This window comes from Micromonospora polyrhachis, assembly GCF_014203835.1.
Lineage (GTDB): Bacteria > Actinomycetota > Actinomycetes > Mycobacteriales > Micromonosporaceae > Micromonospora_H > Micromonospora_H polyrhachis.
Genome location: NZ_JACHJW010000001.1, coordinates 2,703,560 through 2,797,500 on the forward strand (window position 1 = coordinate 2,703,560; position 93,941 = coordinate 2,797,500).

Annotated in this window: 84 protein-coding genes, 1 tRNA gene, 2 rRNA genes, 1 pseudogene and 1 riboswitch (2 of these 89 running past the window's edge); of the genes and pseudogenes, 33 read left to right on the forward strand and 55 right to left on the reverse strand. The window is 69.2% G+C overall.

The features are described from left to right. On the forward strand, window positions 1-420 hold the 3' portion of the coding sequence (locus tag FHR38_RS11525) for an ABC transporter permease (RefSeq protein ID WP_184534665.1). The gene continues 318 nt to the left of window position 1, outside the view; 420 of the gene's 738 nt are visible here — the last part of the coding sequence; its start codon lies off the left edge, out of view; the stop codon is at window positions 418-420. 32 nt (window positions 421-452) lie between these two features. On the opposite strand, the gene FHR38_RS11530 is transcribed toward FHR38_RS11525, so the two are convergent. The 5 genes from FHR38_RS11530 to FHR38_RS11550 form a co-directional block, all read right to left on the reverse strand. Further along, a complete protein-coding gene (locus FHR38_RS11530; protein ID WP_184534666.1) occupies window positions 453-830 on the reverse strand; it encodes a hypothetical protein in 378 nt (125 codons plus the stop codon). Window positions 831-866: 36 nt separating this feature from the next. Next, entirely contained in the window at window positions 867-1,685 is an 819-nt protein-coding gene (locus FHR38_RS11535; protein ID WP_184534667.1) for an ABC transporter ATP-binding protein, read from the reverse strand. Then, a complete protein-coding gene (locus FHR38_RS11540; RefSeq protein ID WP_246447203.1) occupies window positions 1,682-2,710 on the reverse strand; it encodes a FecCD family ABC transporter permease in 1,029 nt (342 codons plus the stop codon). Before FHR38_RS11540 ends, FHR38_RS11535 begins: the two co-directional genes overlap by 4 nt. 140 nt (window positions 2,711-2,850) lie before the next feature. Then, complete coding sequence (locus tag FHR38_RS11545) at window positions 2,851-3,780, reverse strand: ABC transporter substrate-binding protein (protein WP_184534668.1); 930 nt, start codon at window positions 3,778-3,780, stop codon at window positions 2,851-2,853. Window positions 3,781-3,895: 115 nt separating this feature from the next. Continuing rightward, a riboswitch (cobalamin riboswitch) is annotated at window positions 3,896-4,003 on the reverse strand. A 130-nt stretch (window positions 4,004-4,133) separates the two neighbouring features. Then, window positions 4,134-6,026, reverse strand: coding sequence for a M14 family metallopeptidase (locus FHR38_RS11550; protein ID WP_184534669.1), 1,893 nt, complete (start codon window positions 6,024-6,026; stop codon window positions 4,134-4,136). 236 nt (window positions 6,027-6,262) lie between these two features. Here FHR38_RS11550 and FHR38_RS11555 point away from each other — a divergent pair, with 236 nt between their 5' ends. After that, window positions 6,263-7,636 carry a C39 family peptidase gene (locus tag FHR38_RS11555; RefSeq protein WP_184534670.1) on the forward strand — a complete coding sequence of 458 codons (1,374 nt, stop codon included), beginning with the start codon at window positions 6,263-6,265 and terminating at the stop codon, window positions 7,634-7,636. A gap of 4 nt (window positions 7,637-7,640) precedes the next feature. Here FHR38_RS11555 and FHR38_RS11560 read toward each other — a convergent pair whose 3' ends face one another. The 5 genes from FHR38_RS11560 to mqnE form a co-directional block, all read right to left on the reverse strand. Beyond that, a complete protein-coding gene (locus FHR38_RS11560; RefSeq protein WP_184534671.1) occupies window positions 7,641-8,606 on the reverse strand; it encodes a DUF559 domain-containing protein in 966 nt (321 codons plus the stop codon). Window positions 8,607-8,728: 122 nt separating this feature from the next. Next, on the reverse strand, window positions 8,729-9,112 hold the full coding sequence (locus FHR38_RS11565; protein WP_184534672.1) for a hypothetical protein: 384 nt from the start codon (window positions 9,110-9,112) through the stop codon (window positions 8,729-8,731). 169 nt (window positions 9,113-9,281) lie between these two features. After that, window positions 9,282-9,620, reverse strand: coding sequence for a DUF4229 domain-containing protein (locus FHR38_RS11570; RefSeq protein ID WP_184534673.1), 339 nt, complete (start codon window positions 9,618-9,620; stop codon window positions 9,282-9,284). A 16-nt stretch (window positions 9,621-9,636) separates the two neighbouring features. After that, complete coding sequence (locus tag FHR38_RS11575) at window positions 9,637-10,062, reverse strand: hypothetical protein (protein ID WP_184534674.1); 426 nt, start codon at window positions 10,060-10,062, stop codon at window positions 9,637-9,639. Window positions 10,063-10,132: 70 nt separating this feature from the next. Continuing rightward, window positions 10,133-11,302 carry an aminofutalosine synthase MqnE gene (mqnE, locus tag FHR38_RS11580; RefSeq protein WP_184534675.1) on the reverse strand — a complete coding sequence of 390 codons (1,170 nt, stop codon included), beginning with the start codon at window positions 11,300-11,302 and terminating at the stop codon, window positions 10,133-10,135. 241 nt (window positions 11,303-11,543) lie between these two features. On the opposite strand from mqnE, the gene FHR38_RS11585 reads away from it, so the two are divergent. Continuing rightward, window positions 11,544-13,001, forward strand: coding sequence for a C40 family peptidase (locus tag FHR38_RS11585; protein ID WP_184534676.1), 1,458 nt, complete (start codon window positions 11,544-11,546; stop codon window positions 12,999-13,001). 139 nt (window positions 13,002-13,140) lie between these two features. On the opposite strand, the gene FHR38_RS11590 is transcribed toward FHR38_RS11585, so the two are convergent. Together FHR38_RS11590 and FHR38_RS11595 are read right to left on the reverse strand one after the other, a co-directional pair. Beyond that, on the reverse strand, window positions 13,141-14,118 hold the full coding sequence (locus FHR38_RS11590; RefSeq protein ID WP_184534677.1) for a hypothetical protein: 978 nt from the start codon (window positions 14,116-14,118) through the stop codon (window positions 13,141-13,143). A 3-nt stretch (window positions 14,119-14,121) separates the two neighbouring features. Next, window positions 14,122-14,493, reverse strand: coding sequence for a hypothetical protein (locus tag FHR38_RS11595; protein ID WP_184534678.1), 372 nt, complete (start codon window positions 14,491-14,493; stop codon window positions 14,122-14,124). A 205-nt stretch (window positions 14,494-14,698) separates the two neighbouring features. On the opposite strand from FHR38_RS11595, the gene FHR38_RS11600 reads away from it, so the two are divergent. From FHR38_RS11600 to FHR38_RS11610, 3 genes are all read left to right on the forward strand, one after another. Next, window positions 14,699-15,043, forward strand: coding sequence for a hypothetical protein (locus FHR38_RS11600; protein WP_184534679.1), 345 nt, complete (start codon window positions 14,699-14,701; stop codon window positions 15,041-15,043). Window positions 15,044-15,263: 220 nt separating this feature from the next. Then, window positions 15,264-17,015, forward strand: coding sequence for a DEAD/DEAH box helicase (locus FHR38_RS11605; protein ID WP_184534680.1), 1,752 nt, complete (start codon window positions 15,264-15,266; stop codon window positions 17,013-17,015). A gap of 128 nt (window positions 17,016-17,143) precedes the next feature. Then, window positions 17,144-17,779 carry a putative glycolipid-binding domain-containing protein gene (locus FHR38_RS11610; protein ID WP_184534681.1) on the forward strand — a complete coding sequence of 212 codons (636 nt, stop codon included), beginning with the start codon at window positions 17,144-17,146 and terminating at the stop codon, window positions 17,777-17,779. Between the two features lie 73 nt (window positions 17,780-17,852). Here the strand turns inward: FHR38_RS11610 and cds1 are convergent, their stop codons facing one another. Together cds1 and FHR38_RS11620 are read right to left on the reverse strand one after the other, a co-directional pair. Next, the gene (gene cds1, locus FHR38_RS11615; RefSeq protein ID WP_184534682.1) at window positions 17,853-18,944 is read right to left on the reverse strand and encodes an L-cysteine desulfhydrase Cds1; all 1,092 of its coding nucleotides are present in this window, start codon (window positions 18,942-18,944) and stop codon (window positions 17,853-17,855) included. Window positions 18,945-19,092: 148 nt separating this feature from the next. Further along, window positions 19,093-19,545: an Lrp/AsnC family transcriptional regulator gene (locus tag FHR38_RS11620; protein ID WP_184534683.1), complete on the reverse strand. Its 453-nt coding sequence runs from the start codon at window positions 19,543-19,545 to the stop codon at window positions 19,093-19,095. Between the two features lie 250 nt (window positions 19,546-19,795). Here FHR38_RS11620 and FHR38_RS32145 point away from each other — a divergent pair, with 250 nt between their 5' ends. Continuing rightward, window positions 19,796-20,113: a BldC family transcriptional regulator gene (locus tag FHR38_RS32145; protein ID WP_312882052.1), complete on the forward strand. Its 318-nt coding sequence runs from the start codon at window positions 19,796-19,798 to the stop codon at window positions 20,111-20,113. Window positions 20,114-20,137: 24 nt separating this feature from the next. Here the strand turns inward: FHR38_RS32145 and FHR38_RS11630 are convergent, their stop codons facing one another. After that, entirely contained in the window at window positions 20,138-20,791 is a 654-nt protein-coding gene (locus FHR38_RS11630) for a UbiX family flavin prenyltransferase (RefSeq protein ID WP_184534684.1), read from the reverse strand. Between the two features lie 77 nt (window positions 20,792-20,868). Between FHR38_RS11630 and FHR38_RS11635 the strand changes: the two genes are divergently transcribed. Then, on the forward strand, window positions 20,869-21,852 hold the full coding sequence (locus FHR38_RS11635; protein ID WP_312882053.1) for a terpene synthase family protein: 984 nt from the start codon (window positions 20,869-20,871) through the stop codon (window positions 21,850-21,852). A gap of 4 nt (window positions 21,853-21,856) precedes the next feature. Here FHR38_RS11635 and FHR38_RS11640 read toward each other — a convergent pair whose 3' ends face one another. The 5 genes from FHR38_RS11640 to FHR38_RS11660 all read right to left on the reverse strand — a co-directional run bounded on the left by FHR38_RS11640 (window position 21,857) and on the right by FHR38_RS11660 (window position 27,396). Then, a complete protein-coding gene (locus tag FHR38_RS11640; protein WP_184534685.1) occupies window positions 21,857-23,353 on the reverse strand; it encodes a DUF2079 domain-containing protein in 1,497 nt (498 codons plus the stop codon). A 180-nt stretch (window positions 23,354-23,533) separates the two neighbouring features. After that, entirely contained in the window at window positions 23,534-24,523 is a 990-nt protein-coding gene (locus FHR38_RS11645) for a DUF1648 domain-containing protein (protein WP_184534686.1), read from the reverse strand. Further along, window positions 24,520-24,873 (reverse strand): GntR family transcriptional regulator, encoded by a 354-nt coding sequence (locus tag FHR38_RS11650; protein WP_221449620.1) that lies wholly within the window; start codon window positions 24,871-24,873, stop codon window positions 24,520-24,522. The genes FHR38_RS11645 and FHR38_RS11650 overlap by 4 nt, the downstream gene beginning before the upstream one ends. A 154-nt stretch (window positions 24,874-25,027) precedes the next feature. Beyond that, window positions 25,028-25,936 (reverse strand): menaquinone biosynthesis prenyltransferase MqnP, encoded by a 909-nt coding sequence (mqnP, locus tag FHR38_RS11655; protein ID WP_184534688.1) that lies wholly within the window; start codon window positions 25,934-25,936, stop codon window positions 25,028-25,030. Continuing rightward, complete coding sequence (locus FHR38_RS11660) at window positions 25,936-27,396, reverse strand: menaquinone biosynthesis decarboxylase (protein ID WP_184539551.1); 1,461 nt, start codon at window positions 27,394-27,396, stop codon at window positions 25,936-25,938. Before FHR38_RS11660 ends, mqnP begins: the two co-directional genes overlap by 1 nt. A gap of 160 nt (window positions 27,397-27,556) precedes the next feature. Here FHR38_RS11660 and FHR38_RS11665 point away from each other — a divergent pair, with 160 nt between their 5' ends. Further along, window positions 27,557-28,372, forward strand: a complete 816-nt coding sequence (locus FHR38_RS11665) for an alpha/beta fold hydrolase (protein ID WP_184534689.1) — start codon at window positions 27,557-27,559, stop codon at window positions 28,370-28,372. A 157-nt stretch (window positions 28,373-28,529) separates the two neighbouring features. Here FHR38_RS11665 and ccsB read toward each other — a convergent pair whose 3' ends face one another. The 6 genes from ccsB to hemL form a co-directional block, all read right to left on the reverse strand. After that, window positions 28,530-29,525 (reverse strand): c-type cytochrome biogenesis protein CcsB, encoded by a 996-nt coding sequence (gene ccsB, locus FHR38_RS11670; RefSeq protein WP_184534690.1) that lies wholly within the window; start codon window positions 29,523-29,525, stop codon window positions 28,530-28,532. Then, complete coding sequence (locus FHR38_RS11675; protein ID WP_184534691.1) at window positions 29,525-31,228, reverse strand: cytochrome c biogenesis protein ResB; 1,704 nt, start codon at window positions 31,226-31,228, stop codon at window positions 29,525-29,527. The genes ccsB and FHR38_RS11675 overlap by 1 nt, the downstream gene beginning before the upstream one ends. After that, the gene (locus tag FHR38_RS11680) at window positions 31,228-32,082 is read right to left on the reverse strand and encodes a cytochrome c biogenesis CcdA family protein (protein ID WP_184534692.1); all 855 of its coding nucleotides are present in this window, start codon (window positions 32,080-32,082) and stop codon (window positions 31,228-31,230) included. Before FHR38_RS11680 ends, FHR38_RS11675 begins: the two co-directional genes overlap by 1 nt. After that, window positions 32,082-32,663, reverse strand: a complete 582-nt coding sequence (locus tag FHR38_RS11685; protein WP_184534693.1) for a TlpA family protein disulfide reductase — start codon at window positions 32,661-32,663, stop codon at window positions 32,082-32,084. The genes FHR38_RS11680 and FHR38_RS11685 overlap by 1 nt, the downstream gene beginning before the upstream one ends. Window position 32,664: 1 nt before the next feature. Next, the gene (locus FHR38_RS11690) at window positions 32,665-33,312 is read right to left on the reverse strand and encodes a histidine phosphatase family protein (RefSeq protein ID WP_184534694.1); all 648 of its coding nucleotides are present in this window, start codon (window positions 33,310-33,312) and stop codon (window positions 32,665-32,667) included. A 64-nt stretch (window positions 33,313-33,376) separates the two neighbouring features. After that, window positions 33,377-34,717 carry a glutamate-1-semialdehyde 2,1-aminomutase gene (gene hemL, locus FHR38_RS11695; RefSeq protein ID WP_184534695.1) on the reverse strand — a complete coding sequence of 447 codons (1,341 nt, stop codon included), beginning with the start codon at window positions 34,715-34,717 and terminating at the stop codon, window positions 33,377-33,379. 124 nt (window positions 34,718-34,841) lie between these two features. Here hemL and FHR38_RS11700 point away from each other — a divergent pair, with 124 nt between their 5' ends. Then, a complete protein-coding gene (locus FHR38_RS11700) occupies window positions 34,842-35,177 on the forward strand; it encodes an STAS domain-containing protein (RefSeq protein ID WP_184534696.1) in 336 nt (111 codons plus the stop codon). 79 nt (window positions 35,178-35,256) lie between these two features. On the opposite strand, the gene FHR38_RS11705 is transcribed toward FHR38_RS11700, so the two are convergent. Both FHR38_RS11705 and FHR38_RS11710 read right to left on the reverse strand, forming a co-directional pair. Further along, complete coding sequence (locus tag FHR38_RS11705) at window positions 35,257-36,861, reverse strand: ABC transporter permease (RefSeq protein ID WP_184534697.1); 1,605 nt, start codon at window positions 36,859-36,861, stop codon at window positions 35,257-35,259. Next, complete coding sequence (locus FHR38_RS11710; RefSeq protein WP_184534698.1) at window positions 36,858-37,775, reverse strand: ABC transporter ATP-binding protein; 918 nt, start codon at window positions 37,773-37,775, stop codon at window positions 36,858-36,860. Before FHR38_RS11710 ends, FHR38_RS11705 begins: the two co-directional genes overlap by 4 nt. 90 nt (window positions 37,776-37,865) lie before the next feature. Here FHR38_RS11710 and FHR38_RS11715 point away from each other — a divergent pair, with 90 nt between their 5' ends. Then, window positions 37,866-38,375 carry a GbsR/MarR family transcriptional regulator gene (locus tag FHR38_RS11715; protein ID WP_184534699.1) on the forward strand — a complete coding sequence of 170 codons (510 nt, stop codon included), beginning with the start codon at window positions 37,866-37,868 and terminating at the stop codon, window positions 38,373-38,375. Window positions 38,376-38,453: 78 nt separating this feature from the next. Here FHR38_RS11715 and FHR38_RS11720 read toward each other — a convergent pair whose 3' ends face one another. From FHR38_RS11720 to FHR38_RS11730, 3 genes are read right to left on the reverse strand one after another with little or no spacing between them, the layout of a single operon-like run. Next, window positions 38,454-39,008 (reverse strand): response regulator, encoded by a 555-nt coding sequence (locus FHR38_RS11720; protein WP_184534700.1) that lies wholly within the window; start codon window positions 39,006-39,008, stop codon window positions 38,454-38,456. Beyond that, window positions 39,005-39,181, reverse strand: coding sequence for a hypothetical protein (locus FHR38_RS11725; protein WP_184534701.1), 177 nt, complete (start codon window positions 39,179-39,181; stop codon window positions 39,005-39,007). Before FHR38_RS11725 ends, FHR38_RS11720 begins: the two co-directional genes overlap by 4 nt. After that, a complete protein-coding gene (locus tag FHR38_RS11730) occupies window positions 39,178-43,554 on the reverse strand; it encodes a hybrid sensor histidine kinase/response regulator (RefSeq protein WP_446685671.1) in 4,377 nt (1,458 codons plus the stop codon). The genes FHR38_RS11725 and FHR38_RS11730 overlap by 4 nt, the downstream gene beginning before the upstream one ends. A gap of 175 nt (window positions 43,555-43,729) precedes the next feature. On the opposite strand from FHR38_RS11730, the gene FHR38_RS11735 reads away from it, so the two are divergent. Together FHR38_RS11735 and FHR38_RS11740 are read left to right on the forward strand one after the other, a co-directional pair. Beyond that, entirely contained in the window at window positions 43,730-45,832 is a 2,103-nt protein-coding gene (locus FHR38_RS11735) for a SpoIIE family protein phosphatase (protein WP_184534703.1), read from the forward strand. Between the two features lie 105 nt (window positions 45,833-45,937). Beyond that, complete coding sequence (locus FHR38_RS11740) at window positions 45,938-47,686, forward strand: acyltransferase family protein (RefSeq protein WP_184534704.1); 1,749 nt, start codon at window positions 45,938-45,940, stop codon at window positions 47,684-47,686. Between the two features lie 50 nt (window positions 47,687-47,736). Here the strand turns inward: FHR38_RS11740 and FHR38_RS11745 are convergent, their stop codons facing one another. Both FHR38_RS11745 and FHR38_RS11750 read right to left on the reverse strand, forming a co-directional pair. After that, window positions 47,737-48,927, reverse strand: coding sequence for a GNAT family N-acetyltransferase (locus FHR38_RS11745; RefSeq protein WP_184534705.1), 1,191 nt, complete (start codon window positions 48,925-48,927; stop codon window positions 47,737-47,739). Window positions 48,928-48,991: 64 nt separating this feature from the next. Further along, a complete protein-coding gene (locus FHR38_RS11750; protein ID WP_184534706.1) occupies window positions 48,992-49,972 on the reverse strand; it encodes a Bug family tripartite tricarboxylate transporter substrate binding protein in 981 nt (326 codons plus the stop codon). 148 nt (window positions 49,973-50,120) lie between these two features. Here FHR38_RS11750 and FHR38_RS11755 point away from each other — a divergent pair, with 148 nt between their 5' ends. Together FHR38_RS11755 and FHR38_RS11760 are read left to right on the forward strand one after the other, a co-directional pair. Further along, a complete protein-coding gene (locus FHR38_RS11755) occupies window positions 50,121-51,677 on the forward strand; it encodes a sensor histidine kinase (protein ID WP_184534707.1) in 1,557 nt (518 codons plus the stop codon). Continuing rightward, the gene (locus tag FHR38_RS11760; protein ID WP_184534708.1) at window positions 51,674-52,351 is read left to right on the forward strand and encodes a response regulator; all 678 of its coding nucleotides are present in this window, start codon (window positions 51,674-51,676) and stop codon (window positions 52,349-52,351) included. The genes FHR38_RS11755 and FHR38_RS11760 overlap by 4 nt, the downstream gene beginning before the upstream one ends. A gap of 63 nt (window positions 52,352-52,414) precedes the next feature. Here the strand turns inward: FHR38_RS11760 and FHR38_RS11765 are convergent, their stop codons facing one another. From FHR38_RS11765 to FHR38_RS11780, 4 genes are all read right to left on the reverse strand, one after another. After that, complete coding sequence (locus FHR38_RS11765; RefSeq protein WP_184534709.1) at window positions 52,415-53,944, reverse strand: tripartite tricarboxylate transporter permease; 1,530 nt, start codon at window positions 53,942-53,944, stop codon at window positions 52,415-52,417. Continuing rightward, complete coding sequence (locus tag FHR38_RS11770) at window positions 53,941-54,606, reverse strand: tripartite tricarboxylate transporter TctB family protein (RefSeq protein WP_184534710.1); 666 nt, start codon at window positions 54,604-54,606, stop codon at window positions 53,941-53,943. The genes FHR38_RS11765 and FHR38_RS11770 overlap by 4 nt, the downstream gene beginning before the upstream one ends. Then, window positions 54,607-55,641 (reverse strand): Bug family tripartite tricarboxylate transporter substrate binding protein, encoded by a 1,035-nt coding sequence (locus tag FHR38_RS11775; RefSeq protein WP_184534711.1) that lies wholly within the window; start codon window positions 55,639-55,641, stop codon window positions 54,607-54,609. Window positions 55,642-55,812: 171 nt separating this feature from the next. Next, a complete protein-coding gene (locus FHR38_RS11780) occupies window positions 55,813-56,535 on the reverse strand; it encodes a PP2C family protein-serine/threonine phosphatase (RefSeq protein ID WP_184534712.1) in 723 nt (240 codons plus the stop codon). A 62-nt stretch (window positions 56,536-56,597) separates the two neighbouring features. Between FHR38_RS11780 and FHR38_RS11785 the strand changes: the two genes are divergently transcribed. The 4 genes from FHR38_RS11785 (at window position 56,598) to FHR38_RS11800 (ending at window position 61,551) form a co-directional block, all read left to right on the forward strand. After that, window positions 56,598-57,650, forward strand: coding sequence for a response regulator transcription factor (locus tag FHR38_RS11785; protein WP_184534713.1), 1,053 nt, complete (start codon window positions 56,598-56,600; stop codon window positions 57,648-57,650). 184 nt (window positions 57,651-57,834) lie between these two features. Further along, on the forward strand, window positions 57,835-59,673 hold the full coding sequence (locus tag FHR38_RS11790) for an SCO2524 family protein (RefSeq protein WP_184534714.1): 1,839 nt from the start codon (window positions 57,835-57,837) through the stop codon (window positions 59,671-59,673). A 1-nt stretch (window position 59,674) separates the two neighbouring features. Continuing rightward, window positions 59,675-60,592, forward strand: coding sequence for an SCO2523 family variant P-loop protein (locus FHR38_RS11795; protein ID WP_184534715.1), 918 nt, complete (start codon window positions 59,675-59,677; stop codon window positions 60,590-60,592). 11 nt (window positions 60,593-60,603) lie between these two features. After that, window positions 60,604-61,551 (forward strand): SCO2522 family protein, encoded by a 948-nt coding sequence (locus FHR38_RS11800; RefSeq protein ID WP_312882058.1) that lies wholly within the window; start codon window positions 60,604-60,606, stop codon window positions 61,549-61,551. Window positions 61,552-61,664: 113 nt separating this feature from the next. On the opposite strand, the gene FHR38_RS11805 is transcribed toward FHR38_RS11800, so the two are convergent. Further along, on the reverse strand, window positions 61,665-66,020 hold the full coding sequence (locus FHR38_RS11805) for a HEAT repeat domain-containing protein (protein ID WP_184534717.1): 4,356 nt from the start codon (window positions 66,018-66,020) through the stop codon (window positions 61,665-61,667). Window positions 66,021-66,062: 42 nt separating this feature from the next. Then, the gene (locus FHR38_RS11810) at window positions 66,063-66,320 is read right to left on the reverse strand and encodes a hypothetical protein (protein ID WP_184534718.1); all 258 of its coding nucleotides are present in this window, start codon (window positions 66,318-66,320) and stop codon (window positions 66,063-66,065) included. Window positions 66,321-66,365: 45 nt separating this feature from the next. On the opposite strand from FHR38_RS11810, the gene FHR38_RS11815 reads away from it, so the two are divergent. Beyond that, window positions 66,366-67,298 carry an SCO2521 family protein gene (locus FHR38_RS11815; protein ID WP_184534719.1) on the forward strand — a complete coding sequence of 311 codons (933 nt, stop codon included), beginning with the start codon at window positions 66,366-66,368 and terminating at the stop codon, window positions 67,296-67,298. 52 nt (window positions 67,299-67,350) lie between these two features. Here the strand turns inward: FHR38_RS11815 and FHR38_RS11820 are convergent, their stop codons facing one another. After that, on the reverse strand, window positions 67,351-67,956 hold the full coding sequence (locus FHR38_RS11820) for a helix-turn-helix domain-containing protein (RefSeq protein ID WP_184534720.1): 606 nt from the start codon (window positions 67,954-67,956) through the stop codon (window positions 67,351-67,353). 173 nt (window positions 67,957-68,129) lie between these two features. On the opposite strand from FHR38_RS11820, the gene FHR38_RS11825 reads away from it, so the two are divergent. Further along, a complete protein-coding gene (locus FHR38_RS11825) occupies window positions 68,130-69,419 on the forward strand; it encodes a benzoate/H(+) symporter BenE family transporter (RefSeq protein WP_184534721.1) in 1,290 nt (429 codons plus the stop codon). Here the strand turns inward: FHR38_RS11825 and FHR38_RS11830 are convergent. From FHR38_RS11830 to FHR38_RS11845, 4 genes and pseudogenes are all read right to left on the reverse strand, one after another. Then, complete coding sequence (locus FHR38_RS11830; protein WP_184534722.1) at window positions 69,391-69,762, reverse strand: hypothetical protein; 372 nt, start codon at window positions 69,760-69,762, stop codon at window positions 69,391-69,393. The two genes, FHR38_RS11825 and FHR38_RS11830, sit on opposite strands and share 29 nt — an antisense overlap. 131 nt (window positions 69,763-69,893) lie before the next feature. Next, window positions 69,894-70,127: pseudogene (locus FHR38_RS11835) on the reverse strand (hypothetical protein); the annotation flags it as partial. A 101-nt stretch (window positions 70,128-70,228) separates the two neighbouring features. Further along, window positions 70,229-70,768 (reverse strand): large conductance mechanosensitive channel protein MscL, encoded by a 540-nt coding sequence (gene mscL, locus FHR38_RS11840; protein ID WP_246446454.1) that lies wholly within the window; start codon window positions 70,766-70,768, stop codon window positions 70,229-70,231. 41 nt (window positions 70,769-70,809) lie between these two features. Further along, entirely contained in the window at window positions 70,810-71,493 is a 684-nt protein-coding gene (locus FHR38_RS11845; protein WP_184534723.1) for a FadR/GntR family transcriptional regulator, read from the reverse strand. A gap of 50 nt (window positions 71,494-71,543) precedes the next feature. On the opposite strand from FHR38_RS11845, the gene FHR38_RS11850 reads away from it, so the two are divergent. Further along, window positions 71,544-72,926, forward strand: coding sequence for a CynX/NimT family MFS transporter (locus tag FHR38_RS11850; protein ID WP_184534724.1), 1,383 nt, complete (start codon window positions 71,544-71,546; stop codon window positions 72,924-72,926). Here FHR38_RS11850 and FHR38_RS11855 read toward each other — a convergent pair. Next, window positions 72,872-73,228: an STAS domain-containing protein gene (locus tag FHR38_RS11855; RefSeq protein ID WP_184534725.1), complete on the reverse strand. Its 357-nt coding sequence runs from the start codon at window positions 73,226-73,228 to the stop codon at window positions 72,872-72,874. The genes FHR38_RS11850 and FHR38_RS11855 overlap by 55 nt on opposite strands. Window positions 73,229-73,359: 131 nt before the next feature. Here FHR38_RS11855 and FHR38_RS11860 point away from each other — a divergent pair, with 131 nt between their 5' ends. From FHR38_RS11860 to FHR38_RS11870, 3 genes are read left to right on the forward strand one after another with little or no spacing between them, the layout of a single operon-like run. Then, window positions 73,360-73,899 (forward strand): PadR family transcriptional regulator, encoded by a 540-nt coding sequence (locus tag FHR38_RS11860; RefSeq protein WP_184534726.1) that lies wholly within the window; start codon window positions 73,360-73,362, stop codon window positions 73,897-73,899. Further along, complete coding sequence (locus FHR38_RS11865; RefSeq protein ID WP_184534727.1) at window positions 73,896-74,666, forward strand: ABC transporter ATP-binding protein; 771 nt, start codon at window positions 73,896-73,898, stop codon at window positions 74,664-74,666. The genes FHR38_RS11860 and FHR38_RS11865 overlap by 4 nt, the downstream gene beginning before the upstream one ends. Next, window positions 74,663-76,219 (forward strand): FtsX-like permease family protein, encoded by a 1,557-nt coding sequence (locus tag FHR38_RS11870; RefSeq protein WP_184534728.1) that lies wholly within the window; start codon window positions 74,663-74,665, stop codon window positions 76,217-76,219. The genes FHR38_RS11865 and FHR38_RS11870 overlap by 4 nt, the downstream gene beginning before the upstream one ends. Window positions 76,220-76,223: 4 nt before the next feature. On the opposite strand, the gene FHR38_RS11875 is transcribed toward FHR38_RS11870, so the two are convergent. From FHR38_RS11875 to FHR38_RS11885, 3 genes are all read right to left on the reverse strand, one after another. After that, window positions 76,224-77,222, reverse strand: coding sequence for a DUF4352 domain-containing protein (locus FHR38_RS11875; RefSeq protein WP_184534729.1), 999 nt, complete (start codon window positions 77,220-77,222; stop codon window positions 76,224-76,226). Window positions 77,223-77,385: 163 nt separating this feature from the next. Next, the gene (locus tag FHR38_RS11880; RefSeq protein ID WP_184534730.1) at window positions 77,386-77,583 is read right to left on the reverse strand and encodes a hypothetical protein; all 198 of its coding nucleotides are present in this window, start codon (window positions 77,581-77,583) and stop codon (window positions 77,386-77,388) included. Window positions 77,584-78,091: 508 nt separating this feature from the next. Then, complete coding sequence (locus FHR38_RS11885) at window positions 78,092-80,194, reverse strand: S9 family peptidase (RefSeq protein ID WP_184534731.1); 2,103 nt, start codon at window positions 80,192-80,194, stop codon at window positions 78,092-78,094. A 123-nt stretch (window positions 80,195-80,317) separates the two neighbouring features. Here FHR38_RS11885 and FHR38_RS11890 point away from each other — a divergent pair, with 123 nt between their 5' ends. Continuing rightward, complete coding sequence (locus FHR38_RS11890) at window positions 80,318-81,694, forward strand: FAD-binding oxidoreductase (protein WP_246446457.1); 1,377 nt, start codon at window positions 80,318-80,320, stop codon at window positions 81,692-81,694. Window positions 81,695-81,703: 9 nt separating this feature from the next. Here FHR38_RS11890 and FHR38_RS11895 read toward each other — a convergent pair whose 3' ends face one another. From FHR38_RS11895 to FHR38_RS11915, 5 genes are all read right to left on the reverse strand, one after another. Continuing rightward, a complete protein-coding gene (locus FHR38_RS11895; protein ID WP_184534732.1) occupies window positions 81,704-82,306 on the reverse strand; it encodes a class I SAM-dependent methyltransferase in 603 nt (200 codons plus the stop codon). 149 nt (window positions 82,307-82,455) lie between these two features. Continuing rightward, window positions 82,456-83,337, reverse strand: a complete 882-nt coding sequence (locus tag FHR38_RS11900) for a sulfite exporter TauE/SafE family protein (protein WP_184534733.1) — start codon at window positions 83,335-83,337, stop codon at window positions 82,456-82,458. Beyond that, window positions 83,334-83,924: a rhodanese-like domain-containing protein gene (locus FHR38_RS11905; protein ID WP_184534734.1), complete on the reverse strand. Its 591-nt coding sequence runs from the start codon at window positions 83,922-83,924 to the stop codon at window positions 83,334-83,336. The genes FHR38_RS11900 and FHR38_RS11905 overlap by 4 nt, the downstream gene beginning before the upstream one ends. Window positions 83,925-84,127: 203 nt before the next feature. After that, window positions 84,128-85,531, reverse strand: coding sequence for an MBL fold metallo-hydrolase (locus FHR38_RS11910; protein WP_184534735.1), 1,404 nt, complete (start codon window positions 85,529-85,531; stop codon window positions 84,128-84,130). A 133-nt stretch (window positions 85,532-85,664) separates the two neighbouring features. Further along, on the reverse strand, window positions 85,665-85,916 hold the full coding sequence (locus FHR38_RS11915; RefSeq protein WP_221449625.1) for a metal-sensitive transcriptional regulator: 252 nt from the start codon (window positions 85,914-85,916) through the stop codon (window positions 85,665-85,667). Window positions 85,917-86,038: 122 nt separating this feature from the next. On the opposite strand from FHR38_RS11915, the gene FHR38_RS11920 reads away from it, so the two are divergent. The 7 genes from FHR38_RS11920 to FHR38_RS11950 all read left to right on the forward strand — a co-directional run bounded on the left by FHR38_RS11920 (window position 86,039) and on the right by FHR38_RS11950 (window position 91,666). Then, window positions 86,039-86,431 carry a DUF302 domain-containing protein gene (locus FHR38_RS11920; protein WP_184534737.1) on the forward strand — a complete coding sequence of 131 codons (393 nt, stop codon included), beginning with the start codon at window positions 86,039-86,041 and terminating at the stop codon, window positions 86,429-86,431. Between the two features lie 130 nt (window positions 86,432-86,561). Next, a tRNA-Lys gene (locus FHR38_RS11925) sits at window positions 86,562-86,636 on the forward strand. A gap of 102 nt (window positions 86,637-86,738) precedes the next feature. Continuing rightward, entirely contained in the window at window positions 86,739-87,425 is a 687-nt protein-coding gene (locus FHR38_RS11930) for a Crp/Fnr family transcriptional regulator (RefSeq protein WP_184534738.1), read from the forward strand. A gap of 98 nt (window positions 87,426-87,523) precedes the next feature. After that, window positions 87,524-88,333, forward strand: a complete 810-nt coding sequence (locus tag FHR38_RS11935) for a hypothetical protein (RefSeq protein ID WP_184534739.1) — start codon at window positions 87,524-87,526, stop codon at window positions 88,331-88,333. Beyond that, the gene (locus tag FHR38_RS11940) at window positions 88,330-90,390 is read left to right on the forward strand and encodes a hypothetical protein (protein ID WP_184534740.1); all 2,061 of its coding nucleotides are present in this window, start codon (window positions 88,330-88,332) and stop codon (window positions 90,388-90,390) included. Before FHR38_RS11935 ends, FHR38_RS11940 begins: the two co-directional genes overlap by 4 nt. 56 nt (window positions 90,391-90,446) lie before the next feature. Continuing rightward, the gene (locus tag FHR38_RS11945) at window positions 90,447-91,169 is read left to right on the forward strand and encodes a hypothetical protein (RefSeq protein WP_184534741.1); all 723 of its coding nucleotides are present in this window, start codon (window positions 90,447-90,449) and stop codon (window positions 91,167-91,169) included. Beyond that, a complete protein-coding gene (locus FHR38_RS11950; protein WP_184534742.1) occupies window positions 91,166-91,666 on the forward strand; it encodes a Pycsar system effector family protein in 501 nt (166 codons plus the stop codon). The genes FHR38_RS11945 and FHR38_RS11950 overlap by 4 nt, the downstream gene beginning before the upstream one ends. Window positions 91,667-91,765: 99 nt before the next feature. Here FHR38_RS11950 and rrf read toward each other — a convergent pair. Together rrf and FHR38_RS11960 are read right to left on the reverse strand one after the other, a co-directional pair. Then, window positions 91,766-91,882, reverse strand: a 5S ribosomal RNA gene (gene rrf, locus FHR38_RS11955). A 79-nt stretch (window positions 91,883-91,961) separates the two neighbouring features. After that, window positions 91,962-93,941: ribosomal RNA gene (locus FHR38_RS11960) — 23S ribosomal RNA — on the reverse strand (it continues 1,127 nt past the right edge of the window).

A 93,941-nucleotide genomic window follows, 5' to 3' on the forward strand; every position in this document is an offset into this window, starting at 1 on the left:
ATCCTGCCGATCATCCCGGTGGTGATCATCGCCGCGGTGGGGACCGAAGCGACCATCACCCTCGGTGGTCTCCTGGCCGGGCTGGGTTCGGTGGTGCTCATCTCGATCCCGTTCACCCTGATGGGGCTCGCCATCGGCTACGCCCTGCCCAGCAAGGCCGCGCTCGCCGTCGCCCAGGTCCTCTTCTTCCCGCTGGCCTTCGGCGGCGGCCTGCTCTCCGCCCCCGGCAGCGCACCGGGCTTCATCGAGATCATCGCGCCCTACCTGCCCACCCGGGGCGCGGTGGAGCTGATGTGGGCCGCCGTCGGCGACTTCGACCCCAACCCGGTCTCGCTGATCGCCCTGGTCGGCTGGATCGTCGTGCTGGCCGTGCTGGCCGTCTGGGCCTACCGGCGCGACGAGGGCCGACGGTTCAGCTGACCCGACCCGACGCCCCCTCCCAGGACCGGTGGTCAGCCGGTCTGCCTGCCCCGCCAGGAGAAGATCGCCAGAACCGCGAAGACGGCGATGGGGATGGTCACGATCACGGCGATGCCGACCGAGCGGCTGCGGGTCGCCTCGCACAGTGCCCGCTCATTCTCTCGTACCGGCAGAATCACCTGCTTGCCGGCATTCCTCTCCTCCGCCCGGTCACCGGACTTGAGCCCATCCTCGGTGGCGTCCTCCGGCACATGAAGCACCGATCCGCAGACCACCCGTGCACCGTTCTCCGGGTCTGACGAGCGGTACGCCGACGGTGTGGTGGACGAGCCGAGCAACCACAACAGATAGCCCAAGCCAACGAGCGCAATCACCAGATAGCCGAGGGAAGCCCACTTGTCGCGTCGCATCCGCGCAGTCTATGTCGATCAACGTGAAAAAGGCTCTCAGCTCTGTTGTTCGGCGGGCCCTCGGACCGGCACCACCAGTGGGCCGTGGGCGCCGTCGATCACCCGTACCCGGGCCCGATAGTGGGTGGCCAGCAGTTCTTCGGTGAGCACCGCACGCGGTGGCCCGGCCGCCACCATCCGCCCCCCGGCCAGCAACACCAGCCGGTCGGCGTACTCGCCGGCGATCGACAACTCGTGCATCGTCGCCAGCACGGTCAGCCCGTGGTCCCGGCGCAACTGGTCGACCAACTCCAGCACCTCCTGCTGGTTACCGATGTCCAGGGCGCTGGTCGGTTCGTCGAGCAGCAACAGGGTCGCCCCCTGGGCCAGCGCCCGGGCCAGGAACACCCGCTGTCGCTCACCACCCGACAGTGTCGTCAGTGGACGGTCGGCGAACCGGCCCAGGTCCAACCTTCCCAGTACGTCGTGCACCGCCGACAGGTCGGCGGCCGACTCCCGCCCCAGCGGCGGCATGTACGGCGTACGCCCGAGCAGCACGTAGTCGAAGACCGCCATCCCGGGCGGGACGACCGGAGACTGGGCGACCGTGGCCACCACCCGGGCCCGCTGACGGCGGTGCAGCTTCGCGCTCGGCGTACCGAAGAGGGAGACCGAGCCCGACGCGGGCAGCAGGCCGCCGACGGCGCGCAACAGGGTCGACTTGCCGGCGCCGTTCGGGCCGATGATGGTGACCCATTCGCCGACGGCGACGGTCAGGTCGACACCGTCCAGGATGCACGCCCCGTCCAGGGTGACCCGCAGGTCGACGGCCTCGACGGCGGTCGGCGCGCTCGTGGCGGTCAGGTTGGCGGTCATGACGCCACCTGCCGGGTGGTCCGCAGCACCAGCACGAAGAACGGAGCGCCGAAGAGAGCGGTAACCACACCGATCGGGATCTCGGCCGGGGCGGCGGCGGTCCGGGCCACCACGTCGGTGAGGGCCAGGAACGCCCCGCCGAAGAGCATCGACAGGGGCAGGATGACGCGGTAGCTCGACCCGGCGAGCAGCCGTACGGCGTGCGGCACGATGATCCCGACGAAGCCGATCAGTCCGGAGACCGACACGGCGGCGGCGGTGCCGAGCGAGGCGGCGGCGATCAGCAGATAGCGGGACCGCTGCGGGTGCAGGCCCAGACTGGTCGCCTCCTCGTCGCCGACCGAGAGGGTGTCGAGTTCCCGGCGGTGCAGCAGCACCACGATCGCGGTGACCGCCGCGTACGGCAGGAGCACTCTGACGTCGTGCCACCCGGCGGTGGCGAGCCGACCGAGCAGCCACGAGTAGACCTGCTGGATGCTGTCGGCGTTGCGCTGTAACAGGTAGGTCTGCCCGGCGGAGAGGAAGGCGGAGACCGCCACCCCGGCGAGGATCAGGGTGGTCGGCGATCGATCCCGGCCACCCGCCGCGCCCAGCCCGTACGTCATCAGCACCGCCCCGGTCGCGCCGACGAAGGCAGCCAGCGGGACGGTGATCGGCAGCCCGCTGATCTCCCCACCGCCCACGCCCAAGGCGATCACAGCGGTAACCGCGAGCCCGGCACCGGCCGCCACCCCGAGCAGGTGCGGATCGGCCAGTGGATTGCGGAACACGCCCTGGTAGCAGCCGCCGGCCAGGGCGAGCATCCCGCCGACGAGCAGCCCGAGCACCACCCGGGGTAGCCGCAGCTCGGTGATGATGGCGACCTCGCGTTCGGTCAACCCACTGTCCAGGTGCACCCCGGGCAGCAGGTTGAGCAGTTCGAGGGCGACACTGCCCGGCGGCAGGCTGACCGGCCCGAGTGCCACGCCGACGATCAGGGCGACGAAGACGGCGACGAGCCCGCCGACCAGCCATCCCGGCCGCAGCCCGGCCGGGCGTAGCCCCGCCGGCCGTACTCCCGTCGGCCGAGCCTCCCGGCCCGGCCGCGCCGGGGGTGCGGAGGGGCCCCTCGTTGTCGCTTTTTGTACCGGGAGGGTCCCTTCCGCACCACGAATCCGGCGCAAGGTCACGCCGGCACCTTGGCCACCGCGTCGGCGACCGTACGTACCAGGTCGACCACCCGCGGGCCCCAGCGCGAGGCGATGTCGTCGTCCAGCGGAACCACCTGGTTGTTCTTCACGGCGGTCAGACCAGCCCAGCCGCTGCGCGCCCTGACCGTCTCGGGGCTCTGCTTGGCCTGCTTGGTGTCGGCCAGGAAGATGAAGTCCGGGTTGGCCTTGACGATCACTTCCTGGGAGAGCTGCGGATAACCCCCGTTGCTCCCGTCGGCGTCGGACGAATCGGCGATGTTCTCCATACCGAGCTGCGCGAAGATCGCACCGACGTAGGTCTTGCTGGTCAGTGAGTAGTACTCCGGGCCGAGTTCGAAGTAGTAGGTCAGCTTCTTCGCCCGCTGCGGCAGGTCCTTGACCAGCTTGGCGATGTCGTCCTTCATCCGCTGGCTGAGGTCGGCCGCCTCGTCGGCGTGCCCGGTGAGCTTGCCGAGGTCGCCGAGTTGGGCGTACGTGTCATCCAGTTTCGTTGCCGCCGAAGCCAGGTAGACCGGGATCTTCAGCTTGGTGAGCTGGTCCACGATCTTGTTGAGGTCGTTGGAGATCACCACCAGGTCGGGGTTCTTCGCGGCGATCGCCTCGGCGTTCGGGGTGAAGCCGGACAGGTCACTCTTGGGTGCCTCCGGCGGGTAGTTGGACTGGTTGTCCACGGCCACCACCTGCTTGCCCGCTCCGATCGCGAAGAGCATCTCGGTGGTGGCAGGCGACAGTGAAACGATCTTCTCGGGCCGCTGGTCGAGGGTGACCGCGCCCACGGTCACCGGGAACCCGGCGGCACCGCTGGCCTCGCCGGACGGCTGGTCCTTCGAGTTGTCGGCACACCCGCCGAGCGCCACGACCGCCGCGAAAGCGGCGGCGAAAACCAGGGACGTACGCCTCTTCATGGTCCTCCTGTCGGTCGAGGATTCGTTGCTTCGCCGACAGGGACCGGGTTCGCCCGAGGCCCGCCTGCGAGACGCTCTTCCTCGAGAACGCTGGTCGCGACCACACCGCAGGCGACCTGGCTCACCCCCGCTTCGGCACGCCCGGCGGCGGGCCGAAGATCCCCGGCCAGGGCCGGAGGTACGGGGTATCACAGTTGCGGGACAGCGCCGGATTCGCACCGGCTTCGCTGCAGGTTGGTCGCAAGCACCGTAGCGCACCAACAGCAGCGGCTGGCACCGGCTGGGTTCCGCGGTTAGGGAAGGGCCCCTTCCTATGCGAGAAGCGATAAGAAGGGGCCCTTCCCTAACCCAGATCAGGAGGCGGTGATGGTGACGTTGTCCACGCCGGCCTCGACCAGGCTGGCGCCGCTGGCGTCGGCGGCCTCGATGAGGATGCGGACCGACTGCCCGGCGTACGCCGACAGGTCGAGGTTCGCTGTCGTCCAGGTGCCGTTGCGGTTGCTGGCCGCTCCGTTCTGGGTGAGCAGGGCGGTGGTGCCGCCACTGTGCACGACACTGACCCGGAGGTAGTCCGCGGACGATGAGTTGGAGCCGTGCGCGAGATACCAGGCCAGCGAGAGCCGGAGCGTGCCGCTGGCCGGCAGGGTCACCGCCGGTGAACGGGCACTGGTCACGCCGCCGTCGATGTCGTAGTCACCGGCGGAGGTGCCGGCCAGCCGACCGGTGACCAGGTCGTTGCTACCCGCGTACGGGGCGAGTTGCTTGGCACCGCTGGAGCTGGTCGCCTGGGCGGTGCCCCGTTCCCACGCCCCGGAGGTGGCGGTGTCGGTGCCGGACGGGTTGGTGGTCCAGCCGGTCGCCGTCTCGAAGGTGTCGGACCAGACGGTGGTGCCACCGCCGCCCCCGTCACCGCAGTACTCGGCCTGCTTGCCGATCACCCGGTACGGGCAGTCGGCGTACTCGCTGAGCAGCAGGACGGCTTCCCGGTTGCGGGAGGTCTGCGCCGGGATCACCTCGTCGGGCGGGTAGAAGCCGCCGCCACCGAACTGGCCGGGGTACATCTCGAAGGTGTACGCGAAGATCTGGTGCTGGCCCCACATCCAGTCGATGCTGTCTCCGTCGGTGATGTAGAGGTCGCTGGACTGTTCCGGGGTGTAGTTGTTGGTGGCCGCCATCTGCTGACCGAGGGTGCGGAAGGTCGCCTCCTGGTCGGTGTTCAGGCCGGGTGCGGTGTTGGCGGTGGTGTAGCCGAACGGCCAGAGGATCAGTTCCGAGTAGGTGTGGAAGTCGATGTTGGCCTTGATCTGCTGGATACCACCGACGACGCGGCCGTTGACGAAGTTACGCAGCGCCGCGGTCTCCGGTGAGGAGAAGGCGGACGGGCCGCGGTAGGTCTCCGACGAGGTGGAACCGGACGAGCCTCCGCAGCAGCCCCACTGGTAGGACCAGTTGCGGTTCAGGTCGGTGCCGACGTACGACGAGCCGCTGTTGGGCTGCCGGTTCTTGCGCCAGGACCGGTAGGAGCCGGTGGCGATGTCGTACTCGCTGCCGTCCGGGTTGACGGTCGGCACGATCCAGATCTCGCGGGTGTTGACGATGTTGGTGATCCGCGAGTCGGTGCCGTAGTTGTCGGTGAAGAGGTTGAGCAGGTAGATCGCCATCTCGACGGTCAGGTGCTCGCGGGCGTGCTGCTGGGAGTTGAACAGGATCTCCGGTTCGTCCTCGTCGGTGGCGACGTTGTCGGAGATCTTGATGACCGGCAGGTCCCGACCCTCGTACGAGCTGCCGATGCTGCTCTTGCGGGCGATTGTCGGGTGGTCGGAGACCACCTGGTTGATGACGGCGGTCAGCTCGGCGTAGTCGTGGTAGTTGGAGTCGGCCGGCGGGAAGCCGGTGATGCCGACGTCCCCGGTCGACGGGGCCGGTACGACCTCCAGCCGGAAGCCGAGTGCCGCGATCGCCTTGGCCTCGGTCGCGGTGGCGGAGACGAACAGCATGCCGTGCTCGCTGTAGTCGATGGCCGCGCCGGTCCGGGCGACCGCGTTGCGATCGGCCAGGGTACGTGGCCCGAGCACCCGATACTGGGTGGCGGCTGCACTCGCCGATGCGGATTCGGGGGCACTGGGGGCCGGGTCGGCGGAGACCGGGCCGGTCACGGTGGCGATCAGCCCGATCGCGAGGGCCGCCGCGAGGATGGTGTTCCGGCGCGGCGACCTGGATCGGGTGCTGGGTGCGCGTAGGCGCATACGAACCTCCTGGGGGTGGGGAGGAGCCCGCTGTCGATGAACAACTGCACCACCGATCCATGGTCATATCAATATCCATCACTTTCTTTCTTTGCGTGGTTCACGTTCACCGAACCGGATCCCACTTCACCGGATCACGGCTTTCGGCAGGATTCTTCTTCGAATAGACATCTGGCGAAACTTCCTTCCGGACGGGATAGTGACGGCAGTAAACCCCCGAACCCCGGAGCAGCCATATGGCCAGACCCCGTCTACACGCGGTCGCCCTCGCCGGCGTCACCGCGCTCGCCCTGTTCGGCACCACCGCACCGGCACACGCCGCCCCCGGTGCCCTCGGCACCACCAGAACCGGCGCCACCAGTGGCGCCCCGATCACGCACGACGAGCAGATCACCTATCAGGACTGGAACAGTTACGCGGACTGGCGTCGCGGCACCCACGCCGGCACCATCGCCCTGCCCGGTGCCCGTACCGGCATCACGATGCTGAAGCCGGCCGGCACCACCGACTACACCGACCCGCACACCGGCGTCACCAAGACCTGGCAATACAGCACCTGGACCTCCCCGGTGACCCAGGTCGGCTTCGACGCCAGCGAACTGATCGCCTCCTGGAACGCCGATACCCCCGCCGGCACCTGGATCCAGGTCGAGATGCAGGGCACCTACAACACCGGAAACCAGACCCCCTGGTACGTCATGGGCCGCTGGGCCTCGGGTGACCAGGACATCCGGCGTACCACCGTCAACCGGCAGGGCGACCCGTGGTCGTCGATCTGGACCGACACCTTCTCCATCGACGACGTGGCCAACGGCGTGATGCTCCAGGCGTACCAGCTCAAGCTGACGCTCTACCGCGCACCCGGCCAGTTACGCGCGCCCCGGGTCACGATGCTCGGCGCGATGAGCTCGTACGTCCCGGACCGGTTCACCGTCGCCCCGAGCGCCGGCGGCATCGCCTGGGGTCGGGAGCTGTCCGTGCCCACCTACTCGCAGAACGTCCACGCCGGCCACTACCCCGAGTACGACGGCGGTGGCCAGGCCTGGTGCTCGCCCACCTCCACCGAGATGGTCATCGAGTACTGGGGACGGAAGCCGTCGGCCGAGGACACCTCGTGGGTCAACCCGGAATACCCGGACCACACGGTCAACCACGCCGCCCGGATGGTCTACGACTACGCGTACGAGGGGGCTGGCAACTGGCCGTTCAACACCGCGTACGCCGCCTCGTTCCCGGGGTTGGACGCCAAGGTGACCCGACTGCACTCGCTGGACGAGGTGGAGCGCTTCATCAAGGCCGGCATCCCGGTCATCACCAGCCAGTCCTTCCTGGCCAGTGAGCTGGACGGGGCCAACTACGGCACGGCGGGCCACCTGTTCGTGGTGGTCGGCTTCACCGCCGACGGTGACGTCATCGTCAACGACCCGGCCTCGGCGTCGAACGACGTGGTGCGCAACGTCTACAAGCGGGAGCAGTTCGAGCAGATCTGGCTGCGGACCAAGCGCTACAACGCCAGCGGTGGCGTCTCCGGCGGTCCGGGTGGCGTCGCGTACCTGATCAAGCCGTGGTGGATGCCCTGGCCGAAGGTCGCCGGCTCGACCAACTGGTAACCGGTTACCGCTCGACCGGAACACCGCGTACGTCATCCGACCCGGTTGACGTACGCGGTGTTCCCACCAGCGACGGTCGCCGTTCCGTGCGCGCGGTGGTCACCTCCCGGACGACCCGCGCGGGTTTCCGCAGTACGTCGTCGGCGGTGAAGCGAAGCACCAGCCACCCGGCCGCCCGGAGCGCGTTCAGCCGGGTCACGTCCCGACGGAACTGGGCTCGTTCCCGATGATGGTCCCCCTCGTACTCGATCGCGATCCGCGAGTCCGGATAGGCGAGGTCCACCCGGGCGACGAACCGCCCGGTCGGCGCGCGGATCTCGTGCTGCGCGATCGGGCGCGGGAGGCCGGCGTCGACCAGGAGCAGTCGCAGCCGGGTCTCCATCGGCGACTCGGCCAGCGGTTCGGCGAGTGCCAGCACCTCACGCAGCAGGGGCATACCCGGCCAGCCCGCATGCTCGTCGAGATAGGCGCGCAACTTTTCGCGTTTGACCACTCTCCGGTGCAGCAGCGCGTCCAGCGCGATCACCGCCTGGCTGCGGGGCGTACGGCGACCCAGGTCGAAGGCGGTCCGTACCGGGGTGGTGACGGGCAGACCGGCGAACCGGGTGAGGTCACCGGCCGGCAGCACGGACCGGCCCAGGTCGAGCATCGGGTGGGTACGCATCCGGCGAGCCGGCGGAAGCACCACGCTGACCGGCGCGTCCCGGGGCAGCAGATCGACCCCCCAGAGGTACGCCGCACTGAGCCCACCGATCGCCGCCCCCGGTGGAAGTAGCAGGGCGACCGCGTCGCACCACATCCGATGGTCAGCCCGAGCGAACGCGTCCCTGTGGACGTAGACGTCGGGCAGCAGCCGGCACCAGGTCGGTCCGGTGAGCATCCGCCGGGTCAGCAAGCCCTCGCCGACTGCCCGGCTGCCCCGGAAGGGCAGGAACGCCAACCGTCGAGGGACGTGTGCGGGGCGTGACATCGGGGCAGCATGCCGTACGCGGGCCGCCGGTCGCTGCCCCGCCAACTCCAGAGTGGAACGTCAGGTACGTCACTCGACTCATTTGAGGTACCTGACGTTCCACCGACTGGTCGACCACCTGTTCAGTAGAGGTGACGGACGTACGGCTCACCCGTCAGCTGGTACCAGTCACCGGGCAGCTCGATCGCGACCTGCGCTCCCGGGTGTTCGTGCGCTGTGGCCTCGCCCAACGCGCCGTCGTAGTGGTTTCCGTGCGACGGACCCACCCAGATGCCGTTCGGGCGTACCCCGCTCGCCATCGCGCCAGGGAGGTTGGGATCGTGGTAGTAGTCCAGGCAGACGGCTACATATTCCTCCGGCGGAGGCGATTCACCGCCCTCCTCGACCACGACAACGACCTCTGCGTCCTGGTTTCCGCCACCCAGCTCGTCAACTCGCCAGGTAATCGATCCCGAGTACAACGGATCGCTTTCGTCAATCTTGTCCGACTCATCCTCTCCGGCCACCGCAGCCACCTCCCCAAAGTCTCAGCCGGCTCGCGCCCGCGCTCGTTCGCGTCGAGGCGGGCACCCGGTGGTTCCCGCTCGGTTCCGGCCTAACCGTGCCGATCGCCGCCCGCGCTCCCGATCGGCACCTCGGCAGAGGCGAAGGCACGGGCGGAGGGCGGCAAGGACGTCAAGACTCTGACTTGTCGCCCTTGCCCTTGCCCTTGGGCTGCTTGGGCTGGTCGGCCTTCGTCTGGTCGGCTTGGTCGGCGGCAGCGTCGGCGGAGTCGTCACCGGCCAGGGCGCTGCGCAGGCGCTCCTTCTCGACCTTGCGCCGGTCGGCCGCGTCGGCCATCTCCTGGGCCATCTCGTCGCGCCAGCCGCGCAGCAGGAAGAAGGACAGCGCGGCGGAGAAGGCCAAGGCCAGGATCAGCTTCAGGAAGAGGTTGATGTCCACCGGCAGGAGCGCCAGCACGACCACCACGAACAGGCCGAGCCGGCCCAACGTGTACTTTGCCGCGGCACCCATCGTTCTTTCCTTCCGATCAGCCGATCCGGCGGGTCAGCCACCGGACGCCCACGAACCAGACCAACGCGTACGACAGCGAGAAGACCGCCGCCGCGAGCGCGCCGGAAGCCAGCGACGGCAGCTCGCCGACCAGCCCGGCGACGAGCAGCCCGGCGGCGATGCCGACGACCGCCGCCACCAAGGCCGCCGCGATCCGGGCCGGACCCCGCTCCCAGGCGCGGAACTCCTCGACGAAGAGCCACGCCGGCAGGATCACCGCCAGCCAGCCGTTGGCCCGACCGAACGTGTCCAGCCCGAGCAGCACCACGACCCAGTCGAAGAGCACCAGGATCAACACACCGATGACCAGACCGGCCAGGATGATCCCGAACAGGTCGGTCAGGTATGTGATGCGTCCGTCGTCGTCCCGCCGGGGAAAGCCGCCGCGCTGCTGCTCGCTCATAACCAGTCGAGGGTACGTGAGCTGCCGCGCCCGGCCCCGGTCGGCCGTGCCGGTGCTGACCCGACGGTGGTCAGGCCCAGACCTGCTGCGGCTCGGACCGGCGCTCCGCCAGCGACGGCGGGGCGTCGTACTCGCGTACCACGTTGTAGCGGGTATCCCGCTCGACGGGACGGAAGCCGGCGTCCCAGATCAGGTTCAGCAGATCCTCGCGGTGCATCGTGTTCGGCGTGCCGTACGAGTCGGCATCGTGGGTGATCTTGTATTCGACGACCGAACCGTCCAGGTCGTCCACCCCGAAGTTGAGCGACGTCTGAGCCACCGACAGCCCGTGCATCACCCAGAAGCACTTGACGTGCGGAATGTTGTCCAGCATCAGCCGGGACACCGCGAACGTCTTCAACGACTCGGCCGGCGACGCCATCGTGGTCCGCTCCTGGATCCGGTTGCGGATCTTGCCGTCCGCCGAGTCGACGAAGTCGTGCTGGTAGCGCAGCGGGATGAAGACCGCGAATCCACCGGTCTCGTCCTGGAGTTCGCGCAACCGCAGCACGTGGTCCACCCGGTGCCGGGGCTCCTCGATGTGGCCGTAGAGCATCGTCGCCGGGGTCTTCATGCCCTTCGAGTGGGCCAGCTTGTGGATTCGCGACCAGTCCTCCCAGTGGCAGGCGTGGTCGACGATGTGCTGGCGGACCTCCCAGTCGAAGATCTCCGCGCCACCGCCGGTCAGCGACTCCAGGCCGGCGTCCATCAGCTCGTCGAGGATCGCGTCGGCCGACAGGCCGCTGATCTTCTCGAACCACTGCACCTCGGTCGCGGTGAAGCACTTGAGCTTGATGTTCGGCAGCGCCGCCTTCAGCTCGCGCAGCACCTTCGGGTAGTAGCGCCAGGGCAGCGTCGGGTGCAGGCCGTTGACGATGTGCAGCTCGGTGAGATGCTCGTCCTCCATCTCCTTGGCCTTGCGGACCGCCTCCTCGATGCGCATCGTGTACGCGTCCTTCTCGCCAGGCTTGCGCTGGAAGGAGCAGTACGCGCAGGAAGCACTGCACACGTTGGTCAGGTTGAGGTGCCGGTTGACGTTGAACATCACCCGCTCGCCGTTCAGCTCCGTACGGCGGTGGTGGGCCAGTCGCCCCAGCCACGCCAGGTCGTCGCTGGCGTAGAGGTCCTCACCGTCCTGGCGGCTCAGCCGCTCCCCGGCGTATACCTTCTCTTCCAGCTCACGCTTGCGTCCGGCGTCCATGCCAGCCCGTCCCTTCCACCAGCGGTCCACGACCGAGCGTACGTGGCATCGGCGACCAACCGGACGGCCGGCCGCCGGGCAGCGACGTACTTCACCAGATTCTCAGTGTCTCGTTACCCGACAGCCAATCGACAACGGCGAAGCGGTGCGGTAAGACGAACTAGGACACGAGACACACTCGGTGCCAGAACACCCTGCCGCGCCACCCGCGCGGCTCTTCCATCGTCGGACGGGGGACAGGATGGCCAAGAGCAGGCGCAGGCAGCAGGCCCGATCGGGCGAGACGGTTTCTCCAGTTCTTCGGCCGCTGGTCTGGTCCGCCGTGCTCGGTGCGGCGGTCGCCTTCGCCTTCGCCGCGCCGGTGTACGCCGAGCCGGCACTGCCCAACACCGTCCCCGACAGCGGTGCCCGTCCGCTGCCCATCGGCGGTCAGGTCCCACTCCCGGGTGCCCCGATCGGTGGAGTCACGCCCCCCGGTCTCGGGTTGCCCCTGGAACAGGGCCCCCTCGCCACGCAGATCTACCTCCAGCAGACCCAGGTCGCCATCCTGGGCCAGAGTCTGCTCACCCTGCGCCAGTCCCGCGACAACGCCCGCGTCGGGCTGGCCACCGCCGAGCACTCGCTGCGGATGGCGAACGATGCGCTGGCCAAGGCGCAGGTGGTCGCCGATGCCGCAGCCGCCGAGGCGCTCAAGAAGGCCGCCGCCCTGCCGCCCGGCTCGGTCGATCCCGACCTACGCGGGCTCGGCGCGCTCAACCGGCTGCAGAAGGGCCAGCACAGCGGCAGCGACACCAGTGCCCCGGCACGGGAACTGGGCCGGGCTCGGGACGCCCAGCAGGCTGCCAGCCAGCAGCTCCTGGGGGCGCAGACCGCCGTCACGAACGCTGATCAGGAGTTCACCAAGACCGAGGCCGAGTACCAGAGGTTGGAGGCTGCCCTCCGAAAGCTCCGGCAGGACAACATCGAGCAGATCGAGGCCCTGGAGCGGGCGCAGGAGGCCGCCGAGCAGCGGCTCGGCGAGCAGTACCTCAAGGACACCGACGTCAACGGCATGCGGGCCAACCCTCGCGCGCTGGCCGCCGTCAGCTACGCCCTCGCCCAACTCGGCGACCCCTACCTCTGGGGTGCCGAGGGACCGAACCGGTTCGACTGCTCCGGGCTGATGTGGGCGGCCTATCGGTCACCGAAGGCGAACTACCGGGGTCTGCCCCGGGTGGCCAAGGACCAGTACTACGCCACCCGCAACCGGCCGGTCGCCCGGCACAACCTGCTCCCCGGCGATCTGCTGTTCTTCGCCTCAACGAGCAGCTGGACCAGCGTCCACCACGTCGCTATGTACATCGGTGACGGCAAGATGGTGCACGCCCCCACCGCCGGTGACGTGGTGAAGCGGTCGGTCGTCCCATGGTCGCGTCTCTATGCCGCGACCCGGGTGCTCGACGCCGTGCCGGTCACGCCGACCAGTCCGCCGCCCTCGAAGCCCCCCACCAGCAGCCCATCGCCGACGCCCACCAAGTCGCCGACGACCCCGCCCACCACGCCGCCGACGACCCCGCCCACGACGCCGCCGACGACCCCGCCCACCACGACGTCGCCTTCCCCGACGGCCACCCCATCGGTCTCCCCGACGGCCGGACCGACCCCGACCGGTGGTTCGGCCGGACCGGAGCCGACCGGCGGCACGGCCGGACCGGAGTAGAGCGCCAGCTGACGCGCCAAGTGCGGACTCCGGCTGTGCGCTCGGGCGTGAGTATGGCACCGTGAGTCCGAAGTACTACCGGACCGACGCCAGCGGTCCGGGCGCGAGCGTGGGCGCGGGAGGCAGCAATGGACGAAAATCAGGGTTCGCCACACGAGGCGGACCCCGCCCCGCAGCCCGGTACGGCACCCGAGACCGCTGCCGAACTGAGTGAGGAGTCAGCCGAGCTGACCCCGTTGCCACCGCCACCGCCCGTCGGGACCACGGTGCCCGCCGCACCCGAGCCGGCCCAGCCCGAGGCGTACGAGCCCCCGCCCGCCCCACCGGCCGGGGCACTGTGGCCGACTCGCCCCACACCACCGGCTATGGAACAGGCGATCACCACTACCGAGCCAGGAGCTTCCGCCTCGACGGCTGCGCCGACCGGCGCCTCTGCGACCGGGACCTCCACGATCGGGGCCTCCACGATCGGGGCCTCCGCGATCGGGGCCTCCGCGGCCGTAGCCGCAAACGAGGCGGCAACCGTACGGGGGCGGGCCAGTGTGGCGGTGAGCGTTCCGCCCAGCACCAAGGGCGTCGAGCAGGTACGCACCGAGCCGACCGCCGGTACGACGTACCGGGCGAGTGATCTCGGCGCTGCCGCCGTTCCGACGCCGGATGACACCTCGGCGAAGTCGCCACAAGAGTCGCCGGCATCAGCAGTCGCCTCGGTGCCAGTCTCAGCTTCCGCGTCCGCGCCGGTTTCCGTGTCCGCCTCGGCGTCCGTGCCAGCTTCCGCGTCCGCGCCGGTTTCCGTGTCCGCCTCGGCGTCCGTGCCAGCTTCCGCATCCGCCTCAGCTTCCGCGTCCGCGCCGGTTTCCGCCTCGGCGTCCGCGCCAGCCCTGGTCGGTGCGTCCGCAGCCGGCATCATGCCCGCGTACACGTTGCCAGAGGCTGTTCTGCCGGCCGGGTCGCCTGGCTTCGCCCCGAGCGCCGCGTCCTCACCCCTGGTGCCCGCCCAGCGCAGTGCACCACCGGCCGAGTCCATCCCGGCCCGGGCGGCCGTGTCAGTGCCGAAATTGCCGCCCGTGACCGCGCACGAGGTCGCCACCATTCCCGCTGCGGCTGGCAGCGCCAAGGTCTACCAGGCTGGTGCAGCCAATCCAGCGCAGCTTCCCGCGCCGACCCAGCCCCCGGATCCGGTCGAGCCACCCGAGCCGGTCCGGCCACCCGACCCGGCCCAGCCTCCGGCACCGGAACCACCCAGCCCGCCCGGCCCCGGGCCGGCTCCCTCCCCGTTCCCGGCACCACCGAAACCGGTGCCGCCGGGGCCACCACCGCCGGGTCCGACCCCACCGGGTCCGACCCCACCGCCACCCGCGCCGGCACCGACCCCACCGCCAGCGCCCACTCCGCCTGCCCCGCCACCGGCACCGCCGTACCCGCCGGCACCGCCGGCACCCGCGCCACCCGGCCCGATGCCGGTGCCGCCCTTCCCGCCGCCACCAGCCATGGCCACCCCATCGGCGACCGCTGCCGCCTCGTCGGTCGCGGGTCCGACCGGCTACACACTGCCGCCGGTCACCGCGCCAGGCACTAGTTCCTCGGTCAGTGTCACATCCTCGGCGGACCTGTTCCCGTCAGCACCGTTCCCGTCGCCGTCAGTGCCGTCAGCACCGTTCCCGTCGCCGTCAGTTCCGGCTTCGTCGACGACAGCGGTGCTGCCGACGCCATACGGTCAGCTCTCCACGCCACCGGGCAACGCGCCGGTGGTGCCCCGTCAACCAACACCGGGACGGGTGTACGGAAGTCCGGACGGCAGCGCTCCCGCCGAGATGACGGTGGCCCTCCCCCTCCGAGATCCATCGGAGACCACAGGCTCGCTGACCGGCCACATCCTCGCCCAGGGCTGGGCCGACACGCCGGACTCGGCGGGTAGCACCGCCAAGGTGATGATCATGCTGCTGGTGGGCCTCGGCATCGTCGTCGTGATCGGTTTGGTTCTCGCCATCACCGCCGGCGACGCCATCAGCAGCGTTTTCAACGGAATCCTGGGCGGCTGAAGTCAGCTACGACTGTTATGCACGACACTGTCAAGGGTGAGCCTGCCCACTGGGAGTGTCGTGCGGGTGGCGACTGCGCCGGACACCCGTACACTTGCGGTAATCACTGACCTGGCGTGCCCACCGCACGCCCTTGGGCGATCTTGCGGGCGATTCAGCGGCGGAGTTTGCGTGCCGTGGCGGGCCATCGCGAAGATGCGCCCCGCTTGAGAGGTTTTTCTTGACGTCCTTCGCTGACCCCAGCACGTTCCCGTCCGTCCTCGACGCCCCGGTCGACGAGACCGAGTCGACCACCACCCCCGCTGCGACGCCGGAGGTCGCGGCCCCCACCTTCATCTCTCTCGGTCTGCCCAAGGACCTCGTCCGGGCACTCAACCGGGAAGGCATCACCACCCCGTTCCCGATCCAGCAGGCCACCGTGCCGGACGCGCTGGCCGGACGGGACGTACTAGGCCGTGGCCAGACGGGCTCCGGCAAGACCCTGGCCTTCGGGCTGCCCATGCTCGCCCGCATGGCGGCCGGCGGTCGGGCCCGGCCGCTGCACCCTCGGGCCCTCGTCCTGGTGCCGACGCGGGAACTCGCCATGCAGGTCAACGACGCCCTCATGCCGTTGGGCAAGTCGGTCGGTGTGTTCCTCAAGACGGCGGTCGGCGGCGTGCCGTACGACCGGCAGATCGACTCGCTGCGTCGCGGTGTCGAGATCATCGTGGCCACCCCGGGTCGCCTCGGCGACCTGATCTCGCGGGGCGTCTGCAACCTCGACGACATCGAGGTCACCGTCCTGGACGAGGCCGACCAGATGGCCGACATGGGCTTCCTGCCCGACGTCACCGAGTTGCTGGCCAAGACGCCGGCCGGCGCGCAGCGGCTGCTCTTCTCGGCGACTCTCGACGGTGACGTGGACACGCTGGTCAAGCGGTTCATGACCGATCCGGTCACCCACTCGACCGCCCCGCCGACCGCCGCTGTGTCCACCATGGACCACCACCTGCTGCTGATCCCGCCGCACGACAAGTTCGCGGTTGCCGCGTCCATCGCCGCCCGGCAGGGTCGCACCATGATGTTCGCGCGGACCCAGATGGGCGTCGACCGGTTGGTCGAACAGTTCGCCGCGGTCGGCGTACGCGCCGGTGCGTTGCACGGCGGCAAGACCCAGCGGGTACGCACCCGTACCCTCGCCGAGTTCAAAGAGGGGCGGATGAACGTCCTGGTCGCCACAGACGTGGCCGCCCGGGGCATTCACGTCGACGGGGTGTCCCTCGTCGTACACGTCGACCCGCCGAAGGACCCGAAGGACTACCTGCACCGCGCGGGTCGTACCGCCCGGGCCGGCGAGTCGGGTGCGGTGGCCACCCTGGTCCTGCCCAAGCAGCGCCGTACGACGTTGGCGATGCTGGAGAAGGCCGGTGTCGAGCCGGCCCAGACCCGGGTCCGGTCTGGTGACGCCGCCCTGACCGAGCTGACCGGAGCGCAGGAACCCAGCGGTGTCCCGGTGGTCGACGAACCGGCACCGCCACGCCGTGGGGAACGCCGACACGGGGACCGCCCACGGGGTGAACGCCGGTTCGGTGACCGCCCCACCGGCGGACGCCGCTTCGAGGACCGCCCGCAGGGCGAACGCCGATTCGGTGACCGCCCGCAAGGCGAACGCCGGTTCGGTGACCGCCCCACCGGCGAACGCCGCTTCGAGGACCGCCCGCAGGGCGAACGCCGATTCGGCGATCGGGACCGGGCTGACCGGGGCGAGCGCCGCTCCGGTGACGGAAACTTTGGCGAACGGCGTGGCAGCCGGCCGGGTGGTGGCTGGCACTCGGGAGATCGCCAGGGCGGGTACCGCCACGAGGGTCGCGCCCGGGACCACCGGGACGAGCGCCCACGCGATGACCGTTCCTGGGCTGACCGGCCCCGCGACGAGCGGGCCGCCACCGGCGAGCGACGGTTCTCCGGGCGCCGCCCGACGCGTACCCACTGATCGTCAGCACCGACACGAGCGCCGTTGTCGCGGAGAGGTGGGACCGAACGGTCCACCGATTCCCGGCAACGGCGTTCTCGTCGTACGGTTGGCGCGCCAGCAGAGCTCACGGAGGGTAACCTCCGCTCATGCCGACCATGCCGAAGTCAGTCTTCTGGTCCCGGATCGACACCGCCGGCAGCGACCATGCGCTGTTCGACGACCGGCGCGGCCTCAGTGCGCGGGGTGTCGGATTGTCCGTCGACCCACTGCCCTACACCTGCCGGTACGAGTTGGTCACCGACGAGACCTGGAGCCCCACCCGGCTGGAGGTGAGCGTCGAGGGCGCCGGCTGGCTCCGTACGCTCCGGCTGGAGCGGGCCGCCGGCCAGTGGCGGGCGAGCACCGCGGAACAGGGCGACCTGGCCGCCGCACTCCGCGCGATCGGCCGCCCGGACGCTGGGCTGCCGGGCACGGAGGACCCTGACCAGTTCGGCGACGCGATCGACGTCGACCTTGGAAACGCCCCGCTGTTCAACACCCTGCCGGTACGTCGGCTCGGTCTGCTCGACGCCGAACCGGGTACGGCGTACCGGCTCACCGTCGTCTGGGTGCAGGTGCCGAGCCTGGTGGTGATCCCGGCCGAGCAGGTCTATACAGCCCTCGGATCGGGCCGGGTACGGTTCGCCAGCGAGGGCTTCACCGCGGACCTGCAACTCGATGCCAACGGCTACGTCGAGCACTATCCGGGGCTGGCCGAGCGCCGCGAGCCAGCGGCACGTTAGACACGCCCTCCTGCGTCAGGAAGGGCCCCTTCCCAAGGTCGAGGGCGATGAGAAGAGGCGCTCCTTCCCTGTCTCAGAGTGGCCAGGTGCCGGTGGCCAGGAACCGCTCGATGGTGGCCAGGTGTGGGGCAAGGTCCAGGCCCTGCCCGGCCACCCACTCGTCGGCGTAGTAGGTGTCGGTGTAGCGCTCGCCGCCGTCGCAGAGCAGGGTCACCACCGAGCCGGTCTCCCCGGCTGCCCGCATCCGGGCGATGATGCCGAAGGCCCCCCACAGGTTGGTGCCGGTCGAACCCCCCACCCGTCGCCCCAGTACGTCTGAGGCCGCCCGCATGGCGGCCAGGGACGCCGCATCCGGGACCTGGCACATCCGGTCCACCACGGCCGGCTGGAAGGACGGTTCGACCGTGGGCCGGCCGATCCCCTCGATCCGCGATCCCTGGCCGGTCGACGTGGACCAGTCGCCGTCGCGCCAGGCCGGATAGAAGGCGGAGTTCTCCGGGTCGACCACGCACAGCTTCGTTGGCAGCCGCTGGTAACGGGCGTACCGGCCGATGGTGGCGCTGGTGCCTCCGGTCCCCGCGCCGACGACGATCCAGGACGGGACAGGGTACCGTTCGAGCGCCATCTGGGTGTAGATCGACTCGGCGATGTTGTTGTTGCCCCGCCAGTCGGTGGCGCGCTCGGCGTAGGTGAACTGGTCCATGAAGTGCCCGCCCCGGTCCTCGGCGAGCCAACGGGCCTCGATCACGACCTTGGCGGGGTCGTCGACCAGATGGCACTGGCCGCCCTGGAACTCGATCAGAGCGATCTTCTCCCCCGAGGTGGAGGCGGGCATGACGGCGATGAACGGGAGCCCGAGCATCCGGGCGAAGTACGCCTCGGAGACGGCCGTCGACCCGGACGACGCCTCCACGATCGTGGTGCGGGGGCCGATCCAGCCGTTGCAGAGGCCGTACAGGAACAGGGACCGGGCCAATCGGTGCTTGAGTGAGCCGGTGGGGTGCACCGACTCGTCCTTGAGGTAGAGGTCGACCCCCCAGTCGCGGGGCAACGGAAAGGGCAGCAGGTGGGTGTCGGCCGACCGGTTGGCGTCCGCCTCCACCTGGGCGATCGCATCAATCGTCCAGGCGCGGTCAGCATCGTTACACCGGTCCAGAGGTTTCATGTCGCGACCGTAACAAGTTTCCGTGCCTCCGCAGCAGCCCGACCGGCAGCCCGACCGGCAGCCCGACCGGCAGCCCGACCGGCAGCCCGACCGGGCTGACACATGCGGTCCACGGCGAGCCGGTCCCGCCGGCCTGTCGGATCCGGCTTCAGGAGGGGGTGATGGGCTGTGGCCGGTTCTCCCACTTGGTGGAGAGCGCAATCGCGGTACGTGTCGACGCCACGCCGGCCGTCCGATTCAGTCGTACGATCAGCAACTCCAACTCGGCGATGGTGCCGACCCTGGCCTTGAGTAGGAAGGATTCCACGCCGGCCATGAAGTAGCAGGACTCGATCTCGGGCATGGCGCGGATGGTTTCGAGCACGTCGTCGGTATCGCCACCGGAGTCCTGGACGATGCCGATCAGGGCGGTGACACCCAACCCGACCGCTTCTGGCTCCACGTCGGCCCGATAGCCGCGAATCACGCCACCGGCTTCCAACTTGCCGACCCGCTCGTGCACGGCCGGGGCGGAGAGGCTGACCTGTCGGGCCAGCTCGGCGTAGGAGAGCCGGGCGTTGCCACGCAGCAACTCCACAAGCCTCAGATCGATGGCATCCACGGAGTGTGACCCTAACCGGGCGGATGAGCCGTCCTGCGGGCGGTAAAACCTTGCCTGGCGACAAAGAGATTAAATAACGCAAATCGTAGCAGCCCAACCCCCCAAAAAGTGCGTTTTCGCGTTTGCCGGACACGCCACTCTCACGATGCTGTAATTGCCATACGTCCCTTACGAGGTCTCTGGCAGCCACCTGTCCGGGGGACGGTCCTACCTACCAGTCCGGAGGCTTCGGCGACGCGAGGAGGGGGCTGTGGACACTGGAGATCGTCTACTGACACCGGGCGAAGTTGCTGCCCTGTTCCGGGTCGACCCGAAGACCGTCACACGGTGGGCCGCCGCCGGTCGTATCGGCAGTATCCGCACTCCCGGTGGCCATCGTCGGTTCCGAGAGTCAGAGGTACGCGCCCTGCTGGAAGGCGAGGGCATGCTCGACGAGATCGACGAGAGCGCGGTCAACCGTCCTACCGGCACCAGCCCGGCCACCCCGGCCGGTCCCGGTGCAGCCACTCCAGCCGGCCCTGGCTACACCCCCGGTGCCGGCACCACCAGTCCCGCCGGGATGTACTGATCCCAGGACCGGCGTGGTCAGCGGTCACGGTCGGGCGCGGACCACACCGGACTCGTGGGCCGCGCCCAGCTCGCCCGACCAGCGCCGAAAGAGCGAGTGCGGTACGCCGAGCGCGTCGAGCACCTTGCCCGCGACGAAGTCGACCAACTGTTGGGCCGAGGCACCGGCCCCCGCACCATAGAAGCCGGGACTGGCGGGTAGCACCACCGCTCCCGCGTCGTGCAGCGCAAGCAGGTGCTCCAGATGACTACGGGTCACCGGGGTCTCCCTCGGCACCACCACCACCGGGCGACGTTCCTTCAGGTTGACCTCGGCGGCGCGCTGCAACAGATCCTTGGACAGGCCGATGGCGATGCCGGCACAGGCCGCCGTACTCGCCGGCACCACCGCCATCCCCTTGACCGGATACGATCCGCTACTCGGTCCGGCGGCCAGATCACCGGCCGGCCAGTACGTCACGTCACCGTCGCCAACGTTCCGTCCCAGCCAGGCGGTCAGGTCGTCCTGCCAGTGCCCGTCACGGAACGCCCTACCCGTCTCGTCCAGGATCGTCAGCCGGGCCGCCCGGGACACCACCAGGTCGACCGCCTCACCCGCGTCGAGCAGTCCATTGATCGTCGCCGCCGCGTACGGCGTACCTGACGCGCCGGAAACCCCGACCACCCACGGCCTTCGCATGCCCCAAGCTTCCCCTGTCCGCGGGGCTGTCGCCCAGCCACCCCTGGGATACTGTCAACCTCCTTTCCAACACCCCGGTGGAGGCGATCGGCGTGGACCATGCCGGCCTACTGGCGGTGCGATCGCACTGCCCGATACCGTCGCGTATCTCGCCCCACGCCGCAGCCGTGCAGGGCTGGCTCGACGACTGGCTCTGCCACTTCGACCTACCGGCCGACACCCCGAACCTGGACCTCGACCGGCTCCGCCGCGGCAACATCGCCTACTACGCGAGCCGGCTCTACCCGGACGCCAACCCAACCGACCTGCGTACCATCGCCGCCCTCTTCACCTGGTTCTTCCTGCTCGACGACGCCTGCGACGGCCCGCCCGGGGAGGCAGCACCGGACGTACGGGGAGTGCGGGCCGGAGTCCTGCACGTGTTACGGCCCGGTCCCCGCCATCAGCACCCGGCCTTCGCCGGCCTGCTACGGCAGATGCTGGTCCGGGTGTGGCGGACGCTGCGGGCACGGACGGGCTCGACGTGGCGATCCCGCTTCCTCGACGCGGTCCGGCACCATCTCGACGGGATCCTCGTGGAGGCGGACAACAAGGCCAAGCAGCGGCGCCCTTCCGTGACCGAGTACATCCACCTGCGGCGCGCGACGTCCGCGGCGTACGTGTCGTACACCCTGGTCGAGCTCACCACGGGCACGCCACTGCCGGTGGCGGTCCATCACCATCCGCTGATCCAGGAGATCACCACTACCGGTAACGACCTGCTTTCCTGGTTCAACGACCTGTTGTCGCTGGACCGGGACACCATCACCTCGGGCGGGCACAACCTGGTGCTGGCGGTCGCCCGGGAGAGTCACGTACCGGTCGAGTTGGCCAACGCGCTGGTGGTCCGCCGATGGCAGGAGACGATGGACCGGTTTACCGAGCTGGTGTCGGCCGTGCCCTCCTTCGGTCCCAGGATCGACCGGCCGCTGCGCCACTACCTCGACTCGGTGGCTGGTTCGATCCGGGGCACGATCGACTGGTCGTGGGAGAGTCAGCGGTACGTCAGCCCCGGCGGCTAGCTGGTCAGCCAGTCAGCCGGTAGATGCTCACCTGCTCCCTCCGGTCCACCAGTTCGTAGCCGAGCGCCGGCAACTGCCGTATCGCCGCTAGTTGCTGTTCGACCGGCGCGATTCCCGGCTCGGGGGGATCTACGACCGCCACCCAGTTCGGCCGCAACTGCGGATTGGGGTACGTGGGAAAGATGTGAACCGTCGTCCGGGTGGTGAGCTGCGGTGCCAGGGAGTTCTCGGCGGCGACGGTCGCTGCGTCCGGGATAGTGGCCAGGGATCCCCGCTCCGCCGACGACAGTACAGGTCGCCAGGTCGCGCCTTGGAAGAGTCGGCCGACAGGGGCGTTCACGGAATACAGGACGACGAATACGACACACCACGCGCCGATCACCCGGTGGAAGTGCCGGGAGCATCGCGGCAGGGCTGCCCGGACCCGGGTATGGACGTGCGGTACGGACACCGCAGCGGCGGCGAAGACGACGGGCATGAGCACGGCACTGTAGTGGTGCCCCGTTCCCCAGTAGAAGGGATTGGTTGCCCAGAACCGCCAGGCAATCGTGGGCAACGCGATGATCAGGAGTGGGGAGCGCAGCGCCAGGAAGGCCGTCGGAGCAAGCAACATCAGGATGGTCTCGGTCTTCTCGACGGGCATGAGGAACCGGACCAGCGGGTTCCCCGTTGCCCCGGATGCCTGCCCCAGGTAGGTGTTCTGGCCGTACGCGTTGAAGTGTGGGATCAGTACCAGCACCGTCAGGCAGCAGGCGGCCACCCCGCCGAGCGCCAGCAGTACGCCTGTCCTCCTCGGCCCGCGCAGCGCGATGTACAGACCGATCGCGGCCACCGTGAGCCCGAGGTCTTCCTTGACGAGGAGCAGCGGAAGGGCGTAGACGACGGCCGCCCGCCACTCCTGCCGGCACAGCCGTTCCACGCAGAAGGCCACGAAGACCACCGCCAGGCACGCCTCGTGGAAGTCGAAGACCACCGCGCTCTGTATTCCCCAGGACAGCGCGTAGGCCGCACCGAGGATGCCCCCGAGGCCGACCCCGCTGGCGCGGATGGCCAGCCGGGTGATCGGTACGACCGACAGGGCGAACGCCGCAGCCTGGACGGTGAGCAGCGTGACCGGGCTCGGAAAGAGAAGATAGACCGGGCCGAGAGCCGCCAGTATCGGGCTGAAGTGGTCGCCCAGGATGTTGACGCCCGGTCCTTTGAGCGCGCTGACCGGGGTGTCGAAATGCGCGTAGTTCCGGACCACCTGTTCGAAGATCCCGAGGTCGTATCCGGTCGTACGCCCGGTCAGGTGGCGTACGACGGACAGCACCTCGTAGAGGACGAAGGCGATTCCGGCCAACAGATACGGCAGTGCCCGGCGGCTGGCCAGCCGTTGCCACGGTGTACCGGACCGGGACTGTTCCGATGGGGTGTCGACGTCGGACTGTTTCGGTATATCAGGCCAGGGTCGGACCGGCGTGTCCGTGCTCGTGCCCGAATCCCGCTCGTCGTGGCGCATCGACACATCTTCACAGCGCAATATTGAGGGTGGCGGTTACGCCACGCCACAATCGCTCGGTCGGCCCGGCAGCCCGCTGTGCGCGGGTCCGACGCTCGGCAGGTGGGTCGGCCAGGGCGTTGACAGCCCCGTCGGCGTCAGCGGCTCCGGTCGGCCAGGGCGTTGACAGCCCCGTCGGCGTCAGCGGCTCCGGTCGGCCAGGGCGTTGAGCAGTCCGGCCGCCTCCCGGGCACCGGCGACCGTCACCACGATCGACCGGCCGCCGGAGCGCTCGACCAGCAGCCCCTTCCCGGCGCATACCACGATGCCGACCCGGCCCGCCCGGCCGACCCGCCAGCCCCAGCCACCGAAGTCCCGCGTCGGGTGCACCTCGATGACGTCGGCTCGGACCACCTCGTCGAGTGGTACGCGGGTGCGCGGCCAGCCGAGCGCGGAGCGTACGACCAGGCCGGTCCGGTCGACCCGCACCACGAACGAGAACGTGGCAGCGACCAGGGCGAGCACCAGGGCTGGGATGGCCAGCAGCACCCAGACCTGGGTGAACAGGGCCGGGAGAATGGTCAGCACCGCCGTTCCGATCCCGATCGCGATGCCCGGACCTGCCTCGGCCCGACCGATCCAGACGGCCCGCTCGTCCGCTCCCAGCGGGACGCGGGGCGCGGCGGCGTCGACCGGTTCGATGGCGGGCTGTCGCGGGTCCCCCGGGACCAACCCACCGACGGCGATGGCCGGCAGCAGTGGACCGACGAGTGCCAACAGGAGTACCCAGCCCATGTTCCCGGCCATGTTGGTCTCCGGCGCAGCCCGCTGAACGTACAGCGTGCCGAGCATGAGCACCGAGGAGAAGAGCGCGCCCCAGATGGTGGTGGCTGCCCCGATCCGGCGGGTGGTCGAGGAGTGGCCCAGCAGTGCGGTGACCACGCCGAAGCTCAGCACCAGGGCGACGCCGAGGCTGGCCATTTCCCACACCAACGCCTCCGGGGAGGCGAATCGATCAGCGGTGCCGTTGCGCCCCCAGTGCGTGGCCACCAGGTCCGGAAGGTCGTCGCGCCAGGAGCGGGCGACCAGGGTGGCCACGGCCACCACCGCCAGACCGGCAACGATGGTCCAGCCGGCGGTACGGCGACGTATCCGCACCGCGCGGGGGTCGTGTTCGAGAACTGGGCTCATGCGGAGAACGCCTCCTTCAGCAGTGCGGCCGTCGCCTGAGGGGTGAGGTGTAGCGCCCGGGCCTCCCGTACGACGGCTTCGATGGCGGCCAGCAGTGCGCTGTGGTCGGCACCTGCTCGCCCGGTGACGACCGCGCCCCGACCTCGACGCAGCTCGATCACACCCTCGTCCCGTAGTGCCTGGTAGGCGTGCAGGACGGTGTGCACGTTGAGCTGCAACGACTCGGCCAGGTCCCGGGCCGCCGGCAGTCGCTCACCGACCTGGAGGGCACCTTGGGCGATAGCCAGGTGTACCTGGGTGACGAGTTGACTGAACAGCGGCTCGGTGGCCGTCGGGTCGATGCGGAACATCACCCAGCCAATATAGTTGTTATAGCCATACCATAACAATGATGGTGGTAGTCGTAGGCAGACTTTGTGACGAAGCTGCCGGTGGCCCCGACCGTGGGGTCAGGGCCACCGGGGCGAAATCCGGCCGGCGACTCCTCAGCCGTACAGGCGCTCCTCAGCCGCGCAGGCCGAGCCGGAACACCAGGTCGAGCAGGGCAAAGACGAACAGCGCGATACCGACGAACCCGTTGGCGGTGAAGAACGCCCGGTTGACCCGAGACAGGTCGGTCGGAGTCACCACCACATGCTGGTAGCCGAAGGCGGCCGCGGTCAGCACCAGGCCGATCCACCACGGCCAGCCGTAACCGACCAGCTGACCGAACCAGATGAACAGGGCGAAGGTCACCACGTGCGCCACGGTCGAGGCGTGCAGGGCGAAGCGCAGGCCGTACCGGGCCGGGACGCTGTGCACCCCGATCCTCCGGTCGACCTCGACATCCTGGCAGGCATAGATGAGGTCGAAGCCACCGATCCACAGCCCGACCGCCACCCCCAGCAGCCAGGCCGGGCCGGAGCCGGCGAGCGTGCCGGTGACCGCCAGCCAGGCGCCGACCGGGCCGACCGCCTGCGCCACCGCCAGGATCGCGTGCGGCCAGTTGGTGAACCGCTTGCCGTACGGGTAGAGCACCAACGGCACCACGGCCAGCGGGGCGAGTATCAGGCAGAGCGGGTTGAGCAGCGCCGCCGCGCCGAGGAAGACCACCAGCGCGACGCCCGCGCCGGTCCAGGCGGTACGGACACTCACCGCCCCGGTGACCAACTCCCGGTTGACCGTACGCGGATTGCGCGCGTCGATCTCCCGGTCGATGATCCGGTTCGCCGCCATGGCGAAGGTACGCGCACCGACCATGGCGACGGTGATGAGCAGCAGGTCGAGCCAGCGCACCCGGCCCCCGTCCACCTGCATCGCGGTCAACGCCGACAGGTAGGCGAACGGCAACGCGAAGACCGAGTGCTCGATGGCGACCAGACGCAGGAACGCCTTCACCCGGCCCGACTGCTGCTCCGGCTCGACCGCGACCATCAGATCCCGTACTCCTTCCAGCGCTTGTCCACCAGGCTGGCGACCTCCGGCGACATCCTCATCTCCTCCGGCCAGCCCCGGGTGTAGCCCTCGGTGGGCAGTTTGCGGGTCGCGTCCACACCCAGCTTGCCGCCCCAGAACTGCTGGTACGACGCGTGGTCCAGGTGGTCGACCGGCCCTTCGGTGACCAGGATGTCCCGGCTGTAGTCGACGTTGCCGAAGGCGCGGAAGGCCACCTCGTTGTAGTCGTGCACGTCGCAGTCCTCGTCGACGACCACGATCAGCTTGGTCAGCGACATCATGTGCGCGCCCCAGATCGCGTTCATCACCTTCTGCGCATGCTTGGGGTAGCGCTTCCGGATGGAGACGATCGCGCAGTTGTGGAAGACCCCGGCCGCCGGCAGGTCGTAGTCGACGATGTCGGGAATCAGGAACCGCAGCAGCGGCGCGAAGATCCGCTCGGTGGCCTTGCCCAGGCCGTGGTCCTCCTGCGGCGGCTGCGAGGTGACGATCGAGTGGTAGACCGGGTCACGCTGCATGGTCATGCACTCGATGTGCAGCACCGGGAACGGTTCGACGGGGGTGTAGAACCCGGTGTGGTCACCGAACGGCCCCTCCGGCAGCCGCTCCCCCGGCTCCAGGTAGCCCTCCAGCACGATCTGCGCGTGTGCCGGCACCTGCAACGGCACGGTCAGGCAGTCGACCATCTCCACCCGTTCACCGGCCAGGAAGCCTGCGAACAGGTATTCGTCGATGTCGGCCGGCAGCGGCGCACTCGCCGCGTAGGCGACCGCCGGGTCGCAGCCGATGGCGATGGCCACCGGCAGTCGCTGGCCGAGCCGTTCGGCGACCGCGTGGTGCGCGGTGGAGTTCTTGTGGATCTGCCAGTGCATCCCGAGCGTGTTGTGCGAGTGCTGCTGCAACCGGTAGAGCCCCAGGTTGCGCTTGCCCGTCTCCGGATGCTTGGTGTGGGTCAGCCCGAAGTTGTGGAAGATCCCGCCGTCACCGGGCCAGACCTGAAGCCCGGGCAACCGGTTCAGGTCCACGTCTTCGCCCCGGTAGACCACCTGCTGACAGGGCGCGGTCTTGACCTTCTTCGGCGGCATCGAGGTGAGCTGCTTGATCTTGCCGAGGCCGTCCATCATCCCGGAGAGGCCGACCGGCAGTTCCGGCTTGAGCATGTTGCCGATCCGCGCGCCGATCTCGTCCAGCGACTCGACCCCGAGGGCCATCGCCATCCGCTTCTCGGTGCCGAACAGGTTGATCGCCACCGGCATCTCGCCCCGGGTGGGCCGCTCGAAGAGCAACGCCGGACCATCGGCCCGGACCGTACGGGTCACGACCTCGCTGATCTCCAACGTCGGGTCGACCGGCACGCTGACGCGCCGCAGCTCGCCCGCGCGCTCCAGCGCCGCGAGGAAGTCCTTCAAATCGGTGTACGGGAAGCCACGTGCCGCCATGCTGCAAGTCTCCCCCACCCCGACGGCGGCCGACCCGGCCGGGTGGGTGATGTCGACGGCATCGCGTGCGTTACGCCACACCGACGGCTCAGCGGAGCCGGAACGTCGGTGCCGGGTGGCAGCATGCCCGGTCCGTTGCCGAGAAACCCAGGAGTCAGAAATGTCGCGTCGCACGTCCGTGTCGTTGAACGTTGTCGAACGAGGGGCGGGCATCCCGGTACTGGCGCTACACGGATGGACCCCCGACCACCGGCTGATGCTCGGCTGCCTCGAACCGATCTTCGCCAACCGCCCGGGCTACCGGCGGCTCTACCCGGACCTGCCGGGCATGGGCGTCTCCCCAGGCCCGGCAGAGATCGCCAGCTCCGACGACGTGCTCGACACCGTGCGTGACCTGATCGACGAGCTGATCGGTGACACGGCGTTCCTGCTCGTCGGCGAGTCCTACGGCGGCTACCTCGCCCGCGCCCTGGCCCGGCGCTACCCCGACCAGGCACTCGGCCTGGCGCTGATCTGCCCCGTCGGCACCGTGTTGGATCGGACCAGGCGCCGGGTGCCACAGCAGCAGGTGTTGCGTCCCGATCCCGACCTGCTCGCCGCCACCGATGCTCAGGTCGCCGCCGAGTTCGCGGACATCGCCGTCGTGCAGACCCCGGAGACGCTGCGCCGGTTCCGCGACGAGGTCCTGGCCGGCCTCGACCTCGCCGACATCGCGGCGATGGACCGCATCCAACGGCAATGGACCCTCCGTGAGGATCCGGAGGGCGGCACGCCCTTCACCCGGCCGACCCTGATCCTCACCGGGCGGCAGGACCACGCCACTGGCTATCTCGACCAGTTCGCCCTGCTGCCGCACTACCCGCGCGCGACGTTCGCGGTGCTCGACGTCGCCGGGCACAACCTCCAGATCGAGCAGCCCGCCCTGTTCGACGCGCTGGTCGGCGAGTGGCTCGACCGGGTGGCAGCCGAACACTGAGCGGCCGGCGCCGTGTTCTTCCTCGTGGCCCGACGTCAGCGAGTCGTACTCGTCGCCGGCGAGGACGAGAAGATGGGCGTCTGAGCGGAGGTTCACTGACATACGCGATGGCCGCAGGGCTTGCCCTGCGGCCATCGCTTGTTATGTACCGGCTGCGCTACTCGACGCTGGCGTAGGAGTGCAGGCTGTCGCTGGAGAAGAAGTTCACGCCGAAGAGGTTGACCAGCATGGTCAGGAAGCCGATGATCGCGATCCAGGTCGCCACCGACCGCTTGACGCTCGGGGTGGCCCGGGCGTGCAGGTAGCCGGCGTAGACCACCCAGGAGATGAAGGCCCAGATCTCCTTCGGGTCCCAACCCCAGTAGCGGCCCCAGGCCGCCTCCGCCCAGATCGCCCCGGCGATCACCGCGAAGGTCCAGATCGGGAACGAGAAGGCGTGCAGCCGGAAGGTCAACCGCTCCAACTCGGCGGCGGCCGGCACCCGACGCCCGAGGGTGTACGGGAAGCTGCGCTTGCCCTGCTCGTAGCCGGACCGGATCAGGTACATCGTGGCCGGCACGGCACCCAGCACGAAGATCCCGGACGAGATGGTGATCGTCGAGATGTGGATGATGAACCAGTAGGAGTTGAGCGCCGGGACCAACGGCACGACCGGGGTGTAGAGCACCAGGCCGGCCAGGCCGAGCAACAGGACCATGACCAGCGCGACGAACAGGCCCAGGTGCCGGATCGTCGGGTGGCGGTACAACATGAACAGCCACGCGACCACACCGACGAAGGTGCCGGTCAGCACGAACTCGTACATGTTGCCCCAGGGCATCCGATCGGCGGCGATTCCCCGGGTGACGAGCACCGCCAGGTGCACCAGCGCCGCGACGGCGGTGACCACCACCGCCGCCCGGCCGAGGAGTACGTCCCGGCCCTTCTTCGTCGGCGGGGAGTCCGTGCCGGCGCTCTTCGGGTCGCCCTCGCCGGTCTTCACCCCGCCGTCACCGGTACGGGCACCGACCCCGACCAGTTCCCGGGCCGGCCGGATGGCAGCACGCCCGAGGGCGCTTCGGTTACCGAAGGCGTACTCGGCGGCATGGCAGATCATCGCGACCAGATAAGCCATGATCGCGACCACCAACAGCTGGTCGGAGAGTGCCGCCATCACTCGGTCCCTTCTCGCACCCGGACTCCGCGTTCCACCTCGGCGACGAGTTGCTCGAACTCGTCGGCGAAACCGGAGTAGTCGGTGCGCGGCAGCCCACCGGCCTCAATCAAGCTACTACCGCTCGTCGTGGACTCAGCAGTGGGGGCCGAGATCGGGACCTTCGGCCCCCCATCCGGGGCCGAACCGGCCGTTGCGGCAGCCGGCGTCACCCGGAACCAGACCCGCCGCCGTCGACCGGTGAGCGACAGCATCAGACCGACGAGCATCAGCCCGGAACTCACCAGCACGATCAGCTCGCCCGGGTCGTGCCGTACGGAGATCGTCACGAACTGTCGGGTGCCCAGGAACTCCACCGTCGTACCGTCGTCGAGCGTCCACTTCTCGCCGAGCCGCAGCAGCTTGGCCTCACCCACCTGCTTGAGCTTGCCGGTCCGCACCTGCCGCTGGTCGAGCTTGTAGACCGAACCCGGGATACCCGCCTCCAGGCCCAGGTTGCCCCGATAGGCGAAGAGCATCAGCGCGGGCGAGCGCTCAGCCGGATACTGCGAACGGGTGAATGGTGCGGACTCCGGGGCGGTTGGCAGGTACAGCCCCTCGAACGCGACCTGCAGGTCGAGGTTCCGCTCGCCGGTGGGCGTCAGGTTGACGTCCGGGAAGAGCGCCACTCCTTCGCTGGTCATGTTCCCGTCGATGTTGAGAAACGGGTCGATGTTGGTCTGGGACTGCCCGTTGCGGTCGGTGTACCGGATGATCGGGGCATAGCCGTGGCCCAGCAGGTAGGCGTTGGCACCGTCGAGGCGCAGTGGCGAGTTGACCGAGAAGGTCTCGCTCCGCGTGGCACCGCCATCCTCGTCGACATTCACCGTCGCCCGGTAGGACTCCGGCTGCCCGCTCTCCAGGAACGTCGCCTGGAAGTCGGTCAACTCCAGGCAGAACGGCGGCAGGTCCGCCGCGTCCACCCGTGGCCCGAGGCCGGTCTCGGCGTACTGCTGGAGGGTGTTGCAGAAGGTCTTGTCCGAGCCGGCGACCAGCAACCGGTTGCCGTGCCAGCCGTACCAGGAGCCGTAGCCGACCCCGACCAGGACGACCACCAGCGACAGGTGGAAGAGCAGGTTGCCGGTCTCCTTGAGGTGCCCCTTCTCGGCGGAGACCGTGTCGTCCCGGACCACCACCCGCCAGCGGCGCTGGCGCAGCATGGCGGCGATCGCCTGGGCCGTACCAGCCCGGCCGGTGCCAGCGCCGGTAGTGCCGTCGTCTTCGGCGACGGCGTCTTCGATGGTCAGGACGGTGTGCTGCGGTAGCCGGTCCAGCCGCTTGGGCGCTGCGGGCGGCGCGGTCCGGATGGCCCGGATGTGGTCACGCAACCGGGGCAGGATGCAGCCGACCAGTGAGGTGAACAGCAGCAGGTAGATCGCGGAGAACCAGATCGAGGCGTACACCTCGAAGGCACCGAGCCGGTCCAGCACCGGGGCGAGCTTGGGGTGCTCGACGAAGTACGCGTCGACGCGTTCCCGGTTGACGCCCCGCTGCGGCAGCACCGAGCCGGGGATGGCGGCGACGGCGAGCAGGAAGAGCAGCACCAGCGCGGTACGCATGCTGGTGAGCTGCCGCCACGAGTTACGCAGCAGGGCCAGTAGCCGGTTCGGCCGGCGAGAGGACGGCGGTTTCGGATCCGCAGCCCGGTCCGCGACGGCAGTCATCAGATGCTTACCTCTCCGACGCCGAACCTGGTCTGCAGCCAGATGACGAAGTCCAACCAGGCTCCGGTGACCAGGGCGATCCCGACGAGGATCAGCAGTGCGCCCCCGGCCCGGGTGACCCATCGACTGTTGCGCCGAATCGCCTTGAAGAGCCCGAGCAGCCGCCGGAAGCCCAGCCCGAAGATGACGAACGGCAGTCCGAGACCGAGGCAGTACGCGACGGCGAGCACCACGGCCCGGTCGGTCTTTCCGCTGGTGGCGGCGAGCCCGAGCACCGCCGTCAGGGTGGGGCCGACGCAGGGGATCCAGGAGAGCGCGAAGACCGCCCCGAAGACCGGCGCGCCGAGCAGTCCGGCGGCGGGCAGCCGGTGGATGCGCAGTTCCCGCTGCATGCCGGGCACCAACCCGAGGAAGGCCAGCCCGAGCAGGATGATCAGGACCCCGACGACGATCTCCACGGTCCGTTTGTGCTCCAGGAACACCCGACCGATGCCGGCGGCCAGGACCGCGGTGGTGGTGAACACGACGGTGAAGCCGCCGATGAACAGCAGTGTTCCGGCCAGCACCCGGCCCTTGACGGCTCGGGCACTGCGGGTGACCGTCGCGACGCCCGAAGTGTGAGAAGAGGGCCCTTCCGCTACCGAATCCGATAGCAGGCGGCCCTCCCTAACGCCGGGGCGCGCGCTGGCCGCGTCGAGGTCGCTGCCGGCCAGGCCGGTGACGTACGACAGGTAACCGGGCACCAGCGGAAGGATGCAGGGAGACAGGAAGCTCACCAGACCGGCGAGCATCGCCCCGCCGACCGCCAGCAGCAGCGGACCGTTGCGGGCCAGCTCCTCGAAGGTCGCGCCCATCAGCGCGGCCCAGCGACCGGGGGTGACTCGGCAGCGACCCGCTCGACCAGGGGTTGCAGCCCGTCCTGCCGGACCGGCTTCCGCAGGACCACCGCGATCCGCCCCTCCCGGTCCAGGATGATCGTCGCTGGGGTGCTGTTGGGAGGCGGGTCGAAGGCCAGGGCCACCCGGCTGGCCGGGTCGAACAGGCTCGGATAGGTGACTCGACCACGCTCGAAGGCGATCGCCTTCTCCCGCATGTCCTGGACGTTGACGCCGATGAACCGGACCCCGTTGGCCTTGGTCGCCTGGTAGGTCGCCTCCAGGTCCTTGGCCTCGGCCACGCAGGGCGCGCACCAGGAGCCCCAGAAGTTGACCACGACCACTTGGCCCCGGTCCTGGTTGAGGTCGTAGCGATCACCGTCGAGCAGTTCCCCGGCGGCCTTGATCGGGTCTCCCCGCTGCTCCGGGGCGCACTCGATCACGTTGGCCGTCGAGGTGTCGCAGGCGTCCTCCTGCGCACCGCCGGTGCAGCCGGCCAACGCCACCAGGGTGCTGGCCGCGAGCAGCGTGCCGAGCCAGGTGCGGGCCGGGCGTCTCATCTCATGCCCCCTTGGCCGTCCGGGCGGTCGGCGAGGTGGCGATCAGGTGTGCGGCCGGCTCGGAGTAGCCGATCCCGACGATCTTGGCGCCCTCGAAGTGGAACGAGGTCAGGCTGGCCAGGCCACACTCCCGGCGGCGCGGGTCGTGCCAGAGTCGTTTGCGTTCGACGTGCCGGCGCAGCGTCCAGATCGGCAGTTGGTGCGACACGCAGACCGCCTCGTGGCCCTCGGCGGCCACCCGGGCGGCGTGCAACGCGGCGAACATCCGCTCGGCGATCACCCGGTACGCCTCGCCCCAGGACGGGGTGACCGGGTCGCGCAGCACCCACCAGTTGCGGGGGTCGCGGAACGATCCGTCGCCCGGCGACACCCGCTTGCCCTCGAACCAGTTGGCGCTCTCGATAAGCCGCTCGTCGACCCCGGTGGGGAGGCTGAACTGCGCGGCAATCGGCTCGGCCGTCTGCTGGGCGCGTTCCAGGGGACTGGCCACCACGTGCACGATGTCCCGGTCGGCGAGCGCCTGGGCCGCCGCCTTGGCCATCTGGATGCCCAGCTCGGAAAGGCGGAACCCGGGCAGCCGGCCGTACAGGATCTTGTCGGGGTTGTACACCTCGCCGTGCCGCAGTACGTGCACCACCGTGTTACTCATCGTGTCGGCCTCCCACCACCGGCCCGGCGACCGTCGGTCAGCCTGATCCCAGCACCCACCCGCACTACCTCTCGTTGCCCGCTGCGGCTGCTGCGGCGGCGGCCGCTGTGGGCAGCGCCCAGGCGAACTGCTCCAGCGCGGCGTCGTCCAGCGCCGTCGACACGAACCACGACTCGAACGCGCTCGGCGGCAGGTAGACCCCGCCGGCCAGCATCGCGTGGAAGAACGCCCTGAAGGCGGCCACGTTCTGGGTACGCGCGCCGTCGTAGTCACGCACGTCGGCGTCGGTGAAGAAGATCGAGAACATGCTTCCCGCGTACGACAGCCGGTGCGGCACCCCGGCGGCGGCCAGCGCGTCGCTGGCGAGCTTGCCCACGGTGGCGGCGGTGGCGTCCAGCCGCTGGTAGAGCGCGTCGTCGGCGAGCCGGAGCGTGGCCAGCCCGGCGGCGCAGGCCAGCGGGTTTCCGGAAAGTGTGCCGGCCTGGTAGACCGGGCCGGCGGGGGCCAGTCGGGCCATGATCTCGGCGCGACCGCCGAACGCTGCGGCGGGCAGCCCGCCGCCCATCACCTTGCCGAAGGTGTAGAGGTCGGCGTCCACCGGATCGGCTCCGGCCCAGCCACCCCGGGAGACCCGGAAGCCGGTCATCACCTCGTCGACGACGAGCAGTGCGCCGTAGGCGTGGGCGATGCTGGCCAGGCGCTGGTTGAAGCCGTCGCGGGGGGCCACCACACCCATGTTGCCGGCGGCGGCCTCGGTGATGATCGCAGCGATGTGCTCACCCTCGGCGGCGAAGGCGGCCTCCACGGCGGCCACGTCGTTGTACGGCAGCACGATGGTCTCGCTGGCCGCCGCGCCGGTCACCCCGGGCGAATCGGGCAGGCCGAGCGTGGCGACCCCGGAGCCGGCGGCAGCGAGCAGCGCGTCGACGTGTCCGTGGTAGCACCCGGCAAACTTGACGATCTTGGAGCGGCCGGTGAACCCACGGGCCAACCGGATCGCCGACATGGTGGCCTCGGTGCCGGAGTTGACCAGCCGGACCTGCTCGACCGGGGTCCGGTCGACGATCTCGGTGGCCAGCTCCACCTCCCCCGGCGTGGGGGTGCCGAAGCTGGTGCCGTCGGCGGCGGCGGCCTGGACGGCGGCGACCACCTCCGGATGGGCGTGGCCGAGGATCAGTGGCCCCCACGAGCAGACCAGGTCGACGTAACGCCGACCGTCGGCATCGAACAGCCACGGGCCGGCGCCACGCACCATGAACCTGGGCGTGCCGCCGACTGCGCCAAAGGCGCGTACGGGTGAGTTGACCCCGCCCGGCACGATGGCGCGGGCCCGGTCGAACAGAGCTTCGGAGGCCGGCGCTTCGGCTGGGTAACGCTCCTGGCCGGCGGAGTGCGTAGTGGTCACGGTGCCGCCATTGTGTCAGCGCCGCCGCGCTGGGCGGCACCCACCCCTGGCCAGGGGTTGCTCGGCTCACCCTCGACGCCCGCCTCGGCGAGCCGGGGCCCATAGATCGCGATAGGCTGACGGCGTGGAGCGTGCGGAGCTGTCCATCACGGTGCAGCGGGCCGCCGATGAGGTGACACTCAACCTCGTCGGCGAGATCGACATGCTCACCGCCACCCGACTCTCCAGCGCCGTCAACGAGGTGCTGGCCGAGCCGCCCCCGCGAATCGTGCTGGATCTTGCCGGGGTCACCTTCTGCGACTCACAGGGTCTGGGCACGCTGGTCGTGCTCAGCCGCAAGGCCAGTCACGCCCAGAGCCTGCTGATCCTGACCAATGTCGGCGGGTTCCTGCTGCGGGTACTCGACATCACTGGCCTGCGCTCGGCGCTGATGATCCGTAACGAGCAGTCCACCGGCTGACTCGGCCTGCGGACCGGTTGACTCGGGCCGGCGGCCGAAGCCGGACCGCACCGCGTCCGACTCCGGCCGCCCAGGCTTCTCAGACCACCGGTACGTCCCGACGCCGGAAGCCGAGCAGGCCGAGACCGGCCAGCAGAACGGCGATGCCGGTCAACCAGATCAACGGCGTGACGGTCAGCTCCCCACCGGGAATCCGGGGAATGTGGGTGAATGGTGAGACGTCAAGTGCCCACTGGTCGAGTTGCATGATCGCGCCCACCTGGCCGAGGAGCACGCAGACCCCCAGCACTGCCCAACTCACCATGACGAGCCTCGGCAGCAGCCCGAAGAGCAGCACGGTGACGGCGGCCAGCACCCAGACCGCGGGCAACTGCACCGCAGCGGCGGCCAGCACCCGGGGCACCTGACCGGCGATGTCTCCGCTGGCCTGCCCGTAGATGAGCCCACTGGTCAGGCCAGCAACCGCGAGCGCGACCGCCGGGCCGAGTAGGGCGAAGAGGAGGTGGCTGGCCATCCACCGGAACCGGCCCACCGACGCGGCCAGGACCGGCTCACTGCGTAGGGCGGTCTCCTCGGCACGCATCCGCAACGCCGCCTGGATGCCGTAGCCGGCGGCGGCCAACGCGACCAGCCCCATGGTGCCGGAGAGGTACGCGTCGGTGAAGGCGCTGGTCCCGCCCAGTCGGACGATGATGTCGCCGACCTGCGCGCTGTCCTGTATCGCCTCCTCGATCGCGTCGGCGGAACTGCCCACCACCGCACCGAACGCCACCAACCCGACGGTCCAGCCGAGGAGCAATCCCCGGTGCAGCCGCCAGGCCAGGGCCAGCGGGCTACGCAACGTGGGGGCGGCCAGCGGCGGCCCCAACCGGGGCGGCAGGATGCCGGCAGCGACGTCACGTCGGGCCGAGAGCGGGTACGCCGCAGCGATCAGTACGACGACCAGGCTGACGAGTAGGGCGAACACCCACCAGCGTTCGTCGGCGTACGCCTGCACCCGCTGCCCCCAACCGAGCGGCGACAGCCAGCTCAGCCAGGACAGATCGCCGCCCGTGCCAGTCGCGTCGCCAGCCATCCGCAGTAGCAGCGCCAGCCCGAGGGTGCCCAGGCCGATGGCGCGGGCAGCACCCGATCCCTCGGTCAACTGGGCGACGACACCACCGACCGCCGCGAACACCCAGCCGGTGGTGGTCACCGCGAGCCCGAACGCCACTGCTCCCATGGCCGGCAGACCCTGGCTGACCAGGCCGAGCGCGATGACCCCGCCCAACACGACGTCGGCGGCGAAGGTGGCGATCAGCGCGGCGGTGAGCCCCGCATGCCGCCCGAGGACGGTCGAGCCGAGCAGTTCCCGCCGACCGGTCTCCTCCTCGGTGCGGGTGTGCCGGATGACGGTGAGCAGGCTGATCAGTCCGGCGACCAACATGATCATGCTGGACCGCTGGACGGTGAGCGCGCCGAGACTGGATCCGAAGGCCGGACCGAGCAGCGACACGATGGACGGGTTGCTCGCCATCCCGGACGCGTACGCCTGTCGCCCCGCCTCGGTGGGATACAGCTCGGCGATGGCCGACGAGTAGCTCATCGGTAGGACGGCCAGGATCAGGATCCAGAGCAGCAGGAGCCACCGGTCGCGGCGCAGGATCAGCCGGACGAGTTGACCGGTGCCGGTGGTCCCGGTCATCGGGTCACCGCCGGGTGCGGGGCACCATCCGCCTGCACCTCGTAGTGCCGCAGGAAGAGTTCCTCCAGCGTCGGGGGCTGGCTGACCAGACCGCGTACGCCGATCGTGGTGAGCTGGCGCAGCGCGACGTCGAGCGCGTCACCGTCGACGGTGAACCGGACCCGGTTGCCGTCGACGCGTACGCCGTGCACGCCGGGCAGCTCCGCCAGCCCGTTCGGCGGGCCGACGAGTTCGGCGTCGATCGACGTACGGTGCAGGTGCCGCAGCTCGGTCAGGGTGCCGGTCTCGACGTTACGGCCCTCCCGGATGATGGTGACCCGGTCGCAGAGCGCCTCCACCTCGGCCAGGATGTGGCTGCACAGCAGCACGGTCCGGCCGTTGCGGGCGTCTTCGGCGATGAAGCGCTGGAAGACCTCCTCCATCAGCGGGTCGAGACCGGAGGTCGGCTCGTCCAGGATCAGTAGTTCGACGTTGGAGGCGAGGGCGGCGACCAGGCCGACCTTCTGCCGGTTGCCCTTGGAGTAGGCCCGTCCCTTCTTGCGCGGGTCCAGCTCGAACGCGTCCAGCAGCTCTGCCCGACGCCGCTGGTCGAGGCCACCGCGCAGCCGGCCGAGCAGGTCGATCACCTCGCCGCCGGAGAGGTTGGGCCAGAGCGTGACGTCACCGGGGACGTACGCGAGGCGGCGGTGCAGGGTGACCGCATCCCGCCACGGGTCGCCGCCGAGCAGTCGAACCGTGCCACCGTCGGCGCGGAGCAGGCCGAGCAGCACCCGGATCGTGGTTGATTTGCCCGCGCCGTTGGGGCCGAGGAACCCGTGCACCTCGCCGGTACGGACGCTCAGGTCGAGTCCGTCGAGGGCTCGGGTCGACCCGAATGCCTTGATCAGCCCCTCTGCATCAATAGAGTTTTCCATGTATCGAAAGCTACGCTCGCTTCACAAATTTGTGAAGCGTCTGATATCTGCAAAGATCCAGTCAGGCCGAGCTGATTCGAGGAGACATGCATGTCTGATCCGAGCCCACCGCGGCGCGACGACGAGGCTGTCGACCGGTTCGTCGAACGGATGGCGATGCTCTTCGCCAATTGGGGCTTCCCCCGGATGGCCGCACGGGTGCTCTTCGCCGTGATGTCCGCCGACGAGGAAGCGTTGACCGCCGCCGAGATCGGCGAGCGCCTGGGAGTCAGCCCAGCAGCGATCTCCGGCGCCGTGCGCTACCTGACCCACCGTGGTTTGCTGGTCCGGGAACCGATTCCCCGATCCCGACGAGACCACTACCGCATGCCCGACGACCCCTGGTTCGAGGCTGCCGTCGTCAAACGATCGGCCCTCACGGTGATGGCCGATCTGACGAGCGAAGGGGCCAAGGCGGTGGGCGGAGACGAGACGCCGTCTGGAGAACGACTCGCGGAGATGCGGGACTACCTCATCTTCGCGCAGGACGAGGTCGACTCGATCAACGAGCGATGGCGAGCCCACCGGGCTGCGAACCGGTCGCCCTCACCTGGCGAGTAACCGGCAGCCACCTCTCGCCGGGAAGGCCGGCGCAGGCCGATCAGACGCCCCTGACCACCACGAGTTACCCAGGCCCGATCAGGCGGTCGATCCCCAACGGGCCTGTTCCAGCAGCTCCGCCGCCCGGTCCCGAGCATCTGGATCGGCCGAGCGCAGCAACGCCGCCGCCTCGTCGATCGTCTCGGTAAGCGCCCGCCACTGCGCCTCGCGCTCCCGTACCGCCCGAGAGTGGGCGGCGAGCTGGCGGGTCTTGGCCCACAACTCGACGAAGACGGAGACCTTGGCCCGCAACACCCACGGGTCGAACGGCTTGGTCAGGTAGTCGACCGCGCCGACCGCGTAACCCCGCAACGCGAGTTGGGCATCCCGGTCCGCGGCGGTGAGGAAGATGATCGGGACGTGTCGGGTCCGTTCCCGCCGCTTGATGTGGCTCGCGGTTTCGAAGCCGTCCATGTCCGGCATCTGCGCGTCGAGCAGGATCACCGCAAAGTCGTCCACCAGCAGTTGCTTGAGCGCCGCCTCGCCACTCTCCACCGCGACCGACTGCACCGGCAGCCCCTGGAGGATCGCCTCCAGAGCCATCAGGTTCTCCCGCCGATCGTCGACCAGCAGCGCCTTGGCCATCTCGCTCACGACATCGCCTCGCTTCGCTCGCCGCCGCCGTGGGACACCCTGAGCCAACCGGCTCGCTCACCACGCTCGCTCGACAACGCCCCGCTTCGCTCGCCGCCGCCGTGGGACACCCTGAGCCAACCGGCTCGCTCACCACGCTCGCTCGACAACGCCCCGCTTCGCTCGTCGATCATCCGACCTCCCGCCCTTCGCCATTGACCCAGGAGGCCATCAGCTCGATCAACTCATCCAGGTCGACCGGTTTGGTGATGTAGTCACTGGCACCGGCGCTCAACGCCGACTCCCGGTCACCCGGCATCGCCTTCGCGGTAAGGAACACCACCGGTAGATCCGTGAACCGATGGTTGCGACGAATCGCCCGTGTCGTCTCGTACCCGTCCTGATCAGGCATCATCGCATCCATCAGCACGATGTCCACCTCCGGGTGCTCCGCGAGCAGCCGGACTCCCTCCGCCCCGTTGTCCGAGTAGAGCACCGTCATGCCGTGCAACTCCAGCGCACTGGTCAGCGCGAAGACGTTCCGGACGTCGTCGTCGATGATCAGGACCGTGGCTCCGTCGAGCTGCTGGGTGGCGGGCGTGCTGGCGACTGGCCTCGGGTCGGTGGTCGGCAGCAGCAGTGGTGGGAGGCCAGCTCGCGCCGGCACGGGCGACGCCGGCAGCGGCATCGGTGCCACCACCGTGTCCGGAGCCAACACATCCGGGATGAACAGGGTGAAGGTCGACCCCTGCCCGGGAGCCGACGACACGGTTATCGTGCCGCCGATCAGCCGGGCCAGGTCCCGGCTGATCGACAGTCCGAGACCGGTGCCGCCGTACCGCCGGCTCGTCGTACCGTCGGCCTGCTGGAACGCCTCGAAGATCAGCGACAGCTTCTCGTCGGGGATGCCGATCCCGGTGTCGATGACGGTGAACGCCACCACCTGCCGGGCGGTGGCCAACGCCGGCACGTCGAAGAAGGCGTTGTCCGGCGCCGGTGCGATCCGCAGCGTCACCGCGCCGTTGTCGGTGAACTTCATGGCGTTGGAGAGCAGGTTACGCAGGATCTGTTGCAGGCGCTGGGCGTCGGTGATGACGGCCGGCGGCAGGTCCTTGGAGATCCGTACCTGGAAGTCCAGTTTCTTCTCCTCGGCCTGCGGTGCGAAGGCCTGCTCGACGTAGCCACGGATCTCGGAGAACCGCACCTCGGTCGGCTCGACGTCCATCCGTCCCGCCTCGATCTTCGACAGGTCGAGGATGTCGTCGATCAGCCGGAGCAGATCCGACCCGGCGCTGTGGATCGTCTTGGCGAACTCGATCTGCTTGACGGTCAGGTTCTCCTCGGAGTTGTCCGCCAGCAACCGGGCGAGCAGCAGCAACGAGTTCAACGGCGTACGCAGCTCGTGGCTCATGTTGGCCAGGAACTCCGACTTGTACGCCGACGCCCGGGTGAGCTGGTGTGCCTTCTCCTCCAGCCCGATCCGTGCCATCTCGATTTCCTTGTTCTTGGTCTCGATGTTGCCCTTCTGCTCCGACAGCAGCTTCGCCTTGTCTTCCAGCTCGGCATTGGTGCGCTGCAACTCCGCCGACTGCTCCTGCAGCTCGTGGGCGAGGCGCTGCGACTGGGCGAGCAGTTCCTCCGTACGCCGGTTGGCCTGGATGGTGTTGACGGCGATACCGATGGTGGAGACCAGCCGTTCGAGGAAGGCCAGATGCAGCGCGGAGAAGGCGGCGATGCTGGCGAACTCGATGATGCCGAGCAGCTCGCCCTCGAAGAGCACCGGCAGCACCACCAGGTCAGCCGGAGGCGTCTCGGCGATGCCGGAACGGATGGTGAGCTTGCCGTCCGGCACCGCACCGACCCGGATGGTCCGCCGGGAAAGTGCGGCCTGCCCGACCAGCCCCTCGCCCGGCCCGAAGGTCACCTCCTGGTGGCGGGCCACATAGCCGTACGACGCGATCAGCCGCAGCCGGAGCACCGCCTCCTCGTGGTCGGCCAGGAAGAACGCGCCGAGCTGCGCGTCGACCAGCGGCGTGACCTCAGTCATGATCATCCGGCAGACCTCGACCAGGTCCCGCTGCCCCTGGAGCAGGCCGCCGATCCGGGCCAGGTTGGAGTCCAACCAGCCCTGCTCCGCGTTCTTCTTCGTCGTCTCCCGCAGGGTGACGATCATCTGGTTGATGTTGTCCTTCAGTTCGGCGACCTCGCCCTGTGCCTTGACCGCGACCCGCTGGGTCAGGTCACCCTTGGCGACAGCGGTGGAGACCTGGGCGATGGCCCGGAGCTGGGTGGTAAGGGTGGAGGCGAGCTGGTTGACGTTCTCGGTCAGGTCCCGCCAGGTGCCGGAAACCCCCTTCACCTGGGCCTGACCACCGAGCTTGCCCTCGGTACCCACCTCGCGGGCCACCCGGGTCACCTCGTCGGCGAACGACGACAGCTGATCCACCATCGTGTTGACCGTCGACTTCAACTCCAGGATCTCGCCCTGCGCGTCGACGGTGATCTTCTGGCTCAGGTCACCCTTCGCCACGGCGGTGGTGACCGAGGCGATGTTACGCACCTGCGAGGTCAGGTTCGACGCCATCGAGTTCACGTTGTCGGTCAGATCCCGCCACGTGCCGGAAACGCCCTTCACCTGCGCCTGGCCACCCAACTTGCCCTCGGTACCCACCTCGCGGGCCACCCGGGTCACCTCGTCGGCGAACGACGACAACTGGTCCACCATCGTGTTGACCGTCGACTTCAACTCCAGGATCTCGCCCCGGGCGTCGACGGTGATCTTCTGCGACAGGTCACCCTTCGCCACCGCCGTCGACACCTGGGCGATGTTCCGCACCTGGGCGGTGAGGTTGGAGGCCATCGAGTTCACGTTGTCGGTCAGGTCCCGCCACGTGCCGGCAACGCCACGCACCTGGGCCTGACCGCCCAACTTGCCCTCGATGCCCACCTCGCGGGCCACCCGGGTCACCTCGTCGGCGAACGACGACAGCTGATCCACCATCGTGTTGACGGTCGACTTCAACTCCAGGATCTCGCCCTGCGCGTCAACGGTGATCTTCTGACTCAGGTCACCCTTCGCCACGGCGGTGGTGACCGAGGCGATGTTACGCACCTGCGAGGTCAGGTTCGACGCCATCGAGTTCACGTTGTCGGTCAAATCCCGCCACGTGCCGGAGACGCCCTTCACCTGCGCCTGGCCACCCAACTTGCCCTCGGTACCCACCTCGCGGGCCACCCGGGTCACCTCGTCGGCGAACGACGACAACTGGTCCACCATCGTGTTCACCGTCGACTTCAACTCCAGGATCTCGCCCCGGGCGTCGACCGTGATCTTCTGGCTCAGGTCACCCTTCGCCACCGCCGTCGACACCTGCGCGATGTTGCGCACCTGCGAGGTCAGGTTTCCGGCGAGCTGGTTGACGTTCTCGGTCAGGTCCCGCCAGGTGCCGGACACCCCACGCACCTGGGCCTGACCGCCCAACTTGCCCTCGGTACCCACCTCCCGGGCCACCCGGGTCACCTCGTCGGCGAACGACGACAACTGGTCCACCATCGTGTTGACGGTGTCCTTGAGTTCGAGGATCTCGCCCTGCGCCGCCACGGTGATCTTCTGGCTCAGGTCGCCTCGGGCCACCGCCGTGGAGACCTGGGCGATGTTGCGCACCTGCGAGGTCAGGTTCGACGCCATCGAGTTGACGCTGTCGGTGAGGTCCTTCCAGGTGCCGGCCACGTTCGGCACCTCGGCCTGGCCGCCCAGCTTGCCCTCGGTGCCGACCTCCCGGGCCACCCGGGTCACCTGCTCGGCGAAGAGCCGCAACGTGTCGGTGAGGGAGTTGAAGGTGTGCGCCAGCTCGGCGACCTCGCCCTTGGCCGAGACGGTGATCTTCTGCGACAGATCGCCCTTGGCCACCGCGGTGGCCACCTGGGAGATCGAACGCACCTGGTACGTCAGGTTCGACGCCATGGTGTTGACCGAGTCGGTGAGGTCCTTCCAGGTGCCGGCGACGCCCCGTACGTCCGCCTGACCACCCAGTTCGCCCTCGATGCCCACCTCCCGGGCCACCCGGGTCACCTCGTTCGAGAAGGACGAGAGCTGGTCGACCATGGTGTTCACGGTCCGCCCGATCCGCAGGTACTCACCCTGCAATGGCCGTCCGTCGATCTCCAACGCCATGTGCTGGGACAGGTCACCGTCGGCGACCGCCACGATGACCCGGCCGATCTCGGTGGTGGGCCGCCCCAGGTCGTCGATGAGCGAGTTGATCGCCTGCTGGGTCTCGACCCACGAGCCGTCCAGGCCCTCCTCGTCGAGGCGTTCGTCGAGCCGGCCGTCCCGGCCGACGATCCGGCTGATCCGGCGTAGGTCCAGATGCTGCCGTTCCTGGAGCGAGACGACCTCGTTGAAGGCGTCGGCGACCTCGCCCGCGGCACCGGAGCGACGTGGCAGGCGTACCTTGAGATCACCGCGCCGGACCCGCCGCAGCGCCTCGGCGAGTTCGCCGAGCAGGACCGTGTCCTCGGCGGCGGTGTGGTCCGCGGCAGAGTTCCATTTCGCCGTGGTCATCATTCCTCGCTCAGCTCGGGGAGATGGCAGTACGCGACACCGACCAGGTTCCGGGACGGTCGGGTGTCCCCATCATTGTGCCCCCGCCCGCCGGAATCGACCGGCGCTGACCTGCGCCGCCGAAGCCCGATCGGGGCCTGGCTTGGAACTATGGCCGGCTGGGTGGAGGATACGAAGGGTGTCAGCGGAGGCGGGGCCCGCGTTCACCAGCGGTGCAGACGAGCACGTTCGCCGGGTACGGCTCCCCGCCGACCGGCGCACACCCGCCACCGCCCGGGCCATCGTCCGGTCCGTGCTGGCGGAGGCGAATCTCGACGAGCTGCTCGACGAGGCGCTGCTACTGACCACCGAACTGTCCACCAACGCGGTCGAACACGCCGGCACCGAACTGGACATCGAGGTCGTCGCGGACAGACATGGCCTGACGGTGACGGTTTCCGACTTCGCCCCCGGCCGGATCGGCGACGTGATCGCCCGACCCCGGATCGACGCCACCGACATCGCCGAGGTCTCCGAACGGGGCCGTGGCCTGTTGCTCGTCGACCACTTCGCCAGCCGCTGGGGCACCACCCACCAGCCGACCGGCAAGGGTGTCTGGTTCCGACTCGATCGCAAGCACGCGGCTCCCGGGGCGAATCCCGGGACGAATCCCGGGCGGTCGGATCCGGCAACCGTCGCCGCCGGGCCACTGGCCGGTGCGTCCGATCCGCCACCCGAACGGGCCGTACCGAGCGCCGGGGCGCTGAGTGCCCTGATGCAGACGGCCCCGGACCCGTACTCCGACGATCCACTACCGGAGTTCGCCGGCAATCTGCTGGCCCGCATCGGCGAGATGCTCGGGGCGGCCGGCGGGTCCGTACGCCTTGATCGGGGTGACGGGGCGGGCGATCAGCTCCTCGCCCGATACGGACGACAGCCCCGCTCCGGCGACGCCCTGGTCCGGGTGCCACTGGCGGTGAACCGGCCCTACTCCGGGGAACTGGAACTCGACGCGGCCCCCTCGGCGTACGCCCGGCCGCTGGCCGCCCTGATGGCGGAACGGCTCTCCCTGCACCTGGAGAACGATCGGCTTCGCCGGGCGGACGTACGCCGCCAGACCTGGTTGACCTTCCTCGCCGAGGCGAGCGAACTGCTTGCCCAGTCCCTCGACGTCGAGCTGACCATGGCGTTGATCCCGCAGCTCGTGGTGCCCCGACTCGGCCAGTGGTGTGCGGTACACATCACCGACGAGTGGGGTCGACTCCGGCTCGCGGCGGCGAGCCACGCCGATGAGTCGATGCTGCCGCAACTGCACGAGGTGCTCGACGAGAGCGGTCCCGATTCGGCCCAGGCCCGGCTTCGGGAGGCCTCCCGGATCGGTACGCAGGTGCCGATCGGCGGGCCGATGGACGGCTTCGCGGTGCCTCTGGTCGCGCGGGGGCAGCGGCTCGGCACCCTGGCGGTCGGGCGGCACCAACGCCACCGGCACGATCCCGACGAGATCGCCGTGCTGGAGGACGTGGCCCGGCGGGCGGCGCTGGCGATCGAGAACGCCCGGATCCACGCGGAGCGGCGGCGGGTCGCGCAGACCCTGCAACAGTCCCTCCTGCCGCCGGTGCTTCCGGTGGTGGACGGAATCGGATTCGCCGCCGAGTACGTGCCGACCGGTGACGACGCCGAGGTGGGCGGCGACTTCTACGACGTACTGCCGCTACCCGACGGCCGGTGGTTGGTGGCTGTCGGCGACGTCTCGGGCAAGGGGGTCCAGGCCGCCGCCGTCACCGGGCTGGTCCGCGATGTGATCCGGGTGCTGGTCGGCGACGGCAAGCCACTGCCGGAGGCACTGTCCCGGCTCAACGAGACGCTGCTCGAACGTGGTGCTGGCCGCTACTGCACGCTGGCGCTGGCCGCCGTGGGACGGGGGCCGGACGGGCAGCTCGACGTGTCCCTACATCTCGCCGGTCACGACCGGCCGGTCCTGGTCCGGGGCAGCGGTCGGGCCGACTTCGTCGGGACCGGCGGCACCGCCCTGGGTCTGCTGGACTCCATCGCCACACCGGCTGCGGACGTGCTGCTGGGCCCGGGTGACGCGCTGGTCTTCTTCACCGACGGCGTGACCGAGCGGCGGCGTGGGCGGGAGCTGTTCGGCACTGATCGGCTCCGGGACGCCACGGTGCCGCTGGCCGGCTATTCGGCCGAGGTGATGGCCGCCCGGCTCCGCTCCACCGCGATCGGTTTCTCCGCCGAGTCGCCACGCGACGACATCGCTATCCTGGTACTGCGTAATGACATGATCGGCTGAGCCGACATCGACGAATCGTCGAAGGACACCGCCGGTACGGCAAGCCGAAGCGCCTTACGGACGAGGGCGTCGGCCATATCTGGGAAGGTCCTACCCATGGTCCGCATGCTCCTTGGGCGCCGCGCCGCCAGCGCCTCACCGAGCGCCGGGCAGGACCCCCGTCCGCGTTCCGGGCCACGGAACCGGGACCGCTACCTGGACCTGTGGCGTGCGGCCGCACTGGTACGGGTGGTCGTCTACCACGTCTTCGGCTGGGTCTGGCTGACCGTCCTCTTTCCCGCGATGGGGCTGATGTTCGCCCTGGCGGGCTCCCTGATGGCCAGTTCCCTGGACCGTAGCGGGCCGAAGGCGATCGCCCGCCGGCTCCGCCGACTGCTTCCACCCCTGTGGGCGTTCGCGGCGGTGGCCGTACCGCTCATGCTGTTCACCGGATGGGGGGCGGCCCCCACCGCCCACCTCGGCTGGGGTGAGCTGCTCTGGTGGATCTTCCCGGCGCGTACGCCACCGACCGGGAGCCAGTCCTGGGCCTGGGCGTTCAACGCGGTGCTCTGGTACATCGTCACGTACCTGTGGCTGGTGCTGCTCTCGCCCGCCCTGCTGGCCGCCTTCCGCCGCTGGCCGTGGCGCACCCTCGCCGTGGCGGTCGCCGTACCCGTGGCGTCCCTGTTCGGCGTGGTGCAGATCGGCGGCTACTTCAACGAGCAGGCGACCAATGTCGGCACCTACGTGGCGTGCTGGCTGCTCGGCTTCGCCCACCACGACGGCCTGCTCAAGCGACTGCCGGCCCGCCGGTACGCCATCGCGGTGGCCGCGTTCGCGCTCGCCGGCGCCGCCTGGGTGCTCGCCGCCGCCTGGTCGAGCGGCAGTTTCGACCTCAACCGCATCCCCGGCGGCAACACTTTCTGGTCGATCGCATTCGTCGCCACGGTGCTGCGGTTCCGCCCCCGACTCGACTGGCTGGCCCAAATCCGGCCGTTGAACCGGACGGTGGAGTTGCTGAACGCCCGGGCGGTCACCATCTACCTGTGGCACATGCCAGCCGGCCTGCTCGCCGCCATCGGACTCAGCTCGATGGTGCTCTCCGACTGGGCCGGCAACGTCGTGCTCCGGTTGACCGTGGTGTGGCTGCTCACCGCGGTGGCGGTGGCCCTGCTCGGCTGGGTCGAGGATCTCGCCGCCCGGCGGTCGCCCACCCTGATCCCGCGTACCGGCACCTCGCCGAAGGCCACCGTTCGGCCCGTGGAGGCACCGTCCACGCTGACCACCTCGACCGAGAGCACGCCGGCGCTACCGGTCCCGCGCCGGATCGGGCCGGGCGACCGTTGGCATCGGGGGATGGTCGCGACGGTCGCGACCCTCGCCGCCTGCCTAGCCTTCACCGCGCTCAACGTCCTACCCGGTACGCCAACCCAGAGCCAGGACCGTCATCCCCGGCACGAAACCATGCACTACCTGTCCGACCTGCTCCTGGTGCTGGAGGACCCGTCCGCCCCCGAGCCGGCGGCCCAGTCGATCCCACTACCACCGACACCAACCAATGTGGACGATGCCCGCCCACGCGGGGTCGTCACCCCGGCCCCCAGTCGGCTTCGGGTGCATCCGCCACCCGGCTGTGAACGCCTCCGGGCGGTCATCGAGGTGGTCGACACCGACAATGACGGCGTCCAGGTGACCTTCGCCGTCCGTACCGACGGGGTCACGGTCTACGAGTCGAGCGCCCGCAGCCGGGGAGACCTCGCTGAGGAGATCGACGTCGACGTGACCGAGGCGACCTTCGTCGACCTGGTCGCCACCAGCTCAGCCGGCCGGGCGTCCACGATCTGGGCCGACGGCCGCTTCGTCTGTATCTCGTGACCGGTCTCGTCTGGGTCTCCTGAACAGGCTAGCCGGCCGGCCGCCACCGGTCAGAATTCGGCGAACAGGTACGGCGTACAGCGCGGGAACAGGGCCCGCAGTTCCGCTTCGGCGGACCGGTCCACGGTGCCGAAGCCCCGGATGGCCACGTCGGCGGGGTCGAGGACGCCGTAGACCAGCCCGGAGAGCCCCGCACCGGTCAGCGTCGCGCTGGGCAGTGACGGCTCCAACCCGCGTACGACCTCCAGCTTCCCGTCCGCGCCATCCAGTAGGTAGCTACCAGCGACGAACGGATCGTCGACGACCTCGACGGTCAGCCGGCCGGAACCGACGGTCAGTCCGGCCAACGCCTCCAGCGACAGCACCCGGGCCATCGGTGCGCCACCGGTCGGATAGACCACCTGACGCTGGACGTGCACGGCGAAGTCGGTCGCCCACAACTCGGGGGTCTCGTCGGCCGACACCCGCACGCTGATCTCCGCGACCTGGTCGACGTGGTAGGCGAAGAACCGCAGCAGCAACGCTCGACCCAACGGCCCGGTGGTGAGCAGATCACCACCGGTCAACTTCCCGCCGTGGTCGTCGATGCGGTAACGCACTGCGCCGACAACCGCACCGTCGACCTCGGCGACGGCCAGCCAGTCCTTGTCCTCGTCGCGCTGACGTACCGCACGGAACTCCGGGGGGACGGCGAACCCGTGCCGCTCACCCAGCAGCCGGTGGGTGAGGTCGCGATAGCTGCCGTAGCGCTCCCCGATCCGGTGCAGGGTGACCTCGCCGGGCAGTTGGACCCGCAGCAGCGATCCGAGGTCGGCCGGCGCGAAGGTGGCGGTGCGGGCCGCCGGCAGCCCGACGTAGCCGAACCGCTCGTAGAAGGAGGGGCGAAACGGGTAGAGCGCGCTGATCGAATGGCCGGTGTCCCGCATCTCACCGAGCAGTCGGTGCAGCAGTGCCCGGACGTGGCCCTGGCGACGGCCCAACGGGTGGGTGGCGACCCCGGCGACGCCGGCCATCGGCTGGACCGATCCTCGCAGGTTCTGTCGCATCGGGATGGCCGACACGGTGGCCACGGGCCGATCCCCGTCCGCCGCGACGAGCGTCACGTTCCCGTCGACGTACGGCAGGTAACGCCGGAACTCCTCCTCCCGGCCGGGGCCGCTCGGGGACTGCTCGAAGGCGTACGCTTGGAGGGGTAGGGCGGTCGTGAGACGTTCTTCGCCGGTTACCTGTCGGATGTCCACCACCTCATCCCAGCGCGGTTGGCGGCGATCTTCAACCGGATTGCTCCGCCCCGGGCCAGCCCGGTCATGCCGCGCCGACCAGACCGAGTTCCCCCAGCACCCGGGCCAGTCGGTCGTTCTCGGCCCGCAGGAACGCGTCGAACTCCTCCCCGTCGAGATAGGCATCGGTCCAGCCGTACCGGGCCAGGGCCGCCTGCCAAGGCCCGCACCCGCGCAATCGGGCCACCGTCGCCCGCATCGTGGTGACATCCCCCTCGGCGAGGCCCGGCGGGGCGACCACACCCCGCCAGTTGGCGAACACCACGTCCACACCGTTCTCCCGCAGGGTGGGGGCGTGGATACCGGGGATCCGCCGCTCGCTGGTGACCGCGAGCACCCGTAGCTGCCCGGAGGCGATCTGGTCGGCGTACTCGCTGACCCCGGAGACCCCGAAGGCGACCTGCTTGCCGAGGATCGCCGCGAGCAGGTCACCGCCCCCGTCGTACCGGTGGTAGGCGACCTGGCGTGGTCGGATGCCGACGGCCTCCGCGAGCAGCATCGGCGCGAGATGGTCCGGGCCGCCGGCGGTGGAGCCGCCGCCCACCGGTACCGCGGCCGGTTGGGCCCGCCACGCGGTGACCAGGTCGGCCAGTTCCCGGTACGGCGAGTCGCGGGTGACCACGATGATGGCCGGCTCCTCGATCAGGCGGGCGATCGGCGTGGTGTCCTGCAGGGTGACCGGCGCGTTACCGGTGTACTGGCTACCGACCATGCCCAGCCCCATCAGCATCAGCAACTGGCCGTTGCCCCGCTCGTAGCCCAGCCGCCGCAATCCGACGACACCCCCGCCACCGGGAAGGTTGAACACCTCCGCGTTGCGGATGATGCCGCCGTCGGCGAGGGCCTTGGCCATGGTGCGCGCGGTGACGTCGTAACCGCTGCCCGGCGGATTGGGCACCATGATCCGCAATTCGGTTTGGTCATCCGGTTCCGGGCCGGGTACGCAGGCCCCGCCGGTGAGCAGGACCACGAGGCCGACCGCCAGCACGCGGATCAGCTGGCCCATCACGGCTCCTTCGGGAATTCGGTACGTGCAGATCCTGCTCGCCCTGCGGTCTGTTGTCACGGGTCCACCCCCGATGGGTGGGGCGCGATGGTTGCGCCGCCCCGCTCGACCCACTTTCCTGCTTGTGGTGAAAGCAAGGGGAGGTGGGATGCAGCGGTTGTCCCTGGCTGGTCAGTTCCTGCTGTTCCAGCTCGGCATCGTGCTGTTGGTGGTGGGTGTCGTGGCGGCGGTGTCGATCGCCGAGTCCGACGTGGAGTTCCGCCGGGAGGAGGGCGCGCGACTCCGGTCGGTCGGCGAGAACGCCGCGATCAACCGGACCGTACGGTTGGGCATCGGCGAACCCGGCGACCGGGAGGCGCTGGCAACGGTGGCCGAGAGCGCCCGCGCGGTCTCCGGCGCGTCGTACGTGCTGATCACCGACGCGACAGGCAAGCTGCTCACCGGTCCCGACGCGGGTGTGCCGGCCGTACTCGGAGAGAGCGACGGACTTGCCGGTCGTTCCTGGGTCGGGGTGGTCGACGACGGTAGCAAGACGCTGGTCGCACACGTACCGGTGCTGGACGAGCGGGACGGCCACTTCCTCGGCCTGATCGTGGTGGGCCGGACCTATCCGACGCTGCCCGAACAGTTGGCCACCGCCTTTCCCAACCTGCTGACCTACCTGCTGCTCGGTGGAGCGCTCGGGGTGGCCGGCTCGCTGCTGCTGGCCCGTCGGGTCAAGCTGCAGACGCTGGGGCTGGAGCCGGGTGAGATCGCCGGACTCGTCGAGCACCGGGAGGCGATGTTGCGGGGCATCAAGGAGGGCGTGGTCGGTACGGATGTCGCCGATCGGGTCACCCTGGTCAACGACGAGGCGGTACGGCTGCTCGGGCTCCCGGAGTCACCGGTCGGCCGGTCCCTGCACAGTCAGCCGATGGAGCCGCACCTGCGGGACGTGCTCACCGGTCGGGTCACCGGAGTCGACCAGATCGTGCTCAGCGACGACCGGGTGCTGGTGCTCAACCGGCGGCCGGTGATGGTGCGGGGCCGCCAGGTGGGCTCGGTGACCACCCTGCGGGACCGGACCGAGCTGACCGCGCTACGCCGGGAACTCGACGTCAGCCGGCACACCACCGACACGCTGCGCGCCCAGGCGCACGAATTCTCCAACCGGCTGCACATCATCGCCGGTCTGGTGGAGTTGGGTGAGCACGACGAAGTGGTGCGCTACATCACCCGGGCCAGTCAGGTACACGAGGCGCTCAACCGTGACGTGACCACGCTGATCCGGGATCCGGCGCTCGCCGCGCTGTTGATCGCCAAGGCCAGTCTCGCCGCCGAACAGGGAGCCCAGTTGCACATCTCTCCGGACTCGGACCTGCCTCCGGTCGACGACGGGTTGGCTGGGGACCTGGTCACCGTGGTGGGCAACCTGGTCGACAACGCGTTGGACGCGATCAGGTCCGGTGGTGAGGTGACGGTGGGCGTCCGTACGACCGGCGACGCGGTGCGGGTGACGGTCAGCGACTCGGGGCCCGGGGTGCCCCCGGAGCTGGTCGAGGAGGTCTTCCGGCAGGGCTACAGCACCAAGGAGGAGGCGCTGGGGCACCACGGGCTCGGGTTGGCCCTGACCCGGCTGATCTGCCTGCATCGGGGCGGCAGCATCGAGGTCTCCGGGTCGGCGTTCCACGCCCACCTTCCACTGGCGGTCGGGGCGGCATCGTGATCCGGGTGCTGGTCGTCGACGACGACTTCATGGTTGCCAAGGTGCACAGTGGATTCGTGGCCCGGGTGCCGGGGTTCACCGTCGCCGGGGTGGCCCACACCGGAGCCCAGGCACTTGCCGAGATCGAGCAGAGCTGCCCTGACCTGGTGATACTCGACATCTACCTACCGGACTTCTCCGGGCTGGAGGTGTTGCGTCGGCTTCGGGAGGGCGCGGCCGGGGTGGACGCCCTGGTGGTCACCGCAGCCCGGGACATGGACACGATCCGTACCGCCCTGCGGCACGGCGTCGTGCACTACCTGATCAAGCCGTTCACCTTCGACGTGCTGCGGGACCGGCTGGAACGGTACGCGGAGGCCCACCACCGGCTGTCCGGCTCCGGTGAGGTGGCGCAGGACGAGGTCGACCGGCTGCTGATGGCGATGCGTCCCGGCCCGGTCGACCTGCCGAAGGGGCTGACGCCGCCGACGGCGGAGTTGGTCTCCCAGGCACTGCGCGACGCGGACGGTGACCTGTCGGCGAGTGAGTGCGCCGACCGGGTGGGGCTGTCCCGGGTGAGCACCCGTCGCTACCTGGAACATTTCGTCGGCGCGGGAAAGGCGAAGGTCACCCTGCGGTACGGCTCCGCCGGCCGACCGGAACGGCGGTTCCGATGGACCGGCGGAGCCGGGTGACGAACTGGACCGGCGGAGCCGGCTGAATCAACCGGCGGCGCTGAGCTGGACCGACGGGGAACGTCAGTCGTCCTCGCCGAAGGCCAGCCGCTGCGCCGACCGGCCCCGCAGCCTGGCCACGATCCGTGGCAGGTACGGCACCAGCAGGGCGAGCACCACCAGCCCGAGCAGCACTGCGGTCAACGGTCGACTGACGAACACGGTCAGGTCGTTGTTGGCGAGCACCAGGGTCCGCCGGAACTGCATCTCCATCATCGGGCCGAGGATGGCACCCAGGATCACCGGCGCGATCGGGAAGTCGAAGTGCCGCATGAAGAACCCGATCACCCCGACCCCGTACGCGATCAGCACCTGGACCACGCTGTTCGAGGCGACGTACACACCGAGCGTGGCGAAGACCAGGATGCCCGCGTACAGGACCGGCCGGGGGATCTGGAGCACCTTCACCCAGACCCGGATCAGCGGCAGGTTCAACGCCAGCAGCAGGACGTTGCCGACGTAGAGCGAGGCGATCAACGCCCACACCAGCTCCGGTGACTTCTCGAACAGCTGCGGCCCCGGTTGCAGGTTGAAGATCTGGAACGCGGCCAGCATCACGGCGGCAGTCGCCGAGGTGGGGATACCCAGGGTCAACAGCGGCACCAGTACGCCCGAGAAGGCCGCGTTGTTGGCCGCCTCCGGCCCGGCCACCCCTTCGATCGCCCCCTTGCCGAACTGCTCCTTGTGCTTGGAGCGACGCTTCTCGAAGGTGTACGACAGGAAGGTCGGCACGTCGGCTCCGCCGGAGGGCAGTGCGCCGAACGGGAACCCGAGGGCGGTGCCGCGCAGCCACGGCCGCCAGGACCGGGCCCAGTCCTGCCGGCTCATCCAACGCGCTCCACCGACCGGTTCCAGTGGCGTCACGTGCTCGGGCAGGTGCCGCAGCCGGCTGGCGACGTAGAGCGTCTCCCCGATGGCGAACAGGCCGACGATGATCACCACGACGTCGACGCCTTCGAGCAGTTGCAGGCTGCCGAAGGTGAACCGGGCCTGCCCGGTCAGCCCGTCGAGGCCGACCACGCCGAGGAAGAGGCCGAGGAAGAGCGACATCAACCCGCGTACGAGGGAGCGGCCGACCAGCGCGGTGACCGCGACCATGGCCAGCAGCGCCAGCGCGAAGTAGTCCGCCGCCCGGAAGTTGACGGCCAGCTCGGCGAAGGGTTTCGCGAAGAGGGTCAGCAGCAACGTCGAGATGGTGCCGGCGACGAAGGAGCCGATCGCCGCGGTGGCGAGGGCGGCCCTGGCTCGGCCTCGCCGCGCCATCTGGTAGCCCTCGATCGCGGTGGCCACCGAGGCGGACTCGCCCGGGGTGTTGAGCAGGATGGAGGTGGTGGAACCGCCGTACATCGCCCCGTAGTAGATGCCGGCGAACATGATGAAGGTGCCGATCGGGTCGTCCAGACTGAACGTCACCGGAAGCAGCAGGGCGATGGTCAGCGCCGGCCCGATGCCGGGGAGCACCCCGACGAACGTACCGAGGGTGACGCCGATCGCCGCGTAGAGCAGGTATTGCGGGCTCAGTACGGTCCCGAATCCCGCCAACAGGTCGGTCATATCGGCAGTACTCCGCTGGGCAGTTGGATGGCGAGCAGATGGGTGAACGCGAGGTAGACGACCAGCGCGAGCGGTACCCCGACGACGGCGTCCCGGACCGGTTGCCGGCTACCCAGGATCCGGGCGGTCACCACGAAGAACACCGCCGAGGCGAGCACGAACCCAACCGGCTCCAACGCGAGGACGTAACCGCAGAGCACGACGGCCAGCAGGACCGGCGGGAGCCACTGGATACGCTCCGGCCCGGGTCGGTCGGGCGAGTCGTCGTCCGCCGCCGGATCGTCGGCGGTCGCCGTGGCCTGCGGTGCTGCCGGGTCCCCGCCCGCACTCGCTTCCGGCACTGAGTCGTTGGCGTCGGCCGTCGCCTCCGGTGCCGGCTCGTCGGTGGTGGCCGGATCGTCTGCTCGGGCTGGTTGGTCGGGCGACACGAACTGCTGGATCAGGTACCACAGGGCCAGGAGCAGCCAGCCACCGGAGACCACGACGGGGGCCAGCCACGGTCCGGCGGGAGCGAAGTCACCGCCGGCCGCGTCGTACGCGTACCAGAACAGGAAGACCCCCGCCGCCAGCATCACGGCACCGAGCACCAGGGGTCCCAACGGCCGCCGGGAACGGGCGGCATCCCGCTCCGCTCCCAGTGCCGCAGTGGTGGGCGGCGTCATCTAGCTGGCCAACCCGATCTCGGTGAGTACGGCGGTGATCCGGGCGCTCTCACTGGCGAAGTACGCCGCCGCCTCGTCACCGCTGCGGTAGAAGTCGTCCCACTTCTGCTCGGTGAGGGTCTTCTTCCACTGCTCGGAGGCGTGCAGCTTGTCCATCATGGCGATCAGGGCGGCCCGTTCGCCGTCCTTGATTCCCGGCGGGGCCACCACGCCGCGCCAGTTCATCAGCTCCACGTCGTACCCGGATTCCTTGATCGTGGGTGCCGGCTTGCCGGCGCCGGCGTCCACGCCCACGCTGCCGGAGACCGCCAACGCGCGGACCTTGCCGGCCGCGACCAGGTCCTTGAACTCGCTCGCGCCGGAGACCGCAGCGGTCAGGTCACCGGCGAGCAGGGCGGCCTTGGACTCGCCGCCACCGGAGTAGGCCACGTACTTCATCGCCTTCGGGTCCGCTCCGGCGGCCTTGGCGAGCAGGCCGACCAGGATCTGGTCGGTGCCGCCGGCGGAACCGCCACCCCAGTTGATCGAGGAGGGGTTGGCCTTCGCGTCGTCCATCAGCTGCTTGAGCGTCGTGTACTTGGACGACGCCGGAACCACGATCACCTCTTGCTCGGCGGTGAGCGTCGCGATCGGGGTGACCTGGTTGAGTCCCACCGGGGACTTGTTCGTCACCACGCCGCCGACCATGACCAGGCCCATGACCATCAACTGGTGCGCGTCGCCCCGGTTCTTCGTCACCAACTGTGACAGGCCGAGCGTGCCGGCAGCCCCGGGTACGTTGTAGACCTCGACCGACTTGTCGATCAGCTTGCCGTCGGTGATGGCCTTCTGCATCGAGCGCGCAGTGATGTCCCAGCCGCCGCCCGGCGCGGCCGGGGCCATCAGCTGCACGGTCCGGGTTGGATACTTGGCCGCCCCGCCGTCACCCGCGTCGCCGGCCTTGTTGCACCCCGCTCCCGCGAGGACCAACACCGGTAGGCAGGCTGCCAGAAGGGTACGGCGGCGCACCGCAGGAGCACCCCGAAGGTCTGTCATCTCATCTCCACTGACCAGAATCGACTTTTGCCGCCGTGCTCCGGCTGCTCTTGCCGCCGTATTTCGGCTGCGTTTCGTCGATGCTGTCCGGCCAGCCGCCCCGGGTCACCGTTGCGGTCGTGGAGTTCGTTCTGGTCGTTGTGGTCGTGGGCCTGTCCCTGGCTGCCGCGCCTACCCGGCGAGTACGTCGGCCAGCACGACGGTGACGTTGTCCGGCGCACCCCCCTGATGCGCCAGCTTGACCAGGTGTTCCGCCCGATGCCGCAGGTCGGTTGCGCTGCCCAGCACCTGGGCGATGGCATGGTCGTCGACGACATCGGAGAGGCCGTCACTACAGAGCAGCAGCCGGTCACCCGCCTCGACGGCCAACACCATGATCGTCGGGGCGACGCCCTGGCCCTGGAGCGCCCTGGTCACCAGGGAACGTTGCGGATGCCGGCGGGCCTCCTCCGGACTCAACACCCCCTGGTCGACCAGCGCCTGGACCAGGGTGTCATCCCGGGTCACCTGCCGTAGGCCGGTCCGCCGCAGCAGATAGCCCCGCGAGTCACCGGCATGCGCGACGGTGAGTTCCATCCCGGCCAACAGGGCCGCGGTCACCGTGGTGCCCATGCCGTCGTTGGCCGGGTCCGCATCGGCCGTCTCCCTGATCCGCTGGTTGGCCAGACCGATCGCCCGGGACACCACCGCCCCCGCCGTCTCCTCGGCCATGAGCGGCCGGTCCAGCGGAGTCAACTCTCGGATGACGAGCGCGCTGGCGACCTCGCCGGCGGGTAGTCCGCCTATGCCATCGGCGACCGCCACCAGCCGCTCGCCGGCATAGGCGGCGTCCTCGTTGTTGTCGCGGACCAGCCCGGGATCGCTGACCATCGCCGTACGCAGGATCAAGGTCATGTAAACAGCATGCCAAGAAGACCGTCGCCACGTCTCTACGCACTACTACGTAGGGTTAGGGCATGATGCCGGTCCCCATGGTCGGTCGCGCGGGCGAACTGGCCGAACTCGTCGACACCTGGTCCGGGTTGACGACGGCGACCCGGCCGATGGGGCGTACCGCGGTGATCACCGGCGCTGCCGGCGTTGGAAAGAGTCTGCTGACCGCCACCGCGCTCGACGCGTTCACGCCCCGTCCCCGTACGGTGCTCTCCGGTGCGGCCCGGCTACACAGTCCGGCTCCCTACGACTGGCTCGCCGCTGTGCTGAGCGGACGGGACACCACCGCCCTGCCGCTACCGGTGGACGCGCTGGCCTGGCTGGCCCAGCACCCCGACCCACCCCGCGAGCGGTACGCCCCGGAGGCACTGCTCCGGCTCGCGGTGCGTACGGTCCGGGAGCTGGTCGGCACGGGCCCGGCGGTGCTGGTCGTCGAGGATCTGCACGCCCTCGACCCGGCCAGCCTCAACCTGATCGGCGAACTCGCCACCGTTCCGGACCTGCCGATCCTGCTCATGGTCACCAGCCAGCCGCCGGAGGTGGCCGTCTCCCCCGCGCTCACCGCCCGGACGATGGCCCGGCTCGCCGGAACGGCCGGCGCGGTCCGCCAGCATCTCGACACCCTGGGCCGGGGCGAGGTCGCCGACATCCTGACCAAGGTCTTTCCCGGACACGCCGTGTCGGCGACGGTCGTCACCGCCGCGTGGGAGCGTACCGGCGGTAACCCGTACCGGCTCACCGAGCTTCTGGTGGCCCGGGGCGGTGGTGGACCAAAGCGGTTGATCCACGAGTCCACCGGGACGGAGCCCGCCGGGATGGAACGCAACAGGGTGGAGTTCACCGGGGCGGAGCTCACCGGCCGGGAGGCCGACGTGCTCGCCTGCCTGGCCGCTGGAATGTCCAACAAGCAGGTCGCCCGATCATTGGGGATCTCGGTCCGGACGGTGACCGTGCACGTGTCGAATCTGCTGCGTAAGACCGGTTCGGCTTCGCGAACCGAGGCGGCCCTGTGGGCCGTACGTCATCGACACGCCGGCTCGACTCCACCGACGAAGTCGGCATTTCCCCGCGCTTGACGCGTAGTCCATCATTGACTGTACGGCTGGGAATTTTCGATCTCGATAGCCTCGCGATGTCGGAACCTTGCCGGGCACTTCCCTATCATCTACTTGCTTCCGGGAGCCTCCGGCGTCCCGAGCCCCATAACACGATTGCCGCCGACCGTACGGGCGGCGCATTGGCGGATGGTGGTGCACTGGGATGAGGATCCAACCTCGGCAGCAGCTTCTGGAGGTTTGGAACGCGGCTGTCCGATCGTCCTGGCGGGACGGCGAGTGGGTGTGGGGTGGGCGCGACGGCTCGAATTCGATCAGCGACGCCGAACAGCTGCTCTGTCTCCTGCTACCGGCGACGAAGGTCGGCACATTCAAGATCGACCGTCCGGATGAGACCGCCGACGATATGATCAAGGCATTGCGGCCCCTCGGCAATGCCACCCAGATTCCCCGGGTGCTCATGCAGGTACTCCGGGACTACTACGCCCGGTATACCGACGAGTCCGGTACGCCCGTTTTCTCAGGCAGCACATATTTCGACATAGGCGGCGCGGCCGAGGTCAAACCGGAGCAGCTACAGCTGGACATCGTCGACTCGTACGCCATGTCGGTGACCCTCTCGCTGTCGACGATCGGTTTCCTCCGCGTCTTCCGCCAATCCGTGAGCCGGGACGAGATCCTGCGGGAGATCGAATCCCTGGAGTCCATGGCCAGTGTCCGGCTGAGCGCCGCGATGGTCGGCATGCTCCGCAGCTTCTCGGTAAACGTCTTCGACGTGGACTCCATGGAGGGCCAGGCCCTGGTTCGGATGGTCAACCAGGGCGGCCTCCCACAACGGCAGATCGTCGCCCACCTCCGCCGCGAGCTACGCCAGACGATGGCGAGCTTCCGAGAGATCCTGATCGGTTCCGGTCAGGTCGCCGACCTGGAGAGCCCCAACCGGCTCTTCGAGTGTGGCTGGTCCTGGGGCGTCGTCAAGGACGCTCCGACGATCGACACCGAGGAGCCGGTGGGACACCAGCCCAAGGGCGTGGCGCAGGAGGCACCCTACCTCTACTTCACGGTCATCGCCCTGGACGCCATCGAGGACCTACTCTCCGAACGGACACGAATCCTCGGTCTGCTCAACGACGAGCAGCAGCGACTGTCCCGAGCTCTGCAACTACGGTGGGAGCTGACCCGTACCTACTGGGCGGCGGTAGCCACCTTCGGTGACGGCCACCGGTGGCCGCTGGAAGACATCCCCTGGCGCACCACCGACGAGGAGTCCTCCGACTACTACACGCTGCTGGTGACCTCGCTGGCCGTCAAGGGCCTGGTCCGTGAACGCGGCTCGGACGCCGAACTGACCCGCGTGGGCCTCGTCCTCGAAGAACTGGCCAACCGGTCCCGCATCACCCGGCGGCCACTCGACCAGGACTCGGCGGTAGCTCTCCACTCACCCGGGGTACGCCTGTCGTTGGTCGGCAGCGAGCAACTCGGCGGCCCCCAGCTACGCTGGGTGGTCAGCGAATTCTCCGCCCTGCTGTTGCAGCGTTCCTCCGTGATCGCCGGGCTGTTGAGCGAGGCCGACCAGCGGGCCCGGCTGCTGGAACTGGCCGACCGGACCTGGGACCACCTGCTCGACCGGCGACTCGACCGAGGGGCCGCGCGCAGTCTGTGGGACCAGCCAGCCAAGGTATTCCAGCAGGTACAGACCACCTACGACGAACCCTCCTGGTACCACACCGAGCGGGTGGTGCAGGGGCTCGTCACCACCGCCAACATGCTCAGCCGGCCGCCCCTGCGCAGTGACCGGTTGGCGGTCATCGCCCGGGACCTGCTCAACGAGGCCGAACACCTCTACGACATCGAACTGCTCAGCGGCGCCGCAGAAGCCGGCCCAAAGATCCAGCAGACCCTGCACATCGTCCGGGTAAACCTTCGGCGAGCCCGGGAGATCCTCCAGGACCGGCCGGCGACCGCCGCCGCACTGGCCACCGAAGTGCTACGGGTACTCGACGAGTTCGCCGCGGCCCGCCGAGACGTCGCGGAGGCGGGCTGACATGTTGATTTTCGCGGTGTCCGACAAGGGCGGCACCGGCCGCTCGGTCACCAGTAGCAACGTCCTCTACCGCAGCGCCCTGCAAGGGGCGGACGTCTGCTACCTCGACTTCGACTTCGGCTCCCCCACCTCAGGGGCCATCTTCAACATCGAGTCGGCGGTACACGGCACCACCCGAGGCGGATTGCACTCCTATTTGGACGGGGCACTGATCGAGCCGACCCGGTTCGACGTCTGGTCCGAGTCAGACCGGACGAGTCTGCGCAACCGGCCGCCCGGCGCGGGCCAGCTGGTCCTGCTCCCCGGCGACAGCGGGGGCGGGGAGTTCCCCACCACCCGAGAACGCATCGAACGCTGCAGCCGACTCTTCCTCCGCCTGGAGGAGGAGTTCGACCTCAGCCTGATCGACCTGAGCGCCGGCCGGTCGTACGCCACCGAGATGGTGCTCGCCGCCACCGCCATGCCCGAACTGCGCTCAGTCCGGTCCCGGTGGCTGGTGTTCCACCGGTGGACCCGGCAACACGTGCTCGCCGCCTCCGGTCTGGTCTACGGTCCCCGTGGCATCCTGGACACCGGCGTACGGAATGGACACAACTACGAAGACCTCGTCGAGACTCTGCGCTTCGTGCGTACCGCCGTGGTCGACCCCGACTCCCCTGAACTCGAAGGACTTCGACCGGCGCAGGTGGCCTGGCTACGCGAGTGCAACCGGGACCTCCTGGAACTGGCCAGCAACAACCGGGTCGGCCGGACCATGCTGATCGGGTCCGTACCGCTCGACCCGGTACTGCAGTGGCGTGAGCAACTGATCTCAGACAACGATGTGTGGGCCCGCCGGATCGCCAACCGCGAAACCGTCGAGGCGTTCGACACCCTGGCTAAACGGATCGTGGACGACTCAGCCTGGGAGACGCTTTGACGACACCGGATGTGGCTTTCGAAGAGACCGCGGCCAGACGCAGCATCGAGTCGGTCCCGCTGTCACACGTCTCGCTGGAGCTCGGCCACCTCTACATCGAGGAGTTCGCCGGCGGCGTGGAGCAGCTCCGGCGGCACTTCAACCGGATCGCGCCCTGGGTGGCCGCCGCCAAACAAGCCTGCGTCGCCCGTACGCCAGCGGGGCGGGCCCGGATCAGCACCTGCTTCCTCATCGACGACTACTTCACCCGGTTCAGCACCCCGCGTGAAGTGGTCCGGCAGTTGGAGGAGGCCACCCAGGGCACCGGCCTGGTCATCGACTACTTCGCCCGCGAGTCGGGCTGCGCCCGCGCCGACGACGTACCCCTCGCCGACCTGGTGCTGACGCAACTCGTCTCCGACCCGGTGCCCCAAACCACCGGTGACCGGCCGCCGACGACGGAGACCGGCTGGCTGTGCAACGGCAAGCGGTCGCCGGTCCAGGGTCCGGCACAGGCGATGAGTGGAAGCCTGGGCTGGATGCCGCCCGTGCAGAACGCCGCCAACCGGCACTCGATCTTCCTCGACGTGGAGTTGTGGGACTACGAGGAGAACGGCGAACGGCGCTGGTCCTGCCCCTTCCTCGCCGCCGTCTGGCAACTCATGCGGCTCGGCCTGCTGCGCTACGAGGGAGAGGGCGTCACCAACCCGTACCAACTCGACGACTGGCCGGACGACTGGGACAAACTGCCAGCCGTCGTCAAGCTCAACCCACACGCCGCACCATTCAGCGCGTACCGGACCTTCTCCGTCCTCGGGTCCCGCTTCCTGCCCGTCGAGCACGCCGTACGGACGATCCTCAGCCAGGTCTCGGTCAGCCTCGCCGTACTGGACCAGATCCACACCCGCAGTCGCGCCGAACACATCGACCTGCCAAAGGACCTGGTCGAACGGGTCGAATACGCGTTCATCGGAGAATAGCGCCACCGATCGGGGACACCGGGCGGCGCATGCCTGGCGGGTCACGCCAGGTCCGGCAGGTGATACGAGCTGGCGGGTCACGCCAGGTCCGGCAGGTGATACGAGCTGGCGGGTCACGCCAGGTCCGGCAGGTGGTCCGGGTCGGCCCCGGGCAGCCAGGTCAGTGCCTGCCCGGCCAACCGACGGAACCCGGGATCCGGATCGTCCCGGGCCAGGTCGACCAGGAGCGCCCGGGTCCGCTCGTCAGTGCCAAATCGGGTCCCCAGTACCAGCACCGCCGCCGCGCGTACCGACCAGTCGTGGTCGCTCACCCGCTCGACGAAGAGTTCCCGCACCTCGGGTAGCTCGGCGAGGTGCTCACCCAGCACCCTGAGCGCCTCCCGACGTACCGCCAGGTCGGGATCGTGTCGGGCCTTCTCGATCAGCAGATCACGCACCACCCGGTCCGCCCCGAAGTACTCGCCCAGGGTCCACACACCGGCCACCCGGATAAGCGCGTCGTCGCTGTTCGCCCGTTTGACCAGCACCTCGCACTGCTCCCCGTCGGTCCCGAGATGCGTGGCGAGTGCCACCGCCGCCGCCCGGACCAGGTCCGTGTCCGGGTCGCTGCGAACCCGGTCGAGCAGGATCCCGCGTACCTCCGGCTCGGCACCGAAGCGCTCGACCAGCAGCTGTACGGCGGCCAGCCGGATCCGGGCGTTACTGTCGTCACGCACCCGTTCGTCCAGGAGTTGGAAGGCGCGGCCGTCCGGGCCGCCCCGACGCAGCATGGCCGTCACCGCCTCGGTGAACACCGCCGCGTCCGGGTCCCGGCGGGCCCGGTCCACCAGTACGCCGTGGACATCCGCGTGTGACTGCGCCTCCCGGGCGATGGCCTGCGTCGCGGCGAGTCGGACCTTCGAATCGTTGTCGTCACGAGCGCACTCGATCAGCAGCAGCCGTACCCGGGCGTCGCTGCCCACCAGGTCGGCAAGGGCGGAGACGGAGGCAAGGCGTACCGCCGCATCGTCGTCGCCCCGGGCCAGTCCGGCGAGCAGGTCGCACACGCTCGGGTCCATGCCGACCCGGTCGACCAGGGACTGGACGGCCACCAGCCGGACCCGGGAATCGCCGTCGCCGCGTGCCATCTCACTGAGCGTGGGCGCCACCACCGGGTCGATCCCGAGCCGGTCGGCCAGGGCCCGGGCAGCCAGGAGGCGTACGTCGGCGTCCCGGTCTCGGCGGGCACACCTGATCAGCAACTCGCCCAACGACGCGTGTTGCCGGAAGCACTCCACCAGCAGCCGCAGCGCGGCTCGACGGATCGCCTCGTCGGCGTCGGTACGGACCCGTTCGCCCAGCAGGTCGCAGAGCCGGGTGTCACTGCTGGCCCGGTGCACCAGGGCCTGCCCGGCCGCCCAGAGCACCCCGGCTTCCCGGTCGGTGCCCACCCGGTCCAGCAGCAGCGTGCGAACCTGCGGGTCGGCGCCCAGTCGCTCACCGAGCAGCCGCACCGTGGTACGCCGCAGCACCGCATCCCGATCCTCGTTGGCCCGCGCGATCAGGATGTCGCGGACCGGCCGGGTCGCCCCGAAGCGTTCCATCAGCACCAACGCGGCGGTCTGGACCACCTCGGCATCCCGGTCGCCCCGTAGGCACTCCAGCAACTCGGCCCGTAGCTCGACGGTGCCGCCGTAGTAGTCGCCGAGGGCCTGGACCGCTGCTCGCCGCACACTGGGCCGTTCGTCGGCCGACGCCCGCTCCCGCAGCAGCTCCCGCACGCCTGGTTGGCCGTGGAAGCGCTCACCGAGTGCCTGCACCGCGGCCAGCCGGACCCCGGCGTAGCCATCCGCCCGAGCCCGCTCGACCAACAGCTCCAGTGTCCGCTGGTCGGCACCGAAGCGCTCGCCGAGGGCCTGCACGGCAGCCAGCCGGACGCTGGCGTGACCGTCGTCGCGGGCGCGCTTGACCAGTCGGGTCCGGGCCCGTGCGGCGGCGGCCTGATGGGCCGGGCTGTCCACGGCGGCGTTGGCCAGCTGCGCCACCTCGGCCAGGCCGGCGACCGAGGCGTACGCCGCAGGGCTCTCGCCCATCGTGCCGAGTACCTCGTCGAAGAGGTCGTCGATACGTTCGGCGGGGGTGGAGAGCATGGCGGCCAGCCGGGCCGCGTGGGCCGAGACCGAACTCCAGATCACCCGTACGCCCCGACGGCGGTACCAGGACAGATAGGCTTCCCGGCCGGGCCAGTTGGGCCCGATCGCCTTGGCCGCGGGCAGGATCTCCTCCTCGATCAGCCCGGCGGTCTCCCGATCGTCGATGGCGACGCAGTGCTCCAGCAGCAGAATGATCTGCCGGAGCAGCGCCTCGGCCGGCGCGGCGACGTCGGAGTAGAGGTTGCGGACCTCGGCGAGGCACTGTGTGGCAAGGGCGAGGTTCCACGGCGGCGGGGCGAACCCGGCCGGTGGCCAGGGTTGGTTGACCTCCCGGGTCAGCAGGTGGATCAGCTGGGCACTGTGCTTCTCGTGCACCGCACCGGCGAGCAGCCGCAGCACCTCCCGCCAGGAGAGGTCCGCCCAGTGCTGCCTAAACAGCTCCTTCAGCTCCTCGAAGGTGAGTTCCTGGTCGTGCTGGAACCGGACCAACAGCGCGTCGGCACAGAAGAACTCCAGGAAGGTGCGGTGCACGAAGCCGTACAGCCGGGGACCGTACCGACTGAGGATGAAGTTGCGCTCGCGGAACTGGGCGATCATCTGGTGGGCGGCTCGGCGGGCGGTGGCCGGGTCGCGCTGGTACCGCTCGACGAGGTATCGCTCGAAGACCTCGCTCAGTTTCTCGGCGGCGATGTAGTTGACCGCCAGGCCGCGCTCCGCCGCCTGCATCCGATAGGCGAGCCGGCGTAGTAGTTCCTTCTTGTCCTCGGCGTCGATGAAGCCCGGGTCCATGGACCGGTCGTGCAGGTGGCGGTTCACGTCCCACTGCTCGACCAGCACCGTCGTGGCATGGTCGTAGAGGCGCCAGCGTTCCCGGGGCAGTGTCTGGTGCTTGCCGATGATGGCCAGGATGGTGAGCAGGAGCGGGCTGCCGGCCAGTTCCCGGATAGCGTGCGAGTGCCGCATCGCGTCGAGAAGTCGGGCCTGCCGGGCCTGGGCGTCCTCCGGCCGGTCGTGGATGGCCAGCTGATACCAGATGGTGAGGAACTCGTCGATCTGCTGGTCGTCGAGATCCTGGAGGGTGAAGTGGGTGAACCCGACGTCGGTGAGGATCCGCCGGGAGTAGCCGATGATCCGGGAGGTCACGATCACCCGGGCCTGCGGGTGATCGGCCGCGAAGCTGGCGATCTGGCTGGCCACCTCCTCACGCCGGCGGCGGTCGAAGACCTCGTCGAGTCCGTCGAAAATGGCTACCACCGGATGACCGCGGCTCAGGTGCTGCTGGAGGGCGGTACGGTCGATGCCGAGCCCGTCGACGGCGGCGCGATGGTCGAGGTAGTCGAGGAAACTCTGGCACCGCCCCTCGGCCACCAGGGTCACGAACGAGCGTAGTTCGATGAGTAACGGCAGGTGGCCGGTGAGCACGGCCAGCCGCTCGTCGGTCCGGCTCTCCGCCAGCGAGAGCGCGAGGTATCGCGCCACTGTGGACTTCCCGGCGCCGGGGTCACCGAGGAGTACGACCGTGCGCTCGTCGGGTGCGCCGAGTACGTCGAAGAGCCGCCGCAAGGGTTTCGCCCGGTACGCGTCGTGCAGGTGCACCAGTTCGGCCGGGTCCACCTCCTCGGGGACGTCCTCGGTGCCGATATGCCCCTCGGCCTGCATCCGTTGCAGCCACTCGCGCGGCAGTTCGACCGGGGGCGGATCCTCCCGTACGGATTGCTCCACGAAGACGCTGGTCAGCTGGATCCGCAGGTAGTCCTCGGTCTGGGCCGGAGTCAGCGCGTCCAGGTCGAGCACCCCATAGTGCTGACGTAGCCGGTCGAAGTAACGCCGGACCGTGTCCTGGTTCAACGCGTGCACGCCATGCGCCGGCACACCGGACTCGGCCAGGCAGTTGGCCACCGCCGCCGTCACCAGGGCGGCCAGGTCGTTCGGGTTGGTGAAGGCGCTACAGGTGTGCCGCGCCGCCAATTCGGCACGTAACGACTCGATCTTGTCGGCGTCCGCGCCCCGGTCGATGAAGGTGCGCGGCCACGGCGCATCCTCGTCGAGCAAGAAGATCAGGCAGGGCTTGCCGGCCGCCATAGCTTCCCGGTACTCCAACTCGGTGATCGACTTGTCGTAGCCGGCGGGCACGAAACCGTAGCGCCAGGCGAATATCCCGACGTATACCTCGCATTCGGTGACATCGGCCAAGCACTTCTCCAGCGGCCGTCGATCCTCGGCGACGTAGGACTCCATCGCCATGTCCTCGACCCGCAGCCGGCGCAGGGCAAGCTGGACCGCAGAACGGCAATCCTGCAGGTCCCGAAAGGTGGCTGAAACGTAGACCTTGGTCACGGCGGCTCCCTCGCGGCGTGAGCGGCACGTGGCGTAACCGTATCAATAGGACGCAAGAAAATGTTTTCCCGAGGACGGTCGGCATCCGGATAGAAACCGCTGCCAAACATCCGGGACGGCAAATTTCGCATTGTTCGGCGGCGACAGGCCGCCCCAGACGGCACCCATGAGCAAAGATCGACATAAGTCATGATGAGTCGGGCAAATGATTTCGCGGTCACGGACGCGGACATCCGGCCGATCAGTGGCGCGCCGGGAAATATGATGGATGGCAATCAGCCGATCGGTGCCGCCGCCCATCGCGCGGCACGGTCGCCAGCGCAGGCATGACATTGCGGAGGTTCCATGCTGACCTTGGGTGAGGTCCACACCGGGCTCCTCCAGAACTCGACCTCGCTGTCCCTGGAGCACGCCGCACAACTTCTCGACCGGCTCGTCGGCGAGCGGGTACGGCGGTCGGAGCGGCCGATCTCCTACGCCGTCTCCACCGATCAGCTGACCGGGATCGACTGTCAACTGCCGACCCGATCGGGCAGTCGGACCCGGGGGGTCGGCACCGTCGTGTCACACGCCGCCGTCACCGGTGGCCACGTGGTGCAGGGCTCCACCTACACCCGGGTGGGTCGCGCCGCCGCCAATCGCCGGCTGGTCTGGTCGCATTACCTGTCCCGCCCCGGTCATGTCGAGACCATCGGCAAGGTCGACGCCCAGGACGTCTGCCGGGGCTTTCTGGGCACCGTCTACCAGCCGCAGGTGCTGGACATCGGGGCGGTGAGCGCCCGCACCATGGACGCCGTACAACTGTCGTCGCACCTGGACCGACGGCCCCCGTTCCGGACCCGACGGACCCGGCTGCGCTGGGCGGTCGTACCAGCCGAGGATCCGGGTGCCGAGCCACGGGGGACGTTCCGGGTCGAGTCCGCCACGCTGCGCACCCTCGAACTGACCGTCGGGCACGACGACGTACACGCGATCGTCGCCCTGTGCGAGGACCTCGCGCTGCACGACTGGCTCCTGACCACGTTGCTCTCCCTCATCGAGGCCAGCCTCACCAGCCCCGGCACCCGGGCCCAGAAGATCGACCGACTCCGCCCGGCGATCGACTGCCTGCTGCACCTCTGGATGCCCGCCGCCCGCCTGGACGAGGCGGTCCTGCCGGTCTGGCAGGCCCTGGAACGACGCCCCGGTTTCACCCGGCAGTGGCAGTCCTCGGTCGACCGCATCCGGGACCAGGTCACCCTGAGCACCATCGCCCTGCTGGAGGCGTCGGCGAGCTGAGACCCGGACGCCCCCACGCCGGCCGACGCAGGTACGACCACCGCCGGCCGGCCTACCCACGCGGGTACCGGATGAGCAGGCTGGCCACGACCTCCTCGTCGCCGTACGCCCGGTAGATATGTGGGACATCGGACTGCCAGTGGATGTGCTCCCCCGGACCGGCCAACAGTGGTGCAGCCACCGGACCGGCCTGTAGCACTCCCGCGAAGACGGTGATGTGCTCGGTCACCCCTGCCTGGTGCGCGGGCGAGGTCTGCATCGGTCCGGGTGGAACCCGCATCCGGTACAGCTCGGTCGTGACCGTCGAATCGTCGAAGATCTCCAGCAGAGTGGCTTCGACGGCGGCTCCGCGTAGTACGGCTGGTTCTCCCTCCGGCGGCTGGGCCAGTACGGCCGCCAGTGGCACACCGAGTTCGGCGGTCACCGCCTGAAGGGTTTCCAGGGTCGGGTTCCGGGTGCTGTTCTCCAGACCGGAGAGCGTCGCCTTGCCGACCCCGGCCCGCCGGGCCAGTTCGGACAGGGAAATGCCCCGCTCCTGGCGTAGGCGGCGAAGCCGTACGCCCACCTCGCCAGCACCGGTGTCCAGAGCGGGACGCCGGGGTAGGCCCGTCCGGTCAACTGGTACCGCCCGATGGTGGTCTGGTGCACCCGAATCCATGAGGGCTATGGTGCAGCATCGACTCGTTCCGTTTACGGAACGACAGTGGTCGCACGGATCGACACCGCCACGAACCGACGCCATCGAACCGACGCCACCGCACAGACCGACGCTCCCGAATTGACGCCGCCAAACCGACGCCGCTGTGCGGACCGCCTGCTGAGAGGGGCCTGATGACCCGGCTGACGCAACCCATCCTGGCCGGCGTGGTGACCGCGTTGGTCGGCTTCGCCAGCTCGTTCACGATCGTGCTCGCCGGGCTGCGGGCCGTCGGGGCCACCGAGCGGCAGGCCGCCTCCGGCCTACTCGCGCTCTGCGTGACCATGGGCCTGACCGCGATCTGGCTCTCGCTACGCCACCGGATACCGATCAGCATCGCGTGGTCGACCCCGGGCGCGGCACTGTTGGTCGCCACCGGACCGCTACCCGGCGGCTTCGGTACGGCGATCGGCGCGTTCCTCGTCGCCGCACTGCTGATCATCGCGGCTGGCCTGTTTCCACCCCTCGGCCGCTGGATCGCGGCAATCCCGAAACCACTCGCCGGGGCCATGCTCGCCGGCGTCCTGTTCGACCTCTGCCTCGCACCGGTACGTGCCCTCGTCGAGGTACCGCTGCTGGCCGGACCGGCGATCGTCACCTGGCTGCTGCTGAGCCGCCTCGCCCGGCGGTGGGCGGTGCCGGCCGCACTGGCGGTGGCGATAGTGGGAATCGCCGCAACCAGTCCGGCGGACGGGCTGGCCGGCGTCGACCTCCGGCCGATGGTCGAGCTTCAGGCCCCCGAATGGAACACCGCAGCGTTGATCGGACTTGCCCTGCCACTGTTCCTGGTCACCATGGCCTCGCAGAATGTGCCCGGGATGGCAGTCCTGGCCGAGTACGGTTATCGGCCGCCACTGCGGGGCATCCTGCTCCGCACCGGTCTGGCCAGTGCCGTCGCCGCACCCTTCGGCGGGCACATGGTCAACCTGGCCGCGATCACCGCCGCGCTCGCCGCCAGCCCGGACGCCGACCCCGATCCCGGCCGACGCTGGGTCGCCTCGGTGACGGCGGCGGCGGGAATGATCGTCCTTGGCCTGGGGGCCGGTCTGGCGACCGCGCTCGTCCTGCTCTCGCCACCGGTGCTGATCGAGGCGGTGGCCGGGCTCGCCCTGCTCGGCGCGCTCGCCGGGGCGGTCACCACCGCGGTCGAGGAGCCGGCCGGCCGGGAGGCGGCGATCGTCACCTTCCTGGTGACCGCCTCCGGGGTGACCCTGCTGGGCGTGGGTGCCGCCTTCTGGGGGCTACTGGCCGGTGGCCTGCTGCTGCTCGTACACCGCCGCAAGACGACGGCCTCGCCGCCGCCAACGAAGACGGCCTCGCCACCACCGGCCGACACTTCAGCGACAGCCTCGCCGCCGCCACCGGCCGACACGGCAGCGGAGACGGTGGAGCGGCTCACTCCTCCGGAGCGAGTTCGCCCGTGAGCACGTTCAGGCGTACCTCGCTGGCGCTCACCACGCCGATCTGATCCGCCTCGACGTACACCGCACCGTCGAGCGGCCGACGGGCGTCGACCTTGAGGAAGCCCTCCCGGAGCAGTCGGGCGGCCGTGTCGGCCGGCACCTCCGGTTCCTCGGCCCCGGCCCGGATCAGATCGTCGAGACCGACGTCCGCATCGGGGGTCGGTGCCTGCACGGTCACCGCATTGGGGTCACCCAACTGGACCAGGTCGACCGTGCCGACCTCGACGCCAGCCGCGTCGACCACCCGCATGCCGGGGACGATCACGGCGATCGACTGCGGTCCGGAAGTGCGCTCCTGTTGCATGATGTCCCGATTCCCCCGGACCGTCGCCGTCAAACGCCGGGCGATCGGGGGCGACGCCCACTCCCGGACGACAGCGGGCGATGGCCACCCTCGGCCGGCAGGGGGTGCCCCATCGGCAGGTCGGTCGCCGACCAGCCACCGGGCGGTCGGGGCGACAACTCCCGCCAGGCATCGGTGCCGGCCAACAGCCCCCGCACCAGGTCGTACGCCGCATCCTCGCTGCCGAACTCGTAGAACTGGGAGACGCCCTCGGCACCCCCCGACCGCTGCTCGACATGCCACCGGTCCGCGTCGGCGCGAAGGAAGACGTCCCGCCGTGCCAGCCGCCCCCAGTTTCCGTTCCACCAGTGCTTGCGCTGCTCCACGAGGCAGACTCTATCGAACAGGTGTTCGACAGTACGGGAAGCGGCCCCGGTTCCGCCGAACGGCGGAGGCCCGGGGCGTACGCGTCGAGCGTTACCGCCGGTCAGCGGCCGGTGCGGGGAGCGTTCCAGTCGTACGGGGTGTCCGGGTCGCTACGGTCGGAGCGCGACTGCGGCTGCGACTGTGACTGGGGCTGTGACTGCGCCGGCACCCGACCGGCGGCAACCAGCGCGTCCCGGATCTCGGTCAGCAGCTTGACCTCCTCGCTCGGCGCGGCCGGCGGCGGCTCCTCACCGCGCTTGCGCCGCTCGGCGAGCTTGTTCATCGGGAAGACCACCATAAAGTAGAGCGCGGCAGCGGTCAGCAGGAACGTGATGACCGCGTTGACGAAGGCGATCCAGTCGAACGGCACCCCGGCGATCTCCGGGACCGCTTGCTCGGCCGCTTCCTTACTGCCACTCGCAGCCCCTTCGAGACCCTTGTCGTTACCGGTGATCAGAAGCACGAAGACCGTGATCAGCGGTTGCAGGAACGACTTGGTGAGCTGGGTGACCACGCCCGTGAAGGCGGCGCCGATGACGACACCGACCGCCAGGTCGACGACGTTCCCGCGCATGATGAAGTCTTTGAAGCCCTTGAGCATCGGCAAACTCCCGAGGTGTCCGGTTTCCTGTCCGCGACAACCTATGCCCCGTCGGGCGCTTCCAGAAAAGCGCCGGCCTCCCGGGCCGCCCGGACCGGATCGCCAGCACGGATCGCATCGACCAGCCGACTGTGGTCGACGTACCGGTCGGGGGTGAGTTCGCCGCCCATCGCGGCGGCGACCGTGTCCCACATCGCCGAGGCGACGGAGACGTACAGTTCGGCCAGCATCGCGTTGTGCGCCGCCGCCATGATCGTCGTGTGTAACGCCACGTCGGCCGAGACGAAGTCGGCGACCCCGCCGGCCCGCCAGGCGGCCTCCCGGATGGCGAGCGCGCGGTCGAGGGCGGCCAGGTCCTCCGGCGTACGACGTAGCGCGGCCAGCCGGGCCGCCTCCACCTCGAACGCCCGACGCACCTCGACCACCTCGGCGGTCTTGGCGTCGGCGACCCGGCGCCCGACGGCACCGGAGAGTTCGTCGGTGGAGACGACATAGGTGCCGGAGCCCTGCCGACACTCCAGCACTCCGGCGTGCACCAGGGCACGAACCGCCTCACGGACGGTGTTCCGCCCCACACCGAACGTCTCCACCAGTTGTGGCTCGGTCGGGATCTTGCCGCCCAATGGCCAGTCACCATCGGCGATCCGACCCCTGAGCTGCTCGATCACCTGACGGACAAGGGTCCGCCGGGGGGCGGACGACGGGGAATTCAGGGTCCGTGTCATCGGTTACATCATCCGACCGGAATTCATCCCATGATTGTAGGGTCATTCGCATGACACCGCCGCCCACCACTCTCGCCGAGTCGTCGGCCACGACGCCGGCCGGGCCGGCGGAGCCCGAACCGACCGCCCCGATCCACGCCACGACCGCCGTCGGTGCCGGAAAGCCGACCGCCCGGGTTCCGGGTGGTGCCATGGTCCTCGCCGGCATCCTGCTCGTCGCGATCAACCTGCGCGCCGCCATCACCAGCCTCGGCGCGCTGCTCGACGAGGTACGCACCGGACTACACCTCTCCGGTGCCCTGTCCGGGTTGGCCACCACCCTGCCCACCATCGCCTTCGCCGTACTCGGCGGACTGACCCCGTGGCTGATCCGCCGGTTCACCCCGGCCCGGATCCTGGTCGCCTCGATGGTGGCCCTGGTCGTCGGTCAGGCGCTGCGGGTCGTCACCGACAGTTCGCTGATCTTCCTCGCCACCAGCGCACTCGCGCTGGGCGGGATCGCGGTGGCCAACGTCCTACTGCCGATGCTGGTCAAGCAGTACTTCCCGCAGCGCATCGGGCTGGTCACCGGGGCGTACACGATGATGTTGACCGTCGGTTCGACGGTGGCGGCGGCGGCCTCCGTGCCGATCGCGCACGCCTTCGGTTCGTGGCGGGCCGGTCTCGCCGCGTGGGCGATCCTGGCGGCGCTCGCCGTGTTCCCGTGGTTGCCCGCCGCGCTCCGCCGATCCCGACGGGTCGGAGCCGGCCGGCGGACCCACACCACGTCCACCGCTGCCCGGGTACGGCCCGGCCGGACCAGGCTCGGCTGGGCGATGGCCGTCTACTTTGGCACCCAGTCGTTGAGCGCGTACGCCGTCATGGGCTGGCTGGCCCAACTCTTCCGGGACGCCGACTTCAGCCCGGAGAACGCCGGACTGCTGCTGGCCGGGGTAACCGCGCTCGGCGTACCGATCGCACTGGTGATGCCCACCCTGGCCACCCGGCTACCGACGCTGCGTCCGCTCGTGCTCAGCCTGTCGGCCGCATCCGTGGTCGCCTACCTCGGCCTGGCCATCGCACCGCACGGTGGGGCGCTGGTCTGGATCACGCTGCTGGCCATCGGACAGAGCGCGTTCCCCCTGGTGTTGGCCACCATCGGGTTGCGGGCCCGGACCGCCGAGGGCACGGTGGCGCTCTCCGCGTTCACGCAGAGCGTCGGGTACGTCATCGCGGCGCTCGGCCCGCTACTGGTCGGCCTGCTCTACGAGGCGACCGGTGGCTGGCGGATGCCGATCGGCTTCCTGCTCGTCGCCCTGGCCACCCAGACCGTCGCCGGGCTGGCCATCGCCCGGCCACGGTTCATCGAGGACGAAGAGCGAATCGGCGGGGACGCCGATCAGGCCGACGCGGCTGCGGAGTCGCCCGCGACCGCTTCGTCCACCGTCGGGTAGGTGTGTAGCACCTCGACCAGGCCGCTCACCTCAAGGATGCGCAGCACGCCGCGCTGGGGTGCGGCCAGCCGGACCAGGCCGCCGGCCTCGTCGCTGCTGTTCTTCGCACGAACGAAGACGGACAACCCGGTCGAGTCGCAGAACGACAGCTCGGCGAGGTCGAACACCAGCCGGCTGTGCCCCTTGTCGAGCTGGTCCGTGATCTGGTCCTGAAGCTGCGGCGCGGTGGCCATGTCGAGCTCACCCGCAATCGACACGACAACCACGTCGCCACGCTGTTCCGCCCGCACCGTCAACGACATCCGCGACCTCCCCTTCCTGGAGGAACGGTACTCCACCGATAGGGCTAGACACAGCACGGGAGCCCGACAAGCGGCCAAACATGTCAGCCGGGCACTTGACGACACTATTCTCTCAGTGAATAGTGTCGTCCATGTCCACGGCGCACGTGCTGCTCGGCCTGCTCACCACCCGCCCCCAACACGGCTACCAGCTCAAACACGCCTACGACCAGCGACTGCCCCAGGCCAAGCCGCTGGCGTACGGGCAGGTCTACGCCACCCTCGGCCGGCTCGAACGGGACGGGCTGATCGAGCCGGCCAGCCACGACCGCGAGAGCGGGCCGGACCGGACGTCGTACACCGCCACCGAGGACGGCCGGGGCGCGCTGGCGAACTGGCTGGAGACCGTGGAGCCCCCCGCGCCGTACGTCAGCAGCACCCTGCTCGCCAAGGTCGTCGTCGCCCTGCTGGTGACCGACGTGGAGCCCGCCCGGCGTTACCTCGCCGCCCAACGGCAGGCACACACCACCCGGCTCCGCGAACTGACCCGGGTCAAGACCGATCCGGGCGCCGCCCTCGGTGACGTGATCGCCGCCGACTTCGCCATCGCCCATCTCGACGCGGACCTGCGGTGGTTGCAGACCACCCTGGACCGGGTCGCCGACTGGCACCGGGAGGTGCATGCGGCATGACCGTTCATGGTGAGGTCCGCTACGGACGCTCGGGACAGCCCGGCTTCGACGCCGCTGCTCCACCGCCGCTGCTCCAGGCCCGTGGGGTGGTCCGCTCGTACGGCCAGACCGCCGCCCTGCGCGGGGTGACCCTCGACATCGCAGAAGGCGAACTCGTCGCCGTCACCGGTCCCAGTGGCTGCGGCAAGTCGACGCTGCTGCACTGCCTCGCCGGCATCCTGCGACCGGACTCCGGTGAGGTGACCTACCGGGGCCAACGCATCGACACCTGGTCGGAGGCCGCCCGCTCGAAGCTGCGTCGGACCGACTTCGGGGTGCTGTTCCAGTTCGGCCAACTCGTCGCCGAGCTGACCGCGGCGGAGAACGTCGCGTTGCCACTGCTTCTCGCCGGCACGGGGCGGCGAGAAGCACGGACCGCCGCGCTGTCGTGGTTGGACCGACTGGGCGTGGCCGACCTGGCCGACAAGCGCCCCGGCGAGATGTCCGGCGGCCAACAACAGCGCTGTGCCACCGCGCGGGCACTGGTCACGGAGCCACGGGCACTCTTCGCCGACGAGCCGACCGGTGCGCTGGACACGCTCAGCGGCGAACAGGTGCTGGGCCATCTCGTCCGGCTGGCCCGGGAACAGCGCACCACGGTCGTGCTGGTCACCCACGACGCCCGAGTGGCTGGTTACGCCGACCGGGAGATCATGCTCCGCGACGGCGTGGTCGACCAGACCGGACTGGGTCCCGCCACGCCCCCGGTAGGCGGCTACCACCGATGACACCATCGACCCTGCTCCGCCTCGCGCTGGCCGGCACCCGTACCGACACGCTCCGAGTGCTGCTCACCGGATTCAGCGCCGCGTTGGCCACGCTCGTTCTGCTGGCCGCCCTGACCGTACTGGCCATTCCCGCTGCGGGCGAGCCGGGCGAGACCGGGGGCGAGACCTGGTCGACGCAATACACCAACGCATTGCTGCGGGAGCCAGGGCTGCGCCCCGGGGTCGCCTTCACCCTGCTGCTGCTCACCATCCCGGTGCTGGCATTGGCCGGCCAGTGCGCCCGACTCGGCGCTCCGGCCCGGGACCGCCGGCTGGCCGCCATCCGGCTGGCCGGTGCCACCCCCCGCCAGGTCGGCATCATCGCCGCCGCCGAGACCGGTACGGCCAGCCTGCTCGGCACCACGACCGGCCTCGCGATCTACCTCGTCGGCCGGTGGCTGCTGCACCGGCCGGACGCCGAGGGACGGCTGATGCTGCCCACCGACGTACTGCCCTCGGCTGGTGCGCTGGTCGCCGTGGTCCTCGACATGCCGCTGATCGCCGCCCTGGCCACCGTCGTCATGCTGCGTCGGGTCTCGGTGACCCCGCTCGGGGTGACCCGCCGGACCCGACGCGACCGTGCCCCCCGCCCCTGGCCGGGGCTGCTCATCCTGCTCGGCCTGGCCGCGTTCGCCGCCATCCAGCCGCTCGTCCAGTGGCATGCCCGGACCGACCGGACGATGCCGTCCGGCCTGGTGCCCCTCCTGCTGATCGGCGGCGGGCTGCTCGCCATGATCGGCGTGGTGCTCGGCACCGCCTGGCTCTCCCACACCACCGGGCGGGTGCTGCACCGGTTCGCCCGGCGACCCGCCACGCTGCTGGCCGCCCGCCGGTTGACCAGTGATCCGTGGCTGGGCAGCCGCACCTTCGCCGCGCTGCTGGCCGCGGTGCTCTTCGGTGCCGGGGCAGCCGGGATCCGGGCCTACTTCGTCGCCAACGACCAGGTGTCCGCTGCTAGTCAGCGGTTCTGGGATCAGGTCGAGGGGCGCACGACTGAGCCCGTAACCGGTGACAGCTTCTATCTACAGACCATGGATCTAATCAACCTCGCGGTGGTAGTCGCACTGGTCATCGCCGTAGGTGGGCTGCTGATCGCCATCGTCGAGAGTGTCGTCGCCCGACACCGGGCGTACGCGGCACTGGTGGCGACCGGTGTGCCCCGATCGGTGCTCGGTCGGTCGATCGTCTGGCAGGCGATGACCCCTGCCGTCCCCGCGATCCTGGTGGCGTCGACCGTCGGCCTGCTGCTGTCCCGGGGCATCTTTCCGCAGCCCAGATATCGTGGATCAAGCTCGTACTGTGACGCCCCCGTGGAGGTCTGCACCGGCCCCACCGCCCATAGCGCGCCCCGCCGTACCGTGGTCGCGCCGGAGTTCACCCAGGCGGTAGCCGTACCGCTCGACGATCTCGCGTTGTACGGCGCCGGCGCGCTGGGCATGATCCTGCTGGCCGCCATGATCGGGGTGCTCTTCCTCCGGGGCAGTACGGCGGTGGAGGAGCTACGCACGACCTGACCGGTCACTTGTTACGGACCACCACCCCTTTGGAGGTGGGCGTGGCGTGCAGTTCGAGCCGGATGATCCGGGAGTCCGGCGGGATGTCGAAGACGATCACCCCGATGGCCTGGTTACCGGGGTTGATCTCGGACAGGAAGCCCTGCTGGTCGACGTTGGCCAGGAATCCGGCCGCACTGTCCGGGCGGAACTGCACGCCCCGTGGCCCGTACGCCCGTTGTAGCGAGTCGGTGATGACAGCCGACCGTTGACCGAGGTTCCGGACCGCCAACTCGACCACACAGAACTGGCCCACCGCGTCCTGGCTGACGAACGGGTCACCGATCTGACCGATTCCACACTCCACGTCGCGTACCTCGAATTCGAGGTCCCCGTCGCGGGCCGGCTCGTGCAGGCCGACCACCTGCGGTCGCTCCTCGCTGATCTCGGCGAGGGCGTCCCAGCCCATGAAGAGCGCGGTCGCGGCGGCCGCGACGCAGGCGCAGGACAACAGCGCGGCGACGATGCCGAGGACGAGCCAGAGTCGCCGATTGGCCGTCGGAGCAGGCCCGCCGCCGGTCGGCTGCCAATCGCCCGGCGGCTGCCAGTCACCGGGTGGCGAGGGCGGGGGCGGGCCGGCGGGCGGACCGCCGACCGGCGGTGCGATGTACCGGGTCTCCGGCGTGGACCAGTCCGGAGGCCGGGGCTCGACGACGGGCGGCTGGCCGGCCCCTGTCTCGCTCCGGTACGGCTCGGCGACGTAGCGGTGCGCTTCGGCAACGGTGGGCTGGGGTGCGGTGACGTCGATCGGCTGCGGCTCGTCCACCGTACGGTCGGCGACCGGGTCCGGCATCGGCTCCTGGTTGGGGCCGAGCGGAGGCGGCGGATCGATCGCCCACTCCCAATGCCGGGCCTCCCCCTCCACCGGCCCGCCGGGCGGCTGCTCCCCGCTGTCGCCCGGCTGGCGGGCGGGCCCGACACCGGATTGGGTCGAGCCGTCGTCTGCCGGTCCGGGCGTGGTCATCGCGATCCCCCGAGTTGCGCGAAGCACTTTGCGGAAATTCTAGACTTTCGCCCTATTCATCCCCTGACGATTGCCATTCTTGTCGCGGCTGCCCGACGGTGGGACCTGCACCCCATCGGCGGGACGGACCGCGGCGCGGGACTGAGCGCCGCGGTCCACCGCCTCACGGAATGAACTTCACCTCCGGGAAGTTCGCGCTCGGGCCGTCGAGCAGGTGTCCCCGCCGTCCCCGCAGATGCAGGTCGAAGAACGCAAGCGGGTGCGCCTGCTGGATCCGCAGGGCCCGGGCCGGATCGAGGGTGCCGATCCAGTTCCGAAGCTCCTCGTCGCCCATCCCAACGGCTCTCGCCAGCTGTGGCATCAGTATCTGCACGTCGCCGTACAACGAGTGAACCGCGCCGGCGGCTGCACCGTACCCACCGGGTACGGCCCGGTGGGTACGGGCAGGGTGAGCTACACCGGACCCGGGGTGGCCCGCACCTCCGACGCGTGGCTCATGGTGCCGATCGGCACGGCGGCCCCAACCGCCAGTGCCGCTCCAAGCATGCGTCGGCGCGTTATTCGTACTCGGTCGAGGCGCGCCGCGATTGGTGCCGCCATATGCCCTCCCGCTGTCTAGACAATGCGCCTAGACCGTGCCGGCTCGCATCTGCCACGTCATCGGCCCGTGGAGCTATTCGCCAGGCGGGAAGGTAGCCCTCGGGCGTACTCCTGTGGAGCCGGTAGCTGGTGCACCTGGCCCGATACGTTCATCGGCCGCAACGTGCCAGCTACGGAACCACCGCGACGCGTTGAGGGGTCGCCCGCGCGGGCGACCCCTCAGAGACTCGGCAAGGTGGCGGTCAGGCCGCTGGCCGGCAAGGTGACGGTCAGGCCGCGCCGAGCCGGTCCAGAATCCAGGCGGCCATAAACGCCTCCTCGCGCCAGGCGTTGTAGCGGCCGCTCGGCCCGCCGTGCCCGGCCTCCATCTCGGTCTTCAGCAGGTACGTCCCGTCCGGTGCCACCGCCCGCAGCCGGGCGATCCACTTCGCCGGCTCGTGGTAGAGCACCCGGGTGTCGTTCAGGCTGGTCATCGCCAGGATCGCCGGATAGTCGGCGGCGGCCACATTCTCGTACGGCGAGTACGACTTCATGTAGCCGTACACCTCGGGGTCGGCCAGCGGGTTGCCCCACTCCTCCCACTCGGTGACCGTCAACGGCAGCGACGGGTCGAGGATCGAGGTGAGCGGGTCGACGAACGGCACCTGCGCGACGATGCCGGCGAAGGCGTCCGGCGCGAGGTTGGCGATCGCGCCCATGAGCAGCCCGCCGGCCGAGCCGCCCCGGGCGACCAGCCGTTCGCTCGCCGTCCAGCCGGACTTGACCAGATGTCGGGCGCAGGCCACGAAGTCGGTGAAGGTGTTCTTCTTGGCCAGCAGCTTGCCTTCGGTGTACCAGCGCCGGCCCAGCTCACCCCCGCCCCGCACGTGCGCGACGGCGAACACCACACCCCGATCCAGCAGGGACAGTCGGGGGATGGAGAACCACGGGTCCATGCTCGCCTCGTACGACCCGTAGCCGTAGATGACACAGGGAGCCGAACCGTCCCGGGGCGTACCGGCCCGGCAGACCAGCGAGATCGGCACCCGGGTGCCGTCGTCGGCCAGCGCCCAGTCCCGGTGCTGCTCGTAGTCGGCCGGGTCGTACGACCGCCCGTCTGGCCCGGGCAGCACCGGCTGCCGCTTGCGCAGCACCATCGCCCGGGTCACCAGGTCGTAGTCGTAGACCGAGTCCGGGGTGATCAGCGAGCTGTAGTGGAACCGGATGGCAGTGGTCTGGTATTCGGGGTTGCTGTCCAGGCCCACGCTGTAGAGCGGCTCGGGGAACTCGATGTCGTACGGGTCGGTGCTGCCGACCGTGAGCACCCGGATCCCGGTCAGCCCCTCGGTCCGCACCGACACCACGATGTGGTTGGCGAAGGCGTCGACGGATTCCAGCCGGGTGCCGGGCGAGTGCTCGATCATCGGCACCCAGTCACCGGGTGCGTCCGCCGAGGTGTACGCCAGGGCGAAGTCCTCGGCGCCGTCGTTGTGCAGGATCAGGAAGCGGTGACCGTGGTGCTCGACCTGGTATTCGACCCCCTGCCGTCGGGGTGCGACGACCGCCGGCTCGCCGGTCGGGTTGCCGGCCGGAATGACCCGTACCTCGCTGGTCATCTTGCTGTGGATGTCGATGAGGATGAACTTCTCCGAGCGGGTGAGTTCCACCCCCACCCAGAACCGCTCGTCCGGCTCCTCGTAGACGACCACGTCGTCACTGGCCGGGGTGCCCACGACGTGCCGCCACACCCGGTTGGGTCGCCACGCGTCGTCCACCGTCAGGTAGAACAGGATCGAGCCGTCGGCTGACCAGGCGCTGCCGTAGAAGGTCTCCGGCACCTCGTCCGGCAGCACCTCACCGGTCTGGAGGTCCTTGACCCGCAGGGTGAACCGCTCGTCGCCGGCGAAGTCGGTGGAGTAGGCCAGCCAGCGTCCGTCCGGGCTGACGTCGAAGGTGCCCAGGGCGAAGAAGTCGTGCCCCTCGGCCAGCACGTTGCTGTCGAGCAGGATCTCCTCGCCGTCCAGCGGCGTACCGGCGGCCGGCATCGGGGGGTCGGTCTCACCGTCGCGTACCGCCCGCCGGCACCGGATGCCGTACTGCTGCCCCTCGACCGTGCGCAGGTAGTACCAGTAGTCGCCCTTGCGGGCGGGCACCGAGAGGTCGGTCTCCTGGGTACGTTGTTTCGTCTCGGCGAACAGCGTCTCCCGCAACGCCGCCAGATGCGCCGTGCTGGCCTCGGTGTAGGCGTTCTCCGCCGTCAGGTGGGCGATCGTCTCCGGGGCGTCCTTGTCGGCGAGCCACGCGTACTCGTCGATGAAGGTGTCGCCGTGGTGGGTGCGCTCGGTGGGGACCCGTTTGGCGACGGGGGGGTTGGCGGTCGTCTCGGTCGTCACCCCGGCCACGTTACCGTCGCGACACGCCGACCGCGATCGCACACTGCCGGTGATCGGCGGCGGAGCATCTGACGCCGAACCGACAGACTTACGAGCATGGCGAATCGTTCGAACATATGTACGATGTCGCACGTGGCGGATGGCATGAGATCCATATCCCCGGAGTCGGACGTGGACGTCGTCCGGCGGCTCGCCCACATCTGCGGGTTGGGGTTCACCCGCGCGGCCGGGCCGGCCGACGAGGTGGGCGGCGCACCCGCCCGTTGGGTGGCGGCCCCCGCAACGGCCAGTGCGGTCGGGGCGGTGCTCCGGACCGCAGCCGACCACGACCTGACGGTGGTGCCCCGAGGTGCCGGCACCAAACTCGACTGGGGTGCCGCCCCGACCCAGCTGGACATCGTGCTGGACACCGGTCGACTGGCCGGAATCCATCGCTGGTCCCGGCAGGAGCAGACCGTCGAGGTGGGAGCGGGCACCCCGCTGCGGGCCGTCCAGGCGGCACTGGGGAAGCACGGCCATCGACTCGCCGTCGATGTCCGGTCGGTGGACGCGACGGTCGGCGGGGTGCTGGCGACCAACGAGGTCGGGCCACTGTGCCATCGGCACGGCACCCCCGGCGACCAGGTCATGGGGGTGAGCTACGTCGACGCGGCCGGGGTGCCGACCCATGCGGGTGGCTGGGCGGCGGGCGAGTCTCCCGGGTACGACCTGGCCCGACTGCTGTGCGGCTCGTACGGTGCGCTCGGGGTGCTGGTCTCGGCCACGCTCCGGGTACGGCCTGTCCCCGCCCGCCGGCTGTGGGTGTCACGTCCGGTGTGGACACCATGGGAGATGCACACCCTGGTCGGCGAGATTCTCGCTACCCCGCTGGCCCCCGCCGCCATCGAACTCGACCTGCCCGCCGACCTCGACCTGTCCGCTGCCCCCGGTCCACCCGCCGCTCCGGGGCGGCCGGTGGATTCCGGCTGGGCCGCTGCTCGCCGTAGCCACTCCGGGCCACCCGCCGGCAGCCTCACTATCCTGCTCGAAGGCGACTCCGCCGAGGTAACCACGCACGCGGCCCGCCTGCGCAGGTTGCTCGGCGACCGGGCCGAGGCCACCGACTCGCCACCGCCCTGGTGGCAGCGATACCCATTCGGCCCGGACGACATCGCCCTGCGCATCGCCGTGCCCGTCGGCGACCTACACGCCGCCGTGTACGCACTGCGGGACGCGGTCGGCGCACCGGTGCCGGTACGCGGCGCGGCCGGCCTCGGCGTCGTGTACGCCGTACTGCCGCCCCGCACGCCACCCCACCGGGTGGCGGCGATCCTCGCGGCGATGCGCGGGGTACTGCTCGCCCGCGACGGCAGCTGTGTGGTGGTCACCGCCCCGCCGGCGGTACGCCGCTCCGTCGACCTGTGGGGAGCGCTGCCCGACCTGTCGGCCCGACGTCGGATCAAGGAGCACTTCGACCCGTACCGGCGGCTCGCCCCGGGCCGCTATCCGGGCGACAGCTGACTCCGTGCGCTATCTGGGGCGGGCCGCCACCACGACCGTGTCGAGCGCGTCGACGGTCCGGTCCTCGATCCGTACCGGCCGGCGGACGGTCTCGGCGCGCCGGATCTGTAGCCCGTCGAGGGCGGCGACGATCCCATCCGGGGTGTAGAGCAAGCCCGGATCCTGCGGCCCACCCACCCCGTCGGTCAGGTTGGCCACGTCGTGCCCCACGACGAGCAGAGTGCCGCCCGGGGCCAGTGCTGCCCGCGCCCGGCCCAACACTCCGGCCAGTTCGACGGCGGGCAGATGCAGGTACGCCACCAGTACCGCGTCGAAGGCCCCGGCCGGCGGTACGTATTCACGCACGTCACCGACCTCCCATCGCACCGGTACGGCGCGCTCCTCGGCGAGTCCGCGTCCCCGAACCACGGCGACCTCGGAGAAGTCGACAGCGGTGGCCTGCCAGCCGTTGCTGGCGAGCCAGACCGCGTTACGTCCCTCGCCGGCCGCCAGGTCCAGCGCCGTACCGGGTGTCAGCGGGGCGAGTTCCTCCACCACGAACCGGTTCGGCTCGCCTGTCCAGACCAGGTCGGGCGAGGCCGCGTACCGGGCATCCCAGTCGGTGCTCTCCATCGCCGCCATTCCTCCGCACTTGATCCATCGAGTAGAACATGAGCCCCGCCGCCAGCACCGATTTGCGGGCATCCACCGGCGACAACCCGGGCACCCCGAGTCAGGAAGGGCCCCTTCCAAGGCGGAAAGCGATCAGAAGGAACCCTTCCTCACACCGTGGTGGCCGGGACGGCCACAGGCCGGCGGCGGGCGATCCGGCAGGCGAGCAGCGCCACGGCCGCCCCGCCGACGGCGCTCGTCGCGCACCACAGCCACGGGCTGGCCAGCACCGGCCGGGGCACCTGCTGGGCGAGGACGAACACGCCCATCACCACCACGAACCAGCCGAACATCCGGCGCAGCACGTTCTCCGGTATCCGACCGGCGAGACGACCGCCGAGCAGACTGCCGACCACGGCGGCGACGGTCACCGCCCCGGCAAGCCCCCAGTCGATCTGCACGCTGGACAGGTAGCCGGCCAGCCCCGCGAACGACTTCATCGCGATCACCACCAGGGAGGTGCCGACCGCGATCGGCATCGGCAACCCACCGAGCAACGCGAGAGCCGGTACGACGAGGAAGCCACCGCCGGCACCGACCAGTCCCGTCGCCAGGCCGACCACCACCCCGTCGGCGACGACCCGCAGGAGTGGCAGTTCGCTGGTGGCCTCGGCGGTGGCCCCCTCGGCCCGACGCCGGCCCCGGATCATCGCGGTGGCGGTGGCCAGCATCATCAACGCGAACCCGGTCAGCAGGATGCCGGCCGGGATGAGGGCGGCGAGCCGGCCACCGCCGTACGCCCCGACCATCCCGGCCAGGCCGAAGATCAGGCCCGTCCGCCACCTGATCCGTCCCGCCCGCGCGTGCGGCAGGACCGCCACGGCACTGGTGACGCCGACCACCAGCAGGGAGGTGGCGATCGCCTCCTTCGCTTCGAGACCGGCCACATAGACCAACAGCGGTACGGCGAGAATCGAACCGCCGCCGCCGAGCAGGCCCAGGCTGACCCCGATGAGTACGGCCAGCCCGACGGTCAGCGCCACCCCGCTCATGACCGGCTCGTGGTCGGTGTCCCGTCCCGGAGCTGGCTGACGATGGTGTCCACCCGACAGCTGGCTCCCCGGTTGTAGGGCAGCTTGCTGAGCAGCATGCCCATCGCGCAGGTGTTGGTCAGCGCGGCAAAGGTCAGCCCGGCCCCGATGAACGCGGCCACCCACTTCAGGCCCGGTACAAACACCGAGGCGAGGATGCTGACCAGCACGATCGCACCGGCGACCAGGCGTACCTGGCGCTCCAGGTCCCAACGGGCCCGCCCCTGGTTCAACGGTGCCTGGCTGGCCTGCCAGGACATCATCCCGCCACCCAGCACCTTGAGGTTGCTGAGTCCGGCCTGGGCGAGGGTCTGCTCGGCCTGGGCGGCCCGGGCACCGGAGCGGCACACCAGGACGACGTCCTCGTCCAGGTGGGCCAGCAGTTCGGCCCGGTGTTCGCGGAGCAGGTCGAGGGGCACGTTGTACGCGCCGGGGATGTGCGAGGTCTCGAACTCGGCCGGTGTCCGTACGTCCAGGATGCGGGGTGCCCGGCCTGCGTCGATGAGTTCCCGCAGGGTCGCGGAGTCGATGATTGCGCTGGTGCTCATGGTTCCTCGGTCGGTAGTAGGGATCATCAGGTGCCGGACTGGGCAGCGGACGGCCAACCACCCGCTGCCCAGCGGTCGCGCCCGGCCGGGACAGCAGTCATGCCCGGCCGGGCCAGTCGTCGCGCCCGGCCGGGCCAGCGGTCACGCCCCGCTGACCAGTGCGAGTTCGGCCGGGCCAGCGGTCAAACCCGGCTGGCTAGCGGTCACGCCCCGCTGACCAGTGCGACTCCGGCCGGTCCGGCGTGGGCGAACGAGTCGTCGACCAGGACCACCTGCCGACCGGCGTTGGCCAGCAGGGATGCGGCGACGCTGGCGCGGTAGCCGGAGCCGCAGTGCACCCAGACCGCCCCTTCCGGCACCTCGGCCAGCCGGTCCGGCAGCTCGGGCAGCGGGATGTGCACGGCCCCCTCGAGGTGGCTGTCGCGCCACTCGTTGGTCAGCCGTACGTCGAGCACCGCCGCGGGTTCCGGCAGGCCGGCCGGTACGTTCCCGGTCTGCGCGGCGGCAAGCGCGGGGAAGTCCGCAACAGCCAGTTCGCGCAGCTGACCGGCGTCACCTGCCCAGTCACGGGGCTGGCCGGTCGCTGCGGCAGCAGGGCGGTCGATGCCGATGCGGACCAGTTCCCGCTGGGCGTCGGCGACCTGCTCGGGGGTTTCGGCGAGCAGCGTGATCGGGACGCCCCAGTCGATGAGCCAGCCGAGCCAGGTCGACATCGGCCCGTCGAGGCCGAGGCTGACCGTGCCGGCGAGGTGCGACGAGGCGTACGCCTTGCGGTGTCGCAGGTCGACCACCCACTGCCCGGCGGCGACGCGTTCGCGCAGTTCGGCGGCGTCGGCTCGGGCGACCGGGGTGAGGTCGACCGGGGCCGGTCCGGCCGAGTTGGCCACGCCCATGTGCGCGTAGTACGCCGGGTACGCGTCGAGCCCGGCCAGGGTCTCGGTCACGAACTCGTCGGCGGCGAGTTGCAGCGCCGGGTTGGCGGTCCGCTCCCGGCCGATGGTGGACTCGGGGGCGTCGGCCTGGCTGGCGGAGCAGAAGCTGCCGAAGCCGTGTGTGGGCCAGACCTGGGTGCCGTCGGGCAGCAGGTCGGCCAGCCGCTGCGCGGAGGCGTGCTGGTGGTGGGCCAACTCATCGGCGTACTGCTTGCCCAGCAGGTCGGTGCGGCCGGTGGTGCCGAACAGCAGCGAGCCACCGGTGAAGACGCCGACCGGGGTCCAGCCGCCGTCGCCCGCCCGCTCGTCGAGCACGTACGACAGGTGGTGGAAGGTGTGTCCCGGAGTGGCCAGGACCCGCAGCCGCAGTACGTCGGAGATCTCGACCTCGTCCCCGTCGGCCACGGGGCGACGGGTGAAGGCCACCGTGTCGGCAGCGGCCACCAGGTATTCCGCTCCGGTGATCCGGGCGAGTTCGAGCCCGCCGGAGACGTAGTCGTTGTGGATGTGCGTCTCCACCACGTGGGTGACGCGTACGCCCAGCCGTCCGGCCAGGTCCAGTACCCGGTCGATGTCGCGCTGCGGGTCGACCACCACGGCGATCCGGCCGTCCGTGGCCAGGTAGCTCCGGTCGCCGAGTGACGAGGTCGCGATTACCGAGACTTCAACCGCCATTTGCCCTACTCCCTCTCAAAAGCGAGATACCCCGGGGGGTATTGCCGGGACATACGTCGCCCACTCTGGGGCATGTGCCAGGTACCCACCCGACGCGGGGAAACCCCCGCACCGGGACGATCAGTTCAACAGGTCAGGCTAGCGAGAGGAACAACTTCTCCAGTTCCTCGTCGGTCATCTCCGGCTGCTCCCCGCGCTCCCGGGCGGCGTTGCAGTGCCGCATCCCAGAAGCGATGATCTTGTAGCCCGCCCGGTCCACCGCCTTGGACACCGCGGCCAACTGGGTCAGAACGTCACGGCAGTCGCGACCCTCCTCGATCATCTCGATGACCGCGTTGAGTTGTCCCCGCGCCCGCTTCAGGCGGGTCAACGCGTCGCCGACCATCTCCTGCTGCACCTTCACGACATCACCTCCCACAGCCAACATACCCCCGGGGGTATCCGATTGGCGAATGTCCCCCGCCACCCGCCGCCAACCGGCAACATCAGCAGGGAGGTGAGCAGAAGATGACGTACGCGATCAGCATCCGCCTTCCCGACCCGTTCGACCCCACCGTCGCCCGAGTCCGTGCCGCACTCAAGGAACAGGGATTCGGCATTCTCACCGAAATCGACATGAGCGCCACGATGCGGGAGAAGTTGGGCGTCGAGCTGGAGGACTACGTGATCCTCGGCGCATGTAATCCGGCCCTGGCCCACCAGGCACTCGACATCGAACGGGACATCGGTCTGCTACTGCCCTGCAACATCGTGGTACGCGCCGCCGGGCCAGCAGCCACCCTGGTCCAGGCCCTCGACCCGCAGGTGATGGTACGACTCACCGGCCGGGACGAACTGCGTACGGTCGCCGACGAGGCCACCCACCGACTCCAGACAGCGCTGGACGGCCTGACCGGCTGACCCACGAGCGCTCAGGGGCGCGATCCCACCGCCGCCAGCCGGACATCGACCGGAGGAGCCGCCACCCGGGGTGGAGCCGCAGGAAGTGGTGAGCCCCTTCCCTCCGTCATCCGGTAACCTAGGCGCGCATGGGCCGCTAGCTCAATGGCAGAGCTGTGGACTTTTAATCCATAGGTTCGGGGTTCGAGTCCCCGGCGGCCTACCACCACCACGCTCAACCACCCCGTCCCAGATCGAATCAGCACAGGAAGCCCGAAGGGCTCCACACAGGTCGATCGAAGAGAGCCATTTTCGCTACTTTCTGTCCATGAACTTTGACAGAGCGCAGACTGCTTCCGGACTCCCCGCATACCTGGCGGCACAAGACTGGGCGGATCTTCGGCTCCTGGGGAACCGATACGCCTTCAGCGCTGGCACCCAACTCCTGAGACAGGGCGATGAGGGTGAGTTCGTGCACGTCATCCTGAGTGGTGCGGTAAAGGTGGTCCGCAGTGAGCCGACCGGTGGACGCACCATCCTCACCATCCGGGGAGCGGGAGACGTCGTCGGAGACTGGGCTGCGCTCGACGGTCGACGGCGCTTCGCCTCGGTCTCCGCCCTGACCACCCTGACCTGTCGGCTGCTCACCGGAGCCGCGTTCCGGCAATTCGTCGAACGACCCACGGTCGCTGCGGCCTTTGCTCGTTACAACATCACTCGGTCCCGCGAGGCCGACCTGCGGCGGACCGAGCTCGCCATCCTTCCCGTCCGCCAACGCCTGGCCAGAGCACTCCTCTGGCTACACCAGGCGGCGAGCAACGGGCTCCAGCAGCACAGTCTCGACCTGCCGCAACAAGACCTGGCAGAGTTGATTGGAGCATCCCGGAACGCCGTGGTCCTCGCTCTCGGCGTCCTGCGGTCAGAGGGAGTGATCGACACCCAACGACGCCGGGTGGCGATACGCGATGTCGCGGCCCTACGCCAGCTCGCTGACCTGGCCGATCATCCAGACTGATATCTGGGTCACGCTGACACTGCCCATTAGTGGGCGGTACTCCCCGGCACATCGGGCAACGATTGCTCGCATCACTCGGGTCGTTCGAGAGGAATGCGATGAATCAGCTCCGCCCGTTCGAGCACTCCCGACCGCTGCCGCCGTATCGTGCGGTGTTGGCTGTGGATGCCAAGGGTTTCACCAAGCTACCGGGCAGCACACACGAGGACGTGGCCATCCTCATCCCGCAACTGGTAGGCGAAGCGATGCGAAGCGCCGGCCTGGAGGCAGAATGGTCCAGCCCGGACTTCTTCGGCCACACTGGTGACGGGTTCGCCGTGGGGCTGCCCACCCGGGTCCTCCCGTACCTCATTCACCCCTTCCCAGCCCTACTTCAGGAACGTCTCGACGAACACCGTCGTAGCCACCCAGGTGAGCAGATACTGCGTCTACGGGTGAGCCTGCACGTCGGCCCCCTGCCGGTCGATCCGTCGGCGGCTGGCAATGGCGGCAACGGCGTGGCCCGCAACGAAACGCACCGGCTCTTGGACTCCGATGTCGTCAAACAGGTGCTCACGGAAGCCAGCCCAAACGTGACCCTGGTTGTCGTGATCGTCTCCGATCGGGTGTTCCATGACGTGGTAGCCGCTGGTTACGCCGGCCTCCATCCCGACCACTTTGTCGATGTGCTGGCGCGGGTCTCCGGCAAGGCATTCGCCCAGCGTGCCTGGCTACACCTTCCAGCGCCGTCCGGACCGGGACCGGTCCGCGTCGGTGCGGATACTGATGGCCGCGATGCCCCGGACCACGAGGTGGTGCCCGCACCACCTCCGTCGGCCGCACACCCGACCGGGCTGAACTACGGCCAGACGGTGACGGGTGGCGCCGTGCATGGTGGGATGCACCAGCAGTTCGGGGGACAGCAGTGACCGTTCTGCCGGTCGGCCTCGACGTCAGCGAGGACCTCGACGACTACCTGGACGACGAGTCGTACGACAACCCGGAGCTGACCGTCAACTACGGCCAGACGGTGTCGGGGGGCATCGTCCACGGTGGTGTGCACCAGACAATCAACAACGAAATCAAGTTGCTGAGCCGGTTGATCTCCGCACATCGACTGACTTCCGCCTACGTCGCGCAGGTCATGGCGACGTTCGTGGAGCGGGAGTTCCACCGAACCGGCCACGGCGACCGGCTGAGCCGTAACGACGTCGAACGTCTCCTGGCCCACGAACCGTGCGTGGTGCTCGTGGGAACCGACGGATCGGGACTGACCACGACGGCTGTCGCAGTGCTCGACGGGTTCGGCCGGTCCGGATGGCGGCTCGAACAGATCCTGTTCGACGACGAAACCGGCCGCCCGTTCGTCGGCACCGACCTGCCAAAGGAAAGGGGCGTCGTCCAACTGTTGCGGCTGCCGCGGGAGGCGGATCGCATCGGCCCTAATCTCAGCCTCGTCCTACAGGCGCATGCCGCCGATCTCCGTGCCCTCGGTTCGCATCTGCTCGTCACGGCCACTGCGGCGGTGTGGCGCGTCGTCGGCGGACAGAGCGACCTGCCCGTCATCGAGGTCGCGCCCCCCGATCCCACCGCCCTGGTGCTGGGCCAGTGTGCCAGCGCGGACGTGGACGCGACCACACTCGTAACCCACCCGATGGTCAACCGGCTCCTGGAACGCGCCTGCGCAGCGGACGCATCCCGGTTGGCCGGAATCATCGTCTCTGCGGTGCGAAACCACCCAGACAAGGGAGTGGACGATCTGGCCCACGAAGTCAGCGGGGCCTACGGCAACTGGGACGACGAACTGGCGAAGTGGTTCACCGACGACGACCAGGGCCTCAGGGCCCGCCTGTTCCTGGTCGCTGCCGCCGTGTTGGAGGGAGAACCTGCTGGCGAAATCCTCAGCACCGTCAACGCGTTGGGCAAGCAGCTCGGTGACCTTGATGTCTCTCGGCTCGATGGGCTGGCCAGCGCAGGTCTCCGTGCCCTCACCGACAGCATCGGCGCCGAAATCGTCAACGGCCGCCTTCGGTTCAAACGCGCGAACTATGCGGACGCCGTCCTTACCTTCGTTCACGCGGACCGCTCGTCGGCCTTCCGAAGAAACCTTTGGGAGTGGGCGACCAAACTGATCATCCGGCGCAACGGCCGCAGCGCTCCCGTGGCTGCTGCCCGGGTGACCGAAATGATGGTGACAATGGTGCTGCGGCGACGGGATGTCCGCCCGCTCAGCCAACTGAGACACTGGGCCGCCCGCCCGTACCTCCAGGGTCACGTCGTCAACGCCCTGATCGCCACCGCAGTCAGTGACGAGGTCGGTGTCGAGGTTCGGGCGCTGCTGTACCGGTGGGCCCGAGAGCTCAGAGATGAGCGCCTGTTGACCGTCCTGGCCGAAGTCTGCGCGGGCGACCTGGCAGATCTCTACCCGAAGGTGTCGCTAACCCGGCTGGGGCATCTCGCCACCCGGCAGCTTCCCGCCGTGACGGACGCCGTCGTCGCCGCCGTGGCCAGCCTTTGGAAGCGCCCGAAACTGCGTCAGCACGTCCTACAGGCGGTCATCGAATGGACGACCGACGACTCCGGAGCACGCGTCGACACGGCCTGGCGGGTTATCAACGCCCTTGCCGCCACCGATACACACCCGGTCGGCCTGGCCGATCTGGTGCCAGAGCAACGCGAGGCGCTCGTCCGGGCAACGGCCCGGCTCATCGACGGGTCCGGGCCTTCCGAGGTACGTACGGCATTCGTCGCGGCCGCGCTGGAAGCGGCGGCCGGCAGTGGAAGCGACGACGAGCGGTACATCCGGTTCTTCGTCGACACCGTGCGCTGTGGCACCGGTGGAACAAGCCGGGTGGTCCGAATCGGCAGGCTCGCATTCACCTGGCAGCCGGTGTGTGACGACCATGCCTCGCCCGGCCGACGCGATCTGCGGGACCGTCTCACCGAAGCCTTGCACCGCGCCGACCCACTCGCCCTGAGGAGCTGACGACGATGTGGGAGCTGTTTCGCCGCGAACCGCGTCACTGGACCAACGATTCCACGATGACCTTTGCCCCTCCGGCTGTCGACCAGGACCGGTTCCTCAGCAGGGACATCCCGAGCGCCGTCGAGGGTGCGCACTTTCTCGCAGACATCACGGTGCAGTGGCGTGGCGGTGACAACGACTGCGTCGACACCATCCGCCGATCTGTACGGGAACTCGTCGCTCGAAAGGCCACCGGCTATCGGGTGACCGCCGCCGCCGAGTTGGCGGACCTGCTCAACGCGCAAGGATCTATCCGCAGGCGCATCACGGGTACCAAGCTGGTCATCACCCAGCTACACGTCCGGCTGACCGCCTCGATGGAAGCCCAGGAGATCACCGCGGCTTGGGAGGAGGCACAGCGCGAGGAAGCCCGGGAAAAGCTGCGGCAACGGCAGGAGCTCCAACGGCTGCGTTATCTCCGTGACGAGATCTTCGGAGATCCGAACATCGCACGCATGTACTGGCATCTCAAGCATCCAACGGACATCTCCGCGTTGACCAGCAGTTCCTTCGACGAGGTCGCCAGCCGACTGAGCAGCAGTACGCCGACCACGAGGGCACCCGCCGGGGAGCAGGCCATCGCCACACTGATCGGTGAGTTTCTCGCTGGACTGGAGGGTGACGAGCGGGCCCACCTGGTCGCTCAGCTGGGCGTCGTGTTCCGCAGCTTCCATCGCACGGACCTGGCCGAACGTCTGCCGTCGGCGCCGACCACGCCACCGCCTCGGCCGACATCGTGAGCGACGTCCAGCGTGGTGCGGGAGCCCAACAAAGTAACGCGGCCTGGTTGGCACTACAACAGCTCAACGAGGCCATCCGGTTCGCGGACGTCAAAGTCACTGCGGTACTGGCGGCAGACGGACTCCTCTCCAGCCAGCTCTGGACCGATCACACCAACGGAACGGAGTGGTCGTGGGGGTTGCTGTTCATCGCCAGTGTGAGCACAGCTCTGAGCGCCTTGCTGACCCTACTCACCCTGGCCCCACGGCGGCAGACAACCGGTCCGGAGGCACTTCACCACTTCGACGACGTCGCGCGGCGATACGCAGGTGATCGGCAAGGTTTCATCGACGCGTGGCTTGCCACAACATCAGACGACGACGCGACGGCACGGATGCTCGCCGGTCACATCTGGGCGGCCAACCTGGTTGCTTACCGCAAGTTCACCCGGGCGGCTTGGTCCATCCGTCTTCTGGTGGTGGGGGTAATGGCCTGGATCGCTTCGGGCCTGGTCTAACAACCGGCGAAAATCTTCCTACCTGAAGATGCGCTCGGGAAAACTGTCCGGGGAAACAGTTGAGGGCCACCCTATACGGGTGGCCCTCAACTAGAAGAAGTCCGGCGGTGTCCTACTCTCCCACACCCTCCCGAGTGCAGTACCATCGGCGCTGGAGGGCTTAGCTTCCGGGTTCGGAATGTAACCGGGCGTTTCCCCTCCGCCATGACCGCCGTAACACTATCAACATATCAAAACACCACACACAAGGGTGTTTCGTTTGCTGTGAATCACACAGTGGACGCGTAGCAACTTAGTAGTCAAGCCCTCGGCCTATTAGTACCGGTCAACTGAACCCGTTACCGGGCTTACATTTCCGGCCTATCAACCCAGTCGTCTAGCTGGGGGCCTTACCCCATCAAGTGGGTGGGACACCTAATCTTGAAGCGAGCTTCCCGCTTAGATGCTTTCAGCGGTTATCCCTTCCGAACGTAGCCAACCAGCCGTGCCCCTGGCGGGACAACTGGCACACCAGAGGTTCGTCCGTCCCGGTCCTCTCGTACTAGGGACAGCCCTTCTCAAGTATCCAACGCGCACGGCGGATAGGGACCGAACTGTCTCACGACGTTCTAAACCCAGCTCGCGTACCGCTTTAATGGGCGAACAGCCCAACCCTTGGGACCTGCTACAGCCCCAGGATGCGACGAGCCGACATCGAGGTGCCAAACCATCCCGTCGATATGGACTCTTGGGGAAGATCAGCCTGTTATCCCCGGGGTACCTTTTATCCGTTGAGCGACACCGCTTCCACTCGCAAGTGCCGGATCACTAGTCCCGACTTTCGTCCCTGCTCGACCTGTCAGTCTCACAGTCAAGCTCCCTTGTGCACTTACACTCAACACCTGATTGCCAACCAGGCTGAGGGAACCTTTGGGCGCCTCCGTTACCCTTTAGGAGGCAACCGCCCCAGTTAAACTACCCACCAGACACTGTCCCTGAACCGGATCACGGTCCGAAGTTAGATACCCAAATCAACCAGAGTGGTATTTCAAGCTTGCCTCCACCCATACTGGCGTATGGACTTCACCGGCTCCCACCTATCCTACACAAGCTAATTCGAGTACCAATGTCAAGCTATAGTAAAGGTCCCGGGGTCTTTCCGTCCTGCCGCGCGTAACGAGCATCTTTACTCGTAATGCAATTTCGCCGGGCCTGTGGTTGAGACAGTAGGGAAGTCGTTACGCCATTCGTGCAGGTCGGAACTTACCCGACAAGGAATTTCGCTACCTTAGGATGGTTATAGTTACCACCGCCGTTTACTGGCGCTTAAGTTCTCAGCTTCGCCCCGAAAGACTAACCGGTCCCCTTAACGTTCCAGCACCGGGCAGGCGTCAGTCCATATACATCGAATTACTTCTTCGCATGGACCTGTGTTTTTAGTAAACAGTCGCTTCCCCCTGGTCTCTGCGGCCATACAACGCTCCACCCGCAAGGGGCTTCACGTCTCCGGCCCCCCTTCTCCCTAAGTTACGGGGGTAATTTGCCGAGTTCCTTAACCACAGTTCACCCGATCGCCTCGGTATTCTCTACCTGACCACCTGTGTCGGTTTGGGGTACGGGCCGCTCGGAACTCGCTAGAGGCTTTTCTCGGCAGCATAGGATCACTGACTTCACCTGAATCGGCTCGGCATCACGTCTCACCCACATGCACCACGGATTTGCCTATGGTGCGGGCTACACGCTTACCCCGGCACAACCACCGGCCGGGATCAGCTACCTTCCTGCGTCACCCCATCGCTTGACTACTACCCGCCAGGTTCCCACGCTCCCCGAGCTTGGTCCGAAGACCTCCCACGGTTCGGGTGGTTAGCACAACGAGGTTCATCATGGGCGTTCCTTCGCGGGTACGGGAATATCAACCCGTTGTCCATCGACTACGCCTCTCGGCCTCGCCTTAGGTCCCGACTCACCCAGGGCGGATTAACCTGGCCCTGGAACCCTTGGTCATCCGGCGGAAGGGTTTCTCACCCTTCTTTCGCTACTCATGCCTGCATTCTCACTCGTGCCGCGTCCACAGCTGGGTCACCCCGCTGCTTCACCCCCGGCACGACGCTCCCCTACCCATCCACACACCTGGACACCCACCCAAAGGAAGATGCCGAGTAAAAATGTGAATGCCACAGCTTCGGCGGTGTACTTGAGCCCCGCTACATTGTCGGCGCGGAACCACTTGACCAGTGAGCTATTACGCACTCTTTAAAGGGTGGCTGCTTCTAAGCCAACCTCCTGGTTGTCT

Coding starts and splice junctions, on each gene's coding strand:
- FHR38_RS11530 (WP_184534666.1), bottom strand. CDS start 830: ATGCGACGCGACAAGTGGGCTTCCCTCGGCTATCTGGTGATTGCGCTC.
- FHR38_RS11535 (WP_184534667.1), bottom strand. CDS start 1,685: ATGACCGCCAACCTGACCGCCACGAGCGCGCCGACCGCCGTCGAGGCC.
- FHR38_RS11545 (WP_184534668.1), bottom strand. CDS start 3,780: ATGAAGAGGCGTACGTCCCTGGTTTTCGCCGCCGCTTTCGCGGCGGTC.
- FHR38_RS11550 (WP_184534669.1), bottom strand. CDS start 6,026: ATGCGCCTACGCGCACCCAGCACCCGATCCAGGTCGCCGCGCCGGAAC.
- FHR38_RS11555 (WP_184534670.1), top strand. CDS start 6,263: ATGGCCAGACCCCGTCTACACGCGGTCGCCCTCGCCGGCGTCACCGCG.
- FHR38_RS11560 (WP_184534671.1), bottom strand. CDS start 8,606: ATGTCACGCCCCGCACACGTCCCTCGACGGTTGGCGTTCCTGCCCTTC.
- FHR38_RS11570 (WP_184534673.1), bottom strand. CDS start 9,620: ATGGGTGCCGCGGCAAAGTACACGTTGGGCCGGCTCGGCCTGTTCGTG.
- FHR38_RS11575 (WP_184534674.1), bottom strand. CDS start 10,062: ATGAGCGAGCAGCAGCGCGGCGGCTTTCCCCGGCGGGACGACGACGGA.
- mqnE (WP_184534675.1), bottom strand. CDS start 11,302: ATGGACGCCGGACGCAAGCGTGAGCTGGAAGAGAAGGTATACGCCGGG.
- FHR38_RS11585 (WP_184534676.1), top strand. CDS start 11,544: ATGGCCAAGAGCAGGCGCAGGCAGCAGGCCCGATCGGGCGAGACGGTT.
- FHR38_RS11595 (WP_184534678.1), bottom strand. CDS start 14,493: ATGGCTGGTGGCGGCGGGAAGGGCGGCACCGGCATCGGGCCGGGTGGC.
- FHR38_RS11610 (WP_184534681.1), top strand. CDS start 17,144: ATGCCGACCATGCCGAAGTCAGTCTTCTGGTCCCGGATCGACACCGCC.
- cds1 (WP_184534682.1), bottom strand. CDS start 18,944: ATGAAACCTCTGGACCGGTGTAACGATGCTGACCGCGCCTGGACGATT.
- FHR38_RS11630 (WP_184534684.1), bottom strand. CDS start 20,791: ATGCGAAGGCCGTGGGTGGTCGGGGTTTCCGGCGCGTCAGGTACGCCG.
- FHR38_RS11640 (WP_184534685.1), bottom strand. CDS start 23,353: ATGCGCCACGACGAGCGGGATTCGGGCACGAGCACGGACACGCCGGTC.
- FHR38_RS11645 (WP_184534686.1), bottom strand. CDS start 24,523: ATGAGCCCAGTTCTCGAACACGACCCCCGCGCGGTGCGGATACGTCGC.
- FHR38_RS11650 (WP_221449620.1), bottom strand. CDS start 24,873: ATGTTCCGCATCGACCCGACGGCCACCGAGCCGCTGTTCAGTCAACTC.
- mqnP (WP_184534688.1), bottom strand. CDS start 25,936: ATGGTCGCGGTCGAGCCGGAGCAGCAGTCGGGCCGGGTGAAGGCGTTC.
- FHR38_RS11660 (WP_184539551.1), bottom strand. CDS start 27,396: ATGGCGGCACGTGGCTTCCCGTACACCGATTTGAAGGACTTCCTCGCG.
- FHR38_RS11665 (WP_184534689.1), top strand. CDS start 27,557: ATGTCGCGTCGCACGTCCGTGTCGTTGAACGTTGTCGAACGAGGGGCG.
- ccsB (WP_184534690.1), bottom strand. CDS start 29,525: ATGGCGGCACTCTCCGACCAGCTGTTGGTGGTCGCGATCATGGCTTAT.
- FHR38_RS11675 (WP_184534691.1), bottom strand. CDS start 31,228: ATGACTGCCGTCGCGGACCGGGCTGCGGATCCGAAACCGCCGTCCTCT.
- FHR38_RS11680 (WP_184534692.1), bottom strand. CDS start 32,082: ATGGGCGCGACCTTCGAGGAGCTGGCCCGCAACGGTCCGCTGCTGCTG.
- FHR38_RS11685 (WP_184534693.1), bottom strand. CDS start 32,663: ATGAGACGCCCGGCCCGCACCTGGCTCGGCACGCTGCTCGCGGCCAGC.
- FHR38_RS11690 (WP_184534694.1), bottom strand. CDS start 33,312: ATGAGTAACACGGTGGTGCACGTACTGCGGCACGGCGAGGTGTACAAC.
- FHR38_RS11705 (WP_184534697.1), bottom strand. CDS start 36,861: ATGACCGGGACCACCGGCACCGGTCAACTCGTCCGGCTGATCCTGCGC.
- FHR38_RS11710 (WP_184534698.1), bottom strand. CDS start 37,775: ATGGAAAACTCTATTGATGCAGAGGGGCTGATCAAGGCATTCGGGTCG.
- FHR38_RS11715 (WP_184534699.1), top strand. CDS start 37,866: ATGTCTGATCCGAGCCCACCGCGGCGCGACGACGAGGCTGTCGACCGG.
- FHR38_RS11725 (WP_184534701.1), bottom strand. CDS start 39,181: ATGATCGACGAGCGAAGCGGGGCGTTGTCGAGCGAGCGTGGTGAGCGA.
- FHR38_RS11730 (WP_446685671.1), bottom strand. CDS start 43,554: ATGATGACCACGGCGAAATGGAACTCTGCCGCGGACCACACCGCCGCC.
- FHR38_RS11740 (WP_184534704.1), top strand. CDS start 45,938: ATGCTCCTTGGGCGCCGCGCCGCCAGCGCCTCACCGAGCGCCGGGCAG.
- FHR38_RS11750 (WP_184534706.1), bottom strand. CDS start 49,972: ATGGGCCAGCTGATCCGCGTGCTGGCGGTCGGCCTCGTGGTCCTGCTC.
- FHR38_RS11755 (WP_184534707.1), top strand. CDS start 50,121: ATGCAGCGGTTGTCCCTGGCTGGTCAGTTCCTGCTGTTCCAGCTCGGC.
- FHR38_RS11765 (WP_184534709.1), bottom strand. CDS start 53,944: ATGACCGACCTGTTGGCGGGATTCGGGACCGTACTGAGCCCGCAATAC.
- FHR38_RS11770 (WP_184534710.1), bottom strand. CDS start 54,606: ATGACGCCGCCCACCACTGCGGCACTGGGAGCGGAGCGGGATGCCGCC.
- FHR38_RS11775 (WP_184534711.1), bottom strand. CDS start 55,641: ATGACAGACCTTCGGGGTGCTCCTGCGGTGCGCCGCCGTACCCTTCTG.
- FHR38_RS11780 (WP_184534712.1), bottom strand. CDS start 56,535: ATGACCTTGATCCTGCGTACGGCGATGGTCAGCGATCCCGGGCTGGTC.
- FHR38_RS11785 (WP_184534713.1), top strand. CDS start 56,598: ATGATGCCGGTCCCCATGGTCGGTCGCGCGGGCGAACTGGCCGAACTC.
- FHR38_RS11790 (WP_184534714.1), top strand. CDS start 57,835: ATGAGGATCCAACCTCGGCAGCAGCTTCTGGAGGTTTGGAACGCGGCT.
- FHR38_RS11795 (WP_184534715.1), top strand. CDS start 59,675: ATGTTGATTTTCGCGGTGTCCGACAAGGGCGGCACCGGCCGCTCGGTC.
- FHR38_RS11810 (WP_184534718.1), bottom strand. CDS start 66,320: ATGGGCGGCGGCACCGATCGGCTGATTGCCATCCATCATATTTCCCGG.
- FHR38_RS11815 (WP_184534719.1), top strand. CDS start 66,366: ATGCTGACCTTGGGTGAGGTCCACACCGGGCTCCTCCAGAACTCGACC.
- FHR38_RS11820 (WP_184534720.1), bottom strand. CDS start 67,956: ATGGATTCGGGTGCACCAGACCACCATCGGGCGGTACCAGTTGACCGG.
- FHR38_RS11825 (WP_184534721.1), top strand. CDS start 68,130: ATGACCCGGCTGACGCAACCCATCCTGGCCGGCGTGGTGACCGCGTTG.
- FHR38_RS11830 (WP_184534722.1), bottom strand. CDS start 69,762: ATGCAACAGGAGCGCACTTCCGGACCGCAGTCGATCGCCGTGATCGTC.
- mscL (WP_246446454.1), bottom strand. CDS start 70,768: ATGCTCAAGGGCTTCAAAGACTTCATCATGCGCGGGAACGTCGTCGAC.
- FHR38_RS11845 (WP_184534723.1), bottom strand. CDS start 71,493: ATGACACGGACCCTGAATTCCCCGTCGTCCGCCCCCCGGCGGACCCTT.
- FHR38_RS11850 (WP_184534724.1), top strand. CDS start 71,544: ATGACACCGCCGCCCACCACTCTCGCCGAGTCGTCGGCCACGACGCCG.
- FHR38_RS11855 (WP_184534725.1), bottom strand. CDS start 73,228: ATGTCGTTGACGGTGCGGGCGGAACAGCGTGGCGACGTGGTTGTCGTG.
- FHR38_RS11860 (WP_184534726.1), top strand. CDS start 73,360: ATGTCCACGGCGCACGTGCTGCTCGGCCTGCTCACCACCCGCCCCCAA.
- FHR38_RS11865 (WP_184534727.1), top strand. CDS start 73,896: ATGACCGTTCATGGTGAGGTCCGCTACGGACGCTCGGGACAGCCCGGC.
- FHR38_RS11870 (WP_184534728.1), top strand. CDS start 74,663: ATGACACCATCGACCCTGCTCCGCCTCGCGCTGGCCGGCACCCGTACC.
- FHR38_RS11875 (WP_184534729.1), bottom strand. CDS start 77,222: ATGACCACGCCCGGACCGGCAGACGACGGCTCGACCCAATCCGGTGTC.
- FHR38_RS11880 (WP_184534730.1), bottom strand. CDS start 77,583: ATGCCACAGCTGGCGAGAGCCGTTGGGATGGGCGACGAGGAGCTTCGG.
- FHR38_RS11890 (WP_246446457.1), top strand. CDS start 80,318: ATGTCGCACGTGGCGGATGGCATGAGATCCATATCCCCGGAGTCGGAC.
- FHR38_RS11895 (WP_184534732.1), bottom strand. CDS start 82,306: ATGGAGAGCACCGACTGGGATGCCCGGTACGCGGCCTCGCCCGACCTG.
- FHR38_RS11900 (WP_184534733.1), bottom strand. CDS start 83,337: ATGAGCGGGGTGGCGCTGACCGTCGGGCTGGCCGTACTCATCGGGGTC.
- FHR38_RS11905 (WP_184534734.1), bottom strand. CDS start 83,924: ATGAGCACCAGCGCAATCATCGACTCCGCGACCCTGCGGGAACTCATC.
- FHR38_RS11910 (WP_184534735.1), bottom strand. CDS start 85,531: ATGGCGGTTGAAGTCTCGGTAATCGCGACCTCGTCACTCGGCGACCGG.
- FHR38_RS11915 (WP_221449625.1), bottom strand. CDS start 85,916: ATGGTCGGCGACGCGTTGACCCGCCTGAAGCGGGCGCGGGGACAACTC.
- FHR38_RS11920 (WP_184534737.1), top strand. CDS start 86,039: ATGACGTACGCGATCAGCATCCGCCTTCCCGACCCGTTCGACCCCACC.
- FHR38_RS11930 (WP_184534738.1), top strand. CDS start 86,739: ATGAACTTTGACAGAGCGCAGACTGCTTCCGGACTCCCCGCATACCTG.
- FHR38_RS11935 (WP_184534739.1), top strand. CDS start 87,524: ATGAATCAGCTCCGCCCGTTCGAGCACTCCCGACCGCTGCCGCCGTAT.
- FHR38_RS11945 (WP_184534741.1), top strand. CDS start 90,447: ATGACCTTTGCCCCTCCGGCTGTCGACCAGGACCGGTTCCTCAGCAGG.